Origin of the sequence: Mycobacterium sp. E2479, assembly GCF_001667925.1 — a bacterium.
GTDB lineage: Bacteria > Actinomycetota > Actinomycetes > Mycobacteriales > Mycobacteriaceae > Mycobacterium.
The window spans coordinates 1-95,701 of the sequence record NZ_LZJR01000130.1; the positions used below are offsets into that span (position 1 = coordinate 1).

Annotated in this window: 90 protein-coding genes and 3 pseudogenes; 43 read left to right on the forward strand and 50 right to left on the reverse strand. The window is 64.8% G+C overall.

From position 1 onward, the window contains the following. The 7 genes from A5686_RS19430 to A5686_RS19460 form a co-directional block, all read right to left on the reverse strand. Positions 1 to 938 (reverse strand): 13E12 repeat family protein (locus A5686_RS19430; RefSeq protein ID WP_067937829.1); only part of this gene is annotated, 938 nt, incomplete at its 3' end. Between the two features lie 114 nt (positions 939 to 1,052). Beyond that, positions 1,053 to 1,583 (reverse strand): maleylpyruvate isomerase family mycothiol-dependent enzyme, encoded by a 531-nt coding sequence (locus A5686_RS19435; RefSeq protein ID WP_067937667.1) that lies wholly within the window; start codon positions 1,581 to 1,583, stop codon positions 1,053 to 1,055. Then, on the reverse strand, positions 1,576 to 2,037 hold the full coding sequence (locus A5686_RS19440) for a MaoC/PaaZ C-terminal domain-containing protein (RefSeq protein ID WP_067937669.1): 462 nt from the start codon (positions 2,035 to 2,037) through the stop codon (positions 1,576 to 1,578). Before A5686_RS19440 ends, A5686_RS19435 begins: the two co-directional genes overlap by 8 nt. Then, entirely contained in the window at positions 2,034 to 2,564 is a 531-nt protein-coding gene (locus A5686_RS19445) for a MaoC family dehydratase N-terminal domain-containing protein (RefSeq protein ID WP_067937670.1), read from the reverse strand. The genes A5686_RS19440 and A5686_RS19445 overlap by 4 nt, the downstream gene beginning before the upstream one ends. Before the next feature lie 13 nt (positions 2,565 to 2,577). Continuing rightward, positions 2,578 to 3,003 (reverse strand): nuclear transport factor 2 family protein, encoded by a 426-nt coding sequence (locus A5686_RS19450; protein WP_067937673.1) that lies wholly within the window; start codon positions 3,001 to 3,003, stop codon positions 2,578 to 2,580. Between the two features lie 88 nt (positions 3,004 to 3,091). Next, complete coding sequence (locus A5686_RS19455; RefSeq protein WP_067937675.1) at positions 3,092 to 4,678, reverse strand: AMP-binding protein; 1,587 nt, start codon at positions 4,676 to 4,678, stop codon at positions 3,092 to 3,094. 17 nt (positions 4,679 to 4,695) lie between these two features. Further along, positions 4,696 to 5,805 carry an aromatic ring-hydroxylating dioxygenase subunit alpha gene (locus A5686_RS19460; RefSeq protein WP_067937834.1) on the reverse strand — a complete coding sequence of 370 codons (1,110 nt, stop codon included), beginning with the start codon at positions 5,803 to 5,805 and terminating at the stop codon, positions 4,696 to 4,698. 93 nt (positions 5,806 to 5,898) lie between these two features. On the opposite strand from A5686_RS19460, the gene A5686_RS19465 reads away from it, so the two are divergent. Then, complete coding sequence (locus tag A5686_RS19465) at positions 5,899 to 7,197, forward strand: cytochrome P450 (protein ID WP_369829728.1); 1,299 nt, start codon at positions 5,899 to 5,901, stop codon at positions 7,195 to 7,197. Between the two features lie 110 nt (positions 7,198 to 7,307). Here the strand turns inward: A5686_RS19465 and A5686_RS19470 are convergent, their stop codons facing one another. Both A5686_RS19470 and A5686_RS19475 read right to left on the reverse strand, forming a co-directional pair. Next, complete coding sequence (locus A5686_RS19470) at positions 7,308 to 7,499, reverse strand: ferredoxin (protein WP_067127944.1); 192 nt, start codon at positions 7,497 to 7,499, stop codon at positions 7,308 to 7,310. 18 nt (positions 7,500 to 7,517) lie between these two features. Beyond that, positions 7,518 to 9,911 (reverse strand): CoA transferase, encoded by a 2,394-nt coding sequence (locus A5686_RS19475; RefSeq protein ID WP_067937681.1) that lies wholly within the window; start codon positions 9,909 to 9,911, stop codon positions 7,518 to 7,520. A 94-nt stretch (positions 9,912 to 10,005) separates the two neighbouring features. Here A5686_RS19475 and A5686_RS19480 point away from each other — a divergent pair, with 94 nt between their 5' ends. Continuing rightward, positions 10,006 to 10,827, forward strand: a complete 822-nt coding sequence (locus tag A5686_RS19480) for a FadR/GntR family transcriptional regulator (protein WP_067937683.1) — start codon at positions 10,006 to 10,008, stop codon at positions 10,825 to 10,827. 19 nt (positions 10,828 to 10,846) lie between these two features. Then, positions 10,847 to 11,563, forward strand: a complete 717-nt coding sequence (locus A5686_RS19485) for an SDR family oxidoreductase (protein ID WP_067937686.1) — start codon at positions 10,847 to 10,849, stop codon at positions 11,561 to 11,563. A 3-nt stretch (positions 11,564 to 11,566) separates the two neighbouring features. On the opposite strand, the gene A5686_RS19490 is transcribed toward A5686_RS19485, so the two are convergent. Then, complete coding sequence (locus A5686_RS19490) at positions 11,567 to 12,427, reverse strand: LLM class flavin-dependent oxidoreductase (RefSeq protein WP_067937688.1); 861 nt, start codon at positions 12,425 to 12,427, stop codon at positions 11,567 to 11,569. A 70-nt stretch (positions 12,428 to 12,497) separates the two neighbouring features. Here A5686_RS19490 and A5686_RS19495 point away from each other — a divergent pair, with 70 nt between their 5' ends. The 5 genes from A5686_RS19495 to A5686_RS19515 are packed head-to-tail and all read left to right on the forward strand — an operon-like array spanning position 12,498 to position 18,259. Then, positions 12,498 to 13,577: an acyl-CoA dehydrogenase family protein gene (locus A5686_RS19495; RefSeq protein ID WP_067937690.1), complete on the forward strand. Its 1,080-nt coding sequence runs from the start codon at positions 12,498 to 12,500 to the stop codon at positions 13,575 to 13,577. Next, positions 13,574 to 14,680, forward strand: a complete 1,107-nt coding sequence (locus tag A5686_RS19500) for an acyl-CoA dehydrogenase family protein (protein ID WP_067937692.1) — start codon at positions 13,574 to 13,576, stop codon at positions 14,678 to 14,680. Before A5686_RS19495 ends, A5686_RS19500 begins: the two co-directional genes overlap by 4 nt. Further along, complete coding sequence (locus A5686_RS19505; protein WP_197520644.1) at positions 14,677 to 15,834, forward strand: acyl-CoA dehydrogenase family protein; 1,158 nt, start codon at positions 14,677 to 14,679, stop codon at positions 15,832 to 15,834. The genes A5686_RS19500 and A5686_RS19505 overlap by 4 nt, the downstream gene beginning before the upstream one ends. Further along, on the forward strand, positions 15,831 to 16,766 hold the full coding sequence (locus A5686_RS19510) for an acyl-CoA dehydrogenase family protein (protein WP_067937695.1): 936 nt from the start codon (positions 15,831 to 15,833) through the stop codon (positions 16,764 to 16,766). The genes A5686_RS19505 and A5686_RS19510 overlap by 4 nt, the downstream gene beginning before the upstream one ends. Before the next feature lie 20 nt (positions 16,767 to 16,786). After that, entirely contained in the window at positions 16,787 to 18,259 is a 1,473-nt protein-coding gene (locus tag A5686_RS19515; RefSeq protein WP_156750149.1) for a class I adenylate-forming enzyme family protein, read from the forward strand. Positions 18,260 to 18,494: 235 nt separating this feature from the next. On the opposite strand, the gene A5686_RS19520 is transcribed toward A5686_RS19515, so the two are convergent. Next, complete coding sequence (locus A5686_RS19520) at positions 18,495 to 18,752, reverse strand: hypothetical protein (protein ID WP_067937700.1); 258 nt, start codon at positions 18,750 to 18,752, stop codon at positions 18,495 to 18,497. Between the two features lie 398 nt (positions 18,753 to 19,150). Here A5686_RS19520 and A5686_RS26860 point away from each other — a divergent pair, with 398 nt between their 5' ends. Beyond that, entirely contained in the window at positions 19,151 to 19,600 is a 450-nt protein-coding gene (locus A5686_RS26860; protein WP_197520645.1) for an SRPBCC family protein, read from the forward strand. A gap of 37 nt (positions 19,601 to 19,637) precedes the next feature. On the opposite strand, the gene A5686_RS19530 is transcribed toward A5686_RS26860, so the two are convergent. Further along, entirely contained in the window at positions 19,638 to 20,972 is a 1,335-nt protein-coding gene (locus tag A5686_RS19530) for an adenylate/guanylate cyclase domain-containing protein (protein ID WP_067937704.1), read from the reverse strand. 142 nt (positions 20,973 to 21,114) lie between these two features. Here A5686_RS19530 and A5686_RS19535 point away from each other — a divergent pair, with 142 nt between their 5' ends. The 4 genes from A5686_RS19535 to A5686_RS19550 all read left to right on the forward strand — a co-directional run bounded on the left by A5686_RS19535 (position 21,115) and on the right by A5686_RS19550 (position 24,341). Continuing rightward, positions 21,115 to 21,378, forward strand: a complete 264-nt coding sequence (locus tag A5686_RS19535) for a hypothetical protein (RefSeq protein WP_067937706.1) — start codon at positions 21,115 to 21,117, stop codon at positions 21,376 to 21,378. A gap of 180 nt (positions 21,379 to 21,558) precedes the next feature. Next, positions 21,559 to 22,590, forward strand: coding sequence for a hotdog fold thioesterase (locus A5686_RS19540; RefSeq protein ID WP_067937708.1), 1,032 nt, complete (start codon positions 21,559 to 21,561; stop codon positions 22,588 to 22,590). Positions 22,591 to 22,679: 89 nt separating this feature from the next. Further along, positions 22,680 to 23,885 (forward strand): amidohydrolase family protein, encoded by a 1,206-nt coding sequence (locus A5686_RS19545; RefSeq protein ID WP_067937710.1) that lies wholly within the window; start codon positions 22,680 to 22,682, stop codon positions 23,883 to 23,885. Positions 23,886 to 23,975: 90 nt separating this feature from the next. Continuing rightward, on the forward strand, positions 23,976 to 24,341 hold the full coding sequence (locus A5686_RS19550; RefSeq protein WP_067937838.1) for a hypothetical protein: 366 nt from the start codon (positions 23,976 to 23,978) through the stop codon (positions 24,339 to 24,341). Here A5686_RS19550 and A5686_RS19555 read toward each other — a convergent pair. From A5686_RS19555 to A5686_RS19565, 3 genes are read right to left on the reverse strand one after another with little or no spacing between them, the layout of a single operon-like run. Continuing rightward, on the reverse strand, positions 24,292 to 24,612 hold the full coding sequence (locus A5686_RS19555) for a hypothetical protein (protein ID WP_067937712.1): 321 nt from the start codon (positions 24,610 to 24,612) through the stop codon (positions 24,292 to 24,294). The genes A5686_RS19550 and A5686_RS19555 overlap by 50 nt on opposite strands. 1 nt (position 24,613) lies before the next feature. Beyond that, positions 24,614 to 26,104, reverse strand: coding sequence for a molybdopterin-dependent oxidoreductase (locus tag A5686_RS19560; protein WP_067937714.1), 1,491 nt, complete (start codon positions 26,102 to 26,104; stop codon positions 24,614 to 24,616). Between the two features lie 12 nt (positions 26,105 to 26,116). Beyond that, a complete protein-coding gene (locus A5686_RS19565) occupies positions 26,117 to 26,617 on the reverse strand; it encodes an oxidoreductase (RefSeq protein WP_067937716.1) in 501 nt (166 codons plus the stop codon). A gap of 259 nt (positions 26,618 to 26,876) precedes the next feature. Here A5686_RS19565 and A5686_RS19570 point away from each other — a divergent pair, with 259 nt between their 5' ends. Continuing rightward, entirely contained in the window at positions 26,877 to 28,844 is a 1,968-nt protein-coding gene (locus A5686_RS19570) for a SpoIIE family protein phosphatase (protein WP_067937719.1), read from the forward strand. On the opposite strand, the gene A5686_RS19575 is transcribed toward A5686_RS19570, so the two are convergent. The 3 genes from A5686_RS19575 to A5686_RS19585 all read right to left on the reverse strand — a co-directional run bounded on the left by A5686_RS19575 (position 28,841) and on the right by A5686_RS19585 (position 32,428). Then, positions 28,841 to 30,085 carry an acyl-CoA dehydrogenase family protein gene (locus A5686_RS19575; RefSeq protein WP_067937721.1) on the reverse strand — a complete coding sequence of 415 codons (1,245 nt, stop codon included), beginning with the start codon at positions 30,083 to 30,085 and terminating at the stop codon, positions 28,841 to 28,843. The two genes, A5686_RS19570 and A5686_RS19575, sit on opposite strands and share 4 nt — an antisense overlap. Before the next feature lie 10 nt (positions 30,086 to 30,095). Further along, complete coding sequence (locus A5686_RS19580; RefSeq protein WP_067937723.1) at positions 30,096 to 31,247, reverse strand: acyl-CoA dehydrogenase family protein; 1,152 nt, start codon at positions 31,245 to 31,247, stop codon at positions 30,096 to 30,098. A gap of 221 nt (positions 31,248 to 31,468) precedes the next feature. Further along, complete coding sequence (locus A5686_RS19585; protein WP_067937725.1) at positions 31,469 to 32,428, reverse strand: alpha/beta hydrolase; 960 nt, start codon at positions 32,426 to 32,428, stop codon at positions 31,469 to 31,471. Positions 32,429 to 32,783: 355 nt separating this feature from the next. On the opposite strand from A5686_RS19585, the gene A5686_RS19590 reads away from it, so the two are divergent. Together A5686_RS19590 and A5686_RS19595 are read left to right on the forward strand one after the other, a co-directional pair. Beyond that, positions 32,784 to 34,016, forward strand: a complete 1,233-nt coding sequence (locus tag A5686_RS19590; protein WP_067937727.1) for a cytochrome P450 — start codon at positions 32,784 to 32,786, stop codon at positions 34,014 to 34,016. Next, on the forward strand, positions 34,013 to 35,170 hold the full coding sequence (locus A5686_RS19595) for a Zn-dependent alcohol dehydrogenase (RefSeq protein WP_067937729.1): 1,158 nt from the start codon (positions 34,013 to 34,015) through the stop codon (positions 35,168 to 35,170). The genes A5686_RS19590 and A5686_RS19595 overlap by 4 nt, the downstream gene beginning before the upstream one ends. Positions 35,171 to 35,172: 2 nt before the next feature. Here the strand turns inward: A5686_RS19595 and A5686_RS19600 are convergent, their stop codons facing one another. The 4 genes from A5686_RS19600 to A5686_RS19615 form a co-directional block, all read right to left on the reverse strand. Continuing rightward, on the reverse strand, positions 35,173 to 35,913 hold the full coding sequence (locus tag A5686_RS19600; RefSeq protein WP_067937731.1) for an SDR family NAD(P)-dependent oxidoreductase: 741 nt from the start codon (positions 35,911 to 35,913) through the stop codon (positions 35,173 to 35,175). Positions 35,914 to 36,052: 139 nt separating this feature from the next. After that, on the reverse strand, positions 36,053 to 36,874 hold the full coding sequence (locus A5686_RS19605) for an SDR family NAD(P)-dependent oxidoreductase (protein WP_067937840.1): 822 nt from the start codon (positions 36,872 to 36,874) through the stop codon (positions 36,053 to 36,055). Between the two features lie 104 nt (positions 36,875 to 36,978). Next, complete coding sequence (locus A5686_RS19610) at positions 36,979 to 38,199, reverse strand: cytochrome P450 (protein WP_067937733.1); 1,221 nt, start codon at positions 38,197 to 38,199, stop codon at positions 36,979 to 36,981. 11 nt (positions 38,200 to 38,210) lie between these two features. Then, positions 38,211 to 39,233, reverse strand: a complete 1,023-nt coding sequence (locus tag A5686_RS19615) for an LLM class F420-dependent oxidoreductase (protein WP_067937735.1) — start codon at positions 39,231 to 39,233, stop codon at positions 38,211 to 38,213. Between the two features lie 193 nt (positions 39,234 to 39,426). On the opposite strand from A5686_RS19615, the gene A5686_RS19620 reads away from it, so the two are divergent. Further along, entirely contained in the window at positions 39,427 to 40,923 is a 1,497-nt protein-coding gene (locus A5686_RS19620; protein WP_067937737.1) for an acyl-CoA carboxylase subunit beta, read from the forward strand. Positions 40,924 to 40,945: 22 nt separating this feature from the next. Here A5686_RS19620 and A5686_RS19625 read toward each other — a convergent pair whose 3' ends face one another. From A5686_RS19625 to A5686_RS28035, 4 genes are read right to left on the reverse strand one after another with little or no spacing between them, the layout of a single operon-like run. Then, a complete protein-coding gene (locus tag A5686_RS19625) occupies positions 40,946 to 41,989 on the reverse strand; it encodes a TIGR03857 family LLM class F420-dependent oxidoreductase (protein ID WP_067937739.1) in 1,044 nt (347 codons plus the stop codon). Then, the gene (locus tag A5686_RS19630) at positions 41,986 to 42,366 is read right to left on the reverse strand and encodes a nuclear transport factor 2 family protein (protein ID WP_067937741.1); all 381 of its coding nucleotides are present in this window, start codon (positions 42,364 to 42,366) and stop codon (positions 41,986 to 41,988) included. Before A5686_RS19630 ends, A5686_RS19625 begins: the two co-directional genes overlap by 4 nt. Positions 42,367 to 42,369: 3 nt before the next feature. Beyond that, positions 42,370 to 43,506, reverse strand: a complete 1,137-nt coding sequence (locus A5686_RS19635; RefSeq protein WP_067937743.1) for a PHB depolymerase family esterase — start codon at positions 43,504 to 43,506, stop codon at positions 42,370 to 42,372. A gap of 13 nt (positions 43,507 to 43,519) precedes the next feature. Beyond that, entirely contained in the window at positions 43,520 to 43,714 is a 195-nt protein-coding gene (locus A5686_RS28035; RefSeq protein WP_231986429.1) for a hypothetical protein, read from the reverse strand. 66 nt (positions 43,715 to 43,780) lie between these two features. Here A5686_RS28035 and A5686_RS19640 point away from each other — a divergent pair. The 6 genes and pseudogenes from A5686_RS19640 to A5686_RS19660 all read left to right on the forward strand — a co-directional run. After that, a pseudogene (locus tag A5686_RS19640) lies at positions 43,781 to 43,975 on the forward strand (Rieske 2Fe-2S domain-containing protein); the annotation flags it as partial. Between the two features lies 1 nt (position 43,976). Then, positions 43,977 to 44,102, forward strand: a pseudogene (locus A5686_RS26865) (PaaI family thioesterase); the annotation flags it as partial. 8 nt (positions 44,103 to 44,110) lie between these two features. Further along, positions 44,111 to 45,763, forward strand: coding sequence for an acyl-CoA synthetase (locus tag A5686_RS19645; protein ID WP_067937843.1), 1,653 nt, complete (start codon positions 44,111 to 44,113; stop codon positions 45,761 to 45,763). Between the two features lie 92 nt (positions 45,764 to 45,855). Beyond that, positions 45,856 to 47,064 carry a cytochrome P450 gene (locus tag A5686_RS19650; RefSeq protein ID WP_067937746.1) on the forward strand — a complete coding sequence of 403 codons (1,209 nt, stop codon included), beginning with the start codon at positions 45,856 to 45,858 and terminating at the stop codon, positions 47,062 to 47,064. Positions 47,065 to 47,097: 33 nt separating this feature from the next. Further along, the gene (locus A5686_RS19655; RefSeq protein WP_067937845.1) at positions 47,098 to 48,315 is read left to right on the forward strand and encodes a CaiB/BaiF CoA-transferase family protein; all 1,218 of its coding nucleotides are present in this window, start codon (positions 47,098 to 47,100) and stop codon (positions 48,313 to 48,315) included. Further along, positions 48,312 to 49,263 (forward strand): annotated as a pseudogene (locus A5686_RS19660) (thiolase family protein). Before A5686_RS19655 ends, A5686_RS19660 begins: the two are co-directional and overlap by 4 nt. 79 nt (positions 49,264 to 49,342) lie before the next feature. Here A5686_RS19660 and A5686_RS19665 read toward each other — a convergent pair. From A5686_RS19665 to A5686_RS19690, 6 genes are read right to left on the reverse strand one after another with little or no spacing between them, the layout of a single operon-like run. Next, entirely contained in the window at positions 49,343 to 50,536 is a 1,194-nt protein-coding gene (locus tag A5686_RS19665) for an acyl-CoA dehydrogenase family protein (protein ID WP_067937748.1), read from the reverse strand. Next, positions 50,537 to 51,583 (reverse strand): acyl-CoA dehydrogenase family protein, encoded by a 1,047-nt coding sequence (locus A5686_RS19670; RefSeq protein WP_067937750.1) that lies wholly within the window; start codon positions 51,581 to 51,583, stop codon positions 50,537 to 50,539. A 2-nt stretch (positions 51,584 to 51,585) separates the two neighbouring features. Continuing rightward, a complete protein-coding gene (locus A5686_RS19675) occupies positions 51,586 to 52,416 on the reverse strand; it encodes an amidohydrolase family protein (protein ID WP_067937847.1) in 831 nt (276 codons plus the stop codon). Continuing rightward, positions 52,413 to 54,038: an acyl-CoA synthetase gene (locus tag A5686_RS19680; protein WP_067937753.1), complete on the reverse strand. Its 1,626-nt coding sequence runs from the start codon at positions 54,036 to 54,038 to the stop codon at positions 52,413 to 52,415. The genes A5686_RS19675 and A5686_RS19680 overlap by 4 nt, the downstream gene beginning before the upstream one ends. A gap of 31 nt (positions 54,039 to 54,069) precedes the next feature. After that, positions 54,070 to 55,272 (reverse strand): amidohydrolase family protein, encoded by a 1,203-nt coding sequence (locus tag A5686_RS19685; protein WP_067937754.1) that lies wholly within the window; start codon positions 55,270 to 55,272, stop codon positions 54,070 to 54,072. A gap of 33 nt (positions 55,273 to 55,305) precedes the next feature. After that, positions 55,306 to 56,151, reverse strand: coding sequence for an enoyl-CoA hydratase (locus A5686_RS19690; protein WP_067937756.1), 846 nt, complete (start codon positions 56,149 to 56,151; stop codon positions 55,306 to 55,308). A gap of 353 nt (positions 56,152 to 56,504) precedes the next feature. On the opposite strand from A5686_RS19690, the gene A5686_RS19695 reads away from it, so the two are divergent. Continuing rightward, on the forward strand, positions 56,505 to 56,744 hold the full coding sequence (locus A5686_RS19695; RefSeq protein WP_067937758.1) for a CsbD family protein: 240 nt from the start codon (positions 56,505 to 56,507) through the stop codon (positions 56,742 to 56,744). Positions 56,745 to 56,805: 61 nt separating this feature from the next. Here A5686_RS19695 and A5686_RS19700 read toward each other — a convergent pair whose 3' ends face one another. Together A5686_RS19700 and A5686_RS19705 are read right to left on the reverse strand one after the other, a co-directional pair. Continuing rightward, positions 56,806 to 57,822: a dihydrodipicolinate synthase family protein gene (locus tag A5686_RS19700; protein ID WP_067937760.1), complete on the reverse strand. Its 1,017-nt coding sequence runs from the start codon at positions 57,820 to 57,822 to the stop codon at positions 56,806 to 56,808. 43 nt (positions 57,823 to 57,865) lie between these two features. Then, entirely contained in the window at positions 57,866 to 58,663 is a 798-nt protein-coding gene (locus tag A5686_RS19705) for an SDR family NAD(P)-dependent oxidoreductase (RefSeq protein ID WP_067937762.1), read from the reverse strand. A 191-nt stretch (positions 58,664 to 58,854) separates the two neighbouring features. Between A5686_RS19705 and A5686_RS19710 the strand changes: the two genes are divergently transcribed. After that, positions 58,855 to 59,655: a TetR/AcrR family transcriptional regulator gene (locus A5686_RS19710; RefSeq protein WP_067937764.1), complete on the forward strand. Its 801-nt coding sequence runs from the start codon at positions 58,855 to 58,857 to the stop codon at positions 59,653 to 59,655. A gap of 19 nt (positions 59,656 to 59,674) precedes the next feature. Here A5686_RS19710 and A5686_RS19715 read toward each other — a convergent pair whose 3' ends face one another. Next, positions 59,675 to 60,583 carry an enoyl-CoA hydratase/isomerase family protein gene (locus A5686_RS19715; protein ID WP_067937766.1) on the reverse strand — a complete coding sequence of 303 codons (909 nt, stop codon included), beginning with the start codon at positions 60,581 to 60,583 and terminating at the stop codon, positions 59,675 to 59,677. After that, positions 60,580 to 61,275, reverse strand: a complete 696-nt coding sequence (locus tag A5686_RS19720; protein WP_067937767.1) for a hypothetical protein — start codon at positions 61,273 to 61,275, stop codon at positions 60,580 to 60,582. Before A5686_RS19720 ends, A5686_RS19715 begins: the two co-directional genes overlap by 4 nt. A 175-nt stretch (positions 61,276 to 61,450) precedes the next feature. Here A5686_RS19720 and A5686_RS19725 point away from each other — a divergent pair, with 175 nt between their 5' ends. The 6 genes from A5686_RS19725 to A5686_RS19750 all read left to right on the forward strand — a co-directional run bounded on the left by A5686_RS19725 (position 61,451) and on the right by A5686_RS19750 (position 68,520). After that, entirely contained in the window at positions 61,451 to 62,272 is an 822-nt protein-coding gene (locus A5686_RS19725) for an enoyl-CoA hydratase/isomerase family protein (RefSeq protein WP_067937770.1), read from the forward strand. A 113-nt stretch (positions 62,273 to 62,385) separates the two neighbouring features. After that, the gene (locus A5686_RS19730) at positions 62,386 to 63,198 is read left to right on the forward strand and encodes an enoyl-CoA hydratase/isomerase family protein (RefSeq protein WP_067937771.1); all 813 of its coding nucleotides are present in this window, start codon (positions 62,386 to 62,388) and stop codon (positions 63,196 to 63,198) included. Then, positions 63,189 to 63,983 carry an enoyl-CoA hydratase/isomerase family protein gene (locus A5686_RS19735; RefSeq protein WP_197520646.1) on the forward strand — a complete coding sequence of 265 codons (795 nt, stop codon included), beginning with the start codon at positions 63,189 to 63,191 and terminating at the stop codon, positions 63,981 to 63,983. Before A5686_RS19730 ends, A5686_RS19735 begins: the two co-directional genes overlap by 10 nt. Beyond that, positions 63,983 to 65,452 (forward strand): class I adenylate-forming enzyme family protein, encoded by a 1,470-nt coding sequence (locus tag A5686_RS19740; protein WP_067937773.1) that lies wholly within the window; start codon positions 63,983 to 63,985, stop codon positions 65,450 to 65,452. The genes A5686_RS19735 and A5686_RS19740 overlap by 1 nt, the downstream gene beginning before the upstream one ends. Continuing rightward, positions 65,442 to 67,007 carry a class I adenylate-forming enzyme family protein gene (locus A5686_RS19745; RefSeq protein WP_067937776.1) on the forward strand — a complete coding sequence of 522 codons (1,566 nt, stop codon included), beginning with the start codon at positions 65,442 to 65,444 and terminating at the stop codon, positions 67,005 to 67,007. The genes A5686_RS19740 and A5686_RS19745 overlap by 11 nt, the downstream gene beginning before the upstream one ends. Next, positions 67,000 to 68,520 (forward strand): class I adenylate-forming enzyme family protein, encoded by a 1,521-nt coding sequence (locus A5686_RS19750; protein ID WP_067937778.1) that lies wholly within the window; start codon positions 67,000 to 67,002, stop codon positions 68,518 to 68,520. Before A5686_RS19745 ends, A5686_RS19750 begins: the two co-directional genes overlap by 8 nt. Here the strand turns inward: A5686_RS19750 and A5686_RS19755 are convergent. From A5686_RS19755 to A5686_RS19765, 3 genes are all read right to left on the reverse strand, one after another. Continuing rightward, positions 68,517 to 68,879: a hypothetical protein gene (locus A5686_RS19755; protein ID WP_067937780.1), complete on the reverse strand. Its 363-nt coding sequence runs from the start codon at positions 68,877 to 68,879 to the stop codon at positions 68,517 to 68,519. The genes A5686_RS19750 and A5686_RS19755 overlap by 4 nt on opposite strands. A gap of 75 nt (positions 68,880 to 68,954) precedes the next feature. Beyond that, the gene (locus A5686_RS19760) at positions 68,955 to 69,263 is read right to left on the reverse strand and encodes a hypothetical protein (protein ID WP_067937782.1); all 309 of its coding nucleotides are present in this window, start codon (positions 69,261 to 69,263) and stop codon (positions 68,955 to 68,957) included. A 1-nt stretch (position 69,264) separates the two neighbouring features. Continuing rightward, entirely contained in the window at positions 69,265 to 69,921 is a 657-nt protein-coding gene (locus A5686_RS19765) for a DJ-1/PfpI family protein (RefSeq protein WP_067937784.1), read from the reverse strand. A gap of 76 nt (positions 69,922 to 69,997) precedes the next feature. On the opposite strand from A5686_RS19765, the gene A5686_RS19770 reads away from it, so the two are divergent. Continuing rightward, positions 69,998 to 70,954 carry a GlxA family transcriptional regulator gene (locus tag A5686_RS19770; protein WP_067937787.1) on the forward strand — a complete coding sequence of 319 codons (957 nt, stop codon included), beginning with the start codon at positions 69,998 to 70,000 and terminating at the stop codon, positions 70,952 to 70,954. Here A5686_RS19770 and A5686_RS19775 read toward each other — a convergent pair. Genes A5686_RS19775 through fabG form a run of 5 tightly spaced genes read right to left on the reverse strand, consistent with a single transcriptional unit; the run spans position 70,951 to position 76,039 of the window. Further along, on the reverse strand, positions 70,951 to 71,664 hold the full coding sequence (locus A5686_RS19775) for a GntR family transcriptional regulator (protein ID WP_067937789.1): 714 nt from the start codon (positions 71,662 to 71,664) through the stop codon (positions 70,951 to 70,953). The genes A5686_RS19770 and A5686_RS19775 overlap by 4 nt on opposite strands. A gap of 4 nt (positions 71,665 to 71,668) precedes the next feature. After that, complete coding sequence (locus A5686_RS19780) at positions 71,669 to 72,862, reverse strand: acyl-CoA dehydrogenase family protein (RefSeq protein WP_067937791.1); 1,194 nt, start codon at positions 72,860 to 72,862, stop codon at positions 71,669 to 71,671. After that, positions 72,859 to 74,085, reverse strand: a complete 1,227-nt coding sequence (locus tag A5686_RS19785; RefSeq protein WP_067937793.1) for a CoA transferase — start codon at positions 74,083 to 74,085, stop codon at positions 72,859 to 72,861. The genes A5686_RS19780 and A5686_RS19785 overlap by 4 nt, the downstream gene beginning before the upstream one ends. Continuing rightward, entirely contained in the window at positions 74,082 to 75,308 is a 1,227-nt protein-coding gene (locus A5686_RS19790) for an acetyl-CoA C-acetyltransferase (RefSeq protein ID WP_067937795.1), read from the reverse strand. The genes A5686_RS19785 and A5686_RS19790 overlap by 4 nt, the downstream gene beginning before the upstream one ends. Then, positions 75,305 to 76,039 carry a 3-oxoacyl-ACP reductase FabG gene (gene fabG, locus A5686_RS19795; protein ID WP_067937851.1) on the reverse strand — a complete coding sequence of 245 codons (735 nt, stop codon included), beginning with the start codon at positions 76,037 to 76,039 and terminating at the stop codon, positions 75,305 to 75,307. Before fabG ends, A5686_RS19790 begins: the two co-directional genes overlap by 4 nt. 127 nt (positions 76,040 to 76,166) lie before the next feature. Between fabG and A5686_RS19800 the strand changes: the two genes are divergently transcribed. Genes A5686_RS19800 through A5686_RS19810 form a run of 3 tightly spaced genes read left to right on the forward strand, consistent with a single transcriptional unit; the run spans position 76,167 to position 78,695 of the window. Beyond that, complete coding sequence (locus A5686_RS19800) at positions 76,167 to 77,351, forward strand: acyl-CoA dehydrogenase family protein (RefSeq protein ID WP_067937797.1); 1,185 nt, start codon at positions 76,167 to 76,169, stop codon at positions 77,349 to 77,351. A gap of 37 nt (positions 77,352 to 77,388) precedes the next feature. Further along, on the forward strand, positions 77,389 to 78,210 hold the full coding sequence (locus A5686_RS19805; RefSeq protein ID WP_067937799.1) for a mycofactocin-coupled SDR family oxidoreductase: 822 nt from the start codon (positions 77,389 to 77,391) through the stop codon (positions 78,208 to 78,210). 56 nt (positions 78,211 to 78,266) lie between these two features. Beyond that, positions 78,267 to 78,695, forward strand: a complete 429-nt coding sequence (locus A5686_RS19810) for a pyridoxamine 5'-phosphate oxidase family protein (RefSeq protein ID WP_067937801.1) — start codon at positions 78,267 to 78,269, stop codon at positions 78,693 to 78,695. A 69-nt stretch (positions 78,696 to 78,764) separates the two neighbouring features. On the opposite strand, the gene A5686_RS19815 is transcribed toward A5686_RS19810, so the two are convergent. The 3 genes from A5686_RS19815 to A5686_RS19825 form a co-directional block, all read right to left on the reverse strand. Then, positions 78,765 to 79,844, reverse strand: coding sequence for a phosphotransferase family protein (locus A5686_RS19815; protein WP_067937853.1), 1,080 nt, complete (start codon positions 79,842 to 79,844; stop codon positions 78,765 to 78,767). Positions 79,845 to 79,931: 87 nt separating this feature from the next. After that, complete coding sequence (locus tag A5686_RS19820) at positions 79,932 to 81,668, reverse strand: ABC transporter ATP-binding protein (protein WP_067937803.1); 1,737 nt, start codon at positions 81,666 to 81,668, stop codon at positions 79,932 to 79,934. Continuing rightward, on the reverse strand, positions 81,665 to 84,280 hold the full coding sequence (locus A5686_RS19825) for an ABC transporter ATP-binding protein/permease (protein WP_067937805.1): 2,616 nt from the start codon (positions 84,278 to 84,280) through the stop codon (positions 81,665 to 81,667). Before A5686_RS19825 ends, A5686_RS19820 begins: the two co-directional genes overlap by 4 nt. Positions 84,281 to 84,551: 271 nt before the next feature. Between A5686_RS19825 and A5686_RS19830 the strand changes: the two genes are divergently transcribed. After that, positions 84,552 to 84,977, forward strand: coding sequence for a thiol-disulfide oxidoreductase DCC family protein (locus A5686_RS19830; RefSeq protein ID WP_067937807.1), 426 nt, complete (start codon positions 84,552 to 84,554; stop codon positions 84,975 to 84,977). 6 nt (positions 84,978 to 84,983) lie between these two features. Here the strand turns inward: A5686_RS19830 and A5686_RS19835 are convergent, their stop codons facing one another. Beyond that, positions 84,984 to 85,313, reverse strand: a complete 330-nt coding sequence (locus A5686_RS19835) for a hypothetical protein (RefSeq protein ID WP_067937809.1) — start codon at positions 85,311 to 85,313, stop codon at positions 84,984 to 84,986. Between the two features lie 578 nt (positions 85,314 to 85,891). Continuing rightward, on the reverse strand, positions 85,892 to 86,020 hold the full coding sequence (locus A5686_RS28220; RefSeq protein ID WP_255405045.1) for a hypothetical protein: 129 nt from the start codon (positions 86,018 to 86,020) through the stop codon (positions 85,892 to 85,894). A gap of 377 nt (positions 86,021 to 86,397) precedes the next feature. Between A5686_RS28220 and A5686_RS19840 the strand changes: the two genes are divergently transcribed. The 6 genes from A5686_RS19840 (at position 86,398) to A5686_RS19870 (ending at position 94,655) form a co-directional block, all read left to right on the forward strand. After that, on the forward strand, positions 86,398 to 87,120 hold the full coding sequence (locus tag A5686_RS19840; RefSeq protein ID WP_067937811.1) for a ubiquinone/menaquinone biosynthesis methyltransferase: 723 nt from the start codon (positions 86,398 to 86,400) through the stop codon (positions 87,118 to 87,120). A gap of 284 nt (positions 87,121 to 87,404) precedes the next feature. After that, the gene (locus A5686_RS19845) at positions 87,405 to 88,109 is read left to right on the forward strand and encodes a methyltransferase domain-containing protein (protein ID WP_067937813.1); all 705 of its coding nucleotides are present in this window, start codon (positions 87,405 to 87,407) and stop codon (positions 88,107 to 88,109) included. Positions 88,110 to 89,204: 1,095 nt separating this feature from the next. Next, on the forward strand, positions 89,205 to 90,014 hold the full coding sequence (locus A5686_RS19855; RefSeq protein ID WP_067937817.1) for an aspartyl/asparaginyl beta-hydroxylase domain-containing protein: 810 nt from the start codon (positions 89,205 to 89,207) through the stop codon (positions 90,012 to 90,014). 410 nt (positions 90,015 to 90,424) lie between these two features. After that, positions 90,425 to 91,111, forward strand: coding sequence for a TetR family transcriptional regulator (locus A5686_RS19860; protein WP_156750147.1), 687 nt, complete (start codon positions 90,425 to 90,427; stop codon positions 91,109 to 91,111). 80 nt (positions 91,112 to 91,191) lie between these two features. Next, on the forward strand, positions 91,192 to 91,740 hold the full coding sequence (locus A5686_RS19865) for an MmpS family transport accessory protein (RefSeq protein ID WP_067937822.1): 549 nt from the start codon (positions 91,192 to 91,194) through the stop codon (positions 91,738 to 91,740). Beyond that, entirely contained in the window at positions 91,737 to 94,655 is a 2,919-nt protein-coding gene (locus A5686_RS19870) for an RND family transporter (RefSeq protein ID WP_067937825.1), read from the forward strand. The genes A5686_RS19865 and A5686_RS19870 overlap by 4 nt, the downstream gene beginning before the upstream one ends. A gap of 62 nt (positions 94,656 to 94,717) precedes the next feature. Here A5686_RS19870 and A5686_RS19875 read toward each other — a convergent pair whose 3' ends face one another. Continuing rightward, positions 94,718 to 94,981: a hypothetical protein gene (locus A5686_RS19875; protein WP_156750148.1), complete on the reverse strand. Its 264-nt coding sequence runs from the start codon at positions 94,979 to 94,981 to the stop codon at positions 94,718 to 94,720. Positions 94,982 to 95,236: 255 nt separating this feature from the next. Between A5686_RS19875 and A5686_RS19880 the strand changes: the two genes are divergently transcribed. Beyond that, the coding region (locus A5686_RS19880) for a hypothetical protein (RefSeq protein WP_369829729.1) at positions 95,237 to 95,701 on the forward strand (465 nt) is incomplete at its 3' end.

Below are 95,701 nucleotides of genomic sequence, written 5' to 3' on the forward strand. Positions count from 1 at the left end.
GGCACCACACAGCTGCGGTCGCGATACTCGAGTGCGCGGCGCAGCCGCCGGTTGATCAGCCGGGTCGCCCGCCCGGCACCGATGACCTCGCCGTGGCGTTCGAACCACACTTCACAGGTGGCATCACAGCTCAGGTAGCGGCGTTCGGCGTCGGACAGCAGCGCACCCAGATGCAGGGCCGCGGCGCGCTGCTGCACGTCGAGGTGCACCACCACCGTGGTGTGCTGCCCGTGCGGGCGGCGGGTCGCCTCGGCGTCCCACCCGGCCTCCACCAAGCGCATGAACGCCTCGACGGTGCCCGGCAACGGCGGCCGCTGACCCCAAGCGCGGTCGCCGTCGCCGTGCTCGCGCGTGAACTCAGCGATCAGCGCATCACGATGAGAGGCCAACGCCGCCTCGAACTTCGCCGCATCGGGTTGCGGAAGTCTGATCCGCCAACAGCTGCCCTCGTCGTCGGAGGACTTGGTGATCGAGGCCTGCGGTTCAAGCCCCTCGGGCCGAGGCTCGGGGTCGGGTCGCGGTTCCAGCCTGACCGCGCTGCGCAGCTGGGTAACCGTCGCGACGCTGGCCAGCTGCGCGTAGTGCGCATCAGAACCCTGACCGGCACGCGCCGCGATCACCCCAACCTGATCCAGCGACAGCCGACCCTCCCGCATACCTTGGGCGCAGCGGGGAAACTCCTGCACCCGACGCGCGACGGTGGTGATCGTGTGGGCATTGGCCGGCGAGCAGCCCGTCTTCCAGGCCACCAACGCCGGCACCGACCGCGCACCGGTAACACCACCGAGCTCGTCGCGATCAATCTCGGCCACGATCTCCACGATGCGCCCATCAATCGCATTGCGCTGACCGCACAACTCCGCCAACTCCCCGAACAACACCTCAAGACGCTCGCTCGCGGTCACCCCCACGGCGCCAGCGGATGCGGTCAACGACATGACCACATCATCGCAACCACCACCGACAAAACCGGCCTCCCTCGATCCCGGGCCCATACGTGCTGTGCGCAGATCGAGCTTCAGACGCTGATATGCAAGGGTCGGCTGCCACCGCTATAAGGATTCCGGTCTCCACGACGGGTCGCGGCCAAGCCACGCCAGAAGCCTTGCCTGCGCATCGGTCTCGTCACCGACCGGGACGGGCGCACCGAACATCCCGGGCGCGGCCAGGGCCTGGGGGTCCGAGGGAAGGCCGGCGGAAAGCGCTTCACACCAAGCGGGGTCCAATCGATCGTCGGCGCCCACCGCGCGGGCGAGGTCCCAGGTATGCACCAGGACATCACGCGTCAGGTTCGGCATCAACCGGTACTGATCTAGCTGTGTGGCTCCGCCGGATCCGAGAGCCTCCGTCAACGAGTCGTAGGTGAGTTGCCATCGCACCCCAGGATCGTCGCGTGGCCGGTCGGGCTTCAATCCCAAGGGACGCAATAGAAGAACGTCATGGAACCCGATCACGTGCTCGAGCACACCGCGGGCGTCCCATGCATCACACGGCGATGGACGATCCCACTTGCCGTTCGCTGCGGCGACCGCCGCACCGAAGCGGAGGCACACCGTCAAGTGAAATTCGCCGACTTCATCCATCGCCGTCGCGTGGGGATTCGGGCACCTGCAAGGTCAACTCGACCGGACAGCAGAGCGCACCATGCTGATTGGTCACCTGGATTTCGATGTCGACCAGGCAGCGCGGCGGGTCCACCGAGTCGTCTCGCCGCTTCGCGAGGGCACGGCCTCGGCCGATCATCGTGTCGCCGGCATACACGGACCCTGCGAGCCGCATGGACCGTCGCACCACCCGGGAGCGCGGGCCCGCCCAGTCCATCGCGACGCGGTCGGCGAATCCGGCCAGGTGCATCGTGTTCACGTAGATCGTCGGGTTGCCCTGAGCTTGAGCGTATTCCGGATCGAAATGGCCGGGAAAATAGTCCCACGTCGCTCCGGCATTCTCCACCACCCGTTGGTAGCTGATGTGGTCGATCTGCTCGGGCAGGTCGACGGGAACGGTGATGTGATGCCAGTCCAGGCCGTCGCCGCTCATGGGGACGCTCCGGGAGTGAACCGGAACAAGGTGTTGCGGCAGGTGGCCACCACGGTCCCGTCCTGGCGGCGGTACGTCTCCAGTGTCTCGACGAAATGGCCGATGCCCAGCCGTGTCCGCTTTTCGGGCGACACCGAAACCAGCTCGTCGACGACGGTCAGCACGTCGCCTTCGACGATGGGATGGGGAAACTCAACTTCGTTGGCCGCGTTGATGAATGTGGTTCCGGGCAGCGGCACCCGCAGGGCGATCAGCGAAGCCGCCTTCCTACCTCCTGGCGTCCATGGCGGTGCAATCAGCCAGCCCATCAACAGCGCCGGCGGGGCCAGCAACCCGCCCCAGTGCAGCCGGGCGAAATCGGGATCCCAATACGAGCGGTTGGGGTCGCGGACCATCGCGGCGAACAGCTGAATGCGTGCCGCGCTGACGGCGGTGGCGGCGGTGCGGGGTTCGCCTTTCGTTCCGACCATCCGCAGCGCATCGTCGTACGTGCCGAAGGCCAGTCGCTGACCGATATCCTGATCCACGTAAGGGTGCCGCTCACATGACGAGGGGGTGTCGACTCGGGGCCGAATCCCATTGCAACGTGCGGGAAGTGTAATACCAGCCGCCCCGTTCGTAGATCAACAAGTCATGAAATACCCCGGTGGCCCGCAGCACGGTGTCGCCATACATGGCGGCGAAAAGCACGGCGACACAATGCTGCGTCGCATTGATACCGTCGACGCTGATCTCGTGATCGACGGTGACCAGTCGCTGGCCATCACCACCGTCGAAGGCCGAGCGCAGGTCACTGAACAACTCACCGTCACGGGTGTAGCTGGCGCCGGTATGGCGGAAGGTGGCGATCCAGCCGTCGCGGTCGCCGTCCGAAAAAGCCCGATTGTGCCGGGCATTCAGATCGAGGATGTCAGCGCGTCCGGTGGCGCCATGGAGCATTTGCTGTTCCTGATAGGACATGGTCATCGCTTTCCAGCCTCTCTCGGAAATGACTGCCAACGCTGGGCTGACGGAAACATTAAGGCAACTTACCGACTATTAGCTGACATCTAACCTAACGGCTAACGATATACCCCCTGCTCTCACGATCCCACGCTCCCGGATTGACGCCCCTTTCGCGCAACAAGTCTTTACGTATCCGGCCAATCACATTCTTTGGGAGCTCGCTGACGATCTCCACAAATCGCGGCACGCAGAAGTAGGGCATGCGCGCCGCGCAGAAGTCGAGCAACTCCGCGAAATCCACTGTGGCATCGGGTCGTAACGTGATGACGACCAGGACGTCATCCTCTCCCAACTCGCTGGGTACGCCGACGGCGGCGGCCTCCGCCACCGCGGGATGCCGCATGACAACGCTCTCCACTTCGACCGAAGAGATGTTTTCGCCCCGGCGGCGCAGCGCGTCCTTGATTCGGTCGACATATGTCAGATTCCGATCGCAATCGAGCCGCCCGAGATCGCCGGTGCGAAACCATTCCGGATGCGGCTTTATCCGCGAATCCGTGTCGACGTAACCTTCGCTCATCACGTGGGGATACCGTGGCCGACAGGCGATCTCACCCACGGTGTCGGTGGGCAACGAATTTCCTTGCTCGTCGAGGATCCGCACATCGAAATCGGGATTGGGCTGTCCCGAGGTTCCGGGGACCCCGGTGTCGGCAAGGGCCTTGACCGCGATCGGAAACGCCTCGGTGAGCCCGTACATCGTGACGATGCGGCAGCCGTAACGCTTTTCGATGTCCCGGTAAGAGTTCGCGTCGATCGGCGCGGCGGAGATGAACCGCAGGGGCAGCCGTGCGTCGCCGGGATCCGCGGGAAGAGTCTGCAGCATCGAAACCATCGCCCCAGCGCCGGCGAATCCGATGGCGCCGTGGTCGCGTATGTCGTCCCAAACCTCGCCCGGGTGAAAAGCCCCGGCCAGCACCGTCGTCGCGCCTACCAGCATGGGCGCCAATATGCTGGGCGCCGCGCTGAGGTGGAATAGCGGCATCGCCGTCCACAGCACCTCGCCCGCGCGAAATTCCCAGGCCGACGCGACGGTTGCGGCCACCGAAAACAGGTATTGCCAGGTTGTGGCAACCGCTTTGGAAGGTCCGGTGGTGCCCGACGTGTAGAACAAACAACCGATTTCCTCCGGCTGGGCGGGGCTGTCGGCGCGTGCATCGTCGGTCGCCCGACTCAGCATCGCCGTCAGTGAAGCATCCCGCACCACAATGCTTGTCAGGGTCTCCACCGCGTCGGCGACCTCGACGGCGCGCGGGCGGCGTTCGAGGTCGGTCAACACCACCTTGGCCTGTGATAGCCGCAGCGCGTGCAGCAGGAAGTCGCCCTTGTTCGCGGCATTTACCGCCGCGCTCACCGCCCCGATCCGCGCAGCGCCTAACCAGAAGTAGACCCACTCCGGGCACGTGCCGGTGAACAACGCGATGCGGTCACCTCTCCCGACACCCAAGTCCGTCAACAGATTTGCCGCCGCGCAGGACCGCTGGCGCATCTGCTCAAAGGTGACGTCCACACCGGCGATCGACATCATCACCCGATCGGGGTACTGCTGCGCGCGGCGATCGAGCACGGCCGGCACGGTGAAACGATCGACGCCGAAATCGGAGGGCTGCGCGGGCCCGCTGCGGTCAGCGCACATCAGAAGTTCGGCTCTGATCAAGCTTTGGCGGCCGCGGGGTCGGGCTCGCCGTTGGCGCTATAACCGAAGTCGGAGGGTGACGGCTTTGCACCGGGGTAGAACCGGTGCGCCCAGCGGCGCAGGGCCGCGTAGTCGTGTGCCTCTTCGGGAGCCAGATTCGGCTTCTCCAGGTACTTCATGTTCTCCCAGGTGAAAAAGTCTTGCTTGATGACCTCTTGTTGCAGGGCAAGGAACCGCGCGGCCCGCCCCGTGGGCACGTCCCCACCGTCGCCGGGTTCACGCACGGACGCCTGGGTGTAGAAGTAGTCGGTGTAATCCTCGTCGACCGGCGTCTGGCCGGTGACCTGCACGGTGGCCACCAGTTCGCTGGGAAAGCGCACCACGCCCAGGCCCAACGAGTAATTGTCGTAGATGATCTTGGCGTCGACCGGACCGTTCGGGGTCAGCCACGTCTGCGCGCGTCCACCACCGAAGTGGGCGTTGACGGTGGCATGCAGGTGATAGCCGGACACCTCGAACGACGCCGTGGTGGCCGGATTCGCGGCCTTGTGCACGTACTGAACGTGGTAGGGGTCGGCCGCATTCTCGATGATCATCTGCGGATGCACCTTGACCCGGTTGAGCATCTGGGTGTGCGGGTGCAGCGGGTAGTACTCGTTGGTTTCCAGTTCCGGCAGCACCGGCGGCTGCCAGTACGGCGCCCGGCCGTGCCGCTCGTGCCAGGCCAGGATGAAGCCGTACCACTCCATGCTCGGATAAGTCCGGATGCGGACGTTGTTCTTGCAGCCGATCTTGCTGTAGGGAATCAGCGCGTTGGTGCCATCGCCGCGCCACTGCCAGCCGTGCCATGGGCAAACGATGTTTTCGCCTTCCACGCTGCCGCCGACCCCGAGGTTCGCGCCGAGGTGCTGGCAGTAGGCATCCATCACGTGGACCTGGCCCGACTCGGTGCGGAACAGCACTAACTCCTCACCGAAGTAGTGCGCGCGCCTGACCTGGCCGGGAGCCAGGTCGGTGCCGAAGGCGACGATGAACCAGCCCGTCGGGAAGCGGTACGTCGACAGCGCGATGCCGGCCTGACCGAACTCGCGTTCTGACGGATCAGATTCTGGAATCGTATTCGCCACGAGAACTCCGTTTCCCACGCGGCCGGGCGCATTTGGGCCGCTCTTACCTCACCGCGTTTCGACGACTAAAGTCTATTTTTACTATTTTAGACATTGAACGTCAACGCGGCGCCGGCCGGTCGTCGCGTGTCGCCTGAGCCAATGGGGGTTCGCATGACGGCCGCTGCGGTGGACCTTTCCGATTTCACGTTGTGGCGTAACGGTTTTCCCGACGAGCTATTCGCCGAGCTGCGGCGCACCAGGCCGCTCTTTCGGCACGACCTGACACCGGGTGTCGCCGACACGGTCCAGCGTCAATTCTGGGTCGCCACCAAACACCGGCATGCGGTTCGCCTGCACCGCGACGCCGAGTCGTTCACCGCCGCCGACGGCCCGCTCATTCAGCCGGTCGCCATGTTCTCGTCGTTCCCGACCATCATCACGTTGGACCCGCCGGAGCTGAACAAGCGCCGCAAATTGATCTCCAACGCCTTCAACCCTCGTGCGATCGCCAAGCTGGAGAACGGTATCCGGGCGCGTGCGGCGCGGATGATCGACGGCCTGCTCGCGCACGGCGGTGGAGACTGGATCGAGGACGTCGCCGATGCGTTACCGATGTCGGTCATCGGCGACATCATCGGCGTCCCGGAGGAGGACCGGCCCCGAATATTCGACATCTTCGACCGCATCCTCAAGGCGCTCGCGCCCGAGGCGCAACCGAGCGGGCAGGTGGAACTCGAGCTCTTTGGCTCGGTCTTCGAATACGCGATGGAGCTCACCGCCGAAAAACGGCGCAATCCCACAGACGACATCTGGAGCACGCTGGCGTCCGCGGTGATCACCGGCGACGACGGCGAGCAGTTCAGCCTGCCCGAAAACGAACTCGAGTTCTTCTTCTTCGTGCTGGCGTTTGCCGGCAGCGACACCACCAAGAACGCACTGGCCATCGGGTTGCAGGCGTTCGTCGCCAATCCCGAGCAGATGCGGCGGTATCGGGAGCGGGAGGATCTGCGGGCCGGCGCGGTCGAGGAGGTGTTGCGCTGGGCGTCACCGGTGGCGTACTGGACGCGCACCGCAAAGGTTGACGTCGAGATGGACGGTCAGCACATCGCCAAGGGCGAACGCGTGGTGTCGACCCTTCGTTCGGCCAACCGCGACGAGGAGGTCTTCGAGTCCCCGTTCACCTTCGACATCGGCCGACAGCCCAACCCGCACGTGGCATTCGGCGGCGGCGGGCCGCACCACTGCCTGGGCGCGATGCTGGCCAGGGCGGAACTCCGTGCGGTGCTCGACGAACTGTTGCTGCGCTGCGACGACATCGAAATCGGTCCGGCGAAGGTGGCGCATCCGAACCTGGCCACCAATATGTCGATCTACGACGAGATGGCCATAAAGCTGACCGAACGGCGCTGAGGCCGCGGCATGAAACGAACAAATACGTGGCTCGCGTGCGCGCTAGCGCCGGAGCTAGCGCGCGTAAAACTCACCTAGTGGTGCGCAAGCAAGCGGCGCCCCGGCAGTATTCAATCCTGCAACCGCAATGCGGCCTTGGGACATTGGTCCACCGCGGCGCGCACATCGATTTCCAGACGCGGCGGCACTGGGCCGTCCGCGATCTGCACCACGTCGGCGTCGCCCAGCTCGAATACCTCCGGCGCAAGCGATTCACAGAAGCCGTTGGCTTCGCACAAGTTCTCGTCGACCGTTACACGCATCGATTACCCTCCACTTCTCTAGAGGCCCTTGGGTCGGGTCCCGATCACCCCGCCGGTCGCGAGGCGTGTCAATTCTTCGTCGGTCAGCCCGCACCGGTCGCGCAGTATCTCCTCATTGTGCTCGCCCAGCTTCGGTGGCGGCCGCAGCAGCCACTTGTCCTGGCCGGCGAGCCGAGCGAACGGCGGGCACGGATACAGGCCCAGGCCGGTACTCGCGTGATGCAGCGCCTCGAAAAAGCCGCGCTCGCGCAGTTGCGGGTTGTCAGTGACCAGCGACGGTGACACGACGGGAGCCGCGGGAACATTCGCACCCGCCAACCGCTCCACCGTCGGGACAAGAGGCTGCCCGGCGAACCAATCCGCCAGCCTGGCATCGATGTCGTCGGCTCGTTCCAAGCGCCCTGCCACCGTGGACAGCTCCTCGTCGTCACACCATGCTGGTCGCCCCATCAGGTCCACCACTGCCCGCCACTGCGCGTCGTCGCGCACGGTGACCGCGATCCAGTCGTCCGATCCGGCGCACCGGTAGATGTTCTGGATGGCGGCGCTGTGACCGCGGTTGCCGCGACGGCTCAGCGTCTTACCGAAAACCTCGTACTCGATCGCCTGGATAGCGGTCGCGTTGAGCACGGTTTCGAGCATCGGCAACTCGACCAGTTGACCCGTCCCGGTGCGTTCGGCGAAGCTCAGCGCGGCCAGCACGGCGAACGCGGCGTGCACGCCGGCCAGCGGGTCGCAGGCGCCACGCGGGGTCACCGGCGGCGCCTCCGGCAGGCCGGTCACCCAGGCCAGTCCTGCGATCTGTTCCATGGTGGGGGCGAACCCGACGCGCTCTCGCCACGGCCCCTCAACGCCGAAGGCGGGCATCCGGGCGAACACCAGTTTCGGGTTGACCTTGCGCAGCACGTCCTCGGTGAGCCCGAATTGCTCCATCACCCGCGGCGAGAAGTTCTCGATCACGACGTCGGCGCCGGCGACCAACTCGATGAACAGGCGGCGTCCCTGCTCGGATCCCAAATCCAGTGTCACCGAACGCTTATTGGTGTTCATCGCGTGGAACACCCAGCCGTACTCCCACCAGTCGTCCACGTCGGTGCGCATTCCGCCCGAGTATCGGATCCCGTCGGGACGCTGGATCGACTCGATCTTGACGACGTCAGCGCCGTACGCGGCCAGCAGGTGGGTTGCGGCGGGGCCGGCCCAGAACGCGGTGAGGTCAACGATGCGAACACCGGCCAGCGGTAACCCGTCCGCTGCCGGTTCGACATCGGGTTCCGCACGGCGCCACGGGGATTCGCCGTCGGCCTCACCGAGAACGGGCGTGTCGCCGACGGGTGCGGGCGCACAGACCGACATCAGCCAGGGTGGCCGGGGCTGATCGAACCCGGTGGGATTGCGGGTGAAGACCCCGCGCTCGCGCACATATTCCAGGTCCCGAATGGTGGAGCCGTTGCCCAGCGCGGCGATCGGCAGCCGGAACAGCTGTCCGAGTTCGACGATTTCGGCGACGGTCCGTTCGGCCAGCCACGGGCGGATCTGCTCGCGGATCAGGTCGCGGTATTGCCACCGGCCGATCTGAAAACGCAGCTGTTCAATCTCCTCTAACTGCGGACATTCGACCATCGCGGCGAAGTCGAGCCACTGCTGACCGGTGACCATGGTGATCCCGACGTACCCGTCCTTGGCGGGTTCGACCGACGGCACCTCGGTGGTGCGGCGGATCGGCGGGACGCGCAGCAACTGTGAATGCAGCCATTCGCTGCTCTGCATGGTGGTGATGGCTTCCAGCATGGACAGGTCCAGGTGTTCGCCGGGCCCGCCCTGCTCGACACGGCGGCGCAGCGCCAGTACGCCGAACGCGGCGAACACACCACCCATGTACTCGCCGAGGTCGCCGCCGATGGAGATCGGCGGCCCGGCGGGATCGCCGCGGAAGCCGGGCGACCCCGCCCAAGCCTGCAGGGTGAACTCGGTGGCGGCCCGGTCCGCGTAGGGTCCGGTCCAGCCGAAGTCGGAGATGGTGACGACGATCGCGCGCGGCGAGTGTTCCAACAGTTGTTGCGGGTCGACGCCCAGCGCCGCGGCGCGCGCCCGCCCGGCGGTCACGACGACGACATCGGCGCCGGCCAATTCGTCGCGGTGGCGCTGCGAGCCTGCGGCGAAAGTCATGCTGCGCTTGCCCGCGTTGAGGTAACTGAAAAACGGTGCGCTGTGTTCTTCGGCGATGGGGGAACCACTGGCGGAATACCGGCGTAACCAATCCCCTTGCGGCGGTTCGATTTTGTGTACCCGCGCGCCGGCATCGCGCAGCAGCTTGCCGCAATAGCTGCCCGCTATGCGGTCACTGATCTCGACGACACGCAAATCGTGTAGCGGTGTCGGTCGGCTTTCGGAGCGCTCGCTCAAGTGCATCCGCCCTTCCGATCGACGAGCGACCAGAGAAGCTATTTATATCATTACTGCTAAAATAGCTAAGCCAGCGAGTTGCATGTGTTTCGAGGATCGGATGACCGCCTTGGGAATTGGCCCCGACGCCCGGCGCCGGTTGTCGGCGCCGCGGATCGCCGAAATCGTAGCCGATGAGTTGCGCCGTCAGATCATCGACGGCGAGCTCGCCGACGGTGATCTCTTACCGCGCCAAGAGGTGCTCGTCGAGCAGTTCAACGTGAGCTTGGTATCGCTGCGCGAAGCCCTGCGGATCCTGGAAACCGAAGGCCTGGTCTCGGTGCGGCGCGGCAACCGTGGTGGGGCCGTCGTCCACGCCCCGGCGAAGACCAGCGCCGCCTACATGCTCGGCCTGTTGCTGCAAAGCGAGTCCGTCGAGGTCGCCGACCTCGGCATGGCCTTGCAGGAACTCGAGCCGGCCTGCGCCGCCCTGGCCGCCCGCCGGCCGGACCGGGCGGACACCCTGGTGCCCGAACTCACAAGGATCAACGAGTCTATGGCCGAAAACCTGGACGATGGACGGCTTTTCACCGAGATCGGGCGCGAATTCCATGACCACGTCGTTCGGGGCTGCGGGAATCACACGATCATCGCGGTCGTCGGAAGCCTGGAGACACTGTGGAGCAGTCACGAACGGCAGTGGGCCGACGAGAGTGCGTCGCGTGGCACCTACCCGTCGCTCACCCAGCGCCGCGCGGTGCTCAACACGCACGTCAAGCTGACCGAGACGATCGCCGAGGGCAACGTCGACCGGGCCCGCCGCATCGCCGGTCGCCATCTGGCCGACACCCAGACCTATGTCTTGTCCGGTCAGCACGACCAACGCATCTATGCGCTCTCCCCGCAGGCGTTGTCGCGGCCGCGGGATATTCGGCACTCTTGACGAACGGCCTGCAACGGTCATGCGAACCGCATTAGTCACCGGCGGAAGCGGCGGGATCGGAAAAGGTTGCGCGCTTAAGCTGGTTCAGCGCGGTTATGACGTGGTGCTCTCGGCGCGCCGCGAGGCCCCCTTACGGGCGGCCGCAGCGGAGATCGGTGCCCGCCACGTCGTGGCCGACGCGTCTGATCCCGACGGATTCGCCGCCGCGATAAGCACATTGGAGACAATCGACCTCGTGGTACACGCGGCCGGAGCCCTCGGCGGCACCTATGCGCGCAAACAGACCTTCGAGCAGTGGCAAGCCATCATGTCGGCCAACCTGGATTCGTGCTTCGTGGTGACCTCCGCGGTGCTGCCGAAAATGGGAGCGGGCTCGCGGCTGGTGTTTATTTCGTCGTCGGCGGCACACGAGCCGATGCCGGGCCGCACCGCTTACTCCGCCTCGAAAGCCGGCATGAATGCCTTCGCAAGAGCCTTGGCCCTGGAAGTCGATCGCGACGGCATCAGCGTGCACATCGTCACGCCCGGACCGGTGGCCACCGAGATGCTGCAGGACGTCCCCTTCGAGATGTACGCGATCAAAGTGCCGGACGTCGCCGAGACGGTCGCCTGGCTGGATACCGTCGACCCGTCGGTCGACCTGCCGGAGATCCGGCTGTCGGCCGTGGAGCGCGGCCCCTTCGCGCGACCGCCGGTCGTCCCCACCGAAGCCCGGCGCCGCGCGCAACGGGGCTGAGGTCTATGGCGCGGGGAAGGCTTTGATCACCGATTCGCCGAACTCGTGCAGGGATTCGGGGGCGGCGAAGTCAGCGAACCAGACGTAGAACCGCTCCACCCGCTGGGCGGCCAGACCGCTGAAGTGCCCGATCAGCTCGTCCGCATCGCCGCAGACGAGTCCGGACCCGAGATTGCCGAATCGCCGGGCACTCACCTGGCGCACCGTGTCGGGGTCGCTGCCCGACCGGACAAAGCCCACCATCTGCTGAATCGAGATCCGGGCCGTTCCCGCGGCTGGGGCGAGCTTCGGCAGCCGGTCGAGCTGGTTGGCCGGCAGATTCCACCAATCCGCGTATTTGCGAACAAGTTCCATCATCTTGGGTCCGCTCCCACCCAGGATCAGCGGTATCGGGTACGACCTTCGCGGAGCTTGCGGAGTTGGGCCGGCTTGCTCGTCACCGTCACCCCAGTACTGTCTGATCAGTTCCAGGTGGCGGCCGAGTTGCTCGACCCTCGCCCGCGGATCCTGTTGACCGACATCGAATCTCGTGAATTCCGCAGGCCATGATCCCGCGCCCAAGCCGAGCTCGAACCTGCCTTCCGACGCCTCGGACAAAGTGACGGCTTGTTTGGCGAGCACGGCCGGATGCCGAAACGCGTCGCACAGCACCAGGTGACCGATCCGCAGCCGCTCGGTCTTGGCCGCCACCCAGGTGGCAATGCCCAGTGCCTCCCAGATGCTTTCGCCGGGCAGACCGGGGGCCTCGAGGTGATCGATGAAGGCGATCCCGCCGAAACCGCTGGCCTCGGCGTGACGTGCCCGGTCCGCGATGTCGGCCGCCGCCAGCCTCACCTGCGGCAGGAACAGATACCACTCGGCCATGCGCCACCTATGCGTCCATGCGATTGCGACGGCATCGCTAGTTTATTATCTTTACTATGTTAGAGGTCTTATGGATGTCGGACTGAACTCGGAGCAGCTGTCGCTGCGCGACACCGTACGCGACATATTACGTACGGAGTGCCCGCCCGACGCCGCGCGTCAAGCGATCACCGATCCCGAGCGCTGGCGCGCCCTGTGGAAGACCGTCGTCGATCTCGGCTGGACCGAGCTCGCCTCCCCGGCCGAGGAAGGAGCCGGCGACTACGGGCCGGTCGAGCTGGCCGTCGTTCTGGAGGAATGCGGCGCCGCCATTGCGCCAATCCCGTTGCTGGGCAGCGTCGGTCTGGCCGCGGGTGTGTTGCGCAACAGTGGGCTTGACTCGGTGCTGACCGACATCGCCGGTGGTGTCGTGGCCACCCTGGCCGTCCACGCTCAAGGATCGCGGCTGCCCGGCGCTCCGATGGCACTGCATCAGGGACGGCTGCGCGGCACGGCCGTTGCGGTCCCCAACGCGGCGCGCGCGGAGCTCGTCGTCACGCTGGCTCGCTCCGACGACGGTGAGACCGTAGCGGCCGTCGCCCGCTGCGGTGACGGGGTCACCGTGGTGCCGGCGGCCGAATCCACCGATCCCGCCCAGCCGTTGGCCGGCCTCGAGATCGACGCCGCGCCCATCGCGGTTGCACCGGTTGACCTCGACGTGGCGCTGACGGCGCCGTGGGTGGCTTCGGCCGCCGACCTCCTCGGCGTGGCGAGCGCCGCGTTGCGCCGCTCGGTCGAATACGCGAAATCACGACGCCAGTTCGGCCGGCCGATCGGCGCGTTCCAGGGAATCAAGCACGCGCTGGCCGACAACTACGTCAGCGTCGAACGCGCCCGCAGCCTTACCTACGCGGCGGCGGCCCGGCTCGCCGATCCGGCCACGCCGCCCGCCGACGTTTGGACCGCCGCGGCGCTGGCCAAAGCGGCGGCCAACGACGCCGCCGTCGGTTGTGCACGCACCGCGGTGCAGGTACACGGCGCCGTCGGTCAGACCTGGGAACACGATGCGCACCTCTACGTAAGGCACGCCTGGCAGGGCGCCACCATGCTGGGTGACAGCCGCTCCCTGTACTACAAGGTGGGCCGGCGATTTTGCGGGGGTGCCGCATGAACTTTGTGGTAGCGGAATTCAGCGCCTGGCTGGCCGAGTTCCTACCCGATGACTACTACACGAACTATCGGCAGTACCGCTGGGATCTCGGGTTGCGGCGCGCTTACCAGCGCGCCTCGTTCGAGGCCGGGTGGCTGCAGCCGACCTGGCCCCGCGAGCACGGCGGTCGATCACTGGGTTTGCGCGACGCCATGGAGGTCCGGATCGAGGCGGCGCTGCGGTCCGCGCCCAAGTTGCCCAACGTCCAGGGCCCCGGGGTGGCCGCCCCCGGCATCCGCCAGTTCGGCACGCCCGCCCAGATCGAGCGCCTGCTCGTTCCGCTGCTGCGCGGTGACGAGTGGTGGGCGCTGGGTATGTCCGAGCCCGAAGCGGGGTCGGATTTCGCCGGCCTGCGCACCCGCGCCGAGCGCGACGGCGACGTGTTCCGGGTGAACGGCCACAAGATCTGGACCACGCACGCACACGTGTCGCGGTGGTGCACCTTATACGCCCGCACCGATCCCGAAGCCCCCAAACACCGCGGCATCTCCTGCCTGATCCTCGATCTGCATTCGCCCGGGGTCAGGATCGAGCCCATCCGGATGGCGTCGATCTCCGACGAGACGTTCTGCGAAGTCTTCCTCGACGACGTCGAGGTGCCTGCCGAAAATCTGCTGGGGCCGCTCAACGGTGGCTGGACGGTCGCCCTGTCGTCGCTGCACCATGAACGGCAGATGATCTGGATCATGAACTGGGTCGAGATCAAGCGCGGTCTCGACTCGGTGCGTGAAGCCGGAACCGTGGACTCGAGTCCGGACGTGTATGCAGAACTCGGTTCGCTGCTGGCGGACGCTGAGGCGTTGCGTGCCACCGGATATCGCGCTTTGGGCAACGAACTCGCGGGCCGGCCCAGCCCGGAAGCCGACATTATGAAGCTGCTCGGATCGCTTACCCTGCAGCGTGTTTGGGACCTGAGTGCGGCCGCCACGGGTCCCGATTCGGCCACCGATCCCGACCTACTGTTCGAGCGCCAGGACGCGTTGGCGGCGACGATCTACGGCGGAACGTCGGAAGTTCAGCGCAACATCATCGCCGAGCGGCTGCTCGGGCTGCCGAAGGGATGACGACAATGGATTACGACCTCGGCGCCGACGCCGGACAGCTGCGCAGCCACCTGCGCGAGCTGGTTGCCAATCACATCCCGGCCGACTTTCTGGGAGCCTGCACCGAGAACCCGCAGGACCTCGCCACCACCGAGACATTCTGCAAACTGCTGGCGACCGAGGGGCTGCTGGCGCTGGCATGGCCGAAAGAGCATGGTGGCGGCGGCGGTTCGGTCTGGCAGCAGACGGTGCTGCGTGAGGAGATGTGGGCCCAGCACGAACCGCGCGGTCCACAGTACATGGGCATCAACTGGGTCGGGCCCGCACTGATGCGGTACGGGACGGCCGAACAGAAGGCCAAACACCTGGCGGCTATCGCATCCGGAGATGTCATCTGGTGCCAGGGCTTTTCCGAGCCGGAGGCCGGAACCGATTTGGTGTCGTTGCGTACCCGCGCTGTTGCCGACGGTGACGGGTGGCGCATCACCGGTCAGAAGGTGTGGACGTCGTACGCGCTGATGGCATCGTGGTGCGTGTTGGCGGCGTGCACCGATCCCGATGCTCCAAAACACAAGCGGCTCACCCTGTTTCTGATTCCGATGGACCGAGCCGGCTTCACCGTCCGACCGATCCCGTCGATGCTGGGACCGCACCACCTGAACGAGATGTTCCTGGACGACGTGCAGGCGTTTCCCGGCGATGTGCTCGGCGAGGTCGGCGACGGATGGCGGGTGATGCGCGAAGCCCTGGCCTTCGAGCGCGTGGGCATCGCACGCTATGCACGCTGTGAATCGCTGCTCGAAAGGATGCGGGCCCAACTCGGCGACGACTGGGATCGACTGCCCGAAACGATCCGCACCCGATGGGTGCGGGCACTCGTCGACCTACGGGTCGCCCGATTGCTGGCCTATCGCGCGGTATCGCTGCAGGACGACCCGGCTGCGGGGGCGGCCGCCAGTGCCGCGCGCATCATCACCACGACGTGCGACCAACTCGTCGCCGAGCTGCTGTTCGACGTGCTGGGCCCGACGGCGCTGGACAGCGGAAGCTCCGCGCCACTGCACGGGGCCATCGAAGACCACTGGCGTTACGCGCAAGCGGCCACCGTCGCATCGGGCACCATCGAGGTGCAGCGGATGCTGGTGGCGCGGGACGTGTTGGGAGAACACAGGTGAAGACCGATCTACCACAGGATGTCAGCGACTTCGCCGCCGTCGCCCGCAAGCGGCTCACCCGATTGGGCGGACCAGCGGCCGCGCTGCGCGCCGAGACCGACGACGGAATCCGGGACGCGGCGCGCTCCGCCCTGCACGACGTCGGCGCCTTCGACCTCGACGTGCGCTCGGCCCCGGATGACCTACTGGCCGCGGCGGTGCTGTGTCAGGCCGCCGGCGCCACCGCGCTCCCCTACCCGTTGGTGGAGGAGCTGCTGGCGATCGATGGCGCGCGCCTGGCCCTGGTCAATCCGGACGCCCCGCGCATCGACCACGGCGATCTGGACGGTGACTGGGTAGCGGCGGACCTGGACGGAAATCGTTACCGGCCTCAGCCGGCCTCGCGGACCGGCGCCAAGCTGGGACCGTTTTTGGTCCCGGCCACCTTGAGCGCACCCGAGGGAACCGTGCCGGCCGCCGACGTTAACCTTCATCTTGTGCTGGGATCATGGCGGATTCTGGGAGCGGTGCAGCAGTCGTTGCAGATCGTCACCGAGCATGTACGCACCCGGATTCAATTCGGCAAGCCGCTCGCGGACTTTCAGGCCGTCAGGTTCGCCGTGGCCGATGCGGCCGTCGCGGTCCGCGGCCTGCATGAACTTGCGAAGTACACCATTTGTCGCCCGGAATCGCTTCCGGCGCAGATCCATTCCGCCGATGCCCTGATCCTTCGGCTCAAGGCCGCCGACACGGCACGACAGGTGATGCGGTCGTCCCACCAATTGCTCGGAGCGCTGGGCTTCTGTGACGAGTCCGACGTCAGCGTGCTCGATCGGCACACCCAACCGCTGATCCGATTGCCGCTGAGCACCGAGGAACTCACCTTGCGCCTGATGCCCTGCGTGTCGGATGGCTCATTCGAGACACTGTTCAGCGGGCCGGTATCGGCGTGACCGAATCCCCCGCGGCCGCGATGAAGCCCAATCCGTTCGACGAGGGAATCCCATTCGCGACAAAGTTGCACGAACTCGCCGAACGACGCCGCGACGATTTAGGCGTCACGATCGTCGCGCTCGACGGCATCGCGGAGTCGATGACGTTCGGTGAACTCGATGCCCGCGCCAACCAGTGGGGCCGGGCTCTGGCCGGCCTGGGCGCGCAAACCGGTTCTCTTGTCGCACTGGCCATTCCGAACTCGCTACATCTGGTGCTGGCGACCCTGGGGTGCTGGAAGATCGGCGCGGTCCCCGTCCCGATGCACTGGGATCTGCCCGAATGGGAGCGAGACCGGGTGCGCGAGGTGATCGACCCCGCCGTCGTGGTTGACGAAAGCACGCGGTGGGAGTTGGAGACTTGCGCGGCCGGCGAGTCGACAAGCCCGCTGCCCACCGCGGTTTCCCCACACGTCAACGGCATCTGCAGCAGCGGTTCGACCGGCGTACCGAAAGTGATCCTCAGCTTGGCACCGTCGCTATGGACACCTCAGCACGGCGAGCCATTTCTGTCGAACTGGACGCCGGTGGCGCAGCCGCAGACCATCATGGTGCCCGCACCCATGTACCACACCAACGGCTTTGCCACTTTTTTCTTTCTGCTTGCCGGCGACCACCTGGTCATACTCGAAAAGTTCGACGCCGCACTGGTGTTGGATGTGATCGAACGATTTCGGGTCACCAACTTCACCGCCACTCCCACCATGCTGGCGCGCATTGCGGCCCGGCCGGATGTGCGCCAGCGAGACCTGTCCAGCGTCGTCTTCATCCTGCAGGGCGCCGCGGTGATGCCGCCGTCGCTGATGCACACGTGGTTCGAACTCCTGAGTCCGGAACAGATCGTGTCTGCCTACGGCATGACCGAGAACCTCGGACTCACCGCGTTGCGCGGCGACGAGTGGCTCACCCACCCGGGCAGCGTCGGCCGCGGTTTCCGCGACACCGAGATCCGGATCCTGGGCGCCGACAAACAGCCGCTGGGTCCCGGCGAGGACGGCGACGTATACCTGAGGGCGCCGATGAGTGCGGGGTCCCGCTACCTAGGGGGTGCGGCACCGCTGCCGTCGACCGAGGACGGCTTCCGCTCCGCCGGCGATATCGGTCACCTCGACGAGGACGGCTTCCTCTACATCGTCGATCGCCGCGTCGACATGATCGTCACCGGCGGCGCCAACGTCTTTCCGGCGGAGGTCGAGTCCGCACTCGCGGGCCATCCGGGCATCGCCGACGTGGTGGTGATCGGGCTGGCTGACGAACAGTGGGGGCGCCGGGTGCACGCGGTGATTCAAGTCGCGCAGGGCACGCCGTTGACCGAACAGCAGGTCATCGAGTACGCGAAGGGCCGGCTGGCGCACTACAAAGCCCCCAAGACCGTCGAGTTCGTCGACGCCATCCCCCGCACCGCGGCCACCAAGGTCAACCGCTCGGCAATGATCGCGGCCCGGGGCGGTTAGGTGATGGAGCTGCGGCCCAGAATCGACTGTTGTTCGTAAATTCCGCGAGCCGTGGATCGAAGCCAGAGGTGATCGCCCGGTTTGACACCATGTTCGCGCGTCGACGGCTGACGATGCGCCAAGGCTGCGCGGCGCCCCCTGGACCCGCGTAAACCAAAGCCGACGCATCACTCGCAAAGTTTGGTGACAACTGGGTGATGCTCGCGACGGACGGTAGCGCGCCGATATCCTTGCCTCACGTAGCTTGGCTGGCGTCGCCGCGCTGCTGCTCCGACGCCAAGTACTTGACCATTTGGCAAAGGTTGACAACAGCTGCGCTCAACTTGGAGATGGTGGCGTCCCGATCTTCCACACACGACTGCCAGTCCGGGAACTCCTGCGGCAATTTGTGGTTGTCTGCGTTGAGGTGGATTTTCTGCTCGATCTGGTCGCACAAATCCGCGAGCGTTAAGTGTCCTGGCGCAGCGATGTCGGAGAACCATTTATCAGGCATGTTCAGATCGCCCCTCGTCGAAGAAACAAAGCTTCCGCATCTCGCAGGCTATCCCTTTTGTGCAGGTGGGGCGGGTACTAGCCAATTCGCTGACTCGATCCGGCAACGGCCCGAAGGCTGCCAGATCGCCCGCGGAAGCGGGCTGCCTGCCCGGTGGGCGGGTACCCGGCGGTCCGGCGTTCACACGCAAACGGCGACGCTCGGCGATTCCCGGCCTACGTCCTTGTGCGCGCCAACCGGTGAAATAGCCCAGCCTCGGCGGCCCGACCGCCTCACCGATCGCTTCACCAGGCCCCGCTCCACCCGGCGATGGCGACGATGACCCGCCGCCATTCTGACGCGACGGATTCGTCTGAATCACCACATCGAGCATGGTCCCTGTAATACGTTTCGGCAGCATGACGGGGTCTCTGTGTTGCCGAGTCGAACACGAGTCTCGCGCAACACCCGCAGCAATATATGACCTGCTGATGAATGTCGAGCGTTGGCCACAGTTCCTACCGAATGTGTCTGCCGCGTCATGGGAACGGCGCGGAGAGCCCGACACCGAACGGGGTGGCATCAGACTAATGCGCATCGGGCACAGCGTGATTCGCGACACAGTTGTCGATGGAACGCGACCGCACCACCATGCGTATGTCGCATCGTTTCCGTGGTATACGCCGCTGAAGGACTACCGCGGCGATATCCGCATCGAAGATCGCCCAAGCGGGTCGCTCATCATATGGACCGTGACTTTCCAACCGCGCATCCCCGGCCTTCCAAAGAATCTGATGCGGGCCAGGATCACCGCTTCATATACGCGCCTCGCGGCGGGGCTGGCCCGAGAAGCGGAGCGCTCCACCTGAATCCAATAGCCGCTCTTGGCCCGATCCGGCAATTGACTCAACGCGGGCTTCGCGTTACCGGTCCGACGGCGAAGAGGCGCCACTCGCCGGGCACGCCTTTCAGCCCGTGAGAGCCGCGGTCCTCGAACTCGAGCCCCGACCCGATGACAAGGTCGCGCAACGTGCTTGACACCAGCACATCGTTTGGGCCGGCCAGTGCGCTCACGCGCGCCCCGATATGCACCCCGATCCCACCGATGTCATCGCCACGGATCTCGCACTCGCCGGTGTGCAACCCGGCACGCACCTGGATGCCGAGCGCCTGCACCGCATCACGAATCGCCATGGCGCAGCGGATCGCTCGCTGCGGGCCGTCAAACGTCGCAAGAAAACCGTCGCCGGATGTGTTGACCTCGCGTCCCCGAAACCGGGCGAGCTGCACCCGCACGACCGCGTCGTGCGCATCGAGCAACGCACGCCAGTCACGGTCACCCATCTGCGCAGCCCGACGCGTCGAGTCGACGATGTCGGTGAAGAGCACCGTGGCAAGAACCCGGTCGTCGGAGACCTCGGGCTGGTGGCCGGTGAGGAACTCCGCGATCTGCTGAAAGGACTCACGCCACGGCTCGACAATGTGGTAGAGGTTGCGCCCCGGAAGCTCGACATACTTCGCGCCCGGTATGTGATCGGCGATGTACCTGCCCTGTGCGGGAGCGATGAACTCGTCGTCGGAGTGATGGACGACGAGCGTGGGCACGCGAATGGTCGGCAGGACGGCCCGCACATCCTGTTTGGCGAACACTGGCTGCATGAGGGCGACCGTCCGCGGGCTCGACGTCAACCGTTCGAGTCGGGCCCAAGCCGCGCGGATCTCCTCGTTCCACGGCATGTCCGGGTTGGTCGCATGCAGGGTCTCGCCCGTGCCCCACAGGGCGAAGGCCGCAGCGGCGCCTTCCTCGAGCTTCTTTCCTTGGACGCCTTCGGCCAAGGGATCCGCGTAGCACTCGAGGGCGATCAGCGCCGTCGTGCGGGACGGATGCGTGGCCGCGAAGAGCGCGGCCGGCGCGAAGGCGCCGTCGATCGCGACCAGAACCGCTTCGCGGCTGCCCAGATGATCCAGCACCGCGGTGATGCTGTCGGCCCACTGCTCCATGTTCGGGAGCTCATCCGCCGTGACGAAGTCGGATGCGCCGGTGCCCGGCTGGTCGAAGAAGATCAGCCGACCAAGCGAGGTCATTGCCTCGACCCAACCGTGAATAGACGGCGACTCGGGGAAGACTTCGCAGTTCGTGATCCAGTTGGAGACGAATACGATGTCGCGCTCACCCTCGGGCGATGCGCGGTAGGCGACATGCAGGTCGCCGTTCATCGCGTAACGCGTCTCCGAGAACATTGCGGAAGTCTATTTCCGCAGGACCGGATTGGCAGACGTTTCTGCTGCTCAACGGCGGAAAGGTTGGGATCGGTAGCAGAATCAGACGCAAGACTTTTGCTCATCGTCGGCAACCGGCCGACAGCAGTGAAAGCAACGCGTCGTGGCCGCCATCCACACGATGAAAAGGCTTATCGCCGGTGTACTGATGTCGAGCGGCCCGGCGGTTGCCGGTGCCGGACTCACCGCAGGCACCGCCCAGGCGGATAACCCCGATCGGGGCCCGGCACACCAGTGGTGCCCGGGCGAGCCGCTGCCGGCGACCGGTAACCATGTCACGGACCCGTTCCGTGGCTGGGACATGAACGTCTGCCACACCTACTACTACCTCTGGCCCGGGATGGGTAGCATCTCCAACATGATCTAAGACGGCGACAACCCCCGCCGAAGCCGCCACCGCCGCGGGCACTCATCACCAGAGACAACTGCCCGCAAATACTCGGTATCTTGTGCCCCAAGGCGTGAGCCGCACTTCCCTTCGCGGCGACTCGCGGTAACCTCATTCTCATAGCGCGACCTGCGCGCTATGGAAGGGGACCAAGCGCTCATGGCCGACCCCAACGATGACGGCGAAATCACGCGTGGCGACCGCTTCATCAAAACCGCTGTCGCAATACTGGGCGAAACCGGGCGCACCGACTTCACCGTGCAAGAGGTGGTCGCGCGCTCCAAGACGTCGCTGAGAGCCTTTTATCAACACTTCAACAGCAAGGACGAACTGCTGCTGGCGCTGTTCGATCGAACCATCGCCCAATCGGTGCAGACGTGGCGCGCCGAAACCACGGGACTGGACAGCACCTCGGCACTGAAATTGCTGATCGACCGGCTCAGCCGGCAACCGGAGTCGAGCACCCAGGACAGCCTCAATCGCGCATTGACCCTCTACAACCAGCACCTGGCCGAGACTCGGCCGCGCGAATACGCCCGCGTGCTCTCTCCCCTGCACGACCTGATTTGCGACATCGTCGGCCAGGGCATCACCGAGGGCGTCTTCAACCCCGGTTTGGACGTCCGCGCAGCGGCCGCCATCGTCATGCAGACGATGATGGGCGCGCAGCGATTACATTGGCTCGGTTCGGAATTGAACGGGACACCGGTCGATGTCGGGCAGCTCTATGACTTCTGCAGCCGCGCCCTGGGCATCCGCGACGCCGACGAAGAATCGGCCGCCCCGTCCCTGTCCGAGCTGTTCAGCCAGATCGGCATGCGCCCCAGCACCCGCAACGGCGAATTCGCCATGACCATGCCGGTGAGTCCGGCGGTGGTCAACACCTCCGGGGCGTTACAGGGCGGATTGATCGCCACGCTGGTGGATGTGGCGGGGGGACAATTCGGGCTTGATTATCTGCAGCCGGGCACCACGATGACCACCGCGGATCTGTTCATCCGCTACCTGCGGCCAGTACGGCAGGGCGCGGCATTCGCGGTGCCCCGGATGTTGCGGTCCGGGCGGCGCGCGATGGTCATGCAAGTCGACATCTATGGGGACGGCGACGACGAGCTGCTGGCCACGGCGACCGTCAACTTCGCCGTCATCGACGGGACCAGACCCCAGCTTCCAAGCTGGCCGGAGGGCTAAGCCGGCCGAGGGCCGAGACACCTGACTACACAGAAGTGGTAACGTCATTACCAGGCAGTGAAAATCTAGGACTTTGCAAGGAGATCGCCATGCCCTCTCGCGAACTTTCCTTCCCCGTGTTCGACGCCGACAACCACATGTACGAGCCGCAGGAAGCGCTGACCAAATACCTTCCGGACAAGCGCAAGCACGTCATCGACTACGTGCAGGTACGCGGTCGCACCAAAATTGTTGTGCGCGGCCACATCAGCGAGTACATCCCCAACCCGACCTTCGAGAAGGTCGCCAAGCCGGGCGCCCAGGAGGACTACTTCCGCAACGGCGCGCAGGGCAAGAGCTACCGCGAAATTCTCGGGGAGCCGATGAAGGCCATCCCCGCCTTCCGCGAACCCGGCGCGCGCCTCGAGGTCATGGACGAGCTGGGCATCGACTACGCCCTGATGTTCCCGACGCTGGCCAGCCTGGTCGAGGAGCGCATGAAGGACGACCCGGAGATGACCCACGACGTCATCCACGCGCTGAACCAGTGGATGCACGAGCAGTGGTCGTTCAACTACCAGGACCGCATCTTCGCCACCCCGGTGATCACCCTGCCGATCGTCGAGCGGGCGCTCGAAGAACTCGAATGGGTCCTCGAGCGCGGCGCCCGCACCGTCCTGGTGCGCCCGGCGCCGGTTCCCGGCTACAAGGGCAGCCGATCGTTCGGCCTCGAGGAGTTCGACCCGTTCTGGCAGGCCTGCATAAAGGCCGGCATCCCGGTGTCGATGCACGCGTCCGACAGCGGTTACTCGGAATTCGCCAACGTGTGGGAGCCCGGCGACGAGTTCCTGCCGTTCAAGCCGACCCCCTTCCGCAGCCTGGTGATGGGCCACCGGCCGATCATCGACGCGATGGGTGCGCTGGTGTGCCACGGCGCCTTGTCCCGCAACCCGGAACTGCGCATCCTGTCGATCGAGAACGGCGCGGACTGGGTGCCGGATCTGTTCAAGGGACTCAAGGGCGTCTACAAGAAGATGCCACAAGCGTTCAGCGAGAACCCGATTGACGCGTTCAAGCGGTGCGTGTACATCACCCCGTTCTGGGAGGACCGGTTCACCGAGATCGTAAACATGGTCGGCACCGACCGGGTGATGTTCGGCTCCGACTGGCCCCACCCCGAGGGCCTGAAAGACCCCATCACCTTCGTCGACGAACTCACCGATTTCTCCGAAGAGGACGTCGCCAAGATCATGGGCGGCAACCTGATGAAGCTCATGAAGGTTTCCGCGCCGGCCAAAAAGCCGGTGTCGGCCTGATCGTTGCCCGACGGCGGTTCGGTGTAGCCGGACCGCCGTCGGGTACTCGTCGGCATGAGCGTCCCCGGGCCAAGGAAGGGGCTGATGAGCGTGGCATCAGAAGGCCGCTCGCTGGTCAGTATCGATGACGACGTCGCGTTCCTCACCGAGCAGATCGAGGCGCTCCAACACCTCGGACAGCGTGACGACGTCGACGACGAAGAGATCTACGACCTGAGCATCAGGTGGGGCGCCGCGCTTGCGGGACGACTGCCGCGCATGGCCTATTACGATTCGCTGGGGCAACTCGGCAACGACGATCGGCAGCGGTTTCGATCGCTGTGCGACCAGCTTCGCGAGTTGGCTCCGCTGGTAGAGCGATTCGACCTGGCTCGGCCGCGACTTCCGGGATCGGCGGACGGTCAGGCTAGCGGGGGGCGTCGCCTCCGGAAGCGCCCGAACTTGCTGCGTAGGTGAGAAACTCCATGTCGCGCAACGTGATCGCGGTCCGCGGCTTGGGACAGTCCGGGTTGCGACAGGTCAGGGCCACCATGTACGCATCAACATCTTCGTTCAAGAACAGAAAACCCAGATAGAGCGCATCACCGACGGCGAAATCCGTTGCGCCGCATGCTTCGCAATGTCCGCCCTTCGCCGCGATCTGCTCGAGCACGCGATGGTGTGCCACCGTGTCCAAGCTGATCAGCTCAGGCCGTGACCCGATTCCGTCGATCACCCGTTCGGTCATCTCAGATTTCCACGTCCTTGTCGTAGTAGACGCGATCCTCACGCCAACCGCCTGTGCCCATGCCGATCCCGGCATAGTCCTCGACGAATTCGATCTGGTTGATCCACTTGGCCATTTTGAAACCGACCTGGGTTTCCACCCGTAGGCGCAGGGGCGCACCGTGCTTGATGGGCAGCGGTGCGCCATTCATCTCGTAAGCGAGCAGAGTCTGCGGCTTGTCGGCGAACTCGAGGTCGAGCACCTCATAGAACTGACCTCCGCCATGTGACGCCGGCTCGTCGGTGCTGTTGTCCTGCATGGTCAAAAAGCAGATGTAGCGCGCTTGTGGCAGCGGTCGCACCAAGTCCACGAGCTGACTCAAATGAACTCCGGTCCATTCGCCGATGCTGGTCCAGCCCTGAACGCAATTGTGCAGCACACATTGCGTTTCGGACTCGGCCAGCGCGCGCAGCGCACTGAGATCCAGGGTCACCGGGTTCTCCACCAACCCGCCGACCCGCAGCCGCCAGTCCACGAAATTGTGCACCGCCATCACTTTGTATTCCGTGCTGGTGGGCGGCTTTCCGTTGATCCGGTGCTGCTTGGAGATCTTGTGCGCCGGATAGTTCTGCCGTGAATTCAGCGGGCGCAGCAACAGCAGGCGAACCGCGGTGACAACCGCGCCCAGCACGCGCTGTACCGACCGTGGGTTGCGAAGACTCCAGATCGTCGCCGCGACATGGACGGCGACGATCGCCGTAATGATCAGCAGGGAGATGGCCGTCGCCCAATACGTATTGCGGACCGCGCCGAAAATCATCGACGCGGTGAGCCTGCCCCAACCCCAGAAGAAAATCATCGACAGGTGAATCACGATGAAGACCAGGAAGACGAGTAGGCCGAAGAAGTGCAGGCTTCGGGCCCATTGGCGACCGCCCCACATTTGGACGTACCACGGGAACCGTGCCTCGATGGCCGGAGACTGCGCGGCGCCGGTCAGGATCTGAAACGGTGCAAGGACAAAGATGACGCCGGCGTAGGTCAGCTTCTGAATGGCGTCCAACGGCTCACCGGGCAACACCGGCGGCAAATTGAACGTCAGGTAGGTAACGATGTCGTCCCATGCTTCGGGAAAGATCGACCATGAGGCGGGCCAGTAGCGATGCCATTGCCCGGTTGCGAACAGCAAGATGTAGTAAGACAGCCCCAGCAGAATCCAGCCGATGACCACGAAGAAGTGCCAGTGGCGCCCCACTCCGAGCTGCGCGCGGCCGGGCAGCGAGATGAACGGGCTGTAGTCCTCTTCCTCGTCGAGGGTGTCGTAGATCTTGTCGCGTGGCATCACCTTTCGGGTGAATCGTGCCCATTCCGAGCCCGGCCTGCTGTCGTCGTGCCAGTACAACTTCGGGTGGGTGGCCAGAATCTCGAGACCACTTCGCAGGATCAGGGTCACGAACAGAACGTTCAGCCAATGATCGATGCGCAGCCATACCGGATAGTCCAACGTCGTCATGTCCCAGCCCTGTCAGTCGTACCACTGCCGGCGTCGCGGGTAGGCCACGTTGATGCCCGACAGCACGGTCGTGTGCACGGCGATAAACCCTGCCGCACAAGCCATCCCCAATGTTCCGGGTGCGAAGTCCCATCGGCCGGTCACCGTGGCGAGCCCCGGCAGGCTGACCCAGCGGGTGATCAGATACACGCTGAGAAACGCCAAGCAGACCAAGCTGCCGAGATACCAACCGGCCTGGGGCACAGCGGCTCTGATGCCGACCACCGTGGCACTCGCCGCGGTCAGGCACGCCAATGCCAGCGCCAACACGTAGGCGACGAAATATCCGGGCACGTCCGGCTCTTTGATCAGCACGTAAACGTGCACCGCGACCAGACCGGTCAGTAACGCCCCGCCCAGCGCGGTCACCGTCCGGGGCAGGTTGAACGCCACCCAGCCGTTCAGGGTAAGCACCCGTGACGATAGGAGACGCCGCCAAAGCGCCGTCGTACGTCGCGCCACGAGATTGGCCACGACTGCGAGATACCCGCCCTATCCGGCCACAAACGGCCTGCGCGCGCTTTGACAGGTCGTCGATTTTCGCAGCCGTCAATTCATTTGCCACCTAATTCGCCGGCACCCCGCAGGCAGCTATCAAACCGGTGCAATACGCATGCAACAACCATTGCTAATCTGAATAACTGCGTGTCCGAATAGGTCAGCCATTTGACCCGGTTTTCTACTCGGCCCAGCTTTGCGGGGCTGCCCGGAAGCCGCTAGGAGGAACGGCCAGATGGTGGCCGAAAACGACTGGGACAGAACCGTCGGTGCGGCAGGCGACGTACGCCGCGTCTTCGAGAATGTTCCCGCGCTGTTGGTCGGACTCGAGGGGCCCGACCACCGATTTGTCGCGGTCAATGCGGCTTACCGCGCGCTCGGCCCGCCGATCGACCCAATTGGGCTACTTGCACGCGAGGTTTATCCCGAGCTGGAGAGCCAACAAATTTTTCAGATGTTCGACCGGGTGTACCAAACGGGTGAGCCGCAATCGGGTTCCGAATGGCGGGTGCAGGCAGACTTCGAAGGCGCGGGCCGCGCGCAGGAGCGCTTCTTCGACTTCATCGTCACACCGCGACGAGCAGAGGACGGCTCGGTCGAGGGCGTACAGCTGGCCTTCGTCGACGTCACCAGCCGGGTGCAGATGCGGATCGCCGCCGAGGCACGTCTCGAGGAGCTGTCCGAGCGGTATCGCAACGTCCGCGATTCCGCCACCATCATGCAGCAGGCGCTATTGGCGCCGTCGGTGCCGATCGTTCCCGGCGCGGACGTGAGCGCGCAGTACCTCGTCGCCGCCGACGACACCGCGGCCGGCGGCGACTGGTTTGACGCGATACCCCTCGGGGACCGGCTGGTGCTCGCCGTCGGGGACGTGGTCGGCCACGGCGTCAAAGCGGCGGCGGCGATGTCTCAGCTGCGGACCGCGCTGCGGATGCAGGTCCTGTCGGGATATCCCATCGCCGAAGCGCTCGAAGCGGTCGATCGATTCCGCAAGCACGTCCCCGGTTCGAACATGGCCACGATCTGCGTCGCTTCACTCGACTTCGACACCGGAGAATTCCGCTATTGCACCGCAGGACACCCGCCGCCCCTGCTGGTGGCCGCGGACGCCACCGCCCGCTATCTCGAGCCTTCCGGGGCGGGCCCGCTGGGCAGCGGCACCGGCTTTCCGATACGCGCCGAATTCCTTGACGTGGGCGACTCGATCCTGCTGTACACCGACGGCCTGATCGAGAGGCCCGGCCGGCCACTGGGCGCCAGCACCGCCGAATTCGCCGAACTGACCGCAAATATCGTCGGCGGCCAGCGCGGCTTCGTCATCGAGTCGGCGGTACGGCCGATCGACCGGATCTGCTCGGAGACGCTGGAATTTCTGCTGCGCCCCACGGGCTACAGCGACGACGTGACACTCCTTGCGGCGCAACGCCGGACCCCACCCGCGCCGCTGCACCTGACACTGGATGCGACCATCCGGGCCGCACGTACGGTTCGATCCCGCCTGAGGCAATGGCTGTCGGAGATCGGGGCCGATAGCGACGACATCTCCGATGTGGTGCACGCCGTATCGGAGTTCGTCGAGAATGCGGTCGAGCACGGTTATGGCACAGAGGTTCCCGACGGCGTTGTCGTCGAGGCGAAGCTGTCCGGCGATGGCAACCTGCACGCCTCGGTGACCGACCATGGACGGTGGAAGGATCACCGCGAGGGCGAGGCCGGCCGGGGACGCGGCCTCGCGATGGCCGAGGCGCTGGTGTCGGAGGCGCACGTCAGCCATGGAGCCGATGGGACGACCGCCAGCGTGACGCACCGACTCGCGCGGCCGGCGACTTTCGTCACATACGCGCCCGCCGTCCAGACGACCCATCGGCGGTCAATCAATGCAGAATTCGTCTGCGAGGTCAGCGAACCGGGGCGCATCGTCGTCACGGGCGACGTCGACTCCAACACCGCGATCATCCTGGACCGTCAGATCGCAGTCGAAAGCCGTTCCGGTATCGCGCCTTTGACGGTCGATCTCAGCGCGGTCACCCACCTCGGGTCGGCGGGCCTCAGCGCGCTGGCCGCGGCGCGCGAGCGAGCGCACCGACAGGGCAGCGAGTACGTGCTGGTGGCGTCACCGGGAACCCCCGCACACCACGTCCTGTCGCTGGTGCAGCTCCCGGTGGTCAGCGGCCTCGTCGAGAACCTCGTTGCCGAGGGTTAGGCACGGTCGGTCCGTTCGCCGTGCCGCACCTGGTTGAACGGCACCCCGCGATCGGCGGCGTATTCTCGCGGGAAGCCCAGCACCCGCTCGCCGATGACGTTGCGGGCCATCTCGGTGGTGCCGCCGCCGATGGCCACGGTCTGGCGGGATAGATACCGCAGGCCCGTTTCGAGTCCGGTGCCCTGTTCCCCCACAACGCCGGCACTTCCGGCGATAGCCAGGGCCGTGTCGATGCCGGTGGTCGTGGCCTCGGAGTGGAACAGCCGGATGAGCGTCCCGGCGGCCGGCGGCAGCACACCGTCTCTGACGCTGCGATACACGTGTCCGATCAGCTGCTCGGCTACCGCACGGTGCACCAGGGCGCGACCGGCCATCTCGAGCACGCGTTCGTTGTCGGCCTGCCCGGTCTTCTCCGCTAGCGCCACGTAGTCGACCGGAATCGCATTGCCGCCCTCGCTGCCGCTGCCGCTGGCGAACTCGGACCCCTGCCCCACCGCCCGACGTTCGTGATACAGCTGCCGGGATGCCACCGCCCAGCCGCCGTCGACCTCGCCGACGACGGCGTCATCCCCGACGTCGACATCGTCGAGGAACTCCTCGCAGAACTCGGTCGAACCGGTCAGCATCGTGATCCGCCGCAATGTGATTCCGGGATGGGCGATGGGCACTAGGAACATCGTCAGACCCTCGTGCTTGGGCGCGTCCCAGTTGGTGCGGGCCAGACATAGGCCGTAATCGGCGGCGAACGCGCTCGTGCTCCAGGTCTTGGCGCCGTTGATGATCCAACGGTCACCACGCCGCTCCGCCCGGGTGAGGACGCCCGCCAGGTCCGATCCACCGCTGGGTTCACTCAGCAGCTGGACCAGCACCTCCTCGCCGCGTAGCGCGGCGGCGATGTGCTTCTTCTTCTGCTCTTCGCTGCCGGTGTCGAGCAGTGTGGCGCAGCAGATCGTGAACGTAGGGATGTTGAGAATCAACGGCATCTCGTATGTGAGGGATTCGGCGTCGAATGCCTGCTGGTATTCGTAGTCCAGCCCGAGGCCGCCGTATTCGCGGGGAAAGCAGATGCCGGCGAATCCGCCGTCGTATAACCGCTTTTGCAGTTTCCTGGCCCGCAGCCACGATCGCTCCTCATCGCGCGGGGCGGCGGGCGGTGCCTCGCTGTCGATGGCCGGCATGTTGTCGGCCAGCCATGCCCTGGCCCGGGCGGCGAACTGCGCAACGGACTCGGTCGACGTCATCGGTTCTTGGTCATTTCGCGGAGCGACCCGCCTTCTCGAACTCGTATACCCGCAGATTATGTTCCTCTGGAGTGCCAAACATGTTGCGGTATAAGGTGATCCGTCGGAGATAGAGGTGCAGGTCGTGTTCCCAGGTGACGCCGATGCCACCGTGCATCTGCACGCACCCGTGCACGATCTGACCCGCCATCTCGCCCACGTAGGACTTGGCGATGCTGGCTGACAACTTCGCTTCCGGCGCGCGGGCGGCCACGGCGGCGACCGCCACCGACGTGGTGGCGCGGCAGGCTTCCAGCCAGAGCTTCATGTCGGCGAATTTGTGTTTGAGGGCCTGGTACGACGCCAACGGACGGCCGAAGGTGTGTCGGTCCAGCGCCCACTGCACGGTGAGGTCGAATACGGTCTGCAGGGCACCGATCACTTCGGCGCATTGCAGCACCTGGGCGATCTGGCTTTGTCGATCGACGAGTGCAGCCGTCTCGTCGGCAGCTCCGACGGCCGCCGACCTTGGCACCACGACACCGTCGAAGTACACCCGGGCGTACTGCTTGACCAGATCGACCGACTGCTGCGGCTCTATGCGGACCCCCGGCGTGTCCGTCGGAACAAGAAACTGGCAAATCTCGGCGGGATCGGTGCCGCTGCGCGCCACTACCAGCAGCGCCGCGCTCTGGGCGCCCGCTTCGACGCGGTCTTTGACACCGTCGATGCGGTAGCCGACGTCGGTTTGGGTGGCCGTGACCGATGGCTGCAGCGGTGCCCAACCCTTGCCCGGCTCATAGACCGCCCATGACGCCACCTTTTCGCCCGATATCAGCGCCTCGATGGCTTCGGCGTGCTCGTCGGAGTTTGCGCACTCGACAAGTCCGGCCAGCACGGTGCTGACCGGGTACAGCGGTCCGGGCGCGACTGTCTTGCCGAGTTGTTCGGCGACCATCGCCAGATCGGCGAAGCCGTTCTCCGAAACGCTTCCGCCGCCCAACTCCTCCGGCACGAGCAGACCCGTCCAGCCGAGCTCCGCCGCGCGTTGCCACCACGCGGGGTCGAATGACTTACCTGCGGCGTGCAGCTCCCGAACTCGGCGCAGCGGCGCTTCCTTTTCCAGGAACGCTTGGGTGGTCGACGTGAAGAGAATTTTTTCCGGAGAGTCGAGGGTGGTCATAGTGCCGAGGGGATCCTTCTTGACATTCGATCGCTGCGGCTGCAACGGAAACGGTTTGCGTATTTGATCATCCGCCCGATCGGTCCTCGGTTGGCTGGCGATTCTGATGTTAGCAACGTGCAATACGGTAAGAGATACCGGAGTTCAGTCGGTAAAAACCGGGACGAGTCACGCGACCACGAGATACGACACACCGCCAGGGTCGCCGCAACGCGGTTGCGCTACATCGCGAACATGCGGCGCACCGCCTGCGCGTGCAACGCCCGATTCTCCTGTGAAACAACCCAATCGGGGACCATCGAGTCGAAGCCGTTGAAGGTCGCGGCGATCACGTGCAATTCGGTGTGCACGTAGGCGTGCAAGAGCCGGTTGGCATAGTCGATGGCCTCGTCGCGGCACGGATCGATCTCGGAGCAGCTGATGAATGTGGGCGGCAGGCCTTCGAGGTTGGCCCGGTGCGCGGGGACGTGCTGGCCGTTGGCGCTGGCGTGGCCCAGGTAGTGGCTCCATGCCCGGCTCACGGCCGGGCCGTTCAGACCGGGGGTTCGCTGGAATTCGCGGCGTGACGGCGTGGCATCCGAATCGAGCATCGGCTGGTGCAGGATCTGCATCAGGATCGCCGGCCCTTCCTGGTCGAACATGCGCTGGGTCAGACCCGCGACCAGTGCCGCGCCGGCATCGCGGCCCATCACCGCGATGCGGCCGGCGTCGGCGTCCAGCTCCGCGCTGTTCTCGACGGCGTAACGGAAGGCCGCCTCGACATCGTCGAGCGCGGCCGGGCACGGATTTTCGGGGGCCAGCCGGTAATCGACCGAAACCACCAGGCAATCGCCGTCACGCGCCAGCTCCACGCAGTGCGCATGGTCGGTTTCCAGGTTCCCGGTAACGAATCCGCCGCCGTGGGCATACAGCACCAGCGGCGCGGAGGATTCGGTGCGCCCGCGATACAGACGCAGGCCCAGCCGCTGACCGTCCGGACCGGTGATGGATCGCGATTCGATCCAGACCCCAGTGGTATCGGCGGCCGCGGCGCGCTGCGCGGCCAGCAGATTGGCGTGTTCCCGCTCGGCCGGCAGCGTCTCGGCGCGGAATTCGAAGGCGCCCAACTTTACGGCGGCATCGCGCAACACCGGATCGATGCGGCTAAGGCCGTGCGGCCGGGCCAAATTGGTCTGGGTCATATCAACTCGTTTTTCGGGCTCGTCGTGCTGGCTCATCGGCGGTCCCAGAAGGTGCGGCTTACCGGAAACCACTTTCAAGGTAGACCTGCGCTTTTAGGTGCTGACACACACCGGGTGCCCGGCGTCGCGAAGCGCGCCGGGCGACCCGGAAGTTGCGGAGGAAACCGGCCCTACGCAGGAGGTTTTCGGCAGAGCCGAGATGGCCGCGTTCGGCTCGGCCATCCAAGACATTGGGCTTCGTTGCTATCTATACTATGATAGCTATTTTCAGCTCGATCTAACCCGCCGTGGATCTCGCGGGCGCTCGCAATGCGGTCCGCGGAACGGCCTTATCGGTTGTTCAGGAGGAGCGCAGATGACGCTCAGCGCCGACCCGAGTGGTCAGCCTGTTGTACCCTCACTCGATTTCACCGGTGAGACCAGTCCCTACCCGTTCTTTGAACACATGCGGCACACCGACCCGGTGTGGCACGGTTCGCTCAGCGATAACAGCCAATTGCCGGAAGAGCTGCGGCCCAGCGACGAGTGGGTGCTGTTCAATTACGACGGTGTAGCCCAGGCCTTTCGCGACGACCGGATCTTCACGTCGGCCGCCTACGACAAGACGATCGGGCTGGTGATGGGACACACCATCCTGGCGATGGGCGGCAGGGAACACCACGACCACCGCAACCTGGTGGCCAAGGCGTTCCGGGCGACCGCGCTGGAGCGCTGGGAACCGTCGGTCATCGGGCCGGTGTGCGATCAGCTGGTCGACGAAATCAAGGACGATGGGTACGCCGATCTGGTGAAGGCGGTGACTTTCGAATTCCCCACGCGGATCATCTCGACGCTGCTCGGTCTGCCCGCCGAAGATCTGGATTTCTTCCGGCGGCAGTCCCTTGATCTGATCTCGATCCCGACGGACATCGTGGCGGGATTGAACGCCGCCGCGGAACTCTACGACTACTTCCTCAAACAGGTCGAGCAGCGCCGGCGCAAGCCCACCGATGACATCATCGGCGACCTCGTGGCCGCCGAGATCGACGGGGATAAGCTCACCGACGAGGCCATCATCGCCTTCCTGCGATTGCTGCTGCCGGCCGGACTGGAGACCACCTACCGCTCGTCGGGCAACCTTCTGTACCTGCTGCTGACCCACCCCGAGCAGTTGGCGATGGTCACCGAGGACCGGTCCTTGATCCCAATGGCGATCGAGGAAGGCCTCCGGTTCGAAACGCCACTGACCATGGTCACGCGCACCACGACCGAGGAGGTCGAGATCGGCGGTAAGACAATCCCGGCTGAGGCCCAGATCGACATGTGTATGGGCTCGGCCAATCGCGACGAGAGCCGCTGGACCGATCCCGAAAGGTTCGACATCGGCCGGCCGCGCCAATCCCACATCGCCTTCGCCGGCGGTATCCACATGTGCCTCGGCATGCACCTGGCCCGGCTGGAAACGCGGGTCATGCTGAACAGCCTGTTGGACCGCGTCGAACATCTCGCGTTCGCACCCGACGACGGAACCGGAGAGGAGTCCAGGATCGTCGGGCTCACCTTCCGATCGCCGAACAAGCTTCCGGTCACGTTCGTCCCCGCCGCATGAGAAGCCGCGCAGCAATCCTGCACGACGTCGGCGGGCCGTGGTCGGTCGAGGAATTCGAGCTCGATCCCCCCAAGGCCGGCGAGGTCCTGGTGCAGATGGCAGCCGCCGGCTTGTGCCACTCCGACGACCACATCCTCAAAGGCGACATGTCAGCGCCCAATGAGGTGATGCGATCGATGGGGCTGCCGACCATGTTCCCGACGATCGGTGGCCATGAGGGCTCCGGCATCGTGCGGGAGGTCGGCCCCGGCGTCACCGACTTCGCTCCCGGAGACCACGTGGTGATGTCGTTCGTGGCCGTGTGCGGCCAATGTCGTTGGTGTGCAAGTGGAATCGAATACCTTTGCGACATCGGGATCGGCACCATGATCCCCGGGATGCCCACTGACGGCACCTTTCGCCACCACACCGCCGACGGCCGCAGACTGGGTCACATCGCCAAAATCGGCGCCTTCGCGGAACACACTGTGGTGTCAACGAACTCGCTGGTCAAGATCGAGCAGCACCTGCCACTGACGTCGAGCGCGCTGCTGTCCTGTGCCATCCCCACGGGCTACGGTTCGGTCGCCAACCGGTCGAACATGCGCGCCGGCGATACCGTCGCGGTGATCGGCGTCGGCGGGATCGGCACGGGCGCGATCCAGGGTGCCCGGATCAATGGCGCCGCCCAGATTGTGGCGGTCGACCCGGTGGAGTTCAAACAGAAGTCGGCGCTGCGCTTCGGTGCAACGCACAGCGCGGCCACGATCGCCGAGGCGTCGGATCTGGTGCGGGGACTGACATACGGGGTGATGGCCGACGCGGTGGTGGTCTCACCGTCGTTGATCACCGCAGAGGACGTCCGTGACGCGGTGCAACTCACCCGCAAGGGTGGCACCTGCGTGCTCACCGGCATGACCTCGCAGCTGACCCGGTCGGTCAAGATCGACCTGCAGGACTTCATTTTGATGAACAAGACCTTGGCCGGCACCATATTCGGCTCGTGCAACCCGAAGGCAGACATCTCTCGACTGGCCCGGCTCTATGAGACCGGCCAGCTTCAGCTCGACGAAATGATAACCAAGCGTTACCGCCTCGACGAGGTCAATGACGCCTACGACGATTTGCTGAACGGCAGAATAGTGCGGGGCATCATCGATTTCGGGATCTCCTGAGGTCATTGTGGGCGGTTGCGCACCCGCTGCAGTTGACCATACGCGTCGATCGGGCTGTGCAGCGCCAAGCCGCCGTCGGCATGCACGATTTGACCTGTTACCCAGGGTAATTCGAGGACGCCCACGATAACGGCTGCGACATCGGAGGCAGCGCCCAGCCCGCCCAGTGCCGTCCTCTCAAAAAGTCCTTCCACCCACCCAGGCAGGGCCTCCGGATTCGGCAGCATCGGTGTGCGAGTGACACCGGGACCCACGGCGTTCACCCGGATCCCCTGGCTGCCCCATTCTTCGGCCGCGACCTTCACCAGCATGTTCACCCCTGCTTTCGAGACACAGTAGGCTCCCATGTCCCGGTCGGGGACCGTGCCGCTGATGCTGGAGACCGCCACGATCGATCCGCCGACCCCGGCGTCGATCATGGCCCGCGCCGCAGCGCGAATGGTAAGCCAGGTGCCGGTCAGGTTTGTCGATAACACCCGTTCCCACTCTCCGATCGGCTGCTCGAGCAACAAACCCGATGCACCGATCGCGGCGCAGGTCACTAACCGGGTGGGCGTGCCGTGCTCGCGCACGGTACGCTCCATCGCCGCCGACACCGCCTCGGGATCGCTGATGTCGCAGACGATGTCACCACCGGACAGATCCCACACCACGACGTCGTGACCGGCGTCGCTCAGCCGTCGAGTGACCTCTCGCCCGATCCCGGATGCACCCCCGGTCACCACGGCGCTCGAGGCGCTCATTGGGCCGGCCCGTTTGTGAATCCCGGTCCGTCGCGCCAGAAGTTCATCGCGAGTTCGACATTGGCGGTGCAGATCGCCGCGCGATGGATACCTTGCATCGGCTTCCTCTCGATTTCCGAACCTCCGAGGTGGGCGGCTTCTAGGCGATCTTGGCCATCGTGTGATCCCACAACTCGCGGGCTAGGACGGGATCGTCGGCTACCCGATTGGCTTTGGCGGCTTTGCCTTTCACGTAGTACTCGCCGGGCGTCCAGTCGACACCGGGGACGCTCGTCGCCAGCCAGACCAGCTGATCGGCGCCCCGATCGGCGGATTTGATCATCCTACTGACCGGCGTCCGTTGCATGGTGGTCAGGAACCGCGAGCCAGACGATTGACCGATATTGGTATTGACGAAACCCGGGTGGACTACCGCCACCGCAAGACCGTCGGCGGAAAAGCGCCGATGTAATTCCTTGGTGAATAAAATATTTGCCAGCTTCGCCAACGCGTAGGCGGTGCTGGGCCGGCGCCGGTCGGTTGCGTCGAAATCTGCGAGCTTGACTTTGCGCAATAGCCGCTGAGACGAACTGGACGTATTGACGATCGTGGCTCGCGAACCGACCAGTACGTCCAGCAACTGCGTGGTGAGCAAGAACGGCGCCAGGTAGTTGACTTGAAGAGTCATCTCATGGCCGTCGACCGTCCGCTGGGGCTTGGAGAACACTCCCCCGGCGTTGTTGCCCAGCACGTCGATGCGCGGATACTCCGACCGGATTTTGTCCGCCAGCGACCGCACCTGAGACAGGTCGGCGAAGTCGGTGACGAAGTGGTCGGCGTCGAGTTCCGCGGCCACAGCCGCGGTCTTGCTCTCCGAGCGTCCCACCAGTACCACGTTGTCGCCGCCGCGGCTGATCCGGCGGGCCGCCGCCGCACCGATGCCGTCGCTGGCACCGGTGATGACAATCGTCCTTCGCGCCATTGACTCGACCTCCACGGGGAGTGTAGCGGCAGCCGCGCCGGCACCGCCGATACGCGGACCGCTCACACGACCGGCGCGCAAGGCCTCCGATCGAGGGGCCGCGCTCAAGCCAGCGAGTAACGAACCGGCAGATGTTTGAGCCCGCCCACGAAGGTGGTGGCAACCAGTTGCGGGTCACCGGTCAGTTCAATGGATTTGAGCCTCGGCAGCAGCTCGCAGAAGAAGCTGCTCACTTCCATGCGGGCCAGCGCCGCCCCCATGCAAAAGTGCACACCGTAGCCGAAGGCCAGGTGTTTGTTGGGGTCCCGGCCGACGTCGAAGCGGAACGGATCGCCGAAGACGTCCTCGTCGCGGTTGGCCGAAACGTAGGACAGCAGCACCGAATCGCCCGCCGCGATGGGCACGCCACGCACGCTGGTGTCCTTGGCGGTGGTCCGCATGAACTCCTTGACCGGCGTGACCCAACGGATCATCTCCTCGGTGGCCAGCGGCATCAGGTCGAGATTGTCGCGCAATCGGTTGCGCTGGTCGGGATTCTCGATGAGCGCGTGCAGCCCGCCGGAGATGGTCGCGCTGGTTGTGTCGTGACCGGCGGTGGCCACGATCAGGTAGTAAGACACGGTGTCGATGTCCGATAGGGGTTCGCCGTCCACGCGGGCGTTCGCGATCGCCGATGCGAGGTCTTCGGTCGGGTGCTCGCGGCGAGATTCCGTCACGCCGTTGAAGTAACCGAACATGTCCAATAACGCCGGCAGCTGATCCTCGTTCGTGCTCCCCCGTTTGAATTCGGAGTCGTCGCTGCCGAACAACTCCTGCGTCAGGGTGAGCATGCGCGGAAAATCCGCCTCCGGCAGTCCCAGCAGCGACATGATCACGTACAGCGGGTAATTGACGGCGACCTCCTGAACGAAATCACATTCCGGGCCCGCGGCCATCATCTTGTCAACGTAGATCTTGGCCAGCTCGTCAACACGAACCTTCAATGCCCGCATGGCCTTTGGGCGAAACCAGTCGGAGCCGATCGCGCGCACGACCCGGTGTTGCGGATCGTCCAGATGGATCAGCGTGCGTACACCGGCGGCGGCCTGCATCTCATCGCCTGCCGCGGTCGTCAGTAGCGGCCGCGGCCAGTTGGTGAAGAGCATGTTGTCGCGTTCGATGTCCATGACATCGGCGTGTTTGGTAATCGCCCAAAACGGCCGGTAGTCCGGAACGTCGACCCAGGACACCGGAGCGTTGGCGCGCAGGTGCGTCAGCGCCGCATGCAGCCGCTGCTCGTCGGTGTACGCCAACGGGTCCGCCAAGAGCTTCGCGGCTTCATCCATCGTCGGTGCGCTCATTGGTGAAACTCCTTTAGTGCGGCGGTGATACAGGGCGCGGAGGCGCTTAGAAAGATGGGCAAGACGCGGTCGATAGCGCCCTCGCAACGGTTTCTCAGCCCGGCGGCAATGGTGTCCAGCGGTCCGACAACGGCGAAGGCCGCAAGCATCTCGTCGTCGATGAGCGATCCCATCGCGTCCCACTCTCCCGCGAGCGACAGGCGGTGCAGTTCGGTGTGCAGCTCGCCCCACCCGTGCAGGTCGAGGACCTTGCGGTAAGCCGGTGTGGAGCCGTAAAAGGCGATCTGCTTGCGCACCGCGGCGGTCGCGGTGGCCAGTTCGGCGTCGTCGCGACCGGTGGCGATGAGTACCTCGCACGACACCTCGAAGTCGCCGCGGTCGCGCCCATTGCGCTGCATACCGCGCAGCAGCGCCGGCACGGTCACCTCGTCGAGGTAGCGCTTGGATACCATCGGGTGCCCCAGGTGACCGTCGGCCAACTCGCCGCACATCTCGGTCATCGTTTCGCCCACCGCGGCCAGAAAGATCTTCGGCGGCGGATATGGCTGCGGCTCAGGGGTGAACATCGGAGTCATGATCTTGTGGGTGTAGAAATCTCCCTCGAACCGAAGTTTGGTGCCGTCCGCCCATGCCGACCAGATGGCGCGCAACGCGGACACGAATTCGGCCATCCGGCGCGCCGGATGACTCCATGGCATGCTGAACCGCTTTTCGATGTGCGGCTGTATCTGGGTTCCCAGCCCGAGGATGAACCGGCCCTTTGAGTAGGCCTGCAGATCCCACCCGACGTTGGCGACGATCATGGGGTTACGCGCGAATGCCACCGCAATGTTGGTGCCGAGTTCCAGGCGCGAGGTGTGTTCCGCGGCCAGCAGCAAGGGCAGGAAAGGGTCGTGGTTGGTTTCGGCGGTCCAGCCTCCGGCATAACCCCGCTCTTCCAAAGCGATGGACGCGTCCGCCACATCCGCGAGTCGATTGGGGATGCCCCCGTCGACCTTGAGGTGGGCGGCTTCGGGCATGCGGGTAACTTTACAGTAAGCAATCCAGTATGTGACCCCGCAGATCTGTGGCGGTCGCAAGCGCGGCGTAGCCGGGCGCAGCGGGCCGCCACCATAGGACTGGTGGCGGTCGCAAGCGCGGCGTAGCCGGGCGCAGCGGGCCGCCACCATAGGACTGGTCGCGCGACGAGACCGCATGAGGTAGGACATAGGCATGCCGGGAGCCCAGGATTGGGGAGAAACGCTCGAGGACCTCGAGCGGCGCCGTCAGCAGGCCTGGACCATGGGTGGGCCGGAGCGGCTCGACAAGCATCGTAGTAAGGGCAAGCTGGACGCGCGCGCGCGAATCGAGCACCTGCTCGATCCCGGCACCTTCCGTGAACTCGGCACGCTGGTGGGTGGTGAGATCGCGGCCGACGGCCTGGTTGTCGGCTCAGGGTCGATAAACGGTTCACCGGTGATGCTGGGCGCCGAGGACTTCACCACCATGGCGGGCAGCATCGGGCCCGGTGGCAATTCGAAGCGGTATCGAATCGCCGAACTGGCGCTGCGGGACAAGATTCCGCTGGTGATGCTGCTCGAAGGCGCCGGCTTTCGCCCCACCGGCGGCCATTACGGACGGACCCCTACCGACCTGCTCGCCCAGGCGCAGTGCTCGGGCCGCGTCCCGACCGTCGCGGCCGTGCTCGGCCCCTCGGCCGGGCATGGCGCCCTCGTGGCCCCGGTCTGCGACTTCCGGATCATGAGCAGGCAGGGAGCGATCTTCACCGCCGGACCTCCCGTCGTCAAAGAGTCCACCGGAGAAGAGATTTCGAAAGAAGACCTCGGGGGTCCGACTGTCGCGCTGCCCAGCGGGGTGATCCACAATGTCGCCGAGGACGATGAGGCCGTGCTGGACGACATCCGGCGTTATCTGTCGTATTTTCCGTCGAGCGCATGGTCCTACCCGCCGTCGCTGCCCGCGGCGGAGGCCGGCCGGCCACGGCAGACGCCTGAGTTGCTCGACATCGTGTCGCGGGATAACCGCCGCGTCTACGACATGCGGGCAGTACTCGACGTGATCTTCGACGGCCCCGACTGGTTCGAGGTTCAGCCGCTGTTCGGCAAGGCGATCATCTGCGCGCTCGCCCACCTTGGCGGCCACCCGGTCGCGGTGGTGGCCAACCAACCTCGGGTGCTGGCCGGTTCCATCGACGCCGACGCCGCCGACAAAGCCGCGCACTTCATCATGGTGGCCGACTCGTTCCACCTGCCTATCGTCTTTCTCGCCGACAATCCCGGGATGCTGCCCGGCAGCCGCTCCGAGCGCAGCGGCGTGTTGCGGGCCGGCGCGCGGATGTTCGCCGCGCAGACGGCCGCCACCACGTTGAAGTTGCACCTGACGCTGCGTAAGGCATATGGGTTCGGGTCCATGGTCATGTCGCTGTTGGGCTTCGACCATCAGGTCGCGACCTTCGCCTACCCCGGCGCGACGATGGGCGCCATGAGCGCCGCGGCACTCAGCCGCGCGTCACACGCCGGCGAGGATCTCTCGGTCAAGCTGCGCGACGCCGAGCTTCAGGCGTCGTTCCGGTCGGCCGAGCACATGGGGTTCGACGAACTGATCGATCCCCGTGAAACACGTGATGCCCTGCTCGCTTCCTTGAAGCGCGGCCTGTCCAGCAGGCAAGCCGCCGCCGAACCGGTCACCCGGACCGTCATCATGCCGTGATTGGTCCGCCCGACAACGTAAGCTAATCCGCGGCGCGGTAAGCCGCGACGACCGGCTCGAGCTCGTCGGGTGTGCCACCGTGCATGATGACCGCGTCGGCTCCGTAGTCGAATTCCTTGCGGATGCGATCCACGCACTGCTGCGCGGACCCGGTGGCCGAGGGCTCGAGCCATTCGTCGGGAATGAGCGTCGCGATGTGCTCGATCTGTTCGGCCGTGCCCTTGTGATCGATCCCGCCCGCGATCGAGGTGACCACCGGGTCTTCGCGGAACCGTTGCAGCACAGCGGGATCCCAATTGTTGGTTTCGACCAGCAGATCGCCGTACCCCTGCAGGTAGGTTGCCAGCCGCGCCACGGTCTTCTTGAGCCGAAGTTCTTCGGGGAGATGGTCACCGACGGTGGCGAAGCACGACCACACCCGCACGCTGCCCGGGTCGCGGCCCGCCTTCTCCGCTGCCGACTTCACGGCTTTTACGCTGCGCTGCAAGGTCTCCGGGGTGAAATAGGTGTGCAGTATGACGTCGTCGAACACGCGTCCGCCGAGCTCGAGCGTGTTGGGCCCAAAAGCCACCAGCGCCAGCCGGATGTCCTCATTGAAGTCCGGATCAAGAAACAGGATGGGATACTTGCCCATCGGACCGTCGTGATTGACGATCAGCTCACCGTGCCACAGCCGGCGCATGACCTGCGCCCAGTCCTCCATCTGCGCCGTCGTCACCGCCGGGATGCCGAAAGCCCCATAAATCGCGGCGATGCCGCGGCCGACGCCCAGGGTGAACCGGCCGCCGGACAGGCGATGCATCGTGGTCGCCCAGGATCCGGTGATCAGCGGATGACGGGTGTTGTGATTGGTTGCCGCGGTGGCGATTTGCATCTGGTTGGTGACCGCGCATGCCGCCCCGGCCAGAGACGACGCCTCTTTGATGTTCCACCGCTCGGAGATGAAAGCGGTGCCGAAGCCCAGTTCCTCGCCGCGACGGGCCTCGTCCATCAAGGTTGCGGGACCCTCCCCGCCGGCCCCGGCCAGCAGGTAGAAGCCCAATTCATCAAGCGCACGCTCACTCAATTCCAAACCCCTTGCCGGTAGCCGCAGTTCCAGACCTCGGTGATCTTGCCATCGACGACGCGGAACACCTCGATGCTCGCGATGTTGGTCTCGGTGCCGTCCTTGGTGGTTATCGTCGAGTCGTAGACGATGGCCACGTGCTCGCCGTCGTCGCCCTCGATGACCACGTTGAGGTCGAAGTGCAACGAATCGGCCAGCTGCCACATGTCCACCACCCGCTGCACCGCTTCGGTGTGGGTCAGCGTGTGCGCGCCGCCGACCTCATGCCGGATTACACTATCGGCCAACAGTTCCTCGGCCAGGTCGATATTGCGTTCGTTCCACACGACGAGGTTGTAGAGCTCGACCACCGTTCGCGCGGTCCATGTGGGCGCCATCTGTCACCGCCCGTCGGGTCGGCGCCCGGCCGCGGTGGTCAAAAACTGGTCGATGATGCCCTGCACGCGCCGGGAGAAGATGTGGCCGACGTGGCTTCCGTCGTACCAATACAGCTGACCGCCCCAGCGTTCGTGCAACGCGTTGGCGGGCTCGCGCATCGCCATCCGGTCGTGCCACGCCCCGACGATGAGCCGGCGATCCGGCGGCGGAGACGGAGTCACCGCCAACGGGTCGATCACCGAGGTCAGCTGGGTGACCACGGGCGATTCCAGCAACTCGCGGAATCCGTCGCGCGACGATCCCCACCGTTGCAGGTGCCGCGCGATCATCCCGTTGAGCCCCAGGATCGGCGTGCACAGGGCCACCGCGTCGATCTGCTTCTCCAGGTGGGAAACCAGCGCAGCCACCGGAGTGCCCATCGAAATCCCGGCCACTACAACGGCGGTGGCCTGCGGCTGCACCCAGCGCACGACCGCACGAACCTCGGACACCACGCGCATCATGCCCGCCACATTGCCCAACGGATCCATGTCGGGATACGCCGGCCACTGGCGTCGGCGGCAGCCGTGGCCGGGCTGCACCGGTAGCGCGACGTTGAAGCCCAGCTTGTGATGGATGTGTCCAATCCGGGACAACAGCAGGTCTTCGTCGCCGCCTTGGCCGGCCCCGTGCACCCATACCAGCCAAGGCCGGGGCCCGTCGTGGTGCCGACACAGGCGCACCACTGCTCGTGCGGGGCCGCCCAGTCCGTCGGCCTCCAGCGTTGCCGGCAACGCGGGGTCGTGCTCGAAGGTCATGCATTCATATGACAGACCCGCGAGGCTGCGCTTGCGTATCGAGGTTGCCCGCAACGGTTTCGGATCGGCGTGGGCCAGGTCAATACCCAGCGACGACAGTTCGTCGGCCGCCGCGGTACACGCATCCAGCGGCCGAATCGGCGCGGGAGTACCGCTCAGCAGTGAAAAGGCGCTCAGCACCAGTTCGTCGAGCATCGCCTCGCCGAACTGACGCGCACCGCGTGGCGATAGGGGCGCCCAGCCGGTTGACTCACGCAACCCGGCCACGGTGCGCGGCATCAGCATTCCCAATTCGCGGGCCACGCCTTGAGCCAGGCTTAGTCCACTCATTGCCGTCGCCATGTCGCCCGCCCTGCTAGGCCAGTTTGAAACCGGTGTATCCGCCGGCAGCGATTTCATCGCAGCGGCGCCGATATTCGGGTATGCCGCCGGTGTTCTTGCATCGCCCAGTCGCCAGTCGCGAAGGTGTGCGAGGGGGTGACGTTGAGCCCGGGGCGTGGCTTTCCTTCAGTCGCCGGATGTGTTCCAGCTCGTCAGCCGCTGTCGTCATTTCACTCCTTGCTGGGCGCGGGCCGAACCTGCTGAAATCTATACTGTAACGAATTTAGTATCAACGATCTCGAGAGGCGCCGGCCGTGAAAGTGCCTTCACCTGGAAAGTTACGGGTTGGTTCATGGTCGGCTGGTCTCGGGAGTTTCCCGCCGGCGAAGTCCGACCCCTGCACTACTTCAGCGCGAATCTGGTGGCCTACCGCGATGACCGGGGTGAGCTGCACATCTTGGAAGCACATTGCAAGCACCTCGGCGTGCACCCACGGCCGCATCACCGAAATCGATGGCAGAAAAGTTTTCATTGACGCTACTATGACAGCCGCCGATGGAACCGTGCTCACCGAGGCCAACGGCCTGATGGTTCGTTTGCTACCCCACCAGCCGTGAGAGGCATGATGTCCGACAGCACAACAACATTCACCGTTCCGGCGGTCGCGAAGGCCGTCGCCGCCGCGATCCCCGATCGGGAGCTGATCGTCCAGGGGAACCGGCGCTACACCTACCGGCAGGTGATCGAACGATCCAACCGGCTGGCCGCATACCTGCACTCGCGGGGTTTGGGCTGCCACACCGAGCGCTCCGCGCTGAGCGGCCACCAGGTGGGCCAGGACCTGCTCGGGCTGTACGCCTACAACGGGAACGAATTCGTCGAGGCGTTGCTGGGCAGCTTCGAGGCGCGGGTCGCCCCGTTCAACGTCAACTTCCGCTACGTCAAGAGCGAGCTGCAATACCTGTTGGCGGACTCCGGGGCGACCGCGTTGCTCTACCACGCCGCGTTCGCGCCGCGAGTGGCCGAGATCTTGCCGGACCTGCCGCAGCTGCGCGTGCTGATCCAGATCGCCGACGACTCGGGCAACGAGTTGATCTACGGCGCAATCGATTACGAGGCCGCACTGGCGTCTGCGCCCCCCGACCCGCCGCCGGTGCAGCACTCCCCCGACGACCTGTACGTCCTGTACACCGGTGGCACAACCGGGATGCCGAAGGGCGTGTTGTGGCGCCAGCACGACATCTTCATGACGTCCTTCGGCGGCCGGAATCTCATGACCGGCGAGCCGTCGAACTCGATCGAGGAGATCGTCGAACGCGCCGCCTCAGGTCCGGGCACCAAGCTGATGATTCTGCCCCCGCTTATCCACGGTGCGGCCCAGTGGAGTGTGATGACCGCGATCACCACGGGGCAATCCGTCGTGTTTCCCACCGTCGTCGATCACCTGGACGCCGACGACGTGGTGCGCACCATCGAGCGAGAAAAAGTCACGGTGGTGACGGTTGTCGGCGATGCGATGGCGCGCCCGTTGATCGCCGCGATCGAGAAGGGGATCGCCGACGTGTCGTCGCTGGCCGTCGTCGCCAACGGTGGTGCTCTGCTGACCCCGTACGTCAAGCGTCGCTTGATCGAAACGCTGCCGAACGCCGTCGTCGTCGACGGTGTCGGATCGTCGGAGACCGGGGCGCAGATGCACCACATGTCGACCTCGAAAGCGGTAGCGACCGGCACGTTCAACGCGGGGCCGGACACCTTCGTGGCCGCCGAGGACCTGACCGCGATCTTGGAACCGGGCCACGACGGGATGGGTTGGCTGGCGCAACGGGGTTACGTTCCGCTGGGCTACAAGGGCGATGCGGCCAAGACGGCCAAGACATTTCCGGTCATCGGCGGTGTCCGGTACGCCGTCCCCGGTGACCGCGCGCGCCACGGTACCGACGGCTCGATCGAATTGCTGGGCCGGGATTCGGTGACGATCAACTCCGGCGGCGAGAAGATCTTCGTCGAGGAGGTCGAAACGGCCATCGCGTCGCATCCGGCGGTGGCCGACGTCGTGGTCGCCGGCCGGCCGAGCGAGCGGTGGGGCCAGGAGGTCGTTGCCGTGGTGGCGCTCGCTCCAGGGGCCGGTGTCGAGTCCGAGGAGCTGGTGGCGCACGCCGCGCAGACGCTGGCGCGGTACAAACTCCCCAAGGCCATCGTGTTCCGTCCGGTCATCGAGCGCAGCCCGTCCGGCAAAGCTGACTACCGGTGGGCGCGCGAGCAGGCGGTTAATGGCTGACCGGCCACGCCATGTCTCCTACTGTAATGATTACAGTACGATCTTACGAGTCAGGTGTTCGATCGTGCTGAGATCAAGATGCGGGAGATCAGGTGACGACCAACGTTCACACCGCCACCGGTGCCGGCGACGAGACCGTCAGCCTGCGTGACCCCTACCCGTTCTTCGCCCGCAAGCGGCGGGAGGCCGGCGTGTTCGCCGGCACGGTGATGAACTACTCCAAGACGCCGGAGTCGCTGCGGCCCAAGCAGGAATACTCCGCGATGTCGTTCGACGTGGTCAATGCGGTCCTCCGGGATAGCCGGGTGTTCAGTTCCAAGCCGTACAACAAGACCATCGGCCTGTTCATGGGTCCGACGATTCTGGCGATGGAGGGCAAGAAACATCGCGAACACCGCAACCTGGTATCCGCGGCATTCAAGTCCAAGGCACTGGCCCGCTGGGAGCCCACCATCGTGCGGCCGATCTGCAATGCCCTTATCGACGAGTTCATCAAGACCGGTCACGCCGACCTGATCCGCGACTTAACCTTCGAATTCCCCACCCGCGTCATCGCCCAGCTACTGGGACTGCCGGCCGACGACCTGCCGATGTTCCGCAGGCGCGCCGTGCAATTGATCAGCTACCACGTCAACTACGAAGGCGCCCTCGAGGCCTCCACCGCACTCAAGGATTATTTCGTCGAGCAGATCGAACAGCGCAAGTCCAAGCCCACCGACGACATCATCGGTGATCTGGTCACCGCGGAGATCGACGGCGAAAAGCTCACCGACGAAGCCATTTACTCGTTCCTTCGGCTACTGCTACCCGCCGGCCTGGAGACCACCTACCGCTCGTCGGGAAACCTGTTGTATCTGCTCTTGACGCACCCCGATCAATTCGCCGCGCTGCAAGCCGACCGGGAGCTGCTGGCACCGGCCATCGAGGAAGGACTGCGCTACGAGACACCGCTGACCGTCGTGCAACGCTTCACGACCGAAGATACCGAGGTGGAAGGTGTACAGATTCCGGCACGTTCGGTGATTGGAGTATGCATCGGTTCGGCGAACCGCGACGAACACCGCTGGGAACGCTCCGAAGAGTTCGACATCTTCCGTAAGCACACGCCACACATTTCCTTCGCCGCCGGTGAGCACACCTGCCTGGGTTTGCATCTGGCCCGGCTGGAAACGCGCGTCGCGATGGAATGCCTGCTGGACCGGCTGACCAATGTCACCTTGCTGGCCGACGATGATCCGCACATCCACGGCCAGCCGTTCCGGTCACCGAATGCGCTTCCGGTGACGTTCGACGCGAAGTAGGAGTGAGGATATGGTCTTGAAATGACCAAAGTCATGACGGGCTTTCGGGTCCTCGAACTCGCGCAGTTCACCTTCGTTCCCGCGGCGGGTGCCATCCTCGCCGACTGGGGAGCGGACGTCATCAAAGTCGAACACCCGGCACGCGGCGATACTCAGCGTGGGTTCCTGAATATGGGTGGGATTCAAATCGATCCGGAACGGCACCCGCTGATGGAGCATCCCAACCGCGGCAAACGCAGCGTCGGGATCGACGTCTCCACACCGGGCGGTCAGGAAGTGATCTACGAGCTGGCCAAGACCGCGGATGTGTTCCTGACCAACTACATGCCCGCGCAACGCCAGAAGCACAAGTTCGATGTCGAGCACATTCGCGCGGTGAACCCGAACATCGTGTACGCCCGCGGCTCGGCTTACGGCGATAAAGGAGCCGAGCGCGATACCGGCGGCTATGACGGCACGGCGTTCTGGACGCGCAGCGGCATTGGATACGCCCTGACGCCCGAGGAGCTGGGCGGCGCACTGGGACAAGGCATTCCCGCTTTCGGCGATTCGATCGGCGGCATGTTCATCGCCGGCGGCATCTCGGCCGCCCTGCTGCATCGCGAGCGCACCGGCGAAGCCGTCGAACTCGACGTGTCGCTGCTGAGCACCGCCTGGTGGGCGGCCGGCGCGAGCGTGACGCAGGGCATGGAGACCGGCGAGGTCATGCGCACTCCCATGCCGGGTTCCGCCACTGCCATGTCGGTGAATCCGTTCATGGGCAACTACGAAACCTCCGACGGCGGCACGATCAACCTGTGCATCATCAGCCCGACCGGGCTGATCCGCGACACTTTCGAACACCTGGGCATTCCCGAGGCGGCCGACGACCCGCGCTTCGCCGACGTGCTGCCGCTGATCCAGAACGCGAATGCTGCGGCCGAGCTGATTGCGAAGGCCTTCGCCGCCAAGCCGTTTGACTACTGGCGGCAGCACCTCAAGACGATGAAGGGCCAATGGGCGCCGTTCCAGAGCCTCCTCGACCTGGTCGACGACGAGCAGGCGATCGCCAACGACATGATCGCCGAAGTCGGGCTCGCCAGTGGCGGCAAGCCGTTCCGCGTGGTCCGCGGCCCCGTTCAGTTCAATCACGAGCCGTTGACGACGACCCGGGCGCCCCAGGCCAGTGAGCATACCGAGCTGGTCCTGATGGAGCTCGGGATGGACTGGGACCGGATTGAGCAACTCAAGAATGCGGGAGCTATTGCGTGACCCCCAGTAGCAACGATGTCGCCGTCATCGGCGTGGGGCTACACCCGTTCGGGCGTTTCGAGGGCAAGTCGGCGATGCAGATGGGCGTCGACGCCATCCTTGCGGCGGTCGCCGATGCCGGTATCGCTTGGCGGGACGTCGAGTTCGCCACCGGGGGGAGCTGGACGGTGGCCAACCCGGACGCGATCGTCGGCATGGTCGGTCTGACCGGCATCCCGTTCACCAACGTGTTCAATGCATGCGCGACCGCCGCCAGCGCCGCCAAGGCGTGCGCCGACGGTATTCGATTGGGCGACTACGACATCGGGATGGCCGTCGGCCTGGACAAGCACCCCCGCGGGGCGTTCACCGAGGACCCCGCCCTGGTCGGAATGCCGCGCTGGTATGCAGAGAACGGGCAGTACCTGACCACCCAGTTCTTCGGCATGAAGGCCAACCGCTACCTGCACGAGCACGGCATCTCCCAGCAGACCCTGGCCAACGTTGCCGCCAAGAACTTCCGCAACGGCGCCATAAACCCCAACGCGTTTCGCCGGAGACCGATCTCCGAAGAAGATATCCTGAATTCGGCGATGCTCAATTACCCGCTGACCCAATACATGTTCTGCGCCCCCGACGAGGGCGATGTGATCCAGTTGCAGGACACCGACGCCGGCGCCGAGGTCATCCACATGGCCGAGTGCGGCTTCTGCGAGCATGGCGATCAGGAGAAAGCTCCTAGCCGACGGCGCCACCGAGATCAACGGCGCGATGCCGGTCAACACCGACGGCGGGCTGATCGCCAACGGCGAGCCCATCGGCGCCTCCGGTCTGCGGCAGATCCATGAAATCGTGCGCCAACTTCGCGGTGAGGCGGGCCATCGCCAGGTGCCCGGCCGCCCTAAGGTGGGATTCACCCAGTTGTACGGCGCGCCGGGCACCGCCGCCGCGACCATCCTCACCACCTGACGACAGCCCTTGCGCCGTACGTGAACTGGTGGCGACGACACGCCGAAGGCAGCCGCCGTCAAATCACGTTCGGCGCAAGCTAGGAGGCTTTTCGCGCGAGCGGCGCGTACGCCGGCTTGCCCAGGCCCAGCACGTATTGCGCGATCATGTTGCGGAACACCTCCAAGGTCCCGCCGTAGATCCCGACCAGCGGGGCGAATCGATACACGTACTCCGCGGCCCCGTTGTCGGCCGCGCCGTCCGTGCCCTGCGGCAGCACCGACGCGGTGCCCAGGATGTCCATCAGGTCCGGGGAGATGTCACGCATCGTCTGCGCCAGGGCGACGCGGCCGAAAATGCTGGGCGCGCTCAATGACGCTTCCATCCGCGCGGCGCTGCGCCCCAAGCGATATGCCACCGATGAATCATCGATGAGCCTGTGCCCGTTCGGATCCCGCTCGCCGACCTTTGCTGCGGCCTTGTCCAGGGCGTCGGCCATGAAACCGGCCTGGTGCATCATGATCGACACATCCTGCAGCCCGTCCGGGGCGGCCGCAACGGCTCCGTGCTCGGTGTTGAGGGGTTCACGCAACACCGTCCATCCCGCGTTCACGTCGCCCAGGCGGTACTTGTCGTCGACGCGCACGTCGCTGTAGTAGACGATGTTGGTGCGGTCGCCGTCGACGGTGCGAATGCCCTGAATCTCGATGCCCGGAGAGTTCAACGGAACCAGGAACATGGTCAGGCTCTTGTGCTTCTGCGCGTCCGGATCGGTATTGGTGATGAGGAAAACGTATTGGCAGTTGTGCGCACCGGTGGTGAACATCTTGGAGCCATTGATAATCCAGCTGTTGCCGTCACGCACCGCACGGGTCTTGCAGGTGGCGATGTCGGAACCGCCTTCTGGTTCGGTGTAGCCCAGGCATAGCCGTACGTGCCCGCTGAAGACACCTGGTAGCACTTCGTCCTGCAATGCGGCAGAGCCGAACTTCGCGACCGACCGGGCCACCATGGCGGTGGTACCCCAGGTCACCCAGGGCACATGTGCGCGTCGCTTTTCCAGCTCCCAGATGCGGCGACGCAGCCGGCTGAAGCCACCGTCAGCCTCCGGCTTCCATTCGCGCTCAAGGTAACCGGCGGCACCGAACGCCAGGTGCACTCCTTCGTCGAAGTTGTCGCCCGTTTCCCGGTCCCGGCGCCTGACCTCTTCTGTCACGTGGGTTCGCAGGAACTCACGCGCTTCGTCGAGGAAGCGCTGATCGTCGTCGGACAGCATGACTCGTGAGAAATCCACTTAGGCGCCCTCTCCACTTTCGCGCGCTGCGACCAGCTCACCGATGTACTTGGCGCTGGCGCCCGGATCTCCACCGGCCAGCGCCCAACCACGGGCACGCACCAGATACGCCGTGGCGGCGGCCTCCGACGAAACCCCAAGTCCACCTTGAATATGCACCGCCATCGTCGCGGCCTTGGCCGCCTCCTCCGCCATGAACACGAACGCCGAGGGCGCCAGCTCCGGTCGCTCGTGCGGCTCGTTGTCCAGGAACCAGGCCGCGCGCCGCGCCAGGTTGCGGCCGCCCTGCACGGTGATCGCGATGTTGGCCAGCGGATGAGAGATGCCCTGCAGCGTCGAGATCGGAACCCCCAGTGTGTAGCGCGTTTTGGCGAACTCCGCCGCGATGGTCATGGTCTCCTCCACCAGGCCCACCAACGCGGCCGCACTCAGCACCCGCCATTCATCCAGCGCTCGTTGATATTCCGCCAACGCATCCGATCCGCTGGCCAGTATGGTGCGGGTGTCAGCGGTCGCCGGATCCACCCAGGCCATCGGCAACCGGCCGATGTTGTCCACCTTGGTCGGGCGGGTGCCGAACGTCAGCGCCACGACGTCGTCACCATCGCGCACGATGATCTGGTCAGCGATCGATCCGGTGGGCAGCAGCCGAGCGCCGGACGCGTTGTCCTGCTGCGGCTCGAATGCGGCGAGCCGCTTACCATGCACGACGTCAGGCTCGACGGCACCGAGGCGCGCGAGCAGCCGTGCGGTACAGACCTGGTCGATCCACGGTACCGGCGCCAGCACCCGGCCGATCTCCTCGGCCACCAAGGTCAGATCGACGATCGTCGCGCCGTCGCCGCCCGCGGATTCCGGGACCGCCATGGTCGTGGCGCCCATGGCGCACAACCGCTCCCACAGGTTTTTGTCGAAGCCGGTTTCCTCCGCGGCGCGCACGGTTTCGATCGAGCAATGTGTCTTGAAGAAATCGCGGTAGGCGGCCTGCAACGCCTCGTGGTCCGACGTCAGGCTGTAGTCGAGCCTACGTAGTTCATAGCGGTCCATCCTCAGCCTTCCTTCTGGCCACCGAAGAAGAATTCTTGGGCATTGTTGTAGAGATAGTTGTCCAGCACGGCGTCGGGCAGGTCCAGCGCGGCCGCTTCGGGAACGACGCGGTGCATTTTCAGCACCGGCCAATCCGAAGCGAAGATCACCTTGTTTTGTCCGCGAGTCCGCATGTAGTGCAACAGGCTGTCCGGCAACCGCTTTGGTGACCAGGCCGACGTCATCAACCGCAGATTCGAGTATTTGATCAACAACCTGATCGCGATGTCCCACCACGGGTCGGCACCGTGCATCATGCACAACTTCAGTTCGGGGAATCGCACGCAGACCCGGTCTAGGTGAATCGGGTTCTGTACCTCCCCGGGAATGGGGGGCCCGGGAATGCCGGTGTTGATACACAGCGGCAGCTCGAGCTCGGCGCACTTGGTGTACAGCGGGTAGTAGACGGCGTCGCTGGGCGGGTACAGGCCGTCACCCCAAAAGCTCGGGCCGACGGCGGCATAGGCAACGGGCAGATCGTTGACGATGGACGAAAGTTCCCGCAGGGACGGCATCGGCCGCAACAGGCTGACCCCGCCCATCGCCAGCGCAAAGCGGTCGGGCTTCTCCTCGACGAACTTGCGCGCGGTCACTGACGGCTTGGCCAGGTTGTCCATCAGGATCGCCTTGCGCACGCCCTGGGCGTCCATCTCCTCGAGCAGCTTTGACAACCCGACCGGTGAGAACATCGACTCCGGCCCCTTGAAGTAGTCGTCACGCACCTTGAGCATCCAGGCGGGCTGCTGCTCCGTCTCGCCGAAGTGCACGTTGATCAGGCAATCGATAACTTTCATGTCGGCATCGGTGCTTTCGCTGTCGCGTGACGTTTCGCCCAACGGTAATCGGCCTTACCATTGCCCAAGCGCCGAACCTGCTCGACGACGAGGAACTCCTTGGGCGCCTTGAACCGTGCCAGTCGCGACGTGCAGAGCGTGAGCAGCTCCGCGGCGGCCGCGTCGGCTCCATCGCGGAGCTCGACGAGGGCGACGAGCTCTTCGCCCCAGCGCTCGCTGGGGCGACCGACCACCAGGGCGTCGGCGATCGCCGGGTGGCCGCGCAGCACCTCTTCGACTTCCTCGACGAAAACCTTTTCGCCGCCGGTATTTACCACCAGCGAGTCACGGCCGAGAAGCCGCAAGGATCCGTCGGGTTCCAAGCCGGCACGGTCACCGGATATCACCACCCGCTTGCCGTCGATGACGGGAAACGTTTGACAGGTGGCATCGGGATCGTTGAAGTACCCCAACGGTATTCGCCCTTGCCTGGCGGCCCAGCCCACCTCCGATTCACCGGGGGAAAGGAAGTGACTGTAGTCCTCGGAAAGAACCAGTCCACCCTCGCGCAGCGTGAAGGTGTCGGCTTGCGTGCCGATCCTGCTGTGGCCGAAGCCCATGTTTCCCGTCTCCGACGAGCCATAACCGTTGATGAGCGTGATATGGGGTAGCAGTTCCAACAGGGCTTGCTGATACTTCGGATTCGTCGCGGCACCGCCGGTGCCGATCGCATACAGCGCCGACAAGTCGTAGGAACCACCCTGCAACTGCGCCACCAGCGGCGCGGCGTAGGCATCCCCGACCATGGTCATCATCCCGACCTTCTCGCGCTCGGCCGTCTCCCAGACTACGTGCGGATCAAGTTTTTTGGAGGTGTCATAAAGCACCACGGGGGTACCCGCCATGATCGCCGCGAATGCTGTCCACATGCCGGCCGCGTGCATCAGAGGCGAGACGGCGAACCATGGGGCACCGGCGTCACCACGCACCTTGTCGTGGATCTCCTGGGCACAGGCATGGTCGGCCCCCACCATCGACGACACGTAGATGTCGGACTGTCGCCACAGCACACCCTTGGGCCGGCCGGTCGTGCCGCCGGTGCAGATCATCAGCAGATCGTCCGGGGACGCCGTCACGGTATGGTCGGTATTCCCCTGCGCCAGTGCGTCGTCCAGCGAAATCGCACCGGCCGGTTCCCGGTCGTTGCTCGCGTCGTCCACCGACAGCAACAGGTCAACGCCGGCATCGGTGAGCACGTCGGCGAATTTTGCGCCCAGCCCGCGGTGATAGATGACCGCTCGGGGTTTCACGTAGTCGAGCAGCTCGCCGACCTCGCGTGGCGTGTAGTAATAGTTGATGTTCACCGGGACGGTCCGGGCTTTGAGGCAGCCGACGACCATGTCTGGGTACAGATCGTTGTGCATGACCAGCGCCACCCGGTCCTGTCCGCATTCCCAGTTCTGCAGGTTGGCGCGTTCCCGATACGCTCCTAATCCGTTGCCCGCCAGAAAGTTCGCCAGTCGGCGCGTGCGCTCCGCCGATTCGCGAAAGGTGCTGCGGCGGCTGCCGCAGACCGTCATCGTCCGGTCGGGGATAACGGCGGCGATTTCGTCAAGAACCGCCCCTATGGTCCATTCGCTCACGGATGTAGCCGGCCTTGGGTAGTCATCTCGATCAGGCAGCCGAGCCGACTTGGACACCGAGAAGGTCTAGCGCGTTGTCCCGCATGATCTTTCGAATATCGGAGTCGCTGAAGCCTTTCAGCTCGTCGGCAAACGACACCGGCGTCTCGAGGCCTTCGCCGTGCGGCCAGTCGGAACCGAACAGAATCTTGTCGACGCCGATGGCCTCGGCGAGCTCCGGAAGGTCGTCCTCGTAGTAGGGGGCGATCCACACGTTGTTGCGCAGCTGTTGCACCGGGTCTTCGGGGAAATATTGGGGCTGGGTGTTCGCCGCCTTCTTCAGGCGCTTGATCAGCCGGTGCACAAAGTACGAGCCGTTCTCAATGCTGACGGCCTTGAGTTTCGGATGACGGGTGAACACCCCGTGCACGATCATCGAGGCCATCGTGTCGTGGATGGCCCGGTCGTCGAGGAGCACCTGATCCAGCGGATCCTTGGCCCCGAAGCCCTCGAACGTCGCCTTGCCGCCCCAGGCCGCCGCGATGTGCAAATAACCGCTGTCGGAGAGGTGGAACCCCACCGGCACCCCCGCCTCGGCCAGCCGGGCCCACACCGGGTCGTGGCTGCGATCGCCCAGCGACCGCGGCTTGACCAGGCCCGGCACCGGCGCCGGGCGCACCAGCACCAGCTTGGCGCCGCGCGCCAACACGAACTCGACCTCCTCGACGGCCTTGGCCGGGTCGGCCAGCGAAATGATCGGCGCGGCAATGATTCGGTGATCGGGCCGGTCGAAGCCCCAGTCCTCGTCGAGCCACAGATTGAACGCGTGCACCGACGCGATGGTCGCCTCGATGTCGTGTTTGAGCGCCTCCTCGACCCCGCATCCGAAGGTCGGCAGCATGAACACCGTCTCGATGTCCTGGGTATCCATCACCGTGATCCGGGCATCGCGGTTCTGGTACTCGGGATGGTCCGCCAACCGTTCGACCTTCATCAGCGATGCCGGGTCTACGCCGTCTGGAATCTCACCGCGGAACAACAGGTCGAGACAACCCGGGACGATGATCGGGTCGAAGGTGGGATTGGGGATGAAGTGGTTGACGCGGTCCCCGATGACGGCCCACGTCCGCTTGCCATCGTTGAGCATCTGGACGCCGCGCCGTTTGAACCTCTTGTCCAGGTGGCGGGTAAACGAGTCCAGCGGTTCGTAGTAGTGGTTGTCAACGTCGATCGCCCGGTAACCCAAGCCAGCCATGATCGTCCTTTCCGCCAGTTACCGACACGAACACTAAGCGTCGGTCGAGTCGAGCGATGGGAATTGCGGGGGCCGCTTCTCGAGAAAACTTGTGATGCCCTCGATGACGTCGGGGCGCGGCATGGCCTCATGCAGCAAAATCTCCGCGAGCGCATTGGCCTCTGCGACGTCGCGAGTCGCGTCACCATATACCTGCCTCTTGATCACCGCCATCGACGCCGGAGAGCAATGCGCGGCGATGTCCTCGGCGTAGTCCAGGGCGCGCTTCATCAGACTTTCCGGAGCGACAACCTCTTTCACCAGGCCCATCTCGGCCGCCTCCTCGGCGAGGAACGTCCGCCCGCTGAGCAACAGATCCAGAGCGACGCCCCAACTGGTCAGCCGCGGAAGTATCCACGAAATTCCGAACTCCGCGATCAGGCCGCGGCGGGCGAACACGGCGGCGAACTTCGCTCCGGCGGCCGCGAACCGGACGTCGCACATCAACGCCTGGGTCAACCCGATGCCGACACAAGCACCGTTGACGGCCGCGATGACGGGCTTGCGCAGTGTCGTCAGAAAATGAGGCGGGCGCTCCCCGACCAGGTCCGCCAGGTTCGACCGGCCTGCCTCTTCGAGCTTCTCGCCGTAGGTGGGCGCCCAACTCGGTGCGCCCAAATATGCGCCCGCACAAAACCCCCGGCCCCGCCCGGTCAACACGACGGCCCGGATAAAGGGGTCCCGCTCGGCGCGATCAATCGCGGTATAGAACCCCGCGGCCATGTCGGGGCCCCAGGCGTTGAGGCGATCCGGACGATTGAACGTCAGAATCGCAACACCGGTTTCAGTGGTCTCATACAGCACCGCCTCGTCGGTGAGCACAGGGTCGGCGGCGCTCATCGGACATCCCCTCATAGCCGAACCAACAGGTGAGTTTGTACCCATACTGTATATCTATCGGTACTGCATTCCACAACCGCCGCCATTTGGGTGTGAAACCCCAACTCAACTGCGATTTCGTGCGGGGGAAGCCGGTGCAACGGCGCACAGATCTACATCGCGGCGGACCACGATTTTGACGCGGTGGTAACCCGGCGAAACACCGAACGTCGGCACGGATTTTCGCCGCACAAACGGTCGACGACATGGCAAGACTTAAATTCTGTGGTGTGTGACACGGTCGCGCCACGTTTGCAACGGACCCGCGATCGGGAAACCCCCAAAGAGCCAGCCAACAATGGGAGGTAGTCGTAATGGTTGACGTCAAGAGTGGCCCGATCGAACTGGTTCGCGGCATCGTCGATGATGCCCTGGGTAAGACCAAGCAGGTCATCGGGATCATCATCGGCAACGACAGCCTGGTGGACGAGGGCAAGGCTCAGCAGGACAAGGCGGAAGCCCAGCGCAATGCCGGGAAGAAAGAAGCCGCCGCTGAGAAAGCCCGCGGTAAGGCCAAGGCCTACGAGCAGCGCGAGCGGGCCGAGCAGAACTAAAGGTCCCGGCTAGGCGAGCGGGCCCGGTCACTGACCGGGCCCCTTCGCTGCCTAATCCCTGTTACGGCAACACGGTTTCGAGTAGGCCCAGGCGCTGATAAGCGGTTTCGATCTGGGTCTTTGCCTCGGCGGGAAGTTCGGCCTGCGGGGGACGGGAATGCGGGTACCCGCCGATTGGCAGGCCCAGCAGCGACGCGGCGTATTTGAATGCGCCGCCCCAGTGGGTGAAGTAATCAGCTCGCCCCGGGTAGCACGTCCACCATGATCCGACGTCCAAGTCGAACTGGTCCATGCCGGACTCGCGGCCGTAGTCCATGGCCTCGATGAGTCTGCCGCTCTGAACCAGATCCCAGTATTCGGAAAACAATCGCCGGGTGGGTGTTTCGAAAAGATAACCGGCGGTGCCCAATTGCGCCGCACAGACTATCCCGTCGCGCAGCCAGCCGGCCCGGTAAACCGTCTTGTCGCATTCCCACACCACAAGACCGGGCGCCAGTTCATGCAGCATCCGGCTGCTCGCAGGCCGGAAGGCGCCCTCCTTGGTGGCACAAACCGCCGGAACCTCGTTGTAAATCCGGGCACTTTCGGCCGGCGTCAGCACGTAACCCGACGACGGCGAATTGAACATGCCCAAGGCGATGTTCGTACGCCTCGCCACGTATTTGAAGAAGCGCAGTACGCCGTCGCCGCCGTGCGTCTCCATCATCGGCGTTTGAATGTAGACGATGTCAGCGCCAACCTCCTGGGCATGCAACGTCAAATCCACGCAGTCCTTCGCCGAAGTGGCCACCGTGCACGCCTGCACAACCACATCGGGATTGATGCCGCGCGCTTCCTCGACGGCCACCTCCAACAGACGTTTGCGCTCGTCGAGTGTTAGAGACCAGAATTCGGCGATCCCGCTGGTGCACCACAACATCGGATGGGCGAGATCACCGACGCAGTAGCGCACCAGCATCCGATAGGCGTCCCAGTCGATATCATCGCCGTCGGTGCCGCAGAACGGGGTGTAGAGGGAGTCACCTATCCCCCGCAATGCTCCGGGCGCCCACGCGCGCGCCTCCGCTGCCGTAGCCACAGTCGACTCCTTTTGTCTGCCAGTCGATTTCTTCGATCCGTCGTCAGGTGAAGTCTGAACCACCATCGACGTTGATGTTGGCCCCGGTCATGTAGGAGTTGCGCCGAGAGGCCAGGAACGCTGCGACCGGGCCGATTTCGTCCGGCAGGCCCGCACGCGGCATGTGTGCGGGATGACCGAAATGCTTGGCGATGGCCTCCATCAGGGCGTAGGGGTCGTCGCCGTCGACCCCCACCGACTTCGCCCAGCCGACCAGCGATTCGGACGCAATGCTGCCCGGTGACACCACGTTGACCAGGATCTCGTCTTTGGCCAGCAGCAGTGACAGGTTCTTCGAAACGCTGGCCAGCATCGATTTTGCGGCTGTGTAGGCGGGCAGCATGATGCTTTGCCGCTGAGTCGAGTGCGCCGAAAAGTTGACGATCCGGGCCCAGTGTGCCTTGCGCCGCAGCGGGAGCGCGGCACGCACGCACCGCACCATTCGCAGTACGCCGTCTTCGACGGACTGGCGCCACTGGTCATCGGTCAGATCTTCGAACGTGCCCGCCGCGCCCGGCCCCACCGTGATGACCAGAGGGTTGAGTTCGCCGTCCCAACGCTCGGCGAGTTCGTTGAAAGCACTGTTGACCGCTCCGTCGTCCCCGATGTCGGCCGTCAATCCGATCGCGTCGGGGCTACCACGTCGCGTGAGATCGGTCACCGCGGCATCGAGTGCCTCGCGGCTGCGGCCGATAACCGCCACCCGGGCGCCCTCCTCGGCCAAGCAGCGTGCCGTCGCCAAACTCATACCTCGACTACCACCGACTACCACGGCGGTGGCATTCGCCGGTCCTCGATCCATTGCTTAGTCCGTAGCTCTAGTCTGGTCATTTCGCCCGTCCAGCCGATTTACCAAAAAGCCTACGATAGGTATTACAGTAGCAGAGGAAGAATGCGACACGAAGGCGTATACGCAGGTCAGAAGAGAAGTGCCGGTAAATTCAACTGTACCGGCAGCACGGCTGCCAGACCGCATGCACGGATCAGAATTTGATGGAGGTGCCCGTAGTGGCAAAACAGGCAACCGCCGACAAACGCCAGCGACGCGAACGCGGGTCCATCAATCCCGATGACATCATCAGCGGCGCATTCGAACTCGCCGAGCAGGTGTCGATCGACAACCTGAGCATGCCGCTGCTCGGCAAACATCTCGGCGTCGGTGTGACGAGCATTTACTGGTACTTCCGCAAGAAAGACGACCTGCTCAACGCGATGACCGACCGCGCCCTGAGCAAGTACGTCTTCGCTACTCCCTACGTCGAGGCCAGCGACTGGCGCGAGACTTTGCGCAACCACGCGCGATCGATGCGTAAGACCTTCATGGGCAACCCAATTCTGTGCGACCTGATTCTGATTCGGGCGGCGCTTTCTCCTAAGGCGGCGCGGATGGGTGCCCAGGAGATGGAAAAGGCGGTGGCCAATCTGGTGGAGGCCGGCCTGTCACCGGAGGATGCGTTCGACACCTATTCGGCGGTTTCGGTTCACGTGCGCGGATCGGTGGTACTGCAACGGCTCTACGAAAAGAATCAATCGTCGGACGTCGGGCCTCGGGCCATCGAAGACGCCGTCTCCATCGACCCGGAAAAGACCCCGCTCCTCGCTCAGGTGACTCGGATAGGTCACCGCATCGGCGCGCCCGATGAAACCAATTTCGAGTATGGGCTCACCTGCATTCTCGATCACGCCGGCCGGCTGATCGACGAGAAACGCGGCAAGGCCGCGCCGGCACGGCAGCGCAAGCCGACCAAGTCGGCCACCAGTCGGGGCCGAACCAAGGCGGCAGCGACTCGCTGATTCCGCCCGAAACTCTCTGTCAGCCTTCGGGTTCGGGGACGTGGAAGTGCTCGTCGCGTAACCGAAACGCCTCCCGTGCGCCGTGCTGCGCACGGGTTTTGACGAAGTTGAATTCGCCAGGGCCGAAATGCAGGTTGGTGCCGAAGGCGTGGAAAAGGTAACTGGCGACCTCTTCGCCCTGATAAGCCTGGCTTTGCTCGACAAGCCGGAACGCCTCCTTGGCGATGACGACTCCGTCGGCGGGCATCTTCGCCGCCTTCTCGGCCCAGTATCGCGCTCTGGCCGTCACCGCGGCGGGCGCGCAGGTGTCGGTGAAGATTCCGAGGTGTTCGATCTCAGCCGCCTCGATGATGTCCCCGGTCAGCAGCAGGCGCCGCGCCAGCACCGGCCCGAGCCGGTGAAAGAACATGTGCAGGCTACCGAGCGCGGGGCCCAGGAAACGGGTTGCCGGCATGCCGATCTTCGTGTCACGCGCGATCACCGAGATGTCGGTCATCAACGCCATCTCGAAACCGCCCCCGAGAGCGTAGCCGGCGATCTCGCCCACCGTTACCTTCGGGAAGCCCATGAAATTGTGGTAGAAGCCAAAAGACCTGCGGTCCACGGTCAGTCGTCGGCGCTGGCTCGGGCGACGTTTGTCTGCCCGCTCTTCTGCGTCCGTCTGGCCGGGCGGTGCCGAAGAGCCGTACCAGCCGTACGCATTGTTCATGTCGGCCCCGGTGGAAAAGACGCCCTCGGCACCACGCAGTAGCACCACCGTCAGGTCGTCGTCTTCGGCCACCTGGTCCAGACAGCGGGCGATGGCCTCACGCATCGCGGCATCGTAGGAGTTTTTCTGCTTGGGGTTGTTCAGCGTGATGGTCGCAATGCGCCGATCGGGATCGATGTCGAAGAGCACGCGATCGTCTGAGGTGCTCGAGGCGGTCATCTGTCGGACTCCTTTCGGCGCCTGCCGAATCGCGTTCCGGCGAGCTTTTCCGGCCGTGACGCCAACGTGTTGACCTCGCCGGTACACAGGACTTCGTCGTCGAGCAACAGCCGACCGGTCGACGTGATGCCGCGTTCGTCCTCAGACCGGGTGATGTCGAATCGCAGCTCGGTCAGCACCGGCGTCGGCCGGCGGAAGGTCACCACCAGGGACCGCGTTTTGCCGGAAAGCCCGGTGACGCAGTTGTGGTGCTGAATGACGCAGTCAAAGAAGACGCCCAGGAATCCACCGTGTACCAGTCCTGGCGGTCCCTCGTAGACCAGGGGGAACTCAACAGTGCCCGTTGCATTCTCGGCATCGAGTCGCTCGAACCGGTATTCGGGAAAGCACGGGTTGTAAACGCCGATGTCGGTTGCGTGGTTGAGGTAGACGCGCCGGTGGTCGTCGGGCAATTCGCCGATACGGGGCGCATTGTCCGTCGGCGCCGCGCTCGCCAGTTCGCTTTCCCACTCGGCGAATTTTTGCAGCATGGCGTCCACCGTGGGGTGCGGATGCTCGAGGGATATCAGCAACGAGCTCAGGCGCCGCAGGGCGGCAGCTGCGGCCACGGTCTGGGCAAGCGGCGCCTCACCGAACTTCGCGTCGCCGTTGCTCGTCGACGTCGGCGTGGCATGCCCCTCCGCCATTGTCATCGACGCCACTCCTCCTCATCGCTGCCGCTCTGCATCGTCGCCGGCGCGGCCAATGGTTCTCTCTTTCACCTGAGTTGTTCCGCAGGCAGCGTATCCTTGCTAACTTATACAGCGTATCAATCGTATTGCCTACTGTATGGGTAACCGTATCGGCGGAGAAAGGCCGGATTCGACGGTGAGTCAGGGGGCCGACACGGCCGGTGCCGAGGGTTCGGTAACAGTGCACCGCGACGGTGCGGTGTTACTGGTGACGCTCGATCGCGCATCTCGGCGTAACTCGTTGACACGGTTGATGATCGGCACGTTGGTCGAAACGCTCACGAAGGCCGCCGCCGACGATTCGCTGCGAGCCGTACACATCCGCGGGGCGGGCGACGACTTCTGTGCCGGCTCCGACTGGGTGGCCGCCAACGACCCCGGTGGGCAGCGTCCGCGCAGCGGGGATCTGGTGCGCCGGGTCCCCCACGCCGCGCACCGGGTCATCGAGCTCGTCGCAACCATCCAGCTGCCGGTGGTGTGCAGCGTGCGAGGCTGGGCGGTGGGACTCGGCTGCAATCTCGCGCTGGCCGCGGACTTCACCGTGGCCGCCGACGATGCGGTCTTCTGGGAACCCTTCATCGGCCGTGGATTCAGCCCCGACTCGGGATCCACCTGGCTGCTGGCGCGCATGGTCGGCCTGGTGCGGGCCAGGCGCATGTTGCTGCTTGGTGAGAAGGTGAGCGCGCCTGATGCGGCCGACTGGGGATTGATTCACCAAACGGTAAGCGGCTCGGACCTCGACCACACCGCAGAGGAGTTGGTGGGCCGGCTGGCCTCCGGACCGACGGCCGCAATCGGCCTGGCCAAGCAGGCCCTGGGGTTCGGTCAGCATGCAACGCTGAGCCAATCGTTGACCCAGGAGCTGTTCAACTTGGAATTATCCTGCCGAACAAGCGATTTCAAGGAGGGCCTGGAGGCCTTCCGGCAGCGACGGGACCCGGAATTTCGTGGACGCTGACCAAAGAGGTGACAACTCAAGGGCGCTGGGGTCTGCAAATGGGATTTGCCTCGAATGCGTCCAGAAGCCCCACGCTCGTGGGTTGGCCCCGGCGCCAGACGAAGGGATGATCGATGCCCACTGATTCGTTCGACACGATCAAGTACGAAGTCGACGGGCACACCGCGACTATCACCCTGAACCGGCCGGACGCCCTCAATGCGCTCAGCCCGCACATGATCACCGAGCTGCGGGTCGCCTACGACGAGGCCGAAAACGATGACAACGTCTGGCTCACCATCGTCACCGGCACCGGCCGCGCCTTTTGCACCGGCGCCGATGTCAAAGAGATTCCGGAAGACGGCAAGGTCATCTACGAGCGGCCGTACCTATCGACATACGACCAATGGGAGGCGCCGCAGGAGGGTACGCCTCCGTTTCGCACCACGGCCAAGCCGGTGTTGACCGCCGTGAACGGAATCTGCTGTGGCGCAGGCATGGATTGGGTTACCACGACTGACATCGTGATCGCTTCCGAGCAGGCGAGCTTTTTTGATCCGCATGTCAGCATCGGACTGGTGGCAGGGCGCGAATTGGTGCGAGTGTCTCGGGTGTTGCCCCGCTCGATCGCGCTGCGCATGGCCTTGATGGGCAAGCACGAGCGGATGAGCGCACAACGCGCCTACGAACTCGGGTTGATCAGCGAGATCGTCGAGCATGACCGCTTACTGGAGCGGGCCCACGAGATCGCCGGCGTCGTCAACTCCAATGCACCGCTGGCCGTCCGGGGCACCCGGCAGGCGATTCTCAAGGGCCTGAACGTGCCGCTGCACGAGGCGGAGATACTCGCCGAAACCTTCCGCGAGCGGGTGCTGCGCACCGAGGACGCGCAGGAAGGTCCAAAGGCGTTCGTCGAGAAGCGCAAACCGAATTGGCAATGCCGATGACTTTCGAAACCATTTTGCTCGAGGTGGACGCGCAAGACCATGTCGCCACCATTACGCTGAATCGCCCTGATCAGCTCAACGCTTTCAACCGGACCATGTGCGAGGAGATGGCACGCGCGTGGAAAACGGTCAAACTCGACCAGTCGGTTCATGCCGTGGTGTTGCGTGCCGCCGGAGACCGGGCGTTCAGCGCCGGCCTGGATATCAACACGCCATACGGGCAGCCCGAAAACATCTGGAACCACGATGATCCCGGCGAAGCCCTGAGTCCCAAGTGGCAGAAGATGTGGAAACCCGTGGTCTGCGCGGTCCAGGGCATGTGCACCGCCGGCGCGTTTTACTTCATCAACGAGTCCGACGTGGTGATCTGCTCCAAAAACGCTACCTTCTTCGACTCGCATGTGTCGGCGGGCCTGGTCTGCGCATTGGAGCCGATCGGCCTGATACGACGCATCGGCCTGGGCGAGACCCTGCGTATCGCACTGATGGGCAACGACGAACGCGTCAGCGCCGACACCGCCCTGCGGATCGGATTGGTCTCCGAGATCGTCGCCGCCGACCAGCTCTGGGACCGTGCCCACGAGATTGCGGCGACCATCGCCGCCAAGCCGCCGACCGCGACCGCGGGCACGGTGAAGGCGATTTGGGAATCACTGGACAAGCCGTACCGCGCCGCGCTGGACCAGGGCCTGATCTACACCCGGCTGGGAAACCCGCTGGGCACCGCCGAGCTGGCCGCTCAGAACGATTCCCAAACCCCGGCGCGCAAACCGAAGATTCGCTGATGTCGCGTCACCCACTGGTTCGACGCATCGCCGACGTGCTCGGCCTCCAGCCCGACTCGCATGCCATCGAGTATGGCGGGCAATGGGTCTCGTGGTCTCAGGTCGCCGCGTCGGCGCAACGCATCGCGGCCATCACCTCGGGATCCGAAGTCGGGATGCTGTTGCGCAACCGGCCTGGGCACGTGGCAGCGTTTCTGGGCGTGCTGCTGGGCGGTGGAACCGTCGTCGTCATCAACCCGTCTCGCGGTGATGCGCGCACCAAGTCCGACATCGCGGGGCTGCAAGTTTCCGTGATCGCTGGTGAGCGGGACGATCTGACGAAGCTGGTCCCCGCGGGCACACCGACGGTCCCGATCTCGGGGGTGTTGGACGAGCCCGAGCCATCCGGGTCACCCACCAATGGCGCAGGCCCGCTCTCCGGTGTCGCGGTGCGCATGTTGACCAGCGGCACGACCGGCCCGCCCAAGCGAATCGATCTGGGCTACGACGTGCTGGCGCGCAGCGTGATGGGGCCGGATTTCGAGCATGCGGCGTCGCCTGAAGACCTGCGCCGCGGCATCGCGATCGTGAACTCACCGCTGGTCCATATCGGCGGGGTTTTCCGGGTGCTGCAATGCATCGCCGAGGCACGACCGTTCGTGCTGCTGGAACGTTTCGAACTGAACGCATGGGCCGACGCGGTGCGCAAGCATCGACCCCGCGCGGCTTCGCTGGTACCGGCCGCCCTGCGCACCGTATTGCACTCCGATGTTCCGCGCGCCGACCTGGAAAGCCTGAAGGCCGTCACCTGCGGCACGGCGCCGCTGTCGGCCGAAGACGCCGACAGCTTCACCGAGAAGTACGGCATCCCCGTGCTTACCTCCTATGCGGCAACCGAATTCGGAGGTGGCGTGGCCGGGTGGACGCTCCCCGACCATCAGCGGTACTGGAAGACGAAACGGGGCAGCGTCGGTCGGGCGAATCCTGGCGCTCAGCTCAGGGTGGTCGCCGGGGACGGAACCCCCTTGGGCCCGGATGAAGTCGGGCTGCTCGAGGTCAAACCGGGCCAGTTGGGGCCCTCCGCCCAATGGATGCGGACGACGGACATGGCGCGGATCGACGCCGATGGGTTTCTCTGGATCGTCGGGCGCGCCGACCAGGCGATCATCCGTGGCGGTTTCAAGGTGATGCCCGACGACGTTCGCGCCGCACTGGAAAGCCACCCCGCCGTGGCCGGTGCGGCCGTGATAGCCCGACCGGACGAGCGGCTCGGCGAGACGCCGGTCGCCATGGTTGAGCTACGCGAGCGGGACTGCTCCGACGCCGAGGTGCTGGTGGAGTACCTGCGAGAGCGGCTGGCACGCTACGAGATACCCACCGCAATCGCGATCGTCGACACCATCCCGCGCACGCCTTCGGGTAAAGCCGACCTGCGCGAGATCCGGCGCTACTTCGAAAAGACCGCACCGCAGCACGACCATGCCAGCTGATTTCACCGTCGCCGAGATCCTGCGGCGCCAAGCCCGCTCGCGTGAAACCCACCCTCTTCTCGTCTGCGACCGTGACCGCATCAGCTACGCCCAGGCCGATCGCCGCTCGGCGGAACTCGCCCGCGGTCTGATTGCCCTCGGTGCCGGCAAGGGAACCCACGTGGGGTTGCTCTACCCGAACGGACCCGAGTTCGTCGTCGGGATGCTGGCGGCGGCGCGAATCGGTGCGGTGGTGATTCCGTTCTCCACCTTTGTCACCGCCAGCGAGCTGCGCGAGCAACTGGTCGACGGCGACGTGGAAATCCTGTTGACCGCCAGATCTTTTCGCTCTCACGATTACGTGCAACGGCTATCGGAGATTCTTTCGCAAGCCGATCTCGGTTCTCGATTGTTCTGTGCCGCAACGCCGCAACTGCGCCACGTCGCGGTCACTCATGAGACCGTCTTCGGACTGGCGAACACCGTCGACCGCGCGCTGCTGACGGCGCTCGAGGATGACGTCGCAGAATGCGATCCGCTGACGATCGTGTACACGTCGGGTTCCACCAGCGCGCCAAAGGGAGTGGTGCACACCCACGGTGCCCTGCTGGCGCATCAGCAGAATCTCAATCGGATTCGGGGCCTGACGGCCGACGACAGGCTGTTCTGCAATTCGCCGTTCTTCTGGATCGGTGGGCTCGCATTCGGCCTGCTCGCAACTTTGGCGGCCGGATCGACCTTGGTGTGCTCCAACGCCACCGATGCGGAGACGACGCTCGACCTGCTGGAAGCCGAAAAGCCAACCATGACCAACGGATTCGTGGCCAGCATCGCCCACCTGGCCGATCACCCGAGCTTCCCCCGGCGCGACCTGTCGTCGATGCGGCGCGGCAACCTGTACCCGATCATGGCTCCCGAGGCCCGCCCGGCCGACCCGGAACTGCGACACAACATGCTGGGAATGACCGAGGCCGGCAGCATCGTGCTGATCGGCGATGACGAATCCGACCAGCCCGTGCACCGGCGCGGCTCGTTCGGCCGGCCGGCACCGGGGTTTGAGACCAAGGTCGTCGATCCCGACACCGCCGCGGTCAAACCGGTCGGCGAGGTCGGCGAGCTGTGTATTCGCGGGCCCTACCTGATGCAGCGCTATCACAAGCGCAGCCGCGAAGAGTGCTTCGATGCCGACGGATGGTTCCACAGCGGCGACTTGGTGCGCGTCGACGTCGACGGGTTCGTCTATTTCGTCGGCCGGCGCAGCGCGATGATCAAAACGGCGGGCGCCAATGTTTCGGCGGCCGAGGTGGAGAAGGCCATCAGCAAGGTCACCGACGGAGCGCCGGCTTATGTGATCGGCATTCCCGATGCGCGGCGTGGGCAGGCCGTCGCCGCGGTGGTTGTCCGGGCGGACGGCGCCGCACCTTTCGACGAAGCCGCACTGGTTGCACTCCTCAAAGCAGAATTATCCGCGTACAAGATCCCCAAGCGATTCCTCGCCCTACGCGGTGACGAGGTTCCGCTGCTGTCCAGCGGCAAGGTCGACGTGCGCCGACTCAGAGAACTCTTCGATGGCTAGCACCATCGACCGGTTGGTGCGGTTACGGGCCGACCACGATGGCGACACGCCGATGGTGATCGATCCCGCCATCCGGATCACCTACCGCGAAATCGACTCGACCACACGTGATTTGGCAGCCACCTTTATCGAAGCCGGTGTGGGCAAAGGCACCCGGGTAGGGCTCATCATGCCCAATAGCGTCCGCTGGGTGCAGGTCGCCGTCGCCGTGACCCGTATCGGTGCGGTGCTGGTCCCGCTCAGCACCCTGCTGACGCCCGCAGAGCTGGCCGCGCAGCTACGCGCGGCCTCGGTGCAATTCCTTATCAGCGTCGACGAATTCCGCGGTCACCGCTACCTCGACGACCTCAAGACGATCCGGCAAACCGACTTTCCAGCGTTACGGGCGGTTTGGTCGGTCGACCTGCTCGAAAACGCCTGCGCGAGCGTGCACGCCCGCAACATCGTCGACCCCATGACAGCGACGGTCACGCCCGCCGACCCCCTGGTGATCATGTTCACCTCGGGCACCAGCGGATCCCCCAAGGGGGTAATCCACTCGCACGGCAACGCATTGGGCGCCGTGCAATCGGGCCTAGCGGCTCGCCGCATCACGCCTGACACCCGCCTGTATCTTCCGATGCCCTTCTTCTGGGTGGGCGGTTTCGGCAGCGGAATACTGTCCGCCCTGCTGGCCGGCGCCACCCTGGTGACCGAAGAAATACCGCGGCCGGAAACAACCCTGAGACTGCTGGAAGACATACGGGTCACGCTGTTTCGGGGCTGGCCGGACCAAGCGGAGAGGTTGGCACGGCACGCCAGCGAGGTCGGCGCTGACCTGTCGGCTCTTCAGTCGGGGAGCCTGCAGGCCCTGTTACCACCCGGGCAGCGCGCCCAACCGGGCGCGCGTGCCACGTTATTCGGCATGACCGAGGCCTTCGGCCCGTACTGCGGATACGCCGCCGACACCGACATGCCCGCTTCGGCCTGGGGCAGCTGCGGGAAGCCTTTTCCCGGCATGGAGGTCCGCATCGTCGACACCGACAGCGGCGCCCCCCTCGCCGCGGGCGTCACCGGGATGATCCAGATTCGCGGACCGCACACACTGCGCGGCATCTGCGGGCGCACCCGCGAGGAAATCTTCACCGCCGACGGCTTTTACCCCACCGGTGACCTCGGTTACCTCGACGATGATGGATTTCTGTTCTACCACGGGAGATCCGACGACATGTTCAAAGTCAGCGGCGCGACCGTCTACCCCAGCGAGGTCGAGAGCGCCCTGCGCGCGATCGACGGCGTCGACACCGCCTTTGTCACCAATGTTCCCGGAGCCGGGGGCAATCGGGTGGGCGCGGCGGTGGTGTGCGCTGCGCTGACCGTCGAGCAGCTACGCGGCTCCGCGCGAACTCTGCTGAGCGCCTTCAAGGTCCCGACGGTATGGCTACTGCTGGACTCCGACGAGCAGGTTCCGCGCGGCGGCACCGGCAAGGTCGACGTCCGTCGACTGCGCGAGATGCTGTCAGACCAGACTTAGGGAACTCGCGTCCAGGGCTGACAGTTCTGCGACTCGAAGGCCTTGATCGTCGTGTTGATGTTCGCGAACATCGGACCGACGGACATATTCGTTTGGACCACATGGTCCTTGTTCGCATCGGGCGTGCTGTAGGTGAACCACGCGCACATTGAGTCCTGGGTCGGCACATCGTTGATCCACACCCCGAACGTAGAGGCCGAACCCGCCGTTCGGTAGAGACCCGGCGCGATATCGGGACCGACCACAAACACACCATTTCCGGGGATCGGGTCGACCGGCTCGGCGGCGACCGTCGGCGCAAGGGCGATCGCCGTCAGGGTCACAACGAAGACGGCCGATATGCGAAGTGCCGGCGGCATTGCCTTTCTCCAAACTGTCGCCCACCCTGAGGGCAGCGTATGCCCAAGCGCACTGTGCGACAAGAGATGGAGTGGCTACCGACGGGTCCCGGATACCGCCGAACGTGGTAACCGGCCCGCGCGCGAGTGTCCACTCAGCGCATCACCTTTGACCAGCACGTCGAACGTGAGGTGCAGGCGGATCGGCCTGGTCACCGATTGACGCCAGGTGAGCCGAGTCCCACCATCGACCGGCTCGCTCGTAAAGTCCTGCAACGCAACAGTTTCTTCTCGATACGTCGCCGTTCCGACGATCCCGTCGCAAAGCTGCGTGAATGCATACAGCACCGGCAATGAGCCGATCGGGGTTTTGATCGTCACGTCCCAGTCGCCTTCGATGCTCAACCTATACCTCCACTGGCTCCCGGCCCACGGGCCGCCACACCGTGCCCCGCCGCTCATATTCGAAGAGTTGCTCGACGGCGTGCGCGATCCGAGGACCGTAGAAGCGATCGAGCAGATGCAGGCCCAGGTCAAGTCCGGACGTCACGCCGCCGGCCGTGACCAGGTCTCCATCGTCGACGACGCGGGCCGCTACCGGATGCACACCGGCGGCCTCGAGCAACTCCAAGCCCAAATGGTGCGTCACCGCGTGGCGCCCTTCGATCAGCCCCGACATCGCGATTACCACGGAACCGCCACACACCGCGGCGACCGTCGTGTCCGGATTGGCAAATGCTCTGTGCAGCAGTGGGGTCAGCTTGGTCTGCGTCGCTCGGGCCAACAAGACCGGAATGGTCTCGACACCCTCGTCGGGGTCACCCACGGTCGGCCCGCTGGCACCGGGCACGATGACGCACCCCCTGTCGCCCGGGTCCAGAACGGCGGTGGCGGTCAGCGCGAGACCACGCGTACCGCTCATCACACGGCGTGGACCCTCAGCCGCTACCAAGGTCACCGCGAGATCTCCGGCCACCATATCGGCGCCGGCGGCGAGAACTTCGAACGGAGCGATGACGTCGAACGGATCGAACCCGTCGTACAACACGATCTGCGCATGCACCCGGCCAATGGTTACCGGTCGCCGCGCTGGGGGCCAGTGGCTAGATTGCCACTTTGCGCCGGTATATTGCCAAGCCATGCATGCGATCGCGATTCTGGCCGAGCCCGATGCCATCGCGTTCGACCTCGCCATTGCGATCGAGGTGTTCGGCCGTGTTCGGCTCGACGGCGGGGCGCCGGGCTACCGAGTTCGTGTGTGCGGCTGCGAACCCATTGTTGCGGCCGGGCCGATCGGGATCGCGACCGACTATGGCTTGGACGAACTCGCCACCGCCGACACCATCGTCGTGCCGGGCCGCAACGATGCCGCGGCGCCGGTGCGCGACGACGTCATCGCCGCGCTGAAGTCTGCCCACGAGAACGGCGTTCGAATCGCCTCCATCTGTAGCGGCGCTTTCACGATGGCCGCCGCGGGCATCCTTGACGGGAAACGCGCGACCACACACTGGTTGGCCGCGGAATTGTTCTCGGCGACCTTTCCGAAGGTCCAGCTCGATACCGATGCGCTTTACGTCGATGAAGGTCAGGTTCTCACTTCGGCAGGGGCATCCGCGGGACTAGATCTCTGTCTGCACATGGTCGCCCGCGACTACGGTTCGGCCGTAGCCGCCGACGCCGCCCGACTGGCGGTCACCCCGCTACACCGCAGCGGCGGCCAGGCGCAATTCATCATCCGCAATCGCCGCATGTCCAACACCGAACTGGATGGCTTGCTGGTCTGGATCGAGAACCACGCGCACCTGCCACTGACGCTGCGTGACATCGCGCGCCGGGCGTCCAGCAGCGAGCGGACGATCAATCGCCGGTTCAAGAGCGAGACCGGTCAGACCCCCATGCAATGGGTGAATCACGTCCGGATCAGACATGCACAGCAGCTCTTGGAGAGGACCGATGACAGCGTGGAAAACATCTCGCGGAAAGTAGGTTTCGCATCGGCGACGAATTTTCGCGAGCAGTTTCGCCGACTCGCCGGGGTATCGCCGCAGAGTTATCGACACACGTTTCGCGACCGGGGTGCCGACGGCGGCGCCTAAACCTGGTCGCTGCGATCCGGTGCAGACGTCGGACCGCCGGCATCGGCCACCACGCCGCGTGCGACGAGGTGATCGATCAGCGGTACCGCACCGGCGGCAAGGTGTTTCGACATCGCCGCGCGAGCGAGCTTGTCGTCGTGCTTCTTCAGCGCGGACAGGATCCGCCGATGGTCCTGCATCGACTGCTCGGGCCAGCCCTCGATGGCGGGAAACACCGATTCGGGCGCATAACGGGTGATCTGCGACATCAGCTGAGCGAGCTTGGGCGAATCGGCCGCGACATTGATGGCGCGATGAAATTCGTGATTCAGCCGCACGGTGCGCTCGTGTGCATCGCCGGCGTAGGCGTCCTCGAGTTGGGCCTGGATTTCCTTGAGCTCGTGCAGTTGCTCATCGGTGACGTTCAGCGCCGCCCGCGCGGCCAACTCACCGCCGACGTGCGCCTGCACATTCGCCACATCGGTGACGTCGCGCCTGGTAACCGGGAGCACCACAAAGCCACGGCGTGGCTGCTGGTTGATCAGGCCCTCGGCGCACAGCGCTAACAGCGCCTCGCGCACCGGTGTGACACTGATACCGAGCTCCGCGGCCAGTTGATCCAGCCGGACGTAGGACCCGGCGGCGTATGCTCCGTCAAAGATCCGGCCACGGATGATCCGCGCGACGTCCTCGAAAAGTTGAGGCCGCGCAGCGAATTCCGGAACGCTCATCTGTCTACACCTGATACTCGGCGAGCAGCCGCTTACTGATGATGTTTTTCTGGATCTCGCTGGTGCCCTCACCGATCAGCAGGAACGGCGCGTCGCGCATCAGCCGTTCGATTTCGTATTCCTTGGAATAGCCGTAGCCGCCGTGGATTCGGAAGCTCTGCTGCGTGACCTCGGTGCAATACTCGCTGCACAGGTATTTCGCCATCCCGGCCGCGACGTCATTGCGCTCCCCCGAATCCTTCAAACGTGCCGCGTTGACCATCATCAGGTGTGCGGCTTCGACTTTGGTCGCCATCTCGGCGAGCTGGAACGCGATGGCCTGGTGCTCGGCAATCGGCTTGCCGAAGGTCTCGCGTTGTTGCGCGTATCGCACCGCGAGCTCGAAGGCACGAATCCCGACGCCGCAGGCACGCGCCGACACGTTGACCCGGCCGACCTCGATGCCATCCATCATCTGGAAGAAGCCTTGGCCGGTGGTGCCGCCGAGCACGTCGCCGGCGCCGGCCCGGTAGCCGTCGAAAATCATCTCCGTGGTTTCGATGCCCTTATAGCCCAGCTTCTCGATCTTTCCCGGAATGCGCAGGCCTGGAACAACTTCGCCGAACCCAACCGGCTTCTCCACGAGGAACGCGGTGAGGTTGCGGTGTGGTTTGTCCGAGCCCTCGTCGGTGCGCACCAGCACCGCCACCAGAGTCGAGGTGGCACCGTTGGTCAGCCACATCTTCTGGCCGTCGATGGTGTAGGTGCCGTCGTCATTGCGCCGAGCCCGCGTGCGGATCGCGGCCACGTCGGAACCCAGCTCGGGCTCCGACATCGAGAAGGCGCCCCGAGTCTCACCGGCCGCCATGCGCGGCAGGAACCGCTGCTTCTGCTCGTCGGTGCCGTGCTGGCGCAGCATGTACGCCACGATGAAGTGGGTATTGAGCACGCCCGAAACGCTCATCCAGCCGCGTGCCAGCTCCTCGACGCATAGCGCATAGGTCAGCAGTGACTCCCCCAGTCCGCCATACTCCTGGGGAATCATCAGCCCGAACAGGCCCATCTCCCGCATCTGGTCGACGATCGCCTGCGGGTAGGTATCGGCCCGTTCCAGCTCGGCCGCGTGGGGAATGACCTCCTTCTCAACGAATTTTCTTACGGTGGCGATGATCTCGGTCTGCAGCTCGGTCAATCCGAGGGTCTGGGCGAGTTTGGTCATGTGCTGTGTTCCCTTCCCGCTGCTGCGCACGCGATGGTTTTGGCGTTCGCCAGACGCTCGACGTCGACGGCGCTCAACCCCAACCGCGCGAGGACGTCTGCCGTGTCCTGCCCCAGGGCGGGGGCGGGGGCGCTGACCGGATGTATGCCGTTGAAAGCGGCCGGCAGGCCCGGCGCGAAGTAGTCGCCGAGGCCCGGTTGCCGCAATCGCGAGAACATTGGATTGTCAGTGACTTTCGGTCCCGCGGCAACCTCGGCGAAGGTGCGGTACCGCTCGAACAGCACCGTGGTGCCGGACAGCGCGGTGGTGATCTCGTCGGCGGTGTGATCGCTGAACCAGGTGGCGAACAAACTCGACAGCACATCACGGTAGCGGTAGCGATCGCCTTCGGACCCGAAGTCGGCGCCCAGCGCCTTGGCGAGCGCCGACACCGCCCTGTCGGTGCCCGTCACCGCAAGCAGGTCGCGAAAATGCCGACCGGTCAACGTAACCACCATGAACCTGGCCCCGTCGCTACTGACGAAGTCCTGCCCGTACTGGCCGTATATCGCGTTACCCAACCGTTCGCGTTGTGTCCCATTGACTTGCGGCTCGGTGAGCAACCCCAGGTTGGCCGCGGTGGCCAGGGCGACGTCCTCCAACGCCAGGCTGATCCGCGCCCCCGCCCCGGACTGGTCGCGCCGGCGGACGGCGGCAACGACCGTCAACGCGGCGTACAGTCCGCAGCATACGTCCCAGGCCGGAAGCACGTGATTGATCGCACCGCCATGATCTGTCGGACCGGTGACGAGCGGATAGCCGAGGCCGGCGTTGACCGTGTAGTCCACGCCGGTGGAACCGTCACCGCGCCCGAGTAACTGAACGTGAATCACGTCGGGGCGTTCGGCCGCCAGAACTTCGTGGCTGAGCCAGGTCAAGCCCGCGGCGTTGGTCACAACGATGCCGTCACCCTCGATGATCAGTCGCTGGACCAGTTCATGGCCCTCCGGAGACCTCAGATCGATGGTGACCGAACGCTTTCCTTTGTTCAGGCCGGTCCAGTAGATCGAGGTACCGTCCGACGCCAGTGGCCACCGCTGCACATCGGATGCGCCACCGATGGGGTCGACCCGGATGACCTCTGCGCCAAGCTGACTCAGCGTCATGCCGCACAGTGGCGCGGCTACGAAGCTCGATACCTCGACGACGGTCAGGCCGCGCAGCGGCAACGCCGAATCGATCATCCGCAGACGACCCGCTCGAAGACGGCGGCCAGGCCCTGGCCGCCACCGATGCACATGGTCTCCAGGCCGTAGCGCGCCTCGCGGCGATGGAGCTCGCGCGCCAAGGTCGCCAGCATCCGTCCGCCCGTCGCGCCCACCGGGTGGCCCAGCGAGATCCCCGAACCGTGCACATTGGTCCGCTCGTGATCGGCGGGACCGAACTTCCATTCCCGCATCACGGCAAGCGCTTGCGCCGCAAAGGCTTCGTTGAGCTCGATCAGGTCGATGTCGGACAGCCGCAAGCCTGCCTTCGCCAGCGCTACCTCGGTCGCAGGCACCGGGCCGATGCCCATGACATTGGGAGCGACACCCGCCACGCCCCACGACACCAGACGCACCAACGGCCGAAGGCCGTACTCATCGGCCTTCTCCGGGGTGGTTACCACGCACATCGACGCCGCATCGTTCTGCCCGCTGGCATTGCCGGCCGTCACTGTCGCCTCCGGATCATCCTTCAACAGCACAGGTTTGAGCTTGCCCAGCGACTCGACCGACGTGTCGGCGCGCGGATGTTCGTCGGTGTCGATGAGTTCCTCGCCGCTGCGGGTGCGGACGGCGACCGGGATGATCTCCGCATCCAGGATGCCGTCTTTCTTGGCGGCCACGGCACGCTGGTGGGATCGCACCGCGAGTTCGTCTTGCTCCTGGCGTGAAATGCCGTACTGGCGGCGCAGATTCTCGGCCGTTTCCAGCATGCCGCCGGGTACCGGGTAATTGCGGCCGCCGGCTGTCGTGCGCCCGCGGGCCAGCCCGTCGTGCACCTGTACACCGGTGCGGGCTCCGCCCCAGCGCATGTCGGTGGAGTAGAAGGCCACGTTGCTCATGCTCTCGCAGCCCCCGGCGACGACGAGGTCATGGTCACCCGCACCTACCTGCAGGCACGCTTGGAGAACCGCCTGCAGGCCCGAGCCGCAACGACGGTCGACCTGCATGCCCGGAACCGTCACCGGCAGACCGGAATCCAGCGCCACCACGCGTCCGATTGCCGGCGCGTCGCTGTTGGGATAGCAGTGCCCGAGGATCACGTCCTGCACCGCGTCGGGCGCCAGCCCGGTTCGCTCGAGCAGCCCTTTCAGCGCGGTGACGCCGAGGTCGACGGCGCTGCACGCCTTGAACATTCCGCCGTAGCGGCCGATCGGCGTGCGAACGGGTTCGCAGATTACGGCCTGACGATTTGCGCTCATAGGTGGCGGCCGCCGGTGATTTCCAGAACGGTACCGGTCATGTATGACGACAGGTCGGAGGCCAGGAACAGCGCCACGCTGGCGACCTCGCTGGGCTCACCGGCCCGGCCCAGCGGCACCTCGGCGACCTTGGAATCCCAAACGCGCTGCGGCATGGCCTCCGTCATAGCGGAGCGGATCAAACCGGGAGCAATCGCGTTCACCCGGACACCCAGGTAGGCCAGTTCTTTGGCGGCCGCCTTGGTCATGCCGACGATGCCCGCCTTGGCCGCCGAGTAGTTGGTCTGGCCGATCATGCCGACCTTGCCGGACACCGAGGACATGTTGACGATGGCGCCTCGCTTGTTTTCGCGCATGACGGCGGCGGCCAGCCGAGTGCCGTTCCAGGTTCCCTTCAGATGCACGTTGATCACCTGATCGAATTGCTCCTCGGTCATCTTGCGCATCGTCGCGTCCCGGGTGATCCCGGCGTTGTTGACCATGATGTCCAGGCCGCCGAAGCGCTCGACCGCGGTTTGGATCAGGTTTTCCACGTCGGACGACTGGGTGACATCGCATCGAACCGCGACCGCGACGTCATCGCCACCCAACTGCTTGGCCGCCACTTGGGTTTCCTCGAGGTTGACGTCGCCAAGCACGACTCGCGCACCTTCGGCGACGAAACGCTCCGCGATGGCCAGACCCAGCCCTTGCGCTCCACCTGTGATAACCGCGGTCTGACCTGACAACATCGCCACCTGGATCACACTTCCTTCACTGTCATCGCCTCGGTCGGGCGCCCTAAAGGCAATATCATATTTGATATAGGATCCTGCTCTGAACCGGGGTGTCCCGGATCGAGAGAGGAGTGTGGAGCCCATGGCCACGGCCGAAGGCGCTGAAGTCTCCGACGAGGACTTCCGCGAGATCCTCGCTCAGACAAAGCAATTCATCCGTAGCGCAGTTGTCCCTCGCGAGCAGGAGATCCTCGAGGCCGATCGCGTCCCCGATGACCTGCGTGATGAGGCAAAGAAGATGGGCCTGTTCGGCTACGCGATTCCCCAGGAGTGGGGCGGCCTTGGGCTCAACCTCATGCAGGACGTGGAGATGGCGATGGAGTTGGGCTACACGTCACTGGCGCTGCGTTCGATGTTCGGCACCAACAACGGCATCGCCGGGCAGGTGCTGGTGGGGTTCGGCACCGACGAACAGAAGTCCCGCTGGCTGGAGTCGATCGCGTCCGGCGACGTCGTCGCGTCCTTCGCGTTGACCGAACCCGGCGCGGGGTCTAACCCGACCGGCTTGCGCACCAAAGCCGTTCGCGACGGCTCCGGAAACGACGCGGCTTGGGTGATCTCGGGACAGAAGCGCTTCATCACCAACGCACCCGTCGCGAATCTCTTTGTGGTGTTCGCACGTACCCGACCGGCCGACGACAAGGGCCCGGGAATCGCCGTCTTCCTGGTTCCCGCAGACGCCGCGGGCGTCGAGGTGGGCGCCAAGGACGCCAAGATGGGCCAGGAAGGCGCCTGGACTGCCGACGTCAATTTCACCGACGTGCGCGTCGGCTCCGATGCGCTTGTCGGCGGTAGTGAAGACCACGGATACCGGGCGGCCCTGACGTCGTTGGCCCGTGGGCGGGTGCACATCGCCGCGCTCGCGGTGGGCGCGGCGCAACGCGCGCTCGACGAATCGGTGTCGTACGCCGCCACCGCAACGCAGGGCGGGACGCCGATCGGGAGCTTCCAACTGGTGCAGGGCATGCTCGCCGACCAGCAGACCGGCGTGATGGCCGGCCGGGCGCTGGTGCGCGAAGCCGCTCGGCTATGGGTCACGGAGGAGGATCGCAGGATCGCGCCGTCAGCCGCCAAGGTCTTCTGCACCGAAATGGCCGGCAATGTCGCCGATCTCGCGGTGCAGATTCATGGCGGCACGGGTTACATGCGAGGCGTTGCCGTCGAACGCATCTACCGCGATGTGCGCCTGCTGCGGCTGTACGAGGGCACCAGTGAGATTCAGCGTTTGATCATCGGATCCAACCTCGTCAAGGCGGCACAGGGTTGAGCGTGGCCGCGCGACCGAACGGACTAGAGGAGCACCTATGAGCGGCAAGCTCGCCGGAAGAGTGGCATTCATTACCGGCGCGGCCCGCGGTCAGGGCAGGGCGCACGCCGTGCGCATGGCCCAGGAGGGCGCCGACATCATCGCGGTCGACATCGCGGGCAAGCTGCCGCCGTGCGTGCCCTACGATCCGGCGACTCCCGACGACCTGAGCGAGACCGTGCGCCTGGTCGAAGCGGCGAATCGCCGGATCATCTCTTCGGTCGTGGACACCCGCGACTTCGACGGTCTGCGAAAGGCGGTCGTCGATGGCGTCGCCGAGCTGGGCCGGCTGGACATCATCGTCGCCAACGCGGGCGTCGCGGCCCCGCAGGCATGGGACGACATCACACCGGAGAACTTCCGCGACGTCATGGACATCAACGTGACGGGCACCTGGAACACCGTGATGGCCGGCGCGGACAAGATCATCGCCGGGGGCCGCGGCGGCTCCATCATCCTCGTCAGTTCTGCCGCCGGCATGAAGATGCAGCCCTTCATGATCCACTACACCGCCAGCAAGCATGCCGTCACCGGGCTGGCGCGGGCCTTCGCCGCGGAATTGGGGAAGCATTCGATTCGGGTCAACAGTGTTCACCCGGGTCCGGTGAATACCGCGATGGGCTCCGGTGACATGGTCGACGCGGTGGGCAAGACCATGGAGACCAACCCGCAGCTGTCGCACGTCCTCACACCGTTTCTGCCGGACTGGGTCGCCGAGCCCGAGGAGATCGCCGATACCGTCTGCTGGCTGGCCAGCGACGAATCGCGCAAGGTCACGGCCGCACAAATCCCGATCGACCAGGGCTCGACACAGTACTGATCGCTTTTGGCAGGTCACCCGGGAATAGCTCCACCGTCGCGGCGTTTGCACACGGCATGAAAGCCTTCAGTGAAACCGAGCGCCAGAAGTTTCTCGCCGACAAGCATGTGGCGGTGCTATCCGTCGCCGCCACCGAAGGCCGGCCGCCGGCCAGTGTCCCGATCTGGTACGACTACACCCCCGGTGGAAATATCCGGATCATGACTGGGCCGTCGAGCCGCAAGGCCCGCCTCATCGCCCAAACGGGGGTGGTGACGCTGGTGGTTCAGCGCGAGGAGCCGCCGTATCAGTACGTGGTGGTGGAAGGCACCGTCGTCGAGACCACCAACCCGGCGCCCGCCGACGTACAGGAATCGATCGCGATCCGTTACCTCGGCGAAGAGGGCGGTCGGGCGTTCGTGCGCAGCATGGAAGGCGTCGAGGAGGTGCTGTTCACCATCCGGCCCGACCGCTGGTTGAGCGCCGACTTCACCGGCGATCTCTGACCTCACCCATGTCTAGGCGAAACTCGGGCTCACCTCACGCATGCAGTTGGCACAGGAAGCGGTCGCCGATCAGTGCTCGATTAATTCCAGCGTCCCCAGCTCGCGGATCGCCTGGCACCCACGGCTGAGCATGGTCAGCACCATGTCGTCGCCACGCTCGGTGGCCGCGGCGAATGCGAAGCCCAGCGCGGAGATCAGGGGTGCCTGCAACACCCCGAGCCGGTAATCGCGCCAACATGTTTCGCGGTCGTAGCCGGCGACACCGCCGGCCGTCAAGGCCCGGTGATAGTCGGCAACGAGCTCTTCTTCAATGTTGGCCCGCAACTGCGAGTTGAGGCTGGTTGCGGTGAAGTAGGCCAGATCTCGGGCCGGCAAGCCGACGCCGAGCGTCTGCCAGTCGACCACGCTGACCCTGGTTCGATCGGGATCGAACAGCAAGTTGTCCAGCCGATAATCGCCGTGCAACAAGGCGAACCGGTCGTAGTCGGACATCAGCCACGGTGCGATCGAACCCATTGCCGCGCTGAAGGTGTCGCGATCTTCCGAGCTCATCCGATCACCCAGCTTCTCCAGGGTGATGTCGGCGCTCATCTTCGCCACCTCACCCATACCGCCGGCACCGGCTTCATCCGGCCGGCCGAACGCGATGCCCGGAAAATCGAGCCAGACGGGATCGCACCAACTCGGCGCGTGTAGGCCCGCCAGAGCGGTAACCGCAAGCCGCGCTTCGGTTTCGCCACACCCGATGAGCTGATCGCCCTGCACCGCCGGCGCCTGGTCGGCGAGCAGCAGGGCGAAATCCGTTGCATCCTCGGTGATCTCCGAATAGAAGCATCGTGGTGTCGGCACTTGGACCCGATCCGCCACCGAGGAGTAGAAGGCGCATTCGCTGCGGTAGCCGATGACGACCCGGTCACGTACCGCGTCGTCCTGGGCGGGCAGCTTGATCACAAAGGTCTGCGGCAGGTCGCCGGGATCCGTCGCATAGCGAGCGGTGACCCGGTAGGTCGCCCCGGTTTGTCCCGTGCCGATCGCGATCACCTCCACGTCGGCGACCGCGACAGGTGTGCCGCCGCCGCTGAGCGCCGCCGACAACCACTGCGGGGTCACGTCGCCGGGGTAACGCGGTATCGACAGCACGGCACTCATGAGCAGCACGCCTCCTGTAAGCAGACAGCTCGGTCCGACCGACAAACTGTAAGGCATACCGCAAGAGTTGCGGTCGACCGCGGTGTGCTAGTCGGCCAGAATCCGCCATTCGGCGGCTTCGTGCTGCTGGCGCCAGAACTCGTCGAAACGGCCGCCCGCAGCGAGCAATTCGTCAACGGTTCCATCTTCGACGACTCGGCCGTTGTCGACGAACAGAACCCGGTCGGCGTGCCTGATGCTGGCCAGCCGATGGGCGACGATCACCTGGGTGCGCGATTGCCGGTCGGCGGTTAGGGCGTCGACCACCGCCGCCTCGTTCTCGGTGTCCAGCGCGCTGGTCGCCTCGTCTACCAGCAGTATCGGCGCGGGCTTGAGTAACGCGCGGGCGATGCTGACCCGTTGCCGCTCACCACCGGACAGTGCCGAGCCGGCCTCTCCAACGACGGTGTCGGCACCGTCGGGCAGCCTCCCGACGAGCTCGTCGACGCGGGCGAGCGCCACCGCCCGCGTCAACTGCTCTTCGCCCGCGCCGGGATCTCCGGCGAGCACGTTGTCGCGGATCGACCCGTGAAACAGGTAGGGATGCTGGAACACCACGCTGCTGGCTGCCCGCCGCGCTGCGCCGTCCAGCGTCACCGCATCCACTCCGTCGATCAGCACCCGGCCGCCGGTTGGCTCATGCAGCCCGGCGATGAGCGCCAGGATGGTGCTCTTGCCCGAACCGGAAGGCCCGACGATCGCCGTGGTGCTACCCGGCTCCAACGTGAAGCTCACCCCGTCGAGCACCGGCGAGCCGGCACCGTCGTAACGAAACACCACGTCGTCGAATTCGATGCGGGGCGCCGCTGCGCCCGCCAGCGTGGCGGCGCCGACGTTCACCAGCGGCGCGGCGAGCACCGAGCGGATGTTCTCGAGCGTCGCGCGGGTGCTTTCCAGCGCCGGAGCCAGCTCGCTGATGGTGGTGAACGGTTCGAGGTAGCGCACGATGACGACGATCAACGCAACCGCCTCGGGCACCGTGACCGTTCCATTCACGGTCAGCGCGGTGGTCGCCCCGGCGAGCAGGATCAGCGCAAGCTGACTGGCGAGGCTGAACAGCAGTTGCCCAGGAACCTGCATGGAGAGCAAGCGCATCGTGGCACCGTGCTGGGCGGCCAGTGCATTACCGACGAGGCTCCTCGCCGGCTCGACGCGGCGCGCGGCTCGCAGCGCCTGCTGGGTTCGGGCGAACTCGATGATCCGTTCGGTGAGCGCGCTGTTGGCGTCGGCTGCCGCGGCATCCGCGCGTCGCGCGATGCGGGCCGATGCCCATAGCGCGCCCAGCAGCAGCGGCAGACCACCCAGCGCGGCGGCCCCGAGCTGCCAGGAGACCGGCAACAAGACCACCGCGATGGCCGCGGGCAGCAGGATGGCGGAGATCAGCGGCGTGAGTAGGTTGACGACCAGACCGACGAGTTCCGGGCCGGTGGCCGCGATCGCCTGCCGCGCCGTCGCCGTGTGCTCGGCGGTGAACCAATCCAGCTTCACACCCGGCAGCCGATCCGCCACGTCGTGTTGGCTGTGGTCCAGCACGGCAAAGCCCAAATCGAAACCGATACGCGCCGTTGCGGTGTCGATCACCCAGCCGGTCACGGTGGCCGCAGTGAGCCACCCCAGCCAGACCAGCGCGCGCCCCGGGTCGTCACTGAACAGCGCCCCGACCAGAGGGACGAGCAACACGCTGGCCACCGCGCGCACCACCACGGAGATCAACGCCAGCACCGTGTAGGTGACGACCCGGTTGCGGCGATCCGCCGGGACCAGGCTCAACCACGTACGAATCATCGTGCCCCCTCGCCAGTCGTGCCGGCGGTCAACTGGTCGCGGCGGCCACCCTCCCATAACCGTCGGTAGCGGCCGTCGGCGCTCAGCAGCTCGTCGTGCGTGCCGCGTTCGACGATGCGGCCGTGGTCAAGCACGACGATCTGATGGGCCCGGGTGATCGTATGCAAGCGATGCGCAATCACCAGCACGGTGCGGTCCTGCGTCAACCGATTAAGCGCCTGCTGCACAAGGTATTCCGATTCCGGGTCGGCAAATGCAGTGGCCTCGTCGAGGATCAGCACCGGGGTGTCGGCCAGGATCGCACGGGCGATGGTGAGCCGTTGGCGTTCGCCGCCCGATAGCCTCTTTCCGGCGCCCAGCCTGGTGTCGTAGCCGTCCGGCAGTCGCATGATGCGGTCGTGGATTTGGGCCTCGCGCGCCGCTCGCTCGATTTCCGCCCTGGTGGCATCGGGGACGGCCAGCGCGATGTTCTCTGCGACGGTACCGTGCACCAATTGCGTTTCCTGCAACACGAATCCGACCTGGGCATACAGCTGGTCGGCGGTCATCGACCGAATATCTTGTCCCCCAACACGTATCGCGCCCTGCCCGACGTCGTGGAACCGGGCCAGCAAGGCCGCCAAGGTCGACTTGCCGGATCCGGACGGGCCGACCAGCGCGGTGACCGTGCCGGGCCGCAAGGTCAGCGAGACATCGTGGATGACCGGAACGTCGGGGCGGTAGCCGAAGCCCACGTTGTCGAACATCACTGTGGCCGCCGAACTTTGGTGGACTTGGTCGTCGTCCAGCACGGCGAGGTCGGCCTCGTCGAGCGTGTTCTGCAGGCGCCGCGCGGCGAGCATGCCGGCGCGGATGCCGCCCAGCCCGTAGGCTATGCCGAGCAGTCGTGCGCCGAATGTGGTGCCCAGCAACAAGAACGGCAATAGATCCACCGCATTCATCCGGCCCGTGACCACCAGCAATGTTCCCGTGACCGCGATGAGCCAAAGGAACGTGGAGGGACGGGTGACCAAATCCATGACTGTCTTCTTGCCGGCTAGCGGTCGCTGCCAGCTGACCAGGAAGCCGACGTAATCGTCCAGGCGGCGCCGGAAGCTGGATGCGGCGGCCCCACCGAAGACACGAATCACCGGCTGGCCTTCCAGGTATGCGCCGGCCTCGCCGCTCATCGTCTCCGCCCAGCGGTGCGACTGCGGGATGCGCGGGCCCGACTGGATCGTGAGCGACGACGTCAGGACCAGGTACACGAGGACGGGCACAAACAGCACCAACGCCACCCGCCAGTCGACAACGAACAGGTACACCAACACCGCGACCGGCGCGACGGCCGCGGCGACCGCGTCCGGGATGGCGTGGGTGACCAGGTAGTGCAGGGACAACGTGTCGTCCTGCAGCAGTTGTTTGATCGATCCCGACCCGCGCGCGGTGAACCAGCCCAGCGGTAGCCGAGACAGCTTGTGCAACAGTCGCGAACGCAAATCACGGGCGAACCGCGCGTCGACGACATGGAGCCAGAGAGTGAGGGCGGCACCGAACAACGCCCCGAGGCCCAGCAGCGACACCGCGGCGATGCCGATGTCGGTCAGTCGGGAAGCGGGCGCCCCGGAAACCAGGCGCCGAGCCAGCTCGACCAGCAACACAAAGGGTGTCAGTTGCACCAGCGTGATCAGCGTCTGCAACGCGCCCGAGACGATCAGCGCCGACCGCAGCGGCGCGAGCAATCGGCCGGCGGCCTGGGCACGCCAGTTACCGCGGGCCGCTGGCGCGGGCTTCGTGTCGGCTACCTGCTGTGCCGCCTCCAGCTGCACAGCAGTGTCTTCCGCGGACACGGTGGGCGCGACGCTGTCGGATGCCTCCGGCTCGCCACCGCGCCGGGTACCCATCGCGCGCCCCGCGCTCCAGTAGGCCTGGGCGTGAACCTCAGATTTGGGAAAGCCGAATTCGTCACGCAGCCGGGCCCGCACGTGCTTGAGCGTCGTGGCTTCTGGCGTCGCCCATGCATACCAGTTGGACCAATCCCGGCTCTCGATCGCGGCGGCGAGCGACTTCTCGTCGTGGCGGGCAACCCAGCGCAGCCGCAGCCGAGGATGCTGGGCGACCGGGATCAACGTGTCGTCGTCGTCGTGCTGTTCGAGGTACATCTCGATCGGGACGTCGTCGGGGATTACTCCGATGATCCCGTTCATCCCCGGTATGGATGCGGAGTCACCGATCAGCAGGTAACCGGCCGGCTGCTCGTCGGGTACGTCAAACCGCGACGAACCCATCAGTGCCATGACCGCGATGGTGGCTCCAGGCCGCACGGTGCGCGCCCATAGCGACGCCGGGCCGGCAGGATCGTGCAGCACGATGTCGACCGCGAAGCGTCCGCTGGCAACGTCCGCCTCCGAGATCGTGTACGCGCGCTGGAATTCCGTTTTCGATCCGTCCGGGTCCGGGAACCAGAACCGCAGCCACGCCGCCGGTTCGGCGTCGACGTCTTCGAATAGCGTCGGCGACGTCATGCGGACCCGGACGAAGTGCGGGGCGATCCGAACGGTTTCGGTGACCGTTGCGCTGTGGTCGCGCGCGCCGAAGCTGCGCAGCATCACACCGGAGAATCCGCGTGCCATTGGCGGTCCTTTCTCGCGGCGCTCGGCGGAGCGACGGCCTCGGCGATCTGGACGACCCGGCGGATTCACTGCCACGGGTCACGGATCGATGCGGCCGGCATCGACCGCGCACCCTGAACTCGACATCGGCGGGCGACCCGGCTCGCCCGCGTCCCGCCGCGGATCGCCGACCAGCCGGTCACGACGTTACCCCCACAAACTAAGGGTTGCCTTACCAAAGGTCAATCTTGGCGCCCGTGCGCTGGGCGCTCCGGCCAGTAACCTCGCAAATATGAGCGGTGAATCGGCGACGCCCGTGCTGCTGTACGACGGGGTCTGCGGGGTGTGCAATCGGTCGGTTCGGACGATCCTGCGATTCGATCCGACCGGTCCCCTGCGCTTCGCGGCGCTGGAGAGTGTCTTCGCCAAAGGAATCATCGAGCGGCACCCGGAGATCGGCAGCGTCGACTCGGTGGTGTTCGTCGATGATCCCGGCGGGCCATCGGAACGGGTGGCTGTCCGATCCGAGGCCGTGCTGCGTGTCGCGAATTATCTCGGCGGAGCGTGGCGGCTGGTTACGATCGCGCGTGTCATCCCGGCTCCGCTGCTCGACTGGCTCTACGACAGGTTCGCCGCAGTCCGCTATCGCGTCGGCGGCAAGTACGACACCTGCCCGTTGCCTTCGCCGCAGGTTCGCGCCCGCTTCGTGGAGCACTGACCGGCGTCAGTCGGTGAGCGGCGCCGACGCAAGGTCCGCTTCGGATTCCCGGCGCTTCTGCTCGGCCAGCTTGCGGTCCTCTGCCGCCGCTTGGCGGTGCTTCAACGCAGACCTGCGGTGAACCTCCGTGTGCGAGACCCCTTGTTGGATGGTTTGATCTTGGATCTTCGCGACCCGCTCGTGCTGAACTGCGGATTGTTCAAAGCTCCGCGCTGCGGACAGTCCCGCGCGAGCGGCGCGTTCGCGCGCCGCGGCGGCTTTACGTTCGGCGAGCTTGACATCTTCTGCGGTGACGGCCTTTTCGCTTCGTGGTGATGACTCGTTCCCGGTGGGCATGGCGCCTCCTTTATCCCGTGAGTTCCAGGTACCCGCCAGGAAGGATTTGACGCACAACCCCGGTCGAGGTCGTCTAGGGCGTGCTGGGGTCGCCCCAGCTCTCGCCGGGGCAGAGCCCTCTTTTGTGGATGCCGATGTTTACCTGGCGTAGCGAGTAATATCGAGCCCGCGACCTGAATTACGAACACGACCCGTCAAGAAGCGCGACACCGACACCATCGATTGCAATTGGTGCAATTCTTCGCCCACCGCTCGAGACGATAAACATGAAGCCGTTGCGCTGTCATACGCGCCGGACCATGACAATGAAAAACAATGTCATGAACCGGGGTCCATGCGATTCCGTTCGGTGCTCACCGCAGCGGTCATCGCGACATCACTGACGAAATCAGCCGCCGGGCCGGCGGATGGATGATCTCGACAATCAGCCGCGAAATCGAGCCGCTTCCCGCGACTAGCGATGACCGCTCTACTTGACTTGGCGCCGTCGCGTAAGCGATTGCACGGCAGTCAGTTTAAGCGTCAGCCGACGACTTGACCGTTTGAACAAGCGTGCTCTCCAGCATCGCGCCGGGAGGTCACCTCGTTGCGATTGTGCCTGGCGAAAGGTCGATCGTTATGCAGCCCGACGATCCCAGCATCACGCCCGTCAGCACTGTGGCTAGCGCGACGGCTTTCAGCATCTTCTTGGTGGTCTTCGTCTTCATGAATCAAGCCTTTCTCCTAGTTCAATCACCGTGGCATCGAAGTACGGCTATTTGATGTTATAGCGGTCGTTACGCGCGCGTGCAATACTCTGAAAAACTCCGCAGAAATTCTGATGTCGGCGGCTTTGGACCGTCTTGGGCCGGGTCGTCTGAACCGACCAATTTCACGCCGACACCCAAAGTAGGATTGCCGGTTTTTTCTCCAGTGCAGATAGCCACGATTCGGACGCTCGATGCCCGTTTCGGGTCGCGTGCCGGCCCCGTTGGCCTACCACCAGCCGCGGTGATTTCCGGAATTAAGGATATGGGTGAGCACGGAAGCGCTTATGCTCCCATCGACGATTCGGGGGCAACGTCGCGATCTGCGGAGGCTCCCGATGATTACACGGCGATGGAACCAGTCGGACGAAGCCAAAAGCAGGTACGTCAAGGAGCTGTTCTCTGCGCTAGCGCCGCGCTACGACGTGATGACCGATGTTTGGACGGTGGGGCTGCACCGGGTGTGGAAGCGACAGGCCATCGAGCTTTGCGCCCTTCGGCCGGGCGAACGAGTGCTGGATGTTGCCACTGGAACCGGCGACCTGGCGCTGGCGGAGGAGGCCGCAGTCGGACCGGAAGGCGTGGTGGTGGCCGTCGATTCCTGCGCGGCGATGCTTGAGGTCGCCCGGGGCCGGCAGCACGGGTCCGTCGACTTCCAGGACGGCGACGCCACGGATCTGCGGTTCCCGGATGCATGGTTTGACGTAGTCACGATCGGCTTCGGGCTGCGCAACGTTGCGGATCGCCGGCAGGCGCTACGTGAATTCCGTCGTGTTCTACGGCCGGGCGGCCGCTTGATGGTGCTCGACTTCAGCAAGCCGAACGCCAAGCCGCTCAAAGTCATTCATGACCTGCTTTACTTCGGCGTGATGCCGAGGGCGGGCTGGGCGTTTTCCTGGCATCGCGACGCCCACCGTTACACGTCCGATTCCATCCGCACCTGGCTGTCACGCGAGGAACTGAGCGAGGCCATGCTGCAAGCCGGCTTCGAGAACATTAGCTACGTCTCGCTACGCACCGGCTTCGGAACGGCCCATTTCGGTTCGCGTCCCGCAGGATAAGTCGAGCACTCGGCGACAGCCTTGGCCCGATCCCCTATCCGCTGCCGCTGCTTGCGCCCAAAGTTTTTAAACGTCAGCGCAATCCGCTGCGCCGTTGTGCACGTTCTACCACGGAAAGCCTGTGTAATTTCGTATGCGGAGCGAGCAAGACCGCTGCAGCCTAGACCCTGACGGTCGGGCAACTCCATCCCTTCCGGCTCTGCATGTTCCCGTTTTCGCACCCGCGCCGCGTCTGTGCGTCATACGCTCGCTGCGATAAGCAGAGGCAAGCTAAGGGGCAGCCGATGCGCCTCTCAGCGCGCAGCACGCAACCGGAAACATTGGACGACGAGAGCACCGACCTGGCCACCTATCAGCGATGCCTCGATGAGCTCGCCGTCGTCAATCGCGTGACCTTCACCCACTACCCGACGCTTCGCTGGCTGGCGCGGGCCACAAGAGCACGTCACGCCGGCAGCACGGTCACCATTTTGGACGTGGCCTGCGGGCACGGTGATCTGTTGCGCGCTATCGCCACATGGGCGCACCGGCGCGGGCTGAAGGTCCAACTCTCGGGCATCGACGTCAACCCGCGCAGCACAGCCATCGCACGGGAAGCGACCCCTCGGTGGATGAATATCGATTACCGGACGGCGGATGTATTCCGGTACCCGCTCGCGCAGCGGCCTGACTTCATTGTCAGTTCAGACTTCACCCATCACCTCAGCGACGAGGATGTCGTCAAGTTCTTGACCTGGCTTAACGAAAATTCCAGGCGCGGTTGGCACATCGTCGACCTGCAGCGCCACGCGCTGCCCTACTACAGTTTCCCGGCTCTGGCACGGCTGATGGGCTGGCATCGCATCCTGCGGGAGGACGGGGTCATCTCCATCGCGCGGGGCTTCCGCCGCAGCGATTGGCGAGAGTACCTGGCCCAGGCCGGGGTGCAAGCCGACATCTCCTGGCACCTGTTCAGGTTGTGCGTAGGTCAGGCCGACGGCCTGAGGTAACACGCTCCCCGGAGTAAGTTTTGTCTGTGCGTTCGTCCCAATCGTCAGCAACGTCATGACAGAGTTTTGGACCGGTCATCCCAGTGTCATAGCCTGCATCTTCTCGATGGTTGTGGCCTTCGCAGTCTTCGCTGTTATTGCTGGTGTGGCTCTATTGATGATGATGGCGCTGCTCAAGATTTGCACGGTAGCCCCGTGTCTGACACCAGAGCCTGGGCAGACCCCCGTGAACGGTGAGCCAAGTGAGCGTGAGGTCCTGTAGCGGTTCATGGCAGGAGCGGTCGAGAACATGACAGTTCTTGCCGGTGACCGTGCGAGTACCCGCACCGGGATGGCGGATCGGCTGCTGGATGAACATTTCAGTTCATTACCGATCGATGCGGCGTGTCGATGGCCGGGAATGAGGGTAACCGAGGAGCATCAGGTACGCGCCACTAGGAGGTGCGGATGGTCACCACCAATGTTTGTCCGGATGTGTGCCCCGTGTGCGGCTATCTCACGCTCGAACCTGACCCCTGCTATTTCTGTGGTCCCGTAGTAGCCGAGAATCTGCCCCGATTTGCCGACTCGGTGGCGACCTCGACGGATACACCTTTCGCCGCGGCCAGCTGACTTTAAGCACCGCTCCACGAGCATCCGGCCCGTTCAGGCAGATGAGACGGGTGAGCACCGTACGGCTCGTCGCAGCATGAGCCATCCGGTTCACCGGATCGAAAAGTCCGTCTACCGTGCGGCCGGTTGCGTTGGACTCTGCACCCCCGGCCAGTCGCGGTCCGCAGGCCGCGCGCATGGTCGGCCTAACGGGTGCGACACCGAGACCATCGACCTTGAGCTGCGACCGTTGGTGGCGATGCACAGTGCTGCTCGAAAGTTGGCACGCTGTTGCCTTCGTCAGACGCGGCGGGCGGGTTTTCTCCGCTATCCGCCGTTATGAAAATGGCATGAACTTGTCGGCTCAAGCTTGACACATCTCCTGATGTAATTAAGCCCCACTGGCTTTTACGTTTCCATTGACGAATCGCGCAACCTCATGAACGCAAATGCCAACACACGGAGAGGTTCCGGAGCCATGTTGTTTCGTTATGGGCCGCACCAATGACTGGCACGAACGTCGCGAACACAGCCACATTCGACGAGCAACAGAAATTCCTGCTGCGAACACTCACCGCGCTAGACCGAAAGCTTTGCGCCTACTTTGGGCGAGCCTCGTTGGTCGGCGATCGCGAGTTCTTCGATGAGCAGGACTTTCCCTGGGTGAAGGCTATCGAGGCTGACTGGCGCAAGATTCGCGCCGAGCTGGACACGCTTTTGCCCTATCTGTCGCACATGCCGAACTTTCAGGACATCCAGAAAGGTGTAGCTGAGAGCCTCACCCAGGGCGACGACTGGAAGACATTTTTCTTCTACGCATATGGTGTTAAGTCGGTGGGGAACTGCCGTCGTTGCCCGGAAACAAGCAAAGTACTCCGGCAGATACCGGGCATGAAGACTGCGTTCTTCTCCATCCTTGCCCCCGGCAAGCACATTCCCCCCCATCGAGGTCTATATAAGGGGGTGCTGCGTCTTCATCTTGGCCTCGTCATTCCCGAACCAACGGACATGTGTGCCATCCGAGTGGGATCGCAGACCCGTCATTGGCAAGAAGGCAGAGTAATGATCTTCGACGACGTATTCGAGCATGAGGCTTGGAACCGGACGGACGGAGTACGAGTAGTTCTTTTCGTCGACATCATGCGGCCGATGGGCTTTCTGGCGAATATGCTCAATTCGGTGATCACTCGAGGAATCGCTTTGTCACCCTTGGTGCTCGGGGCCCTCAATAACCATCGTCGTTGGGAGAAGCGTTTCGAGGCGATCACCAATCAGGGTGACAGGCAGTCCGCGGATCTAGTCCGGAGTCTATAGCACGACCCTGTCCGCGCCATCCAGCAATCCTCTCTCATAGCCGCCCGAGGTGGCACAATTCCGAGCCGCGCCAGACACCGATGCCCAAGCGTTTCGTCATGGCCGAAGCGTCGTTTAGCTGAGGGTGTCTGAGTTCAGACATAGCTGACAGATGAGTTGCGTCATGGGTCACACGTGCGGGGATCGTTGATGAGTCGGGTCATAGGTGACGGTCGCGGTTCATGTCCACAGCGCGGGTCGCTGTTTTTCATGTCCCCTCTGGCCGCTTTGGCTTCGGGCACAGCGCGCTCGCGCAGGTTGGCGACGCGTCTGGGGATCTCGCGCCAAATCGCAATCAGAAGTCGGACGATTTCGCAATGATCGGGCGTCCCGAGGTGCAAACAACTTGTGCGTTATGCAAATCACACAATGTGCGTTACGCTCGGCCGGTGGCGCAACTGACATTTCAGCGCGCTCGCACTGAGGAAGAGAAACGCCAACGTGCGGAGGCCTTGGTGGAGGCCGCACGTTCGCTGGCGATGGAGACGGGCGTCGCGTCGGTCACCCTGACCGCGGTCGCCAGCCGCGCCGGGATTCACTACTCGGCGGTGCGTCGCTATTTCACCTCATACAAGGAAGTTCTGCTGCGTCTGTCCGCCGAGGGTTGGGTGCGGTGGTCCAACACGGTGTCGCAGAAGCTGGCCGAGCCCGGCGTGAAGTCGCCCTCGCGCATCGCCGAGACATTGGCCGAAGCGCTGGCCGAGGACCCGTTGTTTTGTGACCTGCTGGCCAACCTGCACCTGCACTTGGAGCACGAGGTGGACGCGGAGCGGGTCATCGAGGTCAGGCGGATCAGCACCGCGGCCACACTGTCGCTGGCCGATTCGATCGGATGCGCGCTGCCCGAACTTGGACGATCGGGCTCGCTCGACATCCTGCTGGCCGCGTACTCGCTGGCCGCGACGCTGTGGCAGGTCGCGAACCCGCCGAAGCACCTGACCGACGTCTACGCCGAGGAGCCCGAAGTGGTTCCGCCCGAGTGGAATCTGGACTTCGCGTCCGCCCTCACCCGGCTGCTGACAGCCACCTGCGTCGGGCTGATCGCGGAATCCTCATGAACTCAGAAAGGAGCCGGAGCCCTGTGGCTTGGCGAACTGCAGCCGGTGAAGACACCCGTGGTGAAGGACTTGAAGAGCCCATGACGACGACTGAGCCAAGGACCGAGCCGCTGAAGACGCAGAACTCCGCCGGCAGCGAGGGCGACACGGCCGCCCCGCAGCGCGCTGGGAAAAAAAGTTTTCTGGGGCGTTTCTGGCTGGTGCTCACGATCGCAGCTGTCGTCGCGCTCTCAGGGTTCGTGGTGTACCGGTTGCACGGCGTCTTTGGCGTTCACCGCGGTTCGTTCGGTGGCGGCACCTCGGGCGAGGTACTCGACGAGTTCAACGCCAAGACGATCACCCTCGAGGTCTGGGGCCCACCGGGCAGCACGGCAACCATCAACTACCTCGACGAGAACTCCCATCCGCAGCAGGCCCTCAACGTGCCCTTGCCCTGGAGCAAAGTATTGAGTTCAACGAAGCCCGGCATCCCGGCGAACCTGGTGGCGCAAGGAGACGGCAGCTGGATAGCCTGCCAGTTCGTGGTGAACAAGCACGACGGGAGCGGTGACGTCATCAAGACTCCGAACCGCTCAGATCCCAACCAAACCGTGAACGCCTTCGTCTATTGCCTGGACAAGTCCGCATGAGCGAGCCGCCGCGCGTCGATCAGCCGCTGATCCCGCCGTTCCTGCCGCGGATGATCCACCGGCTGGCGCTGCCGATCGTGCTGGTGTGGCTGGGCATCGTCTTTATCACCAACACCGTGGCCCCGCAGCTGGAGGCCGTCGCCAAGACCCACTCGGTGTCGATGAGTCCGACGGACGCGGCATCCTTCCAGTCGATGATGCGCGTCGGATCGACGTTCAAAGAGTTTGATTCCGACAACTCGGCCATGATCTTGCTGGAGGGCGATAAGCCACTCGGCGCCGACGCGCACCGCTATTACGACGAGATCGTCAGGCGGCTCGAGCAAGACAAGGAACACGTTGAGCACGTCCAGGATTTCTGGAGTGATCCGCTGACCGCGGCGGGTTCCCAGAGCCACGATCAAAAGGCCGCATACGTCCAGGTTTACCTCGCCGGCAACATGGGCAGCGGGCAGGCGAACGACTCTGCCGACGCCGTCCGCAAGATCGTCAACTCGGTGCCCGCCCCGCCGGGGATCAAGGCATACGTCACCGGCGCGGGTCCGCTGTTCGCCGACCAGTCCCACGCGGGCGCCAAGGGCGTCGCAATAGTCACCATGGTCACGATCCTGGTGATTATTGTCATGCTGCTGTTCGTCTATCGCTCGCTCGTCACCGTCCTGGGCGTGATGTTCATGGTCTTCGTCGAATTGTTGGCAGCCCGAGGCGTCGTTGCCTTGCTGGCCAACTACGACATCATCGGACTCTCCACGTTCGCCAACAATTTATTGGTGTTGATGGCGATCGCCGCCGGCACGGACTACGCGATCTTCGTGGTCGGCCGCTACCACGAAGCACGCGGTCTGGGTGAGACCCGCGAACAAGCGTTCTACACCATGTTCCACAGCACCGCGCATGTCGTGCTGGGATCGGGCCTGACCATCGCCGGCGCGATGTACTGCCTGAGCTTCTGCCGGCTGCCCTACTTCCAGTCATTGGGCGCACCGTGCGCCATCGGCATGCTGGTCGCGGTGCTGGCCGCTTTGACACTGGGTCCGGCGGTCCTGACGGTGGCCTCGTTCTTCAAGCTCATGGATCCGAAGCGCAAGCTGCAGACCCGGGGCTGGCGTCGCATCGGCACCGCCATCGTCCGCTGGCCCGCACCGGTTCTCGCGGTAACCATCGCGGTCGCATTGGTTGGTCTGCTCGCCCTGCCCGGTTACAAGACGGACTACGACAACCGCCACTTCCTGCCGGCGGAGACCCCGGCCAATGTCGGCTACGCCGCGGCCGACCGGCACTTCGACCAGGCTCGGCTCAATCCTGAACTGTTGATGATCGAGACCGATCACGACTTGCGTAACCCGGCCGACTTCATTGTCCTGGACAAGGTCGCCAAGGCGGTCTTCCACATCCCCGGTATCGGCCGGGTGCAGACCATCACCCGGCCATTGGGCACGCCACTCGACCACAGCACCCTCGGTTTCCAGATGGGCGCGCAAGCTGCGGGTCGGATCCAGACCCAGCACTACCAAGAGGAGCAGGCGGCAAACCTGCTCAAGCAGGCCGACGAGCTGCGCAAGACGATGGCAACGCTGCATGAGCAGATGCAGGTGACCCAGGACCTCAGCAACACCACGCACGAAACCACCAGGCTCACCAGAGAAACCGTGCAGATCACTGAGGCGTTGCGCGACGACATCGCCAACTTCGACGATTTCTTCCGGCCGATCCGCAGCTACTTCTACTGGGAGAAGCACTGCTACGACATTCCGTCTTGCTGGGCACTTCGGTCGATCTTCAACGCGCTCGACGGCATCGATCAAGTGGCCCAGAACATCGTGAACCTCAGCGCGAACCTCGACAAGCTGGATCGGATCCAGCCCAAACTGGTGGCGCTGATACCGCCGCAGATCGAGAGCCAGCAGCGCAACCTCGACACCATCATGTCGAACTATGCGATCACACAGGGCCTTAACGACCAGGCGAAAGCGCAGTCCGATAACGCCACCGCCCAGGGCGATGCCTTCGACAAAGCGAAGAACGACGACACGTTCTACCTTCCGCCGGAGGCCTTCAAGAGCCCGGATTTCGCGCGGGGTCTCAAACAGTTCATCTCGCCGAACGGGCACGCCGTCCGGCTGATCATCTCCCATGAAGGCGATCCGGCGACTCCTGAAGGCATCAACCACATCGCACCGATCAAGCAGGCCGTACACGAGGCGATCAAGGGCACGCCCTGGGAGGGCGCCAAGGTCTACCTCGGCGGCACCGCCGCGACGTACAAGGACATGCACGACGGCTCCAACATCGACCTGATGATCGCCGGAATCGCCGCAGCCACTTTGATTTTCGTCATCATGCTGGTGATCACCCGAAGCGTCGTGGCGGCCTTCGTGATCGTCGGTACGGTGTTGCTGTCGCTGGGCGCCTCGTTCGGACTCTCCGTGCTCGTATGGCAGTACATCCTGGGCATGAAGCTGCACTGGATGGTGCTGGCGATGGCGATCATCCTGCTGCTGGCGGTCGGCTCGGACTACAACCTGCTGCTGATATCGCGGTTCAAGGAGGAAATCCACGCCGGGCTCAAGACAGGGACGATCCGCGCGATGGCCGGTTCGGGCTCGGTGGTTACCTCCGCCGGACTGGTGTTCGCCGCCACCATGGCCACGTTCATGTTCAGCCCGCTGCTGGTGATGGCCCAGGTGGGTACGACGATCGCGCTGGGTTTGTTGTTCGACACCTTGATCGTGCGGTCGTTCATGACACCTTCGCTGGCCACCTTGCTAGGGCGCTGGTTCTGGTGGCCGCAGCACGTGCGCCCACGGCCGGCCAGCACCATGCTGCGGCCGTACGGACCGCGTCGCGCCGTGCGCGAGCTGATCCTCAAGGACGTCGACGAGCACCCAGCGGGCGGAGTGGTACAACCGCGCTGACCTGACTAGGCGTGGGTCTTTGAGATCCCTGCTGGCGTGAACTGTGAATGCGCGTCCGTCCACTAGTGTTTCGCTGTTTGGACCCGTTCTAGATGGCCCGTCGCGTTGAAGAATGTCGGCCGGTCGGCTGGACGGCACTCGCGATGCCGTCTAACGGCGTCCTCTAGCTCGGCGATCCGCAAGCGATGGACCTCCGCCTCGGCGCCCTGCGATTCACCACACCGCTGGCGCTCGTTATTGATGTTGTCAGTAAGCCGCCTGCCCGCCTCTCGGTGAGTCAGCAGGTCGTAGTCGTCTTCAGGCGCGGTCAGGCCGTCATCAACCATGAGCTCAGTGAAGTTAACTTCCTGATGCATGTCAACGGCGAGTCGTGATCGAGTTCTAGTGTGCCTTCTCTGCCGGGCCTATGTACTGTCCGGACTCCGTCGGGCGACCGGAGCGCTGTGATATTTTAGACCGACCAGACGGTCGAATGCGTAGGACACCCCGCCTCAATGCGGCGCACTCGGTAACGCGGGGACATGTAATGCGATGGGGTCGCCTCGAATAAGACGGCCGGATCGGACCGAACCGAGGACGGCGTGACTGAAAGGACCCTGAGCATGAAGTTCATCGACGGCTGGTCGAACATGCCGATGCTCACCAAAGACGAGCTGGTCAACGAGTTCGCTGACGAGGTACTGAACAGCAACGTCAACAAATGGTTCAAGACCGGTGGCGGATCCCGCGGGCCGGGCACCAGCGCCGAGGAACTTGTGGCGATGATGGACGCGACCGGGGTGGAGAAGACGATCATTTCGGCGCTGCACAGCTGGTCGCACCCCGACACCCGTCCGCGTGGCGTGTTCCAGGCGACCGCCGGGCAGCCTGACGACATATTCGATGCGTTCCTGGAGCAGATGGCGACGGCGACCACCAACCACAAGGGTCGCCTGTACGGCAGCGCCCTGATCGATCCGATGGGCGGGCTGCGGGCCTACCGGCAGCTCGACCGGGCCGTCAAGGACTACGGGTGTGTCGCGATCCGTGTCATGGCCGCGATGTTC

Excerpts from the sequence above, each read along its gene's own strand:
- A5686_RS19435 (WP_067937667.1), bottom strand. The coding sequence starts at position 1,583 with ATGGATGAAGTCGGCGAATTTCACTTGACGGTGTGCCTCCGCTTCGGT.
- A5686_RS19440 (WP_067937669.1), bottom strand. The coding sequence starts at position 2,037 with ATGAGCGGCGACGGCCTGGACTGGCATCACATCACCGTTCCCGTCGAC.
- A5686_RS19450 (WP_067937673.1), bottom strand. The coding sequence starts at position 3,003 with ATGACCATGTCCTATCAGGAACAGCAAATGCTCCATGGCGCCACCGGA.
- A5686_RS19455 (WP_067937675.1), bottom strand. The coding sequence starts at position 4,678 with ATGTGCGCTGACCGCAGCGGGCCCGCGCAGCCCTCCGATTTCGGCGTC.
- A5686_RS19470 (WP_067127944.1), bottom strand. The coding sequence starts at position 7,499 with ATGCGTGTAACGGTCGACGAGAACTTGTGCGAAGCCAACGGCTTCTGT.
- A5686_RS19475 (WP_067937681.1), bottom strand. The coding sequence starts at position 9,911 with ATGCACTTGAGCGAGCGCTCCGAAAGCCGACCGACACCGCTACACGAT.
- A5686_RS19480 (WP_067937683.1), top strand. The coding sequence starts at position 10,006 with ATGACCGCCTTGGGAATTGGCCCCGACGCCCGGCGCCGGTTGTCGGCG.
- A5686_RS19485 (WP_067937686.1), top strand. The coding sequence starts at position 10,847 with ATGCGAACCGCATTAGTCACCGGCGGAAGCGGCGGGATCGGAAAAGGT.
- A5686_RS19490 (WP_067937688.1), bottom strand. The coding sequence starts at position 12,427 with ATGGCCGAGTGGTATCTGTTCCTGCCGCAGGTGAGGCTGGCGGCGGCC.
- A5686_RS19495 (WP_067937690.1), top strand. The coding sequence starts at position 12,498 with ATGGATGTCGGACTGAACTCGGAGCAGCTGTCGCTGCGCGACACCGTA.
- A5686_RS19500 (WP_067937692.1), top strand. The coding sequence starts at position 13,574 with ATGAACTTTGTGGTAGCGGAATTCAGCGCCTGGCTGGCCGAGTTCCTA.
- A5686_RS19505 (WP_197520644.1), top strand. The coding sequence starts at position 14,677 with ATGACGACAATGGATTACGACCTCGGCGCCGACGCCGGACAGCTGCGC.
- A5686_RS19515 (WP_156750149.1), top strand. The coding sequence starts at position 16,787 with ATGAAGCCCAATCCGTTCGACGAGGGAATCCCATTCGCGACAAAGTTG.
- A5686_RS19520 (WP_067937700.1), bottom strand. The coding sequence starts at position 18,752 with ATGCCTGATAAATGGTTCTCCGACATCGCTGCGCCAGGACACTTAACG.
- A5686_RS26860 (WP_197520645.1), top strand. The coding sequence starts at position 19,151 with ATGACGGGGTCTCTGTGTTGCCGAGTCGAACACGAGTCTCGCGCAACA.
- A5686_RS19530 (WP_067937704.1), bottom strand. The coding sequence starts at position 20,972 with ATGTTCTCGGAGACGCGTTACGCGATGAACGGCGACCTGCATGTCGCC.
- A5686_RS19540 (WP_067937708.1), top strand. The coding sequence starts at position 21,559 with ATGGCCGACCCCAACGATGACGGCGAAATCACGCGTGGCGACCGCTTC.
- A5686_RS19545 (WP_067937710.1), top strand. The coding sequence starts at position 22,680 with ATGCCCTCTCGCGAACTTTCCTTCCCCGTGTTCGACGCCGACAACCAC.
- A5686_RS19555 (WP_067937712.1), bottom strand. The coding sequence starts at position 24,612 with ATGACCGAACGGGTGATCGACGGAATCGGGTCACGGCCTGAGCTGATC.
- A5686_RS19560 (WP_067937714.1), bottom strand. The coding sequence starts at position 26,104 with ATGACGACGTTGGACTATCCGGTATGGCTGCGCATCGATCATTGGCTG.
- A5686_RS19570 (WP_067937719.1), top strand. The coding sequence starts at position 26,877 with ATGGTGGCCGAAAACGACTGGGACAGAACCGTCGGTGCGGCAGGCGAC.
- A5686_RS19575 (WP_067937721.1), bottom strand. The coding sequence starts at position 30,085 with ATGACGTCGACCGAGTCCGTTGCGCAGTTCGCCGCCCGGGCCAGGGCA.
- A5686_RS19580 (WP_067937723.1), bottom strand. The coding sequence starts at position 31,247 with ATGACCACCCTCGACTCTCCGGAAAAAATTCTCTTCACGTCGACCACC.
- A5686_RS19585 (WP_067937725.1), bottom strand. The coding sequence starts at position 32,428 with ATGACCCAGACCAATTTGGCCCGGCCGCACGGCCTTAGCCGCATCGAT.
- A5686_RS19590 (WP_067937727.1), top strand. The coding sequence starts at position 32,784 with ATGACGCTCAGCGCCGACCCGAGTGGTCAGCCTGTTGTACCCTCACTC.
- A5686_RS19595 (WP_067937729.1), top strand. The coding sequence starts at position 34,013 with ATGAGAAGCCGCGCAGCAATCCTGCACGACGTCGGCGGGCCGTGGTCG.
- A5686_RS19600 (WP_067937731.1), bottom strand. The coding sequence starts at position 35,913 with ATGAGCGCCTCGAGCGCCGTGGTGACCGGGGGTGCATCCGGGATCGGG.
- A5686_RS19605 (WP_067937840.1), bottom strand. The coding sequence starts at position 36,874 with ATGGCGCGAAGGACGATTGTCATCACCGGTGCCAGCGACGGCATCGGT.
- A5686_RS19610 (WP_067937733.1), bottom strand. The coding sequence starts at position 38,199 with ATGGATGAAGCCGCGAAGCTCTTGGCGGACCCGTTGGCGTACACCGAC.
- A5686_RS19615 (WP_067937735.1), bottom strand. The coding sequence starts at position 39,233 with ATGCCCGAAGCCGCCCACCTCAAGGTCGACGGGGGCATCCCCAATCGA.
- A5686_RS19620 (WP_067937737.1), top strand. The coding sequence starts at position 39,427 with ATGCCGGGAGCCCAGGATTGGGGAGAAACGCTCGAGGACCTCGAGCGG.
- A5686_RS19630 (WP_067937741.1), bottom strand. The coding sequence starts at position 42,366 with ATGGCGCCCACATGGACCGCGCGAACGGTGGTCGAGCTCTACAACCTC.
- A5686_RS19635 (WP_067937743.1), bottom strand. The coding sequence starts at position 43,506 with ATGGCGACGGCAATGAGTGGACTAAGCCTGGCTCAAGGCGTGGCCCGC.
- A5686_RS28035 (WP_231986429.1), bottom strand. The coding sequence starts at position 43,714 with ATGACGACAGCGGCTGACGAGCTGGAACACATCCGGCGACTGAAGGAA.
- A5686_RS19645 (WP_067937843.1), top strand. The coding sequence starts at position 44,111 with ATGTCCGACAGCACAACAACATTCACCGTTCCGGCGGTCGCGAAGGCC.
- A5686_RS19655 (WP_067937845.1), top strand. The coding sequence starts at position 47,098 with ATGACGGGCTTTCGGGTCCTCGAACTCGCGCAGTTCACCTTCGTTCCC.
- A5686_RS19670 (WP_067937750.1), bottom strand. The coding sequence starts at position 51,583 with ATGGACCGCTATGAACTACGTAGGCTCGACTACAGCCTGACGTCGGAC.
- A5686_RS19675 (WP_067937847.1), bottom strand. The coding sequence starts at position 52,416 with ATGAAAGTTATCGATTGCCTGATCAACGTGCACTTCGGCGAGACGGAG.
- A5686_RS19685 (WP_067937754.1), bottom strand. The coding sequence starts at position 55,272 with ATGGCTGGCTTGGGTTACCGGGCGATCGACGTTGACAACCACTACTAC.
- A5686_RS19690 (WP_067937756.1), bottom strand. The coding sequence starts at position 56,151 with ATGAGCGCCGCCGACCCTGTGCTCACCGACGAGGCGGTGCTGTATGAG.
- A5686_RS19695 (WP_067937758.1), top strand. The coding sequence starts at position 56,505 with ATGGTTGACGTCAAGAGTGGCCCGATCGAACTGGTTCGCGGCATCGTC.
- A5686_RS19705 (WP_067937762.1), bottom strand. The coding sequence starts at position 58,663 with ATGGATCGAGGACCGGCGAATGCCACCGCCGTGGTAGTCGGTGGTAGT.
- A5686_RS19710 (WP_067937764.1), top strand. The coding sequence starts at position 58,855 with ATGGAGGTGCCCGTAGTGGCAAAACAGGCAACCGCCGACAAACGCCAG.
- A5686_RS19715 (WP_067937766.1), bottom strand. The coding sequence starts at position 60,583 with ATGACCGCCTCGAGCACCTCAGACGATCGCGTGCTCTTCGACATCGAT.
- A5686_RS19720 (WP_067937767.1), bottom strand. The coding sequence starts at position 61,275 with ATGACAATGGCGGAGGGGCATGCCACGCCGACGTCGACGAGCAACGGC.
- A5686_RS19730 (WP_067937771.1), top strand. The coding sequence starts at position 62,386 with ATGCCCACTGATTCGTTCGACACGATCAAGTACGAAGTCGACGGGCAC.
- A5686_RS19735 (WP_197520646.1), top strand. The coding sequence starts at position 63,189 with ATGCCGATGACTTTCGAAACCATTTTGCTCGAGGTGGACGCGCAAGAC.
- A5686_RS19740 (WP_067937773.1), top strand. The coding sequence starts at position 63,983 with ATGTCGCGTCACCCACTGGTTCGACGCATCGCCGACGTGCTCGGCCTC.
- A5686_RS19745 (WP_067937776.1), top strand. The coding sequence starts at position 65,442 with ATGCCAGCTGATTTCACCGTCGCCGAGATCCTGCGGCGCCAAGCCCGC.
- A5686_RS19750 (WP_067937778.1), top strand. The coding sequence starts at position 67,000 with ATGGCTAGCACCATCGACCGGTTGGTGCGGTTACGGGCCGACCACGAT.
- A5686_RS19755 (WP_067937780.1), bottom strand. The coding sequence starts at position 68,879 with ATGCCGCCGGCACTTCGCATATCGGCCGTCTTCGTTGTGACCCTGACG.
- A5686_RS19770 (WP_067937787.1), top strand. The coding sequence starts at position 69,998 with ATGCATGCGATCGCGATTCTGGCCGAGCCCGATGCCATCGCGTTCGAC.
- A5686_RS19775 (WP_067937789.1), bottom strand. The coding sequence starts at position 71,664 with ATGAGCGTTCCGGAATTCGCTGCGCGGCCTCAACTTTTCGAGGACGTC.
- A5686_RS19780 (WP_067937791.1), bottom strand. The coding sequence starts at position 72,862 with ATGACCAAACTCGCCCAGACCCTCGGATTGACCGAGCTGCAGACCGAG.
- A5686_RS19785 (WP_067937793.1), bottom strand. The coding sequence starts at position 74,085 with ATGATCGATTCGGCGTTGCCGCTGCGCGGCCTGACCGTCGTCGAGGTA.
- A5686_RS19790 (WP_067937795.1), bottom strand. The coding sequence starts at position 75,308 with ATGAGCGCAAATCGTCAGGCCGTAATCTGCGAACCCGTTCGCACGCCG.
- fabG (WP_067937851.1), bottom strand. The coding sequence starts at position 76,039 with ATGTTGTCAGGTCAGACCGCGGTTATCACAGGTGGAGCGCAAGGGCTG.
- A5686_RS19800 (WP_067937797.1), top strand. The coding sequence starts at position 76,167 with ATGGCCACGGCCGAAGGCGCTGAAGTCTCCGACGAGGACTTCCGCGAG.
- A5686_RS19805 (WP_067937799.1), top strand. The coding sequence starts at position 77,389 with ATGAGCGGCAAGCTCGCCGGAAGAGTGGCATTCATTACCGGCGCGGCC.
- A5686_RS19810 (WP_067937801.1), top strand. The coding sequence starts at position 78,267 with ATGAAAGCCTTCAGTGAAACCGAGCGCCAGAAGTTTCTCGCCGACAAG.
- A5686_RS19815 (WP_067937853.1), bottom strand. The coding sequence starts at position 79,844 with ATGAGTGCCGTGCTGTCGATACCGCGTTACCCCGGCGACGTGACCCCG.
- A5686_RS19820 (WP_067937803.1), bottom strand. The coding sequence starts at position 81,668 with ATGATTCGTACGTGGTTGAGCCTGGTCCCGGCGGATCGCCGCAACCGG.
- A5686_RS19825 (WP_067937805.1), bottom strand. The coding sequence starts at position 84,280 with ATGGCACGCGGATTCTCCGGTGTGATGCTGCGCAGCTTCGGCGCGCGC.
- A5686_RS19830 (WP_067937807.1), top strand. The coding sequence starts at position 84,552 with ATGAGCGGTGAATCGGCGACGCCCGTGCTGCTGTACGACGGGGTCTGC.
- A5686_RS19835 (WP_067937809.1), bottom strand. The coding sequence starts at position 85,313 with ATGCCCACCGGGAACGAGTCATCACCACGAAGCGAAAAGGCCGTCACC.
- A5686_RS28220 (WP_255405045.1), bottom strand. The coding sequence starts at position 86,020 with ATGAAGACGAAGACCACCAAGAAGATGCTGAAAGCCGTCGCGCTAGCC.
- A5686_RS19840 (WP_067937811.1), top strand. The coding sequence starts at position 86,398 with ATGATTACACGGCGATGGAACCAGTCGGACGAAGCCAAAAGCAGGTAC.
- A5686_RS19845 (WP_067937813.1), top strand. The coding sequence starts at position 87,405 with ATGCGCCTCTCAGCGCGCAGCACGCAACCGGAAACATTGGACGACGAG.
- A5686_RS19855 (WP_067937817.1), top strand. The coding sequence starts at position 89,205 with ATGACTGGCACGAACGTCGCGAACACAGCCACATTCGACGAGCAACAG.
- A5686_RS19865 (WP_067937822.1), top strand. The coding sequence starts at position 91,192 with ATGACGACGACTGAGCCAAGGACCGAGCCGCTGAAGACGCAGAACTCC.
- A5686_RS19870 (WP_067937825.1), top strand. The coding sequence starts at position 91,737 with ATGAGCGAGCCGCCGCGCGTCGATCAGCCGCTGATCCCGCCGTTCCTG.
- A5686_RS19875 (WP_156750148.1), bottom strand. The coding sequence starts at position 94,981 with ATGGTTGATGACGGCCTGACCGCGCCTGAAGACGACTACGACCTGCTG.